General features: G+C 74.1%; 108 protein-coding genes and 1 riboswitch (2 of these 109 cut by a window edge). Of the genes, 81 read left to right on the forward strand and 27 right to left on the reverse strand.

What is annotated here, in order from left to right:
* Both OKX07_RS09730 and OKX07_RS09735 read left to right on the forward strand, forming a co-directional pair.
* Positions 1-723: the 3' portion of a DUF4118 domain-containing protein gene (locus OKX07_RS09730; RefSeq protein WP_265631700.1), read on the forward strand. 429 nt of this gene lie to the left of the window's left edge; 723 of the gene's 1,152 nt are visible here — the last part of the coding sequence; its start codon lies beyond the left edge, outside the window; it ends in the stop codon at positions 721-723.
* A complete protein-coding gene (locus OKX07_RS09735; RefSeq protein ID WP_265631701.1) occupies positions 720-1,394 on the forward strand; it encodes a response regulator in 675 nt (224 codons plus the stop codon). The genes OKX07_RS09730 and OKX07_RS09735 overlap by 4 nt, the downstream gene beginning before the upstream one ends.
* Before the next feature lie 18 nt (positions 1,395-1,412).
* On the opposite strand, the gene OKX07_RS09740 is transcribed toward OKX07_RS09735, so the two are convergent.
* From OKX07_RS09740 to OKX07_RS09750, 3 genes are all read right to left on the reverse strand, one after another.
* On the reverse strand, positions 1,413-3,062 hold the full coding sequence (locus tag OKX07_RS09740; protein WP_265631702.1) for an ABC transporter permease: 1,650 nt from the start codon (positions 3,060-3,062) through the stop codon (positions 1,413-1,415).
* Positions 3,059-3,985, reverse strand: coding sequence for an ABC transporter ATP-binding protein (locus OKX07_RS09745; RefSeq protein ID WP_265631703.1), 927 nt, complete (start codon positions 3,983-3,985; stop codon positions 3,059-3,061). The genes OKX07_RS09740 and OKX07_RS09745 overlap by 4 nt, the downstream gene beginning before the upstream one ends.
* A 76-nt stretch (positions 3,986-4,061) precedes the next feature.
* Positions 4,062-4,736 (reverse strand): TetR/AcrR family transcriptional regulator, encoded by a 675-nt coding sequence (locus tag OKX07_RS09750; protein ID WP_265631704.1) that lies wholly within the window; start codon positions 4,734-4,736, stop codon positions 4,062-4,064.
* A 123-nt stretch (positions 4,737-4,859) separates the two neighbouring features.
* Here OKX07_RS09750 and aspS point away from each other — a divergent pair, with 123 nt between their 5' ends.
* On the forward strand, positions 4,860-6,647 hold the full coding sequence (aspS, locus tag OKX07_RS09755; protein WP_265631705.1) for an aspartate--tRNA ligase: 1,788 nt from the start codon (positions 4,860-4,862) through the stop codon (positions 6,645-6,647).
* Entirely contained in the window at positions 6,644-7,411 is a 768-nt protein-coding gene (locus OKX07_RS09760; protein WP_265631706.1) for a GNAT family N-acetyltransferase, read from the forward strand. Before aspS ends, OKX07_RS09760 begins: the two co-directional genes overlap by 4 nt.
* Here the strand turns inward: OKX07_RS09760 and OKX07_RS09765 are convergent.
* Entirely contained in the window at positions 7,408-7,875 is a 468-nt protein-coding gene (locus OKX07_RS09765; RefSeq protein ID WP_265631707.1) for a DUF2809 domain-containing protein, read from the reverse strand. The two genes, OKX07_RS09760 and OKX07_RS09765, sit on opposite strands and share 4 nt — an antisense overlap.
* Positions 7,876-7,906: 31 nt before the next feature.
* A complete protein-coding gene (locus OKX07_RS09770; RefSeq protein WP_265631708.1) occupies positions 7,907-10,138 on the reverse strand; it encodes an MMPL family transporter in 2,232 nt (743 codons plus the stop codon).
* Between the two features lie 108 nt (positions 10,139-10,246).
* On the opposite strand from OKX07_RS09770, the gene OKX07_RS09775 reads away from it, so the two are divergent.
* The 28 genes from OKX07_RS09775 (at position 10,247) to nusB (ending at position 39,945) form a co-directional block, all read left to right on the forward strand.
* Complete coding sequence (locus OKX07_RS09775) at positions 10,247-11,659, forward strand: replication-associated recombination protein A (RefSeq protein WP_265631709.1); 1,413 nt, start codon at positions 10,247-10,249, stop codon at positions 11,657-11,659.
* 248 nt (positions 11,660-11,907) lie between these two features.
* Complete coding sequence (gene rpsD / locus OKX07_RS09780; RefSeq protein ID WP_265631710.1) at positions 11,908-12,534, forward strand: 30S ribosomal protein S4; 627 nt, start codon at positions 11,908-11,910, stop codon at positions 12,532-12,534.
* A 159-nt stretch (positions 12,535-12,693) separates the two neighbouring features.
* Complete coding sequence (locus tag OKX07_RS09785) at positions 12,694-13,056, forward strand: DUF948 domain-containing protein (protein WP_265631882.1); 363 nt, start codon at positions 12,694-12,696, stop codon at positions 13,054-13,056.
* Positions 13,056-13,439 carry a hypothetical protein gene (locus OKX07_RS09790; RefSeq protein ID WP_265631711.1) on the forward strand — a complete coding sequence of 128 codons (384 nt, stop codon included), beginning with the start codon at positions 13,056-13,058 and terminating at the stop codon, positions 13,437-13,439. The genes OKX07_RS09785 and OKX07_RS09790 overlap by 1 nt, the downstream gene beginning before the upstream one ends.
* Positions 13,440-13,524: 85 nt before the next feature.
* Positions 13,525-16,218 carry an alanine--tRNA ligase gene (gene alaS, locus OKX07_RS09795; RefSeq protein WP_265631712.1) on the forward strand — a complete coding sequence of 898 codons (2,694 nt, stop codon included), beginning with the start codon at positions 13,525-13,527 and terminating at the stop codon, positions 16,216-16,218.
* A complete protein-coding gene (gene ruvX / locus OKX07_RS09800; RefSeq protein ID WP_416220857.1) occupies positions 16,211-16,795 on the forward strand; it encodes a Holliday junction resolvase RuvX in 585 nt (194 codons plus the stop codon). The genes alaS and ruvX overlap by 8 nt, the downstream gene beginning before the upstream one ends.
* A 7-nt stretch (positions 16,796-16,802) precedes the next feature.
* On the forward strand, positions 16,803-18,014 hold the full coding sequence (gene mltG, locus OKX07_RS09805) for an endolytic transglycosylase MltG (protein WP_265631713.1): 1,212 nt from the start codon (positions 16,803-16,805) through the stop codon (positions 18,012-18,014).
* Positions 18,011-18,856 carry a shikimate dehydrogenase gene (locus OKX07_RS09810; protein ID WP_265631714.1) on the forward strand — a complete coding sequence of 282 codons (846 nt, stop codon included), beginning with the start codon at positions 18,011-18,013 and terminating at the stop codon, positions 18,854-18,856. Before mltG ends, OKX07_RS09810 begins: the two co-directional genes overlap by 4 nt.
* Positions 18,857-18,987: 131 nt before the next feature.
* The gene (locus OKX07_RS09815; protein WP_265631715.1) at positions 18,988-20,658 is read left to right on the forward strand and encodes a GspE/PulE family protein; all 1,671 of its coding nucleotides are present in this window, start codon (positions 18,988-18,990) and stop codon (positions 20,656-20,658) included.
* Between the two features lie 478 nt (positions 20,659-21,136).
* A complete protein-coding gene (locus OKX07_RS09820) occupies positions 21,137-22,252 on the forward strand; it encodes a type IV pilus twitching motility protein PilT (RefSeq protein WP_416220872.1) in 1,116 nt (371 codons plus the stop codon).
* Positions 22,252-23,478 carry a type II secretion system F family protein gene (locus OKX07_RS09825; RefSeq protein ID WP_265631716.1) on the forward strand — a complete coding sequence of 409 codons (1,227 nt, stop codon included), beginning with the start codon at positions 22,252-22,254 and terminating at the stop codon, positions 23,476-23,478. Before OKX07_RS09820 ends, OKX07_RS09825 begins: the two co-directional genes overlap by 1 nt.
* A 149-nt stretch (positions 23,479-23,627) precedes the next feature.
* Positions 23,628-24,026 carry a prepilin-type N-terminal cleavage/methylation domain-containing protein gene (locus OKX07_RS09830; protein ID WP_265631717.1) on the forward strand — a complete coding sequence of 133 codons (399 nt, stop codon included), beginning with the start codon at positions 23,628-23,630 and terminating at the stop codon, positions 24,024-24,026.
* Positions 24,027-24,173: 147 nt separating this feature from the next.
* Complete coding sequence (locus OKX07_RS09835) at positions 24,174-25,547, forward strand: prepilin-type N-terminal cleavage/methylation domain-containing protein (RefSeq protein ID WP_265631718.1); 1,374 nt, start codon at positions 24,174-24,176, stop codon at positions 25,545-25,547.
* On the forward strand, positions 25,544-26,236 hold the full coding sequence (locus OKX07_RS09840; RefSeq protein ID WP_265631719.1) for a PulJ/GspJ family protein: 693 nt from the start codon (positions 25,544-25,546) through the stop codon (positions 26,234-26,236). Before OKX07_RS09835 ends, OKX07_RS09840 begins: the two co-directional genes overlap by 4 nt.
* Positions 26,236-28,095: a hypothetical protein gene (locus OKX07_RS09845; RefSeq protein ID WP_265631720.1), complete on the forward strand. Its 1,860-nt coding sequence runs from the start codon at positions 26,236-26,238 to the stop codon at positions 28,093-28,095. The genes OKX07_RS09840 and OKX07_RS09845 overlap by 1 nt, the downstream gene beginning before the upstream one ends.
* Before the next feature lie 4 nt (positions 28,096-28,099).
* A complete protein-coding gene (locus OKX07_RS09850; protein ID WP_265631721.1) occupies positions 28,100-28,897 on the forward strand; it encodes a prepilin peptidase in 798 nt (265 codons plus the stop codon).
* Positions 28,898-29,008: 111 nt separating this feature from the next.
* Entirely contained in the window at positions 29,009-30,073 is a 1,065-nt protein-coding gene (pilM, locus tag OKX07_RS09855; protein ID WP_265631722.1) for a type IV pilus assembly protein PilM, read from the forward strand.
* Positions 30,070-30,759: a fimbrial assembly protein gene (locus tag OKX07_RS09860; RefSeq protein WP_265631723.1), complete on the forward strand. Its 690-nt coding sequence runs from the start codon at positions 30,070-30,072 to the stop codon at positions 30,757-30,759. Before pilM ends, OKX07_RS09860 begins: the two co-directional genes overlap by 4 nt.
* Before the next feature lies 1 nt (position 30,760).
* Positions 30,761-31,603: a hypothetical protein gene (locus OKX07_RS09865; RefSeq protein WP_265631724.1), complete on the forward strand. Its 843-nt coding sequence runs from the start codon at positions 30,761-30,763 to the stop codon at positions 31,601-31,603.
* A gap of 128 nt (positions 31,604-31,731) precedes the next feature.
* On the forward strand, positions 31,732-32,922 hold the full coding sequence (aroC, locus tag OKX07_RS09870) for a chorismate synthase (RefSeq protein ID WP_265631725.1): 1,191 nt from the start codon (positions 31,732-31,734) through the stop codon (positions 32,920-32,922).
* 89 nt (positions 32,923-33,011) lie between these two features.
* Positions 33,012-34,613 carry a peroxidase family protein gene (locus tag OKX07_RS09875; RefSeq protein WP_265631726.1) on the forward strand — a complete coding sequence of 534 codons (1,602 nt, stop codon included), beginning with the start codon at positions 33,012-33,014 and terminating at the stop codon, positions 34,611-34,613.
* A 9-nt stretch (positions 34,614-34,622) separates the two neighbouring features.
* A complete protein-coding gene (locus tag OKX07_RS09880) occupies positions 34,623-35,186 on the forward strand; it encodes a shikimate kinase (protein WP_265631727.1) in 564 nt (187 codons plus the stop codon).
* The gene (gene aroB, locus OKX07_RS09885) at positions 35,183-36,304 is read left to right on the forward strand and encodes a 3-dehydroquinate synthase (protein ID WP_265631728.1); all 1,122 of its coding nucleotides are present in this window, start codon (positions 35,183-35,185) and stop codon (positions 36,302-36,304) included. The genes OKX07_RS09880 and aroB overlap by 4 nt, the downstream gene beginning before the upstream one ends.
* A gap of 359 nt (positions 36,305-36,663) precedes the next feature.
* A complete protein-coding gene (locus tag OKX07_RS09890; RefSeq protein WP_265631729.1) occupies positions 36,664-37,467 on the forward strand; it encodes a DUF559 domain-containing protein in 804 nt (267 codons plus the stop codon).
* 161 nt (positions 37,468-37,628) lie between these two features.
* Positions 37,629-38,225: a hypothetical protein gene (locus tag OKX07_RS09895; RefSeq protein ID WP_265631730.1), complete on the forward strand. Its 597-nt coding sequence runs from the start codon at positions 37,629-37,631 to the stop codon at positions 38,223-38,225.
* Between the two features lie 15 nt (positions 38,226-38,240).
* A complete protein-coding gene (locus OKX07_RS09900) occupies positions 38,241-38,675 on the forward strand; it encodes a hypothetical protein (RefSeq protein WP_265631731.1) in 435 nt (144 codons plus the stop codon).
* A gap of 288 nt (positions 38,676-38,963) precedes the next feature.
* Positions 38,964-39,527: an elongation factor P gene (efp, locus tag OKX07_RS09905; RefSeq protein ID WP_265631732.1), complete on the forward strand. Its 564-nt coding sequence runs from the start codon at positions 38,964-38,966 to the stop codon at positions 39,525-39,527.
* A gap of 1 nt (position 39,528) precedes the next feature.
* Positions 39,529-39,945, forward strand: coding sequence for a transcription antitermination factor NusB (nusB, locus tag OKX07_RS09910; protein WP_265631733.1), 417 nt, complete (start codon positions 39,529-39,531; stop codon positions 39,943-39,945).
* Positions 39,946-40,001: 56 nt separating this feature from the next.
* Here nusB and OKX07_RS09915 read toward each other — a convergent pair whose 3' ends face one another.
* Positions 40,002-42,341 carry a putative bifunctional diguanylate cyclase/phosphodiesterase gene (locus OKX07_RS09915; RefSeq protein WP_265631734.1) on the reverse strand — a complete coding sequence of 780 codons (2,340 nt, stop codon included), beginning with the start codon at positions 42,339-42,341 and terminating at the stop codon, positions 40,002-40,004.
* Positions 42,342-42,544: 203 nt separating this feature from the next.
* On the opposite strand from OKX07_RS09915, the gene pyrR reads away from it, so the two are divergent.
* From pyrR to OKX07_RS10035, 24 genes are all read left to right on the forward strand, one after another.
* Positions 42,545-43,168, forward strand: coding sequence for a bifunctional pyr operon transcriptional regulator/uracil phosphoribosyltransferase PyrR (gene pyrR / locus OKX07_RS09920; RefSeq protein WP_265631735.1), 624 nt, complete (start codon positions 42,545-42,547; stop codon positions 43,166-43,168).
* Positions 43,165-44,217, forward strand: coding sequence for an aspartate carbamoyltransferase catalytic subunit (locus tag OKX07_RS09925; protein WP_265631736.1), 1,053 nt, complete (start codon positions 43,165-43,167; stop codon positions 44,215-44,217). Before pyrR ends, OKX07_RS09925 begins: the two co-directional genes overlap by 4 nt.
* Complete coding sequence (locus OKX07_RS09930) at positions 44,214-45,530, forward strand: dihydroorotase (RefSeq protein WP_265631737.1); 1,317 nt, start codon at positions 44,214-44,216, stop codon at positions 45,528-45,530. The genes OKX07_RS09925 and OKX07_RS09930 overlap by 4 nt, the downstream gene beginning before the upstream one ends.
* The gene (locus tag OKX07_RS09935; protein WP_265631738.1) at positions 45,530-46,075 is read left to right on the forward strand and encodes a hypothetical protein; all 546 of its coding nucleotides are present in this window, start codon (positions 45,530-45,532) and stop codon (positions 46,073-46,075) included. The genes OKX07_RS09930 and OKX07_RS09935 overlap by 1 nt, the downstream gene beginning before the upstream one ends.
* Positions 46,072-47,292: a glutamine-hydrolyzing carbamoyl-phosphate synthase small subunit gene (carA, locus tag OKX07_RS09940; RefSeq protein WP_265631739.1), complete on the forward strand. Its 1,221-nt coding sequence runs from the start codon at positions 46,072-46,074 to the stop codon at positions 47,290-47,292. The genes OKX07_RS09935 and carA overlap by 4 nt, the downstream gene beginning before the upstream one ends.
* On the forward strand, positions 47,292-50,630 hold the full coding sequence (gene carB, locus OKX07_RS09945; RefSeq protein WP_265631740.1) for a carbamoyl-phosphate synthase large subunit: 3,339 nt from the start codon (positions 47,292-47,294) through the stop codon (positions 50,628-50,630). The genes carA and carB overlap by 1 nt, the downstream gene beginning before the upstream one ends.
* Positions 50,627-51,487: an orotidine-5'-phosphate decarboxylase gene (gene pyrF / locus OKX07_RS09950; protein ID WP_265631741.1), complete on the forward strand. Its 861-nt coding sequence runs from the start codon at positions 50,627-50,629 to the stop codon at positions 51,485-51,487. Before carB ends, pyrF begins: the two co-directional genes overlap by 4 nt.
* A 261-nt stretch (positions 51,488-51,748) precedes the next feature.
* A complete protein-coding gene (locus OKX07_RS09955) occupies positions 51,749-52,633 on the forward strand; it encodes a hypothetical protein (protein WP_265631742.1) in 885 nt (294 codons plus the stop codon).
* Positions 52,634-52,835: 202 nt separating this feature from the next.
* Complete coding sequence (gene mihF / locus OKX07_RS09960) at positions 52,836-53,147, forward strand: integration host factor, actinobacterial type (protein ID WP_191779445.1); 312 nt, start codon at positions 52,836-52,838, stop codon at positions 53,145-53,147.
* A gap of 103 nt (positions 53,148-53,250) precedes the next feature.
* Positions 53,251-53,817 carry a guanylate kinase gene (gene gmk / locus OKX07_RS09965; RefSeq protein ID WP_265631743.1) on the forward strand — a complete coding sequence of 189 codons (567 nt, stop codon included), beginning with the start codon at positions 53,251-53,253 and terminating at the stop codon, positions 53,815-53,817.
* A gap of 157 nt (positions 53,818-53,974) precedes the next feature.
* The gene (gene rpoZ, locus OKX07_RS09970; RefSeq protein ID WP_265631744.1) at positions 53,975-54,241 is read left to right on the forward strand and encodes a DNA-directed RNA polymerase subunit omega; all 267 of its coding nucleotides are present in this window, start codon (positions 53,975-53,977) and stop codon (positions 54,239-54,241) included.
* 10 nt (positions 54,242-54,251) lie between these two features.
* The gene (gene coaBC / locus OKX07_RS09975; RefSeq protein ID WP_265631745.1) at positions 54,252-55,499 is read left to right on the forward strand and encodes a bifunctional phosphopantothenoylcysteine decarboxylase/phosphopantothenate--cysteine ligase CoaBC; all 1,248 of its coding nucleotides are present in this window, start codon (positions 54,252-54,254) and stop codon (positions 55,497-55,499) included.
* Positions 55,496-56,695 carry a methionine adenosyltransferase gene (gene metK, locus OKX07_RS09980; RefSeq protein WP_265631746.1) on the forward strand — a complete coding sequence of 400 codons (1,200 nt, stop codon included), beginning with the start codon at positions 55,496-55,498 and terminating at the stop codon, positions 56,693-56,695. Before coaBC ends, metK begins: the two co-directional genes overlap by 4 nt.
* Before the next feature lie 76 nt (positions 56,696-56,771).
* A complete protein-coding gene (locus OKX07_RS09985; RefSeq protein WP_265631747.1) occupies positions 56,772-58,943 on the forward strand; it encodes a primosomal protein N' in 2,172 nt (723 codons plus the stop codon).
* A 39-nt stretch (positions 58,944-58,982) separates the two neighbouring features.
* Positions 58,983-59,963 (forward strand): methionyl-tRNA formyltransferase, encoded by a 981-nt coding sequence (fmt, locus tag OKX07_RS09990; RefSeq protein ID WP_265631748.1) that lies wholly within the window; start codon positions 58,983-58,985, stop codon positions 59,961-59,963.
* Positions 59,960-61,495 carry an RsmB/NOP family class I SAM-dependent RNA methyltransferase gene (locus tag OKX07_RS09995; protein ID WP_265631749.1) on the forward strand — a complete coding sequence of 512 codons (1,536 nt, stop codon included), beginning with the start codon at positions 59,960-59,962 and terminating at the stop codon, positions 61,493-61,495. Before fmt ends, OKX07_RS09995 begins: the two co-directional genes overlap by 4 nt.
* Before the next feature lie 45 nt (positions 61,496-61,540).
* The gene (gene rpe, locus OKX07_RS10000; protein WP_265631750.1) at positions 61,541-62,215 is read left to right on the forward strand and encodes a ribulose-phosphate 3-epimerase; all 675 of its coding nucleotides are present in this window, start codon (positions 61,541-61,543) and stop codon (positions 62,213-62,215) included.
* A 78-nt stretch (positions 62,216-62,293) separates the two neighbouring features.
* Positions 62,294-62,425, forward strand: a riboswitch (FMN riboswitch).
* Between the two features lie 176 nt (positions 62,426-62,601).
* Complete coding sequence (gene ribD, locus OKX07_RS10005; RefSeq protein WP_265631885.1) at positions 62,602-63,660, forward strand: bifunctional diaminohydroxyphosphoribosylaminopyrimidine deaminase/5-amino-6-(5-phosphoribosylamino)uracil reductase RibD; 1,059 nt, start codon at positions 62,602-62,604, stop codon at positions 63,658-63,660.
* Positions 63,660-64,274, forward strand: a complete 615-nt coding sequence (locus OKX07_RS10010; RefSeq protein ID WP_265631751.1) for a riboflavin synthase — start codon at positions 63,660-63,662, stop codon at positions 64,272-64,274. Before ribD ends, OKX07_RS10010 begins: the two co-directional genes overlap by 1 nt.
* Complete coding sequence (gene ribB / locus OKX07_RS10015) at positions 64,271-65,641, forward strand: 3,4-dihydroxy-2-butanone-4-phosphate synthase (protein WP_265631752.1); 1,371 nt, start codon at positions 64,271-64,273, stop codon at positions 65,639-65,641. Before OKX07_RS10010 ends, ribB begins: the two co-directional genes overlap by 4 nt.
* Positions 65,638-66,111, forward strand: coding sequence for a 6,7-dimethyl-8-ribityllumazine synthase (gene ribH / locus OKX07_RS10020; protein ID WP_265631753.1), 474 nt, complete (start codon positions 65,638-65,640; stop codon positions 66,109-66,111). Before ribB ends, ribH begins: the two co-directional genes overlap by 4 nt.
* 46 nt (positions 66,112-66,157) lie before the next feature.
* A complete protein-coding gene (locus OKX07_RS10025; RefSeq protein WP_227578732.1) occupies positions 66,158-66,421 on the forward strand; it encodes a phosphoribosyl-ATP diphosphatase in 264 nt (87 codons plus the stop codon).
* A gap of 55 nt (positions 66,422-66,476) precedes the next feature.
* Entirely contained in the window at positions 66,477-67,325 is an 849-nt protein-coding gene (gene hisG, locus OKX07_RS10030) for an ATP phosphoribosyltransferase (protein WP_265631754.1), read from the forward strand.
* Between the two features lies 1 nt (position 67,326).
* Entirely contained in the window at positions 67,327-67,767 is a 441-nt protein-coding gene (locus OKX07_RS10035; protein WP_265631755.1) for a PH domain-containing protein, read from the forward strand.
* A 35-nt stretch (positions 67,768-67,802) separates the two neighbouring features.
* On the opposite strand, the gene OKX07_RS10040 is transcribed toward OKX07_RS10035, so the two are convergent.
* Positions 67,803-68,960: a DUF3866 family protein gene (locus OKX07_RS10040; RefSeq protein ID WP_265631756.1), complete on the reverse strand. Its 1,158-nt coding sequence runs from the start codon at positions 68,958-68,960 to the stop codon at positions 67,803-67,805.
* Between the two features lie 73 nt (positions 68,961-69,033).
* On the opposite strand from OKX07_RS10040, the gene OKX07_RS10045 reads away from it, so the two are divergent.
* The 9 genes from OKX07_RS10045 to lnt all read left to right on the forward strand — a co-directional run bounded on the left by OKX07_RS10045 (position 69,034) and on the right by lnt (position 80,195).
* Positions 69,034-70,083, forward strand: a complete 1,050-nt coding sequence (locus OKX07_RS10045) for a helix-turn-helix transcriptional regulator (protein WP_265631757.1) — start codon at positions 69,034-69,036, stop codon at positions 70,081-70,083.
* A complete protein-coding gene (locus OKX07_RS10050; RefSeq protein ID WP_265631758.1) occupies positions 70,076-71,062 on the forward strand; it encodes a helix-turn-helix transcriptional regulator in 987 nt (328 codons plus the stop codon). The genes OKX07_RS10045 and OKX07_RS10050 overlap by 8 nt, the downstream gene beginning before the upstream one ends.
* A gap of 1 nt (position 71,063) precedes the next feature.
* The gene (locus tag OKX07_RS10055) at positions 71,064-71,396 is read left to right on the forward strand and encodes a hypothetical protein (protein WP_265631759.1); all 333 of its coding nucleotides are present in this window, start codon (positions 71,064-71,066) and stop codon (positions 71,394-71,396) included.
* Positions 71,397-71,505: 109 nt separating this feature from the next.
* The gene (gene tatA / locus OKX07_RS10060; protein ID WP_265631760.1) at positions 71,506-71,778 is read left to right on the forward strand and encodes a twin-arginine translocase TatA/TatE family subunit; all 273 of its coding nucleotides are present in this window, start codon (positions 71,506-71,508) and stop codon (positions 71,776-71,778) included.
* Between the two features lie 46 nt (positions 71,779-71,824).
* Positions 71,825-72,643, forward strand: a complete 819-nt coding sequence (gene tatC / locus OKX07_RS10065; protein ID WP_265631886.1) for a twin-arginine translocase subunit TatC — start codon at positions 71,825-71,827, stop codon at positions 72,641-72,643.
* A 10-nt stretch (positions 72,644-72,653) separates the two neighbouring features.
* On the forward strand, positions 72,654-73,565 hold the full coding sequence (locus OKX07_RS10070) for a diacylglycerol/lipid kinase family protein (protein ID WP_265631761.1): 912 nt from the start codon (positions 72,654-72,656) through the stop codon (positions 73,563-73,565).
* A 31-nt stretch (positions 73,566-73,596) separates the two neighbouring features.
* Positions 73,597-76,485 carry a DEAD/DEAH box helicase gene (locus tag OKX07_RS10075; RefSeq protein ID WP_265631762.1) on the forward strand — a complete coding sequence of 963 codons (2,889 nt, stop codon included), beginning with the start codon at positions 73,597-73,599 and terminating at the stop codon, positions 76,483-76,485.
* Between the two features lie 84 nt (positions 76,486-76,569).
* Positions 76,570-78,195, forward strand: coding sequence for an amidohydrolase (locus OKX07_RS10080; protein WP_265631763.1), 1,626 nt, complete (start codon positions 76,570-76,572; stop codon positions 78,193-78,195).
* A 431-nt stretch (positions 78,196-78,626) separates the two neighbouring features.
* Entirely contained in the window at positions 78,627-80,195 is a 1,569-nt protein-coding gene (gene lnt / locus OKX07_RS10085) for an apolipoprotein N-acyltransferase (protein WP_265627958.1), read from the forward strand.
* Between the two features lie 137 nt (positions 80,196-80,332).
* On the opposite strand, the gene OKX07_RS10090 is transcribed toward lnt, so the two are convergent.
* Positions 80,333-80,677 (reverse strand): RNA polymerase-binding protein RbpA, encoded by a 345-nt coding sequence (locus tag OKX07_RS10090; protein WP_265627959.1) that lies wholly within the window; start codon positions 80,675-80,677, stop codon positions 80,333-80,335.
* Positions 80,678-80,963: 286 nt separating this feature from the next.
* Between OKX07_RS10090 and OKX07_RS10095 the strand changes: the two genes are divergently transcribed.
* Positions 80,964-81,911, forward strand: a complete 948-nt coding sequence (locus OKX07_RS10095; RefSeq protein ID WP_265631887.1) for an aldo/keto reductase — start codon at positions 80,964-80,966, stop codon at positions 81,909-81,911.
* 34 nt (positions 81,912-81,945) lie between these two features.
* On the opposite strand, the gene OKX07_RS10100 is transcribed toward OKX07_RS10095, so the two are convergent.
* Positions 81,946-82,398: a hypothetical protein gene (locus tag OKX07_RS10100; RefSeq protein WP_265627960.1), complete on the reverse strand. Its 453-nt coding sequence runs from the start codon at positions 82,396-82,398 to the stop codon at positions 81,946-81,948.
* 128 nt (positions 82,399-82,526) lie between these two features.
* Positions 82,527-83,069, reverse strand: a complete 543-nt coding sequence (locus OKX07_RS10105; protein WP_265627961.1) for a TetR/AcrR family transcriptional regulator — start codon at positions 83,067-83,069, stop codon at positions 82,527-82,529.
* A 94-nt stretch (positions 83,070-83,163) separates the two neighbouring features.
* Here OKX07_RS10105 and OKX07_RS10110 point away from each other — a divergent pair, with 94 nt between their 5' ends.
* Both OKX07_RS10110 and OKX07_RS10115 read left to right on the forward strand, forming a co-directional pair.
* On the forward strand, positions 83,164-83,934 hold the full coding sequence (locus tag OKX07_RS10110) for an SDR family NAD(P)-dependent oxidoreductase (RefSeq protein ID WP_265627962.1): 771 nt from the start codon (positions 83,164-83,166) through the stop codon (positions 83,932-83,934).
* 239 nt (positions 83,935-84,173) lie between these two features.
* Positions 84,174-84,785: a DUF1349 domain-containing protein gene (locus tag OKX07_RS10115; protein ID WP_265627963.1), complete on the forward strand. Its 612-nt coding sequence runs from the start codon at positions 84,174-84,176 to the stop codon at positions 84,783-84,785.
* Positions 84,786-84,793: 8 nt separating this feature from the next.
* On the opposite strand, the gene OKX07_RS10120 is transcribed toward OKX07_RS10115, so the two are convergent.
* The 3 genes from OKX07_RS10120 to OKX07_RS10130 all read right to left on the reverse strand — a co-directional run bounded on the left by OKX07_RS10120 (position 84,794) and on the right by OKX07_RS10130 (position 86,280).
* Entirely contained in the window at positions 84,794-85,321 is a 528-nt protein-coding gene (locus OKX07_RS10120; RefSeq protein ID WP_265627964.1) for a GNAT family N-acetyltransferase, read from the reverse strand.
* Between the two features lie 46 nt (positions 85,322-85,367).
* The gene (locus tag OKX07_RS10125; protein WP_265627965.1) at positions 85,368-85,562 is read right to left on the reverse strand and encodes a hypothetical protein; all 195 of its coding nucleotides are present in this window, start codon (positions 85,560-85,562) and stop codon (positions 85,368-85,370) included.
* 73 nt (positions 85,563-85,635) lie between these two features.
* Positions 85,636-86,280 carry an MBL fold metallo-hydrolase gene (locus OKX07_RS10130; RefSeq protein WP_265627966.1) on the reverse strand — a complete coding sequence of 215 codons (645 nt, stop codon included), beginning with the start codon at positions 86,278-86,280 and terminating at the stop codon, positions 85,636-85,638.
* Between the two features lie 122 nt (positions 86,281-86,402).
* Here OKX07_RS10130 and OKX07_RS10135 point away from each other — a divergent pair, with 122 nt between their 5' ends.
* A complete protein-coding gene (locus OKX07_RS10135; protein ID WP_265627967.1) occupies positions 86,403-87,167 on the forward strand; it encodes a ParA family protein in 765 nt (254 codons plus the stop codon).
* 49 nt (positions 87,168-87,216) lie between these two features.
* Here OKX07_RS10135 and OKX07_RS10140 read toward each other — a convergent pair whose 3' ends face one another.
* From OKX07_RS10140 to OKX07_RS10175, 8 genes are all read right to left on the reverse strand, one after another.
* Complete coding sequence (locus OKX07_RS10140) at positions 87,217-87,801, reverse strand: MerR family transcriptional regulator (RefSeq protein ID WP_322746769.1); 585 nt, start codon at positions 87,799-87,801, stop codon at positions 87,217-87,219.
* A gap of 156 nt (positions 87,802-87,957) precedes the next feature.
* On the reverse strand, positions 87,958-88,464 hold the full coding sequence (locus OKX07_RS10145) for a bifunctional nuclease family protein (protein ID WP_265631889.1): 507 nt from the start codon (positions 88,462-88,464) through the stop codon (positions 87,958-87,960).
* A gap of 97 nt (positions 88,465-88,561) precedes the next feature.
* Positions 88,562-89,224: a MerR family transcriptional regulator gene (locus OKX07_RS10150; protein ID WP_416220873.1), complete on the reverse strand. Its 663-nt coding sequence runs from the start codon at positions 89,222-89,224 to the stop codon at positions 88,562-88,564.
* A gap of 94 nt (positions 89,225-89,318) precedes the next feature.
* Positions 89,319-89,789, reverse strand: a complete 471-nt coding sequence (locus OKX07_RS10155; protein WP_265627968.1) for an FHA domain-containing protein — start codon at positions 89,787-89,789, stop codon at positions 89,319-89,321.
* Between the two features lie 146 nt (positions 89,790-89,935).
* A complete protein-coding gene (locus OKX07_RS10160; RefSeq protein WP_265627969.1) occupies positions 89,936-91,063 on the reverse strand; it encodes a DUF881 domain-containing protein in 1,128 nt (375 codons plus the stop codon).
* The gene (locus tag OKX07_RS10165) at positions 91,060-91,392 is read right to left on the reverse strand and encodes a small basic family protein (protein ID WP_265627970.1); all 333 of its coding nucleotides are present in this window, start codon (positions 91,390-91,392) and stop codon (positions 91,060-91,062) included. The genes OKX07_RS10160 and OKX07_RS10165 overlap by 4 nt, the downstream gene beginning before the upstream one ends.
* Positions 91,389-92,378, reverse strand: coding sequence for a DUF881 domain-containing protein (locus tag OKX07_RS10170; protein WP_265627971.1), 990 nt, complete (start codon positions 92,376-92,378; stop codon positions 91,389-91,391). The genes OKX07_RS10165 and OKX07_RS10170 overlap by 4 nt, the downstream gene beginning before the upstream one ends.
* Positions 92,375-92,929 carry a CDP-alcohol phosphatidyltransferase family protein gene (locus OKX07_RS10175; protein ID WP_265631891.1) on the reverse strand — a complete coding sequence of 185 codons (555 nt, stop codon included), beginning with the start codon at positions 92,927-92,929 and terminating at the stop codon, positions 92,375-92,377. The genes OKX07_RS10170 and OKX07_RS10175 overlap by 4 nt, the downstream gene beginning before the upstream one ends.
* Before the next feature lie 187 nt (positions 92,930-93,116).
* Between OKX07_RS10175 and OKX07_RS10180 the strand changes: the two genes are divergently transcribed.
* The gene (locus OKX07_RS10180; RefSeq protein ID WP_265627972.1) at positions 93,117-93,524 is read left to right on the forward strand and encodes a CoA-binding protein; all 408 of its coding nucleotides are present in this window, start codon (positions 93,117-93,119) and stop codon (positions 93,522-93,524) included.
* Between the two features lie 262 nt (positions 93,525-93,786).
* Positions 93,787-95,568, forward strand: a complete 1,782-nt coding sequence (locus tag OKX07_RS10185; RefSeq protein ID WP_265627973.1) for a DEAD/DEAH box helicase — start codon at positions 93,787-93,789, stop codon at positions 95,566-95,568.
* Between the two features lie 99 nt (positions 95,569-95,667).
* Here the strand turns inward: OKX07_RS10185 and OKX07_RS10190 are convergent, their stop codons facing one another.
* Positions 95,668-98,334, reverse strand: coding sequence for a substrate-binding domain-containing protein (locus tag OKX07_RS10190; RefSeq protein ID WP_265627974.1), 2,667 nt, complete (start codon positions 98,332-98,334; stop codon positions 95,668-95,670).
* Positions 98,335-98,409: 75 nt separating this feature from the next.
* Between OKX07_RS10190 and OKX07_RS10195 the strand changes: the two genes are divergently transcribed.
* The 3 genes from OKX07_RS10195 (at position 98,410) to OKX07_RS10205 (ending at position 103,662) form a co-directional block, all read left to right on the forward strand.
* Positions 98,410-99,504, forward strand: coding sequence for a LacI family DNA-binding transcriptional regulator (locus tag OKX07_RS10195; protein ID WP_265627975.1), 1,095 nt, complete (start codon positions 98,410-98,412; stop codon positions 99,502-99,504).
* A gap of 282 nt (positions 99,505-99,786) precedes the next feature.
* Entirely contained in the window at positions 99,787-101,730 is a 1,944-nt protein-coding gene (locus OKX07_RS10200) for a glycoside hydrolase family 6 protein (protein ID WP_416220776.1), read from the forward strand.
* Positions 101,731-101,856: 126 nt separating this feature from the next.
* On the forward strand, positions 101,857-103,662 hold the full coding sequence (locus OKX07_RS10205) for a cellulase family glycosylhydrolase (RefSeq protein ID WP_265627977.1): 1,806 nt from the start codon (positions 101,857-101,859) through the stop codon (positions 103,660-103,662).
* Between the two features lie 59 nt (positions 103,663-103,721).
* Here OKX07_RS10205 and OKX07_RS10210 read toward each other — a convergent pair whose 3' ends face one another.
* Complete coding sequence (locus OKX07_RS10210; RefSeq protein ID WP_416220777.1) at positions 103,722-104,837, reverse strand: threonine aldolase family protein; 1,116 nt, start codon at positions 104,835-104,837, stop codon at positions 103,722-103,724.
* Positions 104,838-104,874: 37 nt separating this feature from the next.
* Here OKX07_RS10210 and OKX07_RS10215 point away from each other — a divergent pair, with 37 nt between their 5' ends.
* Complete coding sequence (locus OKX07_RS10215; protein ID WP_265627979.1) at positions 104,875-105,408, forward strand: DUF6328 family protein; 534 nt, start codon at positions 104,875-104,877, stop codon at positions 105,406-105,408.
* Between the two features lie 67 nt (positions 105,409-105,475).
* Here OKX07_RS10215 and OKX07_RS10220 read toward each other — a convergent pair whose 3' ends face one another.
* The 3 genes from OKX07_RS10220 to OKX07_RS10230 form a co-directional block, all read right to left on the reverse strand.
* On the reverse strand, positions 105,476-105,757 hold the full coding sequence (locus OKX07_RS10220; protein WP_265627980.1) for an HU family DNA-binding protein: 282 nt from the start codon (positions 105,755-105,757) through the stop codon (positions 105,476-105,478).
* A 139-nt stretch (positions 105,758-105,896) separates the two neighbouring features.
* Positions 105,897-106,934 (reverse strand): PHP domain-containing protein, encoded by a 1,038-nt coding sequence (locus OKX07_RS10225; RefSeq protein WP_265627981.1) that lies wholly within the window; start codon positions 106,932-106,934, stop codon positions 105,897-105,899.
* Entirely contained in the window at positions 106,931-107,935 is a 1,005-nt protein-coding gene (locus OKX07_RS10230; RefSeq protein ID WP_265627982.1) for a Ku protein, read from the reverse strand. Before OKX07_RS10230 ends, OKX07_RS10225 begins: the two co-directional genes overlap by 4 nt.
* 92 nt (positions 107,936-108,027) lie before the next feature.
* Here OKX07_RS10230 and ligD (OKX07_RS10235) point away from each other — a divergent pair, with 92 nt between their 5' ends.
* From ligD (OKX07_RS10235) to OKX07_RS10250, 4 genes are all read left to right on the forward strand, one after another.
* On the forward strand, positions 108,028-108,954 hold the full coding sequence (ligD, locus tag OKX07_RS10235; RefSeq protein WP_322746848.1) for a non-homologous end-joining DNA ligase: 927 nt from the start codon (positions 108,028-108,030) through the stop codon (positions 108,952-108,954).
* Between the two features lie 22 nt (positions 108,955-108,976).
* On the forward strand, positions 108,977-109,867 hold the full coding sequence (ligD, locus tag OKX07_RS10240; protein ID WP_265627984.1) for a non-homologous end-joining DNA ligase: 891 nt from the start codon (positions 108,977-108,979) through the stop codon (positions 109,865-109,867).
* Positions 109,868-109,979: 112 nt separating this feature from the next.
* Positions 109,980-110,552: a Dps family protein gene (locus OKX07_RS10245; RefSeq protein ID WP_265627985.1), complete on the forward strand. Its 573-nt coding sequence runs from the start codon at positions 109,980-109,982 to the stop codon at positions 110,550-110,552.
* The gene (locus OKX07_RS10250) at positions 110,549-111,748 is read left to right on the forward strand and encodes an App1 family protein (RefSeq protein ID WP_265627986.1); all 1,200 of its coding nucleotides are present in this window, start codon (positions 110,549-110,551) and stop codon (positions 111,746-111,748) included. The genes OKX07_RS10245 and OKX07_RS10250 overlap by 4 nt, the downstream gene beginning before the upstream one ends.
* 36 nt (positions 111,749-111,784) lie before the next feature.
* Here OKX07_RS10250 and OKX07_RS10255 read toward each other — a convergent pair whose 3' ends face one another.
* A complete protein-coding gene (locus tag OKX07_RS10255; protein WP_265627987.1) occupies positions 111,785-111,997 on the reverse strand; it encodes a hypothetical protein in 213 nt (70 codons plus the stop codon).
* Positions 111,998-112,292: 295 nt separating this feature from the next.
* Here OKX07_RS10255 and OKX07_RS10260 point away from each other — a divergent pair, with 295 nt between their 5' ends.
* Positions 112,293-115,169 (forward strand): cellulose binding domain-containing protein, encoded by a 2,877-nt coding sequence (locus OKX07_RS10260; RefSeq protein ID WP_265627988.1) that lies wholly within the window; start codon positions 112,293-112,295, stop codon positions 115,167-115,169.
* 113 nt (positions 115,170-115,282) lie between these two features.
* On the forward strand, positions 115,283-115,343 hold the beginning of the coding sequence (mqo, locus tag OKX07_RS10265; RefSeq protein WP_265627989.1) for a malate dehydrogenase (quinone). 1,475 nt of this gene lie beyond the right edge of the window; only the first 61 of its 1,536 coding nucleotides appear in the window; the start codon lies at positions 115,283-115,285; its stop codon lies beyond the right edge, outside the window.

A 115,343-nucleotide genomic window follows, 5' to 3' on the forward strand; every position in this document is an offset into this window, starting at 1 on the left:
GAGCTCGCCGCGGCGGACCGGGTGCGGGCGGCGCTCCTCGCATCGGTCGGGCACGACCTGCGCACGCCCCTGGCCAGCACGAAGGCGGCGGTGAGCAGCCTGCGGCAGCCCGGCGTGCAGTGGCCCGACGACGCCCGTGCCCGGCTCCTGGAGACCATCGAGGACTCGACCGACCGCCTGACGCGGCTCGTCGCGAACCTGCTGGACATGACGCGCCTGCGGTCGGACGCCGTGACGGTGCGGACGACCGCGGTCGCGCTCGACGAGGTCGTCTCGCGCGCCGTCCTGCACGAGCACCTCGCGCACGTCGACGTCGTCGTCGCGGACGACCTGCCGCTGGTGGTGGTGGACCCGGGCCTCCTCGAGCGCGTCCTGGAGAACCTGGTCGAGAACGCCGTCCGCTTCAGCCCTCCCGGCGTCCGCGTCGAGCTGCGCGCCGACGTCCGCGACGCCGGCGCAGCCGAGGGTGCAGCGCCCGGGGGAGCGCCACCGAGCGTCGAGCTCGCGGTCGTCGACCACGGCCCCGGGATCCCGCCCGAGCGCTGGGAGCAGGTCTTCACCCCCTTCCAGCGGCTCGACGACCGCGACGCCGGCTCCCACGTCGGTCTCGGCCTGGCGATCGCGCAGGGGCTGAGCGAGGCGATGGCGGTCCGGCTGAGCCCGTCCACGACACCGGGAGGCGGCCTGACGATGACGCTGCGCCTCCCCACGGCCGCACCGTGACGCGCCTGCTGCTGGTCGAGGACGACGCGGCGCTCGTCGGCATCCTCGAGCTCACGCTCCCGGCCCACGGCTTCGAGGTGCACGCGACTGGCCTCGGCGGCCACGCGCTGCACGTCGCGCGGACGTTCCAGCCCGACGTGGCCGTCGTCGACCTGGGCCTGCCCGACGTCGACGGGCTCGAGGTCGTCCGCGCCCTGCGCGCCCTGTCGGACATCCCCGTCCTGGTGCTGTCCGCCCGCGACACCCAGCACGACAAGGTCGGTGCCCTGGACGTCGGCGCCGACGACTACGTGACCAAGCCGTTCGGCATGGACGAGCTCCTCGCGCGCCTGCGCGCCGCGCTGCGCCGGGTGGCCCCCGGCGACCGGGCGATCGTGTTCCGCACCGACCACCTCACGATCGACCGGGCGGCCCGCCGTGTCGAGCGCGACGGTGCACGCGTGCACCTCACGCCGACGGAGTGGGGCGTCCTGGAGGTCCTCATGCGCCACGGCGGACGCGTGGTGGCCCGGCACGACCTGCTCCGGGAGGTGTGGGGTCCCCAGTACGTGGACGAGGCCGCCTACCTGCGGGTGTACGTCGCCCAGCTGCGTCGCAAGCTCGAGGAACGTCCCGCCACCCCGCGGCACCTGCTCACGGAGCCAGGGGTCGGCTACCGGTTCGAGCCGTGAGCACGCCGTGCGTCGGCCTCACGCCGCCAGGTCCCGGCGACGCAGCGCGACGGCACCCGCCGCGACCAGTGCGGCCGCCACGAGCGTCAGCAGCGCCAGGGGAGCGACGGTGACCGGCTCGGCAGGCGCCAGGGGGACCAGCGAGAACGGCGCCGCGTCCAGCACCGCGGGCGGCAGGTCGAGCAGCGGCCCGTAGATCCCGACGACGATCGAGGCCACCAGCAGCACCCAGAGCCACCACGTGCCGGCGCGCAGCCCGTGCGCCAGCGCGGCCAGCCCGACGAAGCACAGCACGACCGGCAGGTAGGTCAGCGCGGCCAGGGTGAACTCGCCGACGAGGTCCCCGTCGCCGACCGCGCTCGCGGCCCCGGCCCCGAGCGCCAGGCCGGACACCAGCAGCAGGGTGGCCGAGCCCAGCAGCGTCACCCGGAGCGACGCGCCCAGCCATGCCGCGCGGCTGACCGCCGCGGCCAGGACCACGCCCGTGCGGCCCTCGTCCTCCTCGCGGTTGAGGTGGTTCACCGCGACGACCCCGTACACCGCCACGGCCATGGCGAAGAACGCGAGGAAGGCGGCCAGGGTCGAGCGCAGCACGTCGCCCCCGTCCGTGCCGCCGAAGACCTGGGCGAGCTCGGGCTGGGCCTCGAACCCGTCCACGACCCCCTGCGCCATCGACCCGGTCAGTCCGGCGAACACGGCCAGCCCCACGGCCCACCACACGATGGTCGCGCCCTCGGTGCGCAGCAGCAGGCCCGTGGGGTGCAGCAGCCCGCGACGTGCGGTCGCGCGACCCCGTCGGGCCGGGAGGAGGGCGGCGCCGACGTCGCGACGACCCACGAGGGTGAACGCCACCGCGACGAGCGCCACGGCCACGACGACGCCGAGCAGCAGCGGCCACCAGCGCAGATCGACGAACGCGCGGGTCTGCTGCGCCCAGCCGACGGGCGATGCCCAGGACAGGGCGCTGCCACCCGGCCCCGCGGCGTCGCCGACGCCGCGCAGCACGTAGGCCAGACCCAGCAGCCCGCCCGCCATGCCCGACGCGGTGCGCGCGTGCGCCCCGAGCTGGGCCGTGACCGCGGCGACGGAGCCGAACACGAGACCGACCACGGCGGCGCCCGCGGCGACCGCCAGGGAGTCGAGCGGCGCGAGGTCGTTCGCGACCAGGGCGGCGAGCAGGACGGCGGCGACCGCCAGGTTCGCGATCACGAGCAGGCCCAGGGCCGCGGCGAGCGGTGCGTCGCGCCCGACGGCGCCGGCGCGCACGAGGTCGGAGCGGCCGGTCTCCTCGTCCGCTCGGGTGTGGCGCACGACCAGCAGGAGCGACATCAGCGCGACCGCCACGGCGATCATCCCGAGCAGCTCGTTGGCGATCATGACGCCGAGCGTGTAGTCGTCCAGGCCGTAGCCCGGACCCGTCATGAAGGCGCCCGAGGGCTCGCGCATGATCGCGGCGCGCGTCTCCAGCGCGGCGGCGTCCGGGTAGGCCGCGGGGATCGCCGCGGCCATGTAGCCGACGAGCGCGGCGACGCTTCCTGCCCATACCGCGATGCGGACGCGGTCGCGACGCAGCCCGAACCGCAGCAGGCGGCCCGTGCCGGTGAACGTCGAGCCGCCGGCCGGGCCCCTGCGGGGCGTGGTGGTGCGCGTGGGTGTGAGCGTGGTCATCGTGCACCGCCCGTCGTGCCGGTCGCGCCGGCTCCCGTCGTGGCGCCGTCGTAGTGGTGGATGAACAGCTCCTCGAGCGTCGGGGGGGTGACCGCGAGGTCTCTGATGCCGGCGGCGGCCAGCACGCCCATGACGCGGGACAGGGCGGTGTCGTCGACCGTGAACGTCAGGGTCCCGGAGTCCGCGACGACGTCGTGCACGCCGTCGATGCGGCCGACGGGGTCCGGGTCCTGGGTCGTGGTGACGCGGACCGTGCTGCGCGTCAGGTGGCGCATCTCGGCGAGCGTGCCGCTCTGGACCGTACGGCCGGCGCGGATGATCGTGACCCGGTCGCACAGCTTCTCGACCTCGGCGAGGATGTGGCTCGAGAGCAGCACCGTGGTGCCGCGGGCGGTCGCCTCGGTGACGCACTCCTGGAAGGTGCGCTCCATGAGCGGGTCCAGGCCGGACGTCGGCTCGTCCAGCACGAGCAGCTCGGCGTCGCCGGCGAGGGCCGCGACGAGCGCGACCTTCTGGCGGTTGCCCTTGGAGTAGGTCCGGGTCCGGCGGGTCGGGTCGAGGTCGAACCGCTCGAGCAGCTCGGCCCGTCGGCCCGGGTCGGGCCGCCCGCGCAGGTGGGTGAGCAGGTCGATGACCTCCCCGCCCGTCAGCTGCGGCCACAGGCTGACGTCGCCCGGGACGTAGGCCAGACGTCGGTGCAGGGTGACCGCGTCGGCCCACGGGTCGGCGCCGAAGAGCCGGACGGTGCCGGCGTCCGCGCGCAGCAGGCCGAGCAGGACCCGGATGGTCGTGGACTTGCCGGAGCCGTTCGGCCCGAGGAACCCGTGGACCTCGCCGGCCGCGACCGTGAGGTCGAGCTCGTCGAGGGCGCGGACGGTGCCGAAGGACTTGGTCAGAGCCTGCACGTCGATGACTGAGGACATGGTTCTTCGCTCTCTCTTGCTCATTCGTGGAAGGCGGCCGGAACGGGTCGTCGGCGAGGCGTCGCGCCTCGCCGGATCAGGCGCTGCGTGCAGCGTCGGGCCCGCTCGGCGGATCGCTCACGTAGAGCAGGTACGCGTCGAGCATCGTGTTGTCCGTCATCAGGCCGTGCGTGAAGAGCTCGACGGCCGGCAGCATCATCCGGTCCCGGTAGCCGTGCAGCAGGCCGACCAGGTCGGTGGGGTCGGTCGGGGCGTTCAGGGTCAGGTCGAGCAGCAGCGCGCCCAGGCCCTGCACCGTGAGGTACCGGGCGCGTGCCTGCTCGTCGCGGCTCGGCCGGATCGTGCCGGCCGCGACACCGTGCGCCAGGTAGACCTCGGCGTCCGCGACGAACTGGTCGACGAAGTGCCGGGCGAGGTCGCCGCCCGCCTGCAGGCTGCGCAGGGCGTACCCGACGACGGACGCGTGCTCGTCCATCGAGGCCAGCTGCAGGAGCAGGTCCGGCGCGCTCGTGGAGGCGAGCGCGCGCTCTTTCGCGTCGCGGACGGTCGCCAGCACGTGGGCGTCGCACGCTGCCCGCAGCCCGTCCTTGGATCCGAAGTGGTGCAGGATCAGCGCCGCGCTGACGCCCGCGTCCTCGGCGACGACGCGCAGGCCCACCCCGAAGCCGTCGCGGGCGTAGCGCGCGACGGCGGCGTCGCGGATCCGCGCACGTGCGGTGAGGTCCTCGACGGCGGAGCGTCCTGAACGCATGTTCCGTATGCTAAACGAGCGTTCAGGCCCAGGGCAAGGGTATGAGCCGGACCCGGCAGGCCCACGCCTCTATGATCGTCGCGGCGCCCGACCGGGCGCAGACCCCGACCTGAAGGACCTTCCGTGCTGCGCACCCACACCGCCGGCTCGCTGCGGGCCGAGCACATCGGCACCACCGTCACCCTCACGGGCTGGGTGGACCGGCGTCGCGATCACGGCGGGGTCGCGTTCGTCGACCTGCGGGACGCCTCGGGCATCGCCCAGGTCGTCGTCCGCGACGAGAGCGTGGCGCACGGGCTGCGCGCCGAGTACGTGCTGCAGGTCACCGGTGAGGTCGGGCGGCGCCCCGCGGGCAACGAGAACCCGAACCTCGTGACCGGTGAGGTCGAGGTCGTCGCGCACGAGGTCGTCGTCCTCAACGAGTCCGCACCGCTGCCCTTCCAGGTCTCGGCGTCCGTCGACGAGCAGCCCGGTGAGGAGGCCCGCCTGCGCTACCGCTACCTCGACCTGCGCCGGCCGGCGCCGTCCCACGCGCTGCGCCTGCGCGCCCAGGTCAACCGCGCCGCCCGCCGGGTGCTCGACGAGCGCGGCTTCGTCGAGGTCGAGACGCCCACCCTGACGCGCTCGACGCCCGAGGGTGCCCGCGACTTCGTCGTGCCCGCGCGCCTGGCCCCGGGCTCCTGGTACGCCCTGCCGCAGTCCCCGCAGCTCTTCAAGCAGCTGCTCATGGTCGGCGGCCTGGAGCGGTACTACCAGATCGCCCGCTGCTACCGCGACGAGGACTTCCGCGCCGACCGCCAGCCGGAGTTCACGCAGCTCGACGTCGAAGCCAGCTTCGTCGACCAGGACGACGTCATCGAGCTCGCCGAGGCGGTGCTCACGTCCCTGTGGGAGCTCATCGGGGAGACCGTCCCGACGCCGATCCCGCGCATGACGTACGCCGACGCGATGCGCCGGTACGGCACCGACAAGCCGGACCTGCGGTTCGGCCTGGAGCTGAGCGACCTCACCGCGTACTTCGCCGACACCCCGTTCCGCGTGTTCCAGGCGCCGCACGTGGGCGCCGTCGTGCAGCCCGGTGGGGCGAGCACGCCCCGGCGCGGCTTCGACGCGTGGCAGGACTGGGCCAAGCAGCGCGGCGCCAAGGGTCTGGCCTACGTGACGATCGGCGAGGACGGCGAGCTCGGCGGTCCCGTCGCCAAGAACCTCACCGACACCGAGCGTGCGGGGCTCGCGGCCGCCGTGGGAGCCGAGCCGGGAGACGCGGTGTTCTTCGCGGCCGGCAAGCAGACCGAGGCGCGCGCGCTCCTGGGTGCGGCGCGCCTGGAGATCGGCCGCCGCGGCGGCCTGATCGACGAGGCCGCGTGGTCGTTCCTGTGGGTCGTCGACGCCCCGCTGTTCAAGCCCACCGGCGAGGACGACGACGTCGCGGTCGGCGGCGGCGCGTGGACCGCCGTGCACCACGCCTTCACCTCGCCGACCCCGGAGTGGATCGACCGCTTCGAGGAGGCACCGGGCGAGGCGCTGGCCTACGCGTACGACATCGTCTGCAACGGCAACGAGATCGGCGGCGGGTCGATCCGTATCCACCGCCGCGACGTGCAGCAGCGCGTCTTCGAGGTCATGGGGATCGGTGCGGCCGAGGCGCAGGAGAAGTTCGGGTTCCTGCTCGACGCCTTCGCGTTCGGCGCCCCGCCGCACGGCGGCATCGCGTTCGGCTGGGACCGCATCGTGACCCTGCTGACCCGGTCCGACTCGATCCGCGAGGTCATCGCGTTCCCCAAGTCCGGCGGCGGCTACGACCCGCTGACCGGTGCGCCCGCCCCGATCTCGCCCGAGCAGCGCCGCGAGACCGGCGTCGACGCCAGGGCCAAGGCCGACGCCACCGCGAAGGCCGCCGCGCAGGCGTGAGCGAGGAGCTCCTCGCCCGGCTGCCGGCCGCGCTGCGGACCCGGCGCGACGTCCTCGACTGCCGGGACCGGTGGGCCGGCGCCCGGGTGCTCGCGGCGACCACCGCCGCGGTCGTGCTCGTCGGGGACCGGCCCGCCGGACCCGAGGCGTGGGCGATCGGCGACGAGCACGACCTCGCGCGGCTCGTCGCCGACGCCCTGACCGGGTACGGGCCGGGACTGCGCTGGGCGACCGTGCCGCGGGCCGTGACCGTGCCGGACGACGCGCTCGCCGCGGCCGGCCTCGTGCCGGCGACCCGCTGGGACCGGCTCTCGAGCGACGTCCCCCCCGCGCGACAGCCGGGGGAGGAGGTCGTCGTCGGGCTCGACGCCCTGGGGGACCGGGCCGCGATCGACGTGTGCCTCGACGTCGCCAACCCGACCACGCACGCCCGCCCGGGCGCGCCCGACGACGCCGCCTGGTGGGGGGTCCGCGACGCCGCCGACCACCTGCTCGGCGTCATCGGGGTCGCGATGCGTCCCGGGACGCACGCACCCGTGATGCACCTGCACGGGCTCGGGGTCGTCCCCGCCGCCCGGGGCCGGGGGCTCGGCGCGGCGCTCGCCGCGACCGCGACCCGCCGGGCGCTCGCCGACGGAGCCCCCTGGGTGTCCCTCGGCATGTACGCGGACAACGTGCCCGCGCGCCGGGTCTACTCCGCGCTGGGATTCCGCGTCGACGTCGAGAACGCCGGTTACGGCCCTCCGGGAGCGACCCGCCCCTAGGCCGATGGGTGGGTGCGGTCCCGCCCGCCCGCGAGCACCCGCGCGAGCGGGCGTCGCCCCTGGCGGGTCCGGCGACGCAGGACGTCGACGGTCGCGACGACGAGCACGCCCGCGGCGTAGGCGAGCAGGTCCCACGCGACGAACGTCGAGCCCAGCACGTACGCGGCCGGGGGCCACGCCGCGACGGCCGCGGCCGGGACCGGGGTGAGCTGCGCGAGCTCCACGGCGACGCACACGGCGAGAGCCGACGCGGCAGCCGTCGCCGCGCGGGCGCAAGGGGCGACGAGGAGTGCGAGCAGGTGCACGAGAGCGGCGTACAGCGCACCGCCGGCGAGGTCGGCGGCGATGTCGTCCCCCTGCGACACCGCGAGCCCGGTGACGAGCACGGCAAGCGCGGCGACCGCGAGCGGCGTCCGTCGGCGCGCCGGGCGGGGCGCGCCGGAACGTGCGGGGGACGACGTCACGTGCGGACCGTACCCGTACCCGGCGCGTGCGTCAGTGGAGGATCGCGAACCGCTCGTACACCCGTCGCAGCGGCCGCGGGGCCCACCAGTTGGCACGGTCGAGGATCGTCATGGTCGCGGGTACCAGGAGCAGCCGCACGACCGTCGCGTCGATGAACACCGCGAACGCGAGCGCGAAGCCGACCTGCTTGATGACGACGAGGTCACCGGCGACGAAGCCCGCGAACACCACGACGATGATCGCCGCGGCCGACGTGATGATCCGGCCGGAGCGCTGCAGCCCCAGCCGCACGGCCCGGTCGGTCGCCATCCCCTCGTCGTGCAGCTCCTTCACGCGCGCCAGCAGGAAGACCTCGTAGTCCATCGCCAGCCCGAACGCGAACGCCGCGACGAGCGCCAGCACGTACGTCTCGATGCCGCCGGTCGACGTGAAGCCCAGCAGACCCTCGAGGTTCCCGTCCTGGAACACCCACACGAGCACCCCGAGAGACGCCAGGATCGAGAGCACGTTCGTCAGCAGCGCCTTGACCGGGATCACGACGGAGCCCGTCATGAGGAACAGCAGCAGCAGCGTGGCCGCCCCCACGATCCCCAGGGCGAGGCCGGCGCGGTCCACCAATGCCTGCGTGAAGTCGATCTGCGACGCCGCCTGACCCACGACCCACCGTTCGAACGGGGCGTCCAGGGAGCGGATCTCGCGCACCACGTCGGCGGCGACCGGGCCCCCGGGGTCCGTGGTGTCGGGCCGGACGCCGATGACGACGTGCGCGCCCAGCGCGGCGGGCGGGTCCACGGACTCGACTCCCGGCAGGTCCTCGACCTCGGCGGCCCACGCCGTCGCGTCCGCGAGCGACGTCGCGGCGACGACCGTGACCGCGGGCGACGCCGCCGCGGGGTAGTTCTCCTCGAGGTCCGACACGTACTCGCGCTGGGTCGTGCCCTGCGGCAGGAGCTCGAGGCCGCTGATCCGCAGCTCCATGCGCAGCAGCGGCAGGGCCAGCAGGGTCAGGAGCGCGACGCAGCCGAGCATCACCCACCACGGGTGGCGCTGCACGCGCCCGGCCAGAGCCGAGAACGCGCCCTCCTCGACCTGGACGTCCGACGCGCGTCGCAGCACCGGGACGCGCGTCAGCAGGCCCGGGCGGACCAGGCGGCGCCCGACCATCGTCAGGAGCGCGGGGACGAGCGTGATCGCGGTGGCCGCGGCGACCAGCACGACCGCGACGCCGCCGGCACCGATCGCTCGCAGGATGTCGGGGCGGAACACGAGCAGACCGGCGATCGACACCGCCACCGTCACCGCGGAGAACACCACGGTGCGGCCCGCGGTGGCCATCGTGCGCTCGACGGCCGCCACGACCGGGCCGTCGCCGCGGCGCCGTCGGCTGCCCGCACCGCCGTCGGCGTCGACGAGCCGGTGCAGCTCCTCGCGGAACCGCGAGACGATCAGCAGGCCGTAGTCGATCGACAGACCGAGGCCCAGCACCGTGACCACGTTGACCACCGACGCGTCGACGTCCATCACGTACGTGAGCGCGAGCAGGGCCCCCAGGCCCCCGGCGATCGAGGCGAGCGCCCCGGCCATCGGCATCGCGGCGGCGAGGAAGCCCCCGAAGACGACGATCATGATGAGCAGCGCGATCGGCAGCGCGACGATCTCGCCCGTGCGCAGGTCCTCCTCGACCTGCTCGGTGATCTCGTCCACGATCAGGTGCTCCGCGCCGACGACCCCGCGCACGTCGGGTGCGATCGGGCGCAGGTCGTCGGGGACCGCGCGCAACCGCTGCTCGACGTCGTCGAGCGCCCGCGCCTGCTCGTCGGCCAGGAGGTCCGGCTCGAGCTCGACCACGACGAGGAAGCCCTCCCCGTCCTGCGCGGTCAGCGGCGCCGCCGCCGGGTTCGTCACGCCCCCCGGCAGCTGCAGGGGATCGATGACCGACAGGACACCGGCGACGGCCGCGAGGTCGTCCCGCGCCGGTGCGAGGGCCTCGGCGAGCTCGGGATCGGTGGGGTCGAGGCCCGACAGCACGAGGTTGACCCCGGGCCCGGTGGTCCGCTCGTCGGCGAGGATCTGCTGGCCGCGGGTCGACTCGGCGCCCGGGACGCCCGGCGACCCGGTCGCCACCCGGTCGAACAGGTTCTCCCCGTGCAGGCCCTGGACCGCCGTGGCGTAGCCGACGACCGTGAGCACCAGCCAGACGACGACCGTCAGGCGCGGGTGGTGGGCGACGGTGCGACCCAGGCGTGCGAACACGCGGGTCATGCTCGCAGGTCGTCGGGTGGTCGCGCATGTCACGGCACCCGGCGGCGCGGTCGCGCACCACCGTGACCGGTGGTCGGCGCGTCACCGGCGGTGCGTAGGCTCGCGGTCATGGACCTGTTCGACGCGGTCTCCTCCACCGCGCAAGGGCTGCCCGCCCCCCGCGCGGGGGCACCGCTCGCGGTACGCATGCGCCCGAGCACCCTCACCGAGGTCGCCGGGCAGGCGCACCTGCTGGTGCCCGGCTCCCCGCTGCGTCGCCTCGTCGAGCCCGCCGACGAGGCCACGCGCCGCGCCGCGCCGACCTCCGTGATCCTGTGGGGCCCGCCCGGCACGGGCAAGACCACGCTCGCCTACCTCGTCGCCGCCACCTCCGGACGCCGGTTCGTCGAGCTCTCGGCCGTCACGGCCGGTGTCAAGGACGTCCGCGCGGTCGTCGAGGACGCCCGCCGACGCCTCGCCGCCGACGGCTCCGAGACCGTGCTGTTCATCGACGAGGTGCACCGCTTCACCAAGGCCCAGCAGGACGCGCTCCTGCCGAGCGTCGAGAACCGCTGGGTCACGCTGGTGGCCGCCACCACCGAGAACCCGTCGTTCTCCGTCAACTCCCCGCTGCTGTCCCGCTCGCTCCTGCTCACCCTGCAGCCGCTGACGACCGACGACGTGCGCACCGTCGTGCAGCGCGCCGCGGCCGACGAGCGCGGCCTGGCCGGCTCCGTCGTCCTCGACGACGACGCGCTGGACCACCTGCTGCGGCTGGCCGGCGGCGACGCGCGCAAGGCGCTGACGATCCTCGAGGCCGCCGCCGGCGCCGCGCTCGGCGACCACGACGGCACCGCGCCGACCGCGCCCGGGACGCCCGTCACCGTGGGGCTCGCGACCGTCGAGCGCGCCGTCGACGTCGCCGCCGTGCGCTACGACCGCGACGGGGACCAGCACTACGACGTCGTCAGCGCCTTCATCAAGTCGATGCGCGGCTCGGACGTCGACGCGTCCCTGCACTACCTCGCCCGCATGGTCGCCGCGGGGGAGGACCCCCGCTTCATCGCCCGACGCATCGTCATCGCCGCCGCAGAGGACGTCGGCATGGCGGACCCGAGCGCGCTGCAGACCGCCGTCGCCGCCGCGCAGGCCGTCGCGCTCATCGGGATGCCCGAGGCGCGGATCATCCTGGCCGAGGCCGTCGTCCACCTGGCGACCGCACCCAAGTCCAACGCCGCCTACGTGGCGATCGACCGGGCGCTGGCGGACGTGCGCGCGGGCCGGCTGGGCACCGTGCCGCCGCACCTGCGCGACGCGCACTACGCCGGGGCGCAGGGTCTGGGTCACGGTGCGGGCTACCGCTACGCGCACGACGCGCCGCATGCGGTGGCGGCGCAGCAGTACCTTCCCGACGAGCTGGCCGGGTCCCGCTACTACGAGCCGTCGGACCGCGGGTTCGAGCGGTCGGTGGCCGAGCGGCTCACGAGGATCCGCTCGATCCTCGACCCCGTACCGCCGGCGGCACCCGGCGACGCGGGCTGACCTCGGCATCAGGTAGTATCGACCGGTCGTCCGCCGTGCGCGGACGGCCGTGCTCGACCGTGATCCGCACCTGGATCCGCGTCGGTACGTGCAAGCAGCACCTGGGGCCCTAGCCCGTGGCACCGACCGTCCCCGGACGGTCAGGGCGCCGCACCGTGGTCGGCCCCACGCCCGCCGGAACCCTTTCCGTCCGGACCTCGTCCGGAGCGCGGGTGTGCTCGTCCTTCGACACGACAGGAAGTACCTCTGTGAGCAGTGTGACCCGCTCGCGTCGCCAGGTCCGCCTGAGCCGCGCGCTCGGCCTGGCCCTGACGCCCAAGGCCGTCAAGCACTTCGAGAAGCGCCCCTACCCGCCCGGCGAGCACGGCCGTGCCCGTCGTCGCACCGAGTCGGACTACGCGGTCCGGCTGCGCGAGAAGCAGCGGCTGCGTGCGCAGTACGCGCTGCGCGAGAAGCAGCTCGCCCGTGCGTACGAGAGCGCCCGCAAGGCCCCGGGCCTGACCGGTGAGGCCCTGGTCGAGGACCTCGAGACCCGCCTGGACGCCCTGGTCCTGCGCTCGGGCTTCGCGCGCACGATCCTGCAGGCGCGCCAGACGGTCACGCACCGTCACGTGCTCGTCGACGGCAAGATCGTCGACCGCCCGTCCTTCCGCGTGAAGGAGGGCCAGACGCTCCAGATCAAGCCGAAGTCGCAGGCCACCGTGCCGTTCCAGGTCGCCGCCGCCGGCGCGCACCGCGACGTGCTGCCGAACCTGCCGGGCTACCTCGAGGTCCAGCTCGAGAAGCTCAGCGCCACGCTCGTGCGTCGCCCCAAGCGCGCCGAGGTCCCCGTGACGTGCGAGGTCCAGCTGGTCGTCGAGTACTACGCCCGCTGACCTACGCCCGACGAACGCCCCGCCGCGCACCTGGTGCCGGCGGGGCGTTCGTGCGTCCCGGCGCGCGTGGCGATGCGCGCGAGGAGCGCTGTGGTGCGCGGGTAGGGTGACGACGTCCGACCACGGACGAGGGAACAGCGCAGGAGGAGGACGGGCATGGTGTCGATCGGTGACGTCGCGGGACTCATCGCCGCGGTCGCGTTCGTGGCCCTCGTCGGGTTCCTCGCGCGGCCGCTGCTGCGGCTCGCGGACGTGCTCGACGAGACGCGCGCCTCCGTCAAGGAGCTGACGGACCACGCGCTGCCCGTGCTGGACGAGACGGCGCGCGTCGTCGCGTCGTCGGCGTCCCAGATGGACAAGGTCGACACCGTGACGACCTCCGCCGCGCAGATCGGCGAGAACGTCTCGGCGCTGACCTCGCTGGTCACCGCGACCGTCGGCGCCCCGCTGCTCAAGGTCGCCGCGTTCTCGTACGGCGTGCGTCGTGCCCTCGCGGGGCTGCGTGCGGGCGGTCAGCGGTGATGAGGCAGCTGTTCTGGGTCGGCGTGGGCGTCGCGCTCACGGTCGTCGTCGTGCGGCAGGGACGGCGCGTCGTCGCGCAGTACGTGCCCGCGGGTTCCGGTGACGCGGTCGAGGGCGCCGTCCGGCTGGGCCGGGCGCTGCGGGACGCGCGCGCGGACTTCCGCACCGGCGTCGCCGAGCGCGAGGCCGAGCTGCTGGAGGCCCTCGTCGGCGACGTCGACGTCGACGCCCTGCGCGCGGCCGCCCCCCGGCACCGCGCCGAGCTGCGCGAGGCCTTCGGGCGGTCCGGGCGCGACGACCTCGCCCGGGACCTGTCGGCCCGGGGCTGGGCCGACGCCCCCACGACGGACCCCGACGACGACGCGCAGGCACCGTTCTTCTGAGCGGCCCCGCACCACCCGGGCCGCGCCCGGCCCACCCCGAACCTTCCGCCGCCCCGTGCGGCGGACCGCACCTGACGAGGACGACATGCGCACCGCCGAGATCCGCCAGCGCTGGCTCGACTACTTCGCGAGCAAGGACCACGCCATCGTGCCGTCCGTGCCGCTCATCTCCCCGGACCCGTCGATCCTGTTCACGATCGCCGGCATGGTGCCGTTCATCCCGTACATCCTCGGCACGCAGGAGGCCCCCTGGCCCCGCGTCGCCAACGCGCAGAAGTGCATCCGCACCAACGACATCGAGAACGTCGGCCGCACGACGCGGCACGGCACGTTCTTCCAGATGCTCGGCAACTTCTCGTTCGGCGACTACTTCAAGCAGGGCGCCATCGAGCTGGCGTGGGGCTTCCTGACGGGGTCGCAGGCCGACGGGTGCCTCGGGCTCGACGGCGACCGGTTCTGGGTGACGATCTGGAACGAGGACACCGAGGCGTCCGACGCGCTCATCCGCGTCGGCGTCGACCCGCGGCACATCGTGCGGCTCACGCGCGAGGAGAACTTCTGGGACACCGGCCAGCCCGGACCGGCCGGCCCGTGCGCGGAGTGGCACTACGACCGCGGACCGGAGTTCGGTCCCGAGGCCGAGGGTGGCACGGTCGACCCCGGAGGCGACCGGTACCTCGAGATCTGGAACCTCGTGTTCGACCAGTTCGTGCGCGGCGAGGGTCGCGGCAAGGACTACCCGCTGCTCGGGGAGCTCGACCGCAAGGCGATCGACACGGGCGCCGGCCTCGAGCGCATCGCCTACCTGCTGCAGGGCAAGAACAACCTGTACGAGACGGACGAGGTCTTCCCGGTCATCGAGCGGGCGGCCGAGCTCACGGGTCGCCGCTACGGCGCCGGCGGCGAGGACGACGTGCGGCTGCGCATCGTGGGCGACCACGTGCGTTCGGCGCTCATGCTCATCGGCGACGGTGTCACCCCGTCCAACGAGGGGCGCGGTTACGTGCTGCGGCGGATCGTGCGTCGCAGCGTCCGCTCGATGCGCCTGCTCGGTGTGCCGGGGGCCTCGCTGCCCGAGCTGCTGCCCATCAGCCGGGACCTCATGGCGGTGTCGTACCCCGAGGTCGCGCGCGACTTCGACCGCATCGCGCAGGTCGCGTACGGCGAGGAGGAGACGTTCCTGCGGACCCTGACGGCCGGCACGACGATCTTCGAGGGTGCGGTCACCCAGGCCAAGGCCGGTGCGGGGGGCGACGGCGCGGCGCTGACCGGCGCGCAGGCGTTCGCGCTGCACGACACCTACGGCTTCCCGATCGACCTCACGCTCGAGATGGCGGCCGAGCACGGCGTCAGCGTCGACGAGCAGGCCTTCCGCACCCTCATGCAGGCGCAGCGGGAGCGTGCGCGCGCCGATGCGCTGGCCAAGAAGACCGGCCACGCCGACACGAGCGCCTACCGGCAGCTCCAGCAGTCGCTGGCCGGCGAGCACGGCTCCGGTGTGACCTTCGTCGGGTACACCGACACGACCGCCCACGCCCGGGTGGTCGGCCTGCTCGTCGACGGCGTGCCCGCCCCGGCGGCGACCGCCCCGGCGGACGTGCAGGTCGTGCTGGACGTCACGCCGTTCTACGCGGAGGCGGGCGGTCAGCTCGCCGACACCGGGACGATCAGCCTCGAGAACGGCGGCATCGTCGAGGTCGACGACGTGCAGGCGCCGGTCAAGGGACTGTCGGTGCACCACGGCCGGCTCGTCGACGGCACGCTCACGCTCGGCGACGCGGGGACCGCGGCGATCGACACCACGCGCCGGCGCGCGATCGCGCGCGCCCACACCGCGACGCACATGGTCCACCAGTCGCTGCGCGAGGAGCTGGGGGACGGCGCGACGCAGGCAGGGTCGGAGAACGCGCCGAGCCGGCTGCGGTTCGACTTCCGCTCCGGTGCGGCCGTGCCCGCCTCCTCGCTCTCGCAGATCGAGGGTCGCGTCAACGAGCGGCTGCAGGACGACCTGGAGGTCACCGAGCGCACGATGGCGATCGACGAGGCGCGCGCCCTGGGCGCGATGGCGCTGTTCGGCGAGAAGTACGGCAACCAGGTGCGCGTGGTGTCGATCGGCGGCGACTGGTCGCGCGAGCTGTGCGCGGGGACGCATGTGCGCCGCTCCGGCGAGCTGGGCCTGGTCACGTTGCTGGGGGAGTCGTCCATCGGCTCCGGCGTGCGGCGCGTCGACGCGCTCGTCGGCGACGCGGCGTACGGCTACCAGGCCAAGGAGCGCGCGCTGGTCAGCCAGCTCTCCGGCCTGCTCGGCGCGCGGCCCGACGAGCTCGGCGACCGTGTCTCGTCGCTGCTGACCCGGTTGCGCGACTCGGAGAAGGAGCTGGCGTCGGTGCGGCAGGCCCAGGTGCTGGCGGCCGCGGGGCCGCTCGCGGCGGGCGCGCAGCAGGTCGGGTCGGCGCGCGTCGTCGCGCACGACGCCGGTGAGGTGTCCGCCGCGGACGACCTGCGGACGCTCGCGCTGGACGTCCGGGGCCGCCTCGGCGAGTCCACGCCCGTCGTGGTCGCCGTGGGCGGTGTCGCGAAGGGACGTCCCGTGGTCGTCGTGGCGACGAACGCCGCCGCCCGCGACGCCGGGCACCGCGCGGGTGCGCTCGTGCGCACGGCGTCGGGTGTGCTCGGCGGCGGCGGGGGCGGCAAGGACGACGTGGCGCAGGGCGGTGGCACCGACGTCGGTCGGCTCGCCGAGGCGCTCGGCGGCGTCGTCACGGCGGTCCGTGGCTGACGGGGCGCCCCGTGCGCGCCGGGGTGCCGACGTCGACGCCCTGACCCGCGCGACGCGGCTGGGGGTCGACGTCGGCACGGTCCGCGTCGGCCTCGCGGCGAGCGACCCGGACGGCGTCCTCGCGACCCCGGTGCGGACGCTCGCCCGGGCGTCGGGCAAGCCGTCCTCGACGGCGTCGGACGTCGCGGCGATCGCGGACGAGGCGCGCGAACGACGTGCGGATGTCGTGTACGTCGGGCTCCCGCGGCATCTGTCAGGGGCCGAGGGGTCGTCGGCGGGGGTCGCGCGCGCGTACGCTGTCGCACTGGCGCACGCGGTCGGGCCTCTCCAGGTCCGGCTCGTCGATGAGCGGATGAGCACGGTGACCGCACATCACGCGCTCCAGGCGGCCGGCCGATCCGGACGCCGCCACCGGCAGGTCGTCGATCAGGCGGCCGCGGTGGTGATCCTGCAGCACGCGCTGGACGTGGAGAGGTCCACGGGGCGTCGCCCCGGGGAACGGGTCGAGGTGGACCCGGACCGCTCCGCACCGGCGCAACGGGGGGTTGCGGACGACGGCACGAGGACGGTGGAGTGACGCGCAGGTGAGCAACCAGACGGAGTGGTGGGCCCCGGTGAAGCCGGACGAGAGCGTGACCGAGCTGTTCGGCGGTGACCGCGTCGCGACGACGCCCGGGGCCCCGGAGCCGCGCAAGCGGTCCCGGTCCTCGGGACGCAAGCGCGAGGAGCGCATGCGCAAGCAGCGGCGGCGGCGCTCGGTCGCCGTGCTGATCGTCGCGCTCGTCCTCGTCGCCGGTGCCGGCTACGTCGTGGTCTCCCTGATGGGCGGCACGTTGTTCGGTGGCGCGAGCCAGGCACGCGAGGTCACCGACTACCCCGGCCCGGGCCGTCCCGGTGCACCGACCGTCACGATCAGCACCGGGGACTCCGGGGCCGCGATGGGCACCACGCTGCGCGACGCCGGCATCGTGGCGTCCGTGAGCGCGTTCAGCGAGGCGTTCGACGCCAATCCCGACGCGGCACTGATCCAGCCCGGCACCTACCAGCTGCTGCTGGAGATGAAGGCCGAGGACGCCGTGCGGGCGCTGCTCGACCCCGGCAGCCGCGTGTCGATGAAGGTGACGATCCCTGAGGGCTTCACGGCCGAGCAGATCTACAACCGGATCAACGAGGTGACGCTCATCAGCGTCGACGAGATCCGGGCCGCGGCCGCCGACCCCGCCGCGATCGGCCTGCCGGCGGAGGCGAACGGGAACCCCGAGGGGTGGCTGTTCCCCACCACGTACCAGATCGAGCCGAACACCGCGCCCGCGGCGATCCTCGGGCAGATGATCGCGCAGACCGTGGACATGCTCACGGCGAAGGCCGTCCCGCAGGACCAGTGGCAGGAGGTGCTCACCAAGGCGTCCCTGGTCGAGCGGGAGGCGAAGGCCGACGGCGACCGCCCGATGATGGCGCGGGCCATCCAGAACCGGCTCGACCGCGGCATGACGCTCGACATCGACGCGTCGGTCGCCTACGGCCTGGGGATCCCGGGGACCCAGCTGACGCGTGAGCACACGCAGGACCCGTCGAACCCGTACAACGGCTACAAGAACCTCGGCCTGCCCCCCTCGCCGATCGCGTCGCCCGGCCAGACCTCGATCGACGCGGTGCTCAGCCCCGCCGACGGTCCCTGGGTCTTCTGGGTCGCGATCAACCTCGACACGGGGGAGACGCGGTTCGCGGAGAAGTACGACGAGCACCAGGAGAACGTCGCACTGCTGCGGCAGTGGCAGGAGGAGAACTCCGGGTGACCTCCCGTCGCGCGGCCGTCCTCGGCCACCCCGTGGCGCACTCGCTCTCCCCGGTGCTGCACCGCGCCGCGTACCAGGCGCTCGGCCTCGACGCGTGGCGGTACGACGCCCTCGACGTGACCGAGGAGCAGCTGGCGGGGTTCCTCCGGGGGCTCGACCGGTCGTGGGCGGGCCTGAGCCTGACGATGCCGCTGAAGCAGACCGTCATCCCATTGCTCGACCACGTCGAGCCCCTGGCGCAGGTCGTCGGTGCGGTCAACACGGTCCTGGTGCAGGGTGCGGGCGCTGGGCGGATGCTCACGGGTGCCAACACCGACGTGCACGGCCTGGTCGCCGCACTCGGCGAGGCCGGCGTCACCGGGGGACTGCGGTCCGCCGCCGTCGTCGGGGCCGGGGCGACGGCTGCCTCCACGCTCGCCGCCCTCGCGCAGCTCGGCTGCCCGACGCCGCGGGTGTACCTGCGGTCGCAGGCACGTGCCGGTGGCCTCCTGCGTGCCGCGCACCGCATGGGCGTCGAGCCGCGGCTGTGCCGCCTCGAGGACGCGTCGGCGGAGGTCGGGCGCGCCGACGTCGTCGTCAGCACGCTGCCCGCGCACGCGGCCGACCCGCTCGCGGCGGCGCTGCCCGCGGGTGTCGACGGCGTCCTGCTCGACGTCAGCTACGACCCGCGCCCCACGGCGCTGTCGGCGGCGTGGCAGGCCCGCGGCGGCCGCGTCGTGGGCGGGGAGCGGATGCTGCTGCACCAGGCGGTCGAGCAGGTGCGCCTCATGACGGGCCGCACCGCTCCGCTCGCCGCGATGGACGCGGCGCTCGACGGGGTGCTCGCGCCGGTCACCCGCTGACCCGGCGCACGAGCCGGCCGGTGCGGCCGGCACATCCGTGCGGTGTGCTGTGACGGTGCGCTTCAGAGTCCCGGGACGTCTGCCGATGCCATCGAGGGGTCGAGCACGGCCCCGGTGACGAGGAGGCGCGCGTGAAGCAGCTCGGGGAGATCCTGCTGACCGAGGGTCTGGTGACGGAAGGGCAGCTGCTCGCGGCGATCGACGAGCAGACGTCGATGGGGACGTCCCTGGGACGCACGCTCGTCGAGCTGGGGATCCTCACGGAGGCGCAGCTGGTACGCGCGCTGGCCGCGCAGGTCGGCATGGAGTTCGTCGACCTGGACGAGTACGCCGTCGACCGCAAGGCCGTGGCGCTGGTGCCGGAGAGCGTCTGCCGGCGTCATGCCGTGCTGCCCGTGGCGTTGCGCGCCGGCTCGCTCGTGCTGGCGACCGCCGACCCCGGCAACATCGTGGCGGTGGACGACGTGCGTTCGTTGTCCGGCATGCACGTGATCCCGGTCGTCGCGACGTACGACAACGTGCTGCGCGCCATCGACCGGTTCTGCCGGGCGGACGGCGAGATGGAGAACCTCTCCTCGGCATTCGTCGACGACAACCCCGACGAGACGGACCTCAGCCGCATCGGTGACGTCGTCGACGACGACGCGCCGATCGTGCGGTACGTGAACCTGCTGGTGACGCAGGCGATCACCGACCGCGCGTCCGACATCCACATCGAGCCCGCCGAGCACGACCTGCGGGTGCGGTACCGCATCGACGGCGTGCTGCACGAGACGCAGCGGTCGCCCAAGAGCATCATCAACGGCGTCATCAGCCGCGTGAAGATCATGAGCGACATCGACATCGCCGAGAAGCGCAAGCCGCAGGACGGCCGCATGTCGGTCACCCACAACGGACGCAAGATCGACCTGCGCGTGGCGACGCTGCCGACGGTGTGGGGCGAGAAGATCGTCATGCGTATCCTCGACAACTCGACCGCGAGCCTGGATCTGCGTGACCTGTCGTTCCTCGACCACAACTACCAGACGTACCGCGAGTCGTACACCAAGCCCTACGGGATGATCCTCGTCACCGGGCCGACCGGGTCGGGCAAGTCGACGACGCTGTACGCGACGCTCAACGCGGTGTCGAAGCCCGAGATCAACGTCATCACCGTCGAGGACCCCGTCGAGTACCGGTTGGCGGGCATCAACCAGGTCCAGGTCAACCCGAAGGCCGGCCTGACGTTCGCCGCCGCGCTGCGCTCGATCCTCCGGTCGGACCCCGACGTGGTGCTCCTCGGTGAGATCCGTGACCACGAGACCGCGCAGATCGCGATCGAGGCGTCGCTCACCGGGCACCTCGTGCTGTCGACCCTGCACACCAACGACGCGCCGTCCGCGGTGACCCGCCTGACGGAGATGGGCATCGAGCCGTTCCTCGTGGGGTCGGCCCTGGACTGCGTCGTGGCGCAGCGGTTGGCGCGCCGGCTGTGCCCGAAGTGCAAGGAGGCCTACGAGCCGTCGCCGGTCGAGCTGGAGGCGGCGCAGTTCCCGTGGGTGCCCGGCGAGCCGGTGCCGCAGCTCTTCCGCCCCGCCGGCTGCGTCTCGTGCTCCCGGACCGGCTACAAGGGGCGCCTCGCGCTGCACGAGGTCATGCGCGTGACGGAGGACATCGAGCGGCACGCCGTCGCGCACTCCTCGTCGGCGGACATCGGTGCGACGGCCGTCAAGCAGGGGATGCGCCGCCTGCGCGAGGACGGCTGGTACAAGGTCGCCGACGGGCAGACGTCGATCGAGGAGATCCTGCGGGTCGTGGCCTGACGGTCCGCTCGCGTGGCGCCGGGGGGCTCAAGTCCCGCCCCGCCGGGGCCGATGGTGTAGGCGGACCCGCATCGCGTGCGGGTCCCCGTGCGTGGACCCGTTGGAGGCAGACGACGTGAGTGAGACCTACAGGGCACCGTCCGGGGAGCCCACGCGGCCGCTGCCCCCGTACCGGCCGGCGGGGCCGCAGGCTGCGCCCACCGCGGCGTTCGGGGGAGGGTCCTACCAGCCGGTGCCGTCGCAGAGCCAGGGGCCGCCGGCTGCGGCCCCCGGTCACGGATTTCCGGCAGGACCGCCGGTGCACCATCCCGCACCGGTCGCACCGCAGATCCCGCAGCCCGCGGGTCCACCGGCTGCGGGGCCCCTCCCGGGCGGGGCCGCACCGCAGCGACCGGTGGGACCCAGCGCACCGGTCCGCACGGGTGCCTCCTCGGGCCGGGAGGACGGCGACGTCGCGATCGACGAGGTGCTGCGCGAGATGCACCGGCTCGGCGCGTCCGACGTGCACTTCACGACGGGGTCGCCGCCGATGGTCCGGATCTCGGGTGCCCTGCGCCCGCTGGACCAGTTCGGCGTCCTGACCCCCGACCCGTTGCGGCGCAGCCTCTACTCGTTCCTCACGCAGAAGCAGCGGGAGAAGTACGAGGCGAACCTCGAGCTCGACATCTCCTACGCCGTGCGTGGGCTGGCGCGGTTCCGCGTCAACCTGTACCAGCAGCGGGAGTCCATCGGCGCCGCGTTCCGTGTGATCCCCTACGAGATCAAGCCGCTCGAGGACCTCGGGGTGCCCACGTCGGTCGGGTCCTTCGCGGGCCTCCCGCGCGGGCTGGTCCTGGTCACGGGGCCCACGGGCTCCGGCAAGTCCACGACCCTCGCCTCGATCATCGACCTCGCCAACCGCACGCGCGAGGACCACATCATGACGGTCGAGGACCCCATCGAGTTCCTCCACCGTCACAAGAAGTGCCTGGTCAACCAGCGCGAGGTCGGTGCGGACACGCACTCGTTCACCAACGCGCTCAAGCACGTGCTGCGCCAGGACCCCGACATCATCCTGGTCGGCGAGATGCGTGACCTCGAGACCATCTCGGTGGCGCTCACCGCCGCCGAGACGGGTCACCTCGTGTTCGCGACCCTGCACACGCAGGACGCCTCCCAGACGATCGACCGGATCATCGACGTCTTCCCGTCGGGTCAGCAGGCGCAGATCCGGACGCAGCTCGCCAGCGCCATCCAGGGCGTCGTCTGCCAGACGCTGTGCAAGAAGGCGACCGGGGTGGGCCGCGTGGTCGCGACCGAGGTGATGCTCGCCACGCCTGCCATCCGCAACCTCGTCCGCGAGGGCAAGACGCACCAGATCTACTCGGCCATGCAGGCCGGCGCCGACAACGGCATGCACACGATGGACCAGAACCTGGCCGAGCTGGTCAAGCGCGGCAAGATCACGTACGAGGTCGGCCTGGACAAGGCGCACCACATCGAGGACTTCAACAAGCTCGTGGGGCGCACGTCGCGCGTGCGCCAGGGCGCGTCCTCGACGCAGAGCTTCGGCGGGACGACCGCCCCCGGCATCTCCAGCCTCGGAGGTTACTGATGGCCGTCATGCGCACGTACGAGTACGAGCTGTCGGACCGCACCGGCAAGGTCGTCAAGGGTCGGATCGACGCGCAGAACGAGGACGCGGTCGCCAACCGCCTGCGCCAGATGGGCATGGCACCGATCGCGATCCACGAGATCTCCACGTCGGGCCTGAGCACCGAGATCAAGATCCCCGGCTTCGGCGACCGTGTGAAGCTCAAGGACCTCGCGATCATGGCGCGCCAGCTCGCGACGATGATCAGCGCCGGGCTGTCCCTGCTGCGGGCGCTCACGATCCTCTCGGAGCAGACCGAGAACAAGACGCTCGGCAAGGCGCTGATGACGGTGCGCAGCGACGTCGAGACGGGTGGTGCGCTCTCCGAGTCGATGTCGAAGCACAAGGAGATCTTCCCGCCGCTGATGATCAACATGATCCGCGCGGGTGAGGTCGGCGGGTTCCTCGAGGACGCACTGATCTCGATCGCGGCGAACTACGAGTCCGAGGTCAAGCTCCGCGCGCAGATCAAGTCCGCCATGACGTACCCCGTCATGGTGTTCGCGATGGCGATCCTCGCGGTCGTCGGCATGCTGCTGTTCATCGTGCCGATCTTCGACAAGATGTTCACGGACCTCGGCGGTGCGCTGCCGGCGCCGACGCAGTTCCTCGTCTTCCTCTCGGGCATCATGAAGTGGGCCGCGCCGCTGCTGGCCGTGATCGTCGTGGTGTTCTCGATCTGGTGGCGCAAGCACAAGGACGACGACGCGATCCGTTCCCGCGTGCAGCCGTTGACGATGAAGGTCCCGATCTTCGGCATGCTGTTCAAGAAGGTCGCCATCGCGCGCTTCACGCGCAACTTCGGCACGATGCTCGGTGCCGGCGTCCCGATCCTGCAGGCCCTCGACATCGTCGGTGAGACGAGCGGGAGCTACGTCATCGAGGTGGCGGTCAAGGACATCCAGAACGGCGTCCGCCAGGGTCAGCCGCTGTCGTTGCCCCTCGCCCGGCACTCCGTCTTCCCCCCCATGGTGGTGCAGATGATCTCCACGGGTGAGGACGCGGGCTCGCTCGAGCAGATGCTGCAGAAGATCGCCGTCTTCTACGACGAGGACGTCGCCGCGACCACGGACCAGCTCACGAGCCTCATCGAGCCGCTCATGATCGCCATCCTCGGCGTCATCATCGGCGGCATGATCGTCGCCCTCTACATGCCCATCTTCAGCATCTTCGAGCTGGTCCAGTGACGTGCACCCGGACGGCCGCGGCCGTCCGGGTGAACTCCGGTCGGCCCCTCAAGGTGCCCCCCTCCGGGACCGATGTCCAGGTTGCACCACCGAACCGCCGGGTCGTTCCACCCGGCAATGGACACCGAAACCGAAAGCAGGGACCAGCAATGATCGCTCGCGTCCGCACCGCCGTCCAGAAGCGCGCCGAGGGTGAGAAGGGCTTCACGCTCATCGAGCTCCTCGTCGTCATCATCATCATCGGCATCCTCGCCGCGATCGCCATCCCGGCGTTCCTCAACCAGCGCCAGAACGGCTGGGAGGCGCAGGTCCAGTCCGACCTGAAGAACGCCGCGATCGCCGCCGAGTCGTACGCCGTGGGCAACAACGGCTCGTACGCGAGCCTCACCGAGGCCCTCCTCACCACGAACGGCTTCCGGTCGACGGCTGACGTGACGGTCACGGTCGGCACCCCCACGGCGGACGCTTACACGCTGACGGGCAGGCACGCCCGCCTCGGTACGGCCACCTGGACGTACAGCAGCGCGACCGGCGTCATCACCCCGTGATCCTCGGGTAGGTCCGCACCAGGGGTGTGGGGCGCTGCACACGCGGCGCCCCACACCCCTGAGGCACACCCGGCTGGCGACAGCAGGCCACCGCACCACAGGCACCACCCCGCAGCAGCCCACGACACGACCTCCCGGAGGCCCGCAGTGCGCACCTGGTGGCACCGCCTGCACCGCGTCACCCGAGACGAGCGCGGGCTCAGCCTGGTCGAGGTCCTCGTCGCGATGCTCATCTTCGCCATGGTCAGCGCGGGGCTCGCGTACTCGATGATCGGGACGCTCAACCTCACGCGGGAGGCCCGCGTGCGGGTCGTCGCGGCGAACCTCGCAGCCGAGGAGATCGACCTCGCGCGCGACACGGCCGACCTGTTCGCCCTGCTCGACGAGACCCGCTCGGTCACCCTGAACGGTGACGTCTTCCGCGTGCAGCGCAGCACGCAGTGGGTGTCGGACCCGGCCGCCGACTTCTCGTGCGGCTCCGGCGGCGGGACGCTGCGGTACAAGCGCGTCAACGTCACGGTGACGTGGGGCGGCATGCGCGCGAGCGCCCTGCCCGTGCGCAGCGACACGGTCCTCAACCCGGACGACCACATCAACGACCCGACCAAGGGCACCATCCTCGTCTCCGTCCTGCGCGCCGACGGCACGGGGAACCAGAACGTCACGATCACGGCGTCACCGACGACGGGGTCGGTCATCAACTCCACGGACGCCCAGGGGTGCACGTACGTCCTGCGTGTCCCGCCCGGCACGTACGACATCCGGGCGCAGCGCACGGGTCACGTGAGCGACGCCCAGGTGGTGGCGCCCATGCAGACCGTGTCGGTCACGCCCGGCACCACGGCCTCGGTCGGCTTCCAGCTGGACCAGGCGGCGACGTTCAACGCGACGCTCGCCCCGGGCGCGCCGGTGGGCACGAAGGTCCCGACGGGGACTCCCGTGCCGGTCTCCGTCGTCAGCACGTACGGGATCGCGACGCCCGCGTCCGTCGGCGGTGGCGGCACCCTGGCGCCCCGCTACTCGCTGCATCCCTTCACCTCCGGGTACCAGCCGTTCGCCGGCTCGTGCCTCTCCTCCGACCCGCGCGCCTGGCCCGAGGTCGTCGAGGCCGGCACCACGTTCCGGGCGGACCTCCCCGAGCCGGTCGCGGCGGCACCCGGTGGCACGGTGACGATGCCGGTGGCGATGGGGCTCGTCCAGATCACCGGCGGTGGCTCGGGCACGTACCTGAGGGCGGAGTCGATGTCGCCCGCGACGACGGAACCCCCGACCCCGGGCTGTGTGTCCATCGTCTCGTACACGTACGGCAACGTCGTGCCTGCGGCAGCCGCGACTGTCGTCATCGCCCTGCCCTACGGGACCTGGCGCCTGCTGCAGGGCAACAGCACATCCCAGACCAACGTGGTGAGCGGCACCCGCATCACCCCGCTGCTGCTGCCGGCGCCCAGCGTGCCCCAGCGCATCACCACGACGGCTGCCGGCGTCATCACGGTCGACCCGCGCATGGCGGTGACACCGTGACCGGCCTGCGGCGCCGCCTCCTGGTCTCCGCGCGGGGCGACCGCGGTCTGACGCTCCCCGAGCTGCTCGTGACGATGTTCCTGCTGTCGATGATCACCGTGCTCATGGTCGGCACGATCTCCGGCTTCTCGCGCGCGTTCACGCGCGACCGCGCGGCGAGCGACTCGACCATGGTGGCGGCCACGGCGATGAAGGAGGTCACGCGCGTCGTCCGCTCGGGCACCGAGCTGCGGCTGACCGGAGGTGGTTCGTCCAACGCCCCCGTGTTCATCGACGCCCAGGCCAACACCCTGACGATGTACGCGTACGTCGACACGTCCGCCGCGGCCCCCCGCCCCATCAAGGTGCGCTTCGCGATCGACGCCCAGCGGCGCCTCATCGAGACGCGGTGGCCCGTGACGAACACGGTCTCACCGTGGACGTTCGCGGCCATGAGCAGCCCGTCCTCGACGCGGCCGGTCGCACGGTTCATCCCGACGACCGCGCCGGCCCTGTTCGAGTACCTCAACGAGGCGGGCAACCCCCTGGTGCTGGGCGCGGCCGGGCTCACGAGCGCACAGATCAAGGACGTCGCGGCCGTGCGGATCACGGTCACCGTGCAGGGGGACATGACCGGACGGGCCGACGCGGTCACCGTCCAGAACGCCGTCGGCATTCCCAACCTCGGCATCTCCAGAGTGAGGCCCTGATGCACATCCTCCGTCTCGTCCGCTCCCGCATCGACGACCGTGAGCGCGGTGTGGCCATGGTCATGGTCATCGGCATGACGATCCTGCTGAGCGGGCTCGTCGTCGCCGGCGTCGCCTACGCGACCGGCGCGGCGCGGTCGGCGCAGACCGACCAGGACTGGAGCTCGTCCCTCGCGGCCGCCTACGCCGGTGTCGAGGAGTACGAGAGCCGGCTCGCCAACGACCTGGGGTACTTCGCCTACGGCAACCCGGCCGCGCCGTTCAGCGCGTCCAGTGCCGGGCGTCTCACGCTGCCGACAGGGCTGGGTGCCAACCCGGCGTTCGGGCTCGGTCCCACCGGCACGTGGGCTTTCGTCGCGGGCAGCGGGAACACCGCGGAGTTCCGGTACGAGGTCGACAACTCGACGTTCTACGCCGACGGGACCCTGCGCCTGCGCTCGACCGGCCGTGCCGGCGGTGAGACCCGCACGATCGTCGCGGACATCAAGCAGAAGGGGTTCATCGACTTCCTGTACTTCACCGACTACGAGGTGACGGACCCGCAGGCGATCAACCCGGCGAGCACCGACAACTGCGCGATCCGCTACTACGACGCGGCGAGCCGCTCGCACTGCAACTCGATCTTCTTCGGTGGTGCGGACGAGATCAACGGTCCGCTGCACTCGAACGACGCGATCCAGACCAACGGGCCCGCGAGTTTCCTGGGCAAGGTGACGACCGGGTACGACGCCCCGTCGGGCGCCAACTACGTCCGCACCGGCGGGACGGCCCCGTCGTTCTACCTGGCGGGCGACCCGCAGACCGTGGCGACGATCGGCATGCCGGCGACGAACTCGCAGATCAAGAAGGAGACGCGGTCCGACCTGGCCGAGGTCCCGGTGACCGGGTGCCTGTACACCGGCCCGACCAAGATCACGTTCCACGACAACGGCGAGATGACCGTGATCTCCCCGTGGACGCTGCGGACGAACACCACCGGGGCCTCCGACACGGGCGGGTCGTCGCCCACGAAGTGCGGCGTGCCCGGCAGCTCGGGTCTCGCGGCGCGGACCGGGTCGGCCTTCGTCGGGCAGCGCTTCGCCATCCCGCAGAACCTCGTGGTCTACGTCCAGAACGTGCCGAACGTGGCGGGCAACATCAACCGGACCGTCGGCTCGACGACGCCGCACGGATCTGTGACGTGCCCGACCAACGGCAACGTGATCGGCTACCCGCTGGCCGGCGAGTCGGTGCCGTTCTCCACGGCGTACGGGTGCCGCAACGGCGACGTCTTCGTGCAGGGCACCCTCCGGGGCAAGATGACCATCGCCTCGGAGAACTACATCTACGTCACGGGCGACATCCGCTACCGCGACCCTGCCGAGGACATGCTCGGCCTCGTCGGGAACAACGCGGTGTGGGTCTACAACCCCATGCGGCCCGCGGACACGCAGACGAATCGGACGACCTCCCAGAAGAACACGCTCGAGACCGCCGGGTACGTGTGCACCATGACGAGCGGTGGCTGGGACCCGCGTTACACCTGCCGCCTCGGCGCGGAGATGACGGCCGGGGGCGACCGCCGCATCGACGCGGCGATGCTGTCGGTCGCGCACACGTTCATGGTGCAGAACTACAACAAGGGCAGCGCCCGCGGCACGCTCACCGTCAACGGCGCCATCGGCCAGAAGTACCGCGGCCCCGTCGGCACGGGCTCCGGTGCGACGATGAGCACGGGCTACGGCAAGGACTACAACTACGACGAGCGCTTCCGGTACACGGCCCCGCCCAAGTTCCTCTCGCCTGTGACGACCACCTATGGTGTCAGCGTGTGGATCGAGGTGGAGCCGGCGTTCCGGCCCGACGGCAGCGTGAGCTGATCGTGTGACGTCGGTGCTCCTGGTCCTGGCGGGCCTGCTCGGGGCCGCGATCGGGTCGTTCCTCAACGTCGTCGTCTGGCGCGTGCCCCGCGGTGAGTCGGTCGTCAGCCCGCCCAGCGCGTGCCCGCGCTGCGGGCACGGCATCCGGCCCCGGGACAACGTCCCCGTGCTCGGGTGGCTGCTGCTGCGCGGGCGGTGTCGCGACTGCGGCGAGCCGATCGCCGCGCGGTACCCGCTCGTCGAGGCCGGGACGGGCGTCGCGTTCGTCGCCGCGACGGCCTGGTTGCTCACGCGCGACGACGGTCTGTGGCTCCTGCCGGCGGTCTGGTACCTCGTCGCGATCGGCATCGCGCTCGCGCTGATCGACATCGACACCCACCGGCTCCCCGACGCCCTCGTCCTCCCGTCGTACGTCGTGGCTCTCGTGCTGCTAGCCGTCGCCTCCGCAGGCACGGGCCAGTGGGACGCGCTGCTGCGCGCCCTGATCGGCGGCGCCGCGCTCTGGGTCTTCTACTTCGTGCTCGTGCTCGCCTACCCCAAGGGCATGGGCTTCGGCGACGTGAAGCTCGCGGGGGTCCTGGGGATGTACCTCGGATGGGTCGGGTGGGGCGCCCTCGTGGTGGGCGCCTTCGCGGCGTTCCTGTGCGGTGGCGTGTACGCGCTCGGGCTGCTGGTGCTGCGGCGGGCGGACCGCAAGTCGGGAGTGCCGTTCGGCCCGTGGATGCTGCTCGGGTGCGTCATCGGGCTCACCGCGGGGGAAGCCGTCTGGGACGCCTACCTCGGCATCGCCCTCGGCGCCTGAGGCTCCCGCGTTCGAGCCCCACCTGCAGAAGCAGCATCCCCCGGCCGCTCAAGGCGTGCGGTGTGCGGGCCGATACAGCAGTGGTTGCTGCGACGCTCGAAGGGACCCCCCGTGGGCAAGACACGTGTGATCGGCCTGGACATCGGGACCACCCATGTCCGGGCCGCGGAGCTGGAGTTCGGCAGTGGTGGCCCGTCCGCCACGGCCCGCCCGCGACTCCTGAAGCTGGGCGTCGCACCACTGCCACCCGGTGCGGTGCGCGAGGGCGAGGTGGTGGAGCGCCAGACCGTCGGCAGCGTCATCAAGCGGCTGTGGGCGGAGCAGAAGTTCAGCCACAAGAACGTCGTCCTGGGCATCGGCAACCAGCGTGTCGTGGTCCGTGACCTCGACCTGCCGGCCATGCCGATGGCGCAGGTGCGCTCGTCGCTGCCGTTCCAGGTCGCCGACCTCATCCCGGTCGCCGTGGACGACGCGATCCTCGACTACCTGCCCGTGGGCTCGCGCCAGGGCGACGGCGGCGAGGTCATGCAGGGTCTGCTCGTCGCGGCCACCAAGGACACCGTGACGGCCAACACGGCGGCCGTCGAGATCGCCGGGCTCCGGCCGGTCGTCGTCGACCTCAGCGCGTTCGCCCTGTCGCGTGCCATCGCGCGTGGCGAGGCGCTCGACCACACGATCGCGGTCGTCGACGTCGGCGCGCGCGTGACGACGGTCGCGGTGGTGGCGCGGGGCATGCCCCGCATGGTGCGCATGCTGCCCTCGGGTGGCCAGGACGTCACCGAGGCGGTCGCGGCCGCACTGCAGGTGCCGCTCGACCAGGCCGAGATGGCCAAGCGTGCCATCGGCGTCGGCCACGCGGTCGCGCCCGAGCAGGAGCGTGCCGCCGAGCAGATCGTCACCGTCGTCTCGGCCCTGATCGAGGCGGTCCGCAACACGATGGTCTACTACGTGAGCAGCCACCCCGGCGCCGGCGTCGAGCACATCATGCTCACCGGCGGTGCGTCGCACCTGCCCGGGCTGGGGCAGTACCTGTCGACGGCGACCCGACTGCCCGTCAGCGGGGGCCAGCCGCTCGACAACGTCGACGTCGACCGCGGCGTCACCTACGCGCGACTCTCCGAGGAGCAGCACACCATGGCCATCGCGCTCGGCCTGGCGATGGGATCCGTCGCATGAGCACCGTCCTGAGCCGCCCCCTCGCCGCGAAGAAGTCGCGCGCGACCGGGTTCCCGTCCGTACCCCAGGTCAACCTGCTGCCGCCTGAGTACGGGGCGCGGCAGGCCCTGTCGCAGATGAAACGACGCCTGCTGTTCGTGCTGGTCGTCGTGCTCGCCGCCGCCGTCGTCGCCTACGGGGTCGCCCTGACGTCGCTGACCAGCGCGCGCGGGGACCAGGCACGCGCCGAGGGCGAGACGACCCGCCTGCTGCAGGCCCAGCAGCAGTACGCCGAGGTGCCGCAGGTGCTCGGCCAGCTGACCCGCGCCCAGGACGCCCAGGCGCTCGGCATGTCGACCGAGATCCTCTGGGCGCCGTACCTGCGCGCGATCGGTGCGGTGATGCCCGAGGGCGTGCTGCTCTCGCAGTTCGCGATGACCGGGGCGACTCCGATGCTGGCGCCCGCGCCGCCGTCGAACGTCCTGCAGGAGCCGACCGTCGCCGGCGTGGCCTTCGAGGCGATCTCCGACGAGCTCGTCGACACCGCGGCCTGGGTCGACGCGCTCAACGCCATGCCCGGCTTCCACGGCGCCCTGGTGAGCAGCGCGTCGGCCGACGAGTACAACGACCAGCCCGTCTACCGGTACACGAGCACGGTGCGGGTCACCGAGGCCGCGTACGCCGACCGCTTCGCCGAGGGGGAGTGACGTGAACACGAAGTCATCGGTCTGGGTCGGCGGCACCGTCGTCGTCTCCGTCCTGATCCTCGCTCTGGCGTGGTTCGTCGCGATCTCGCCGACCGTCGCGTCGGCGTCGTCCGCGCGCGCGGACACCGAGGCGGCCGAGATGCGTAACGTGGAGCTGCAGGTCCAGCTCTCGGAGCTCGAGGCGCAGTTCGCGAACCTCGACGCCTCCAAGGCGGAGCTCGCGGCGCTGCAGAAGCAGATCCCGTCCGATGCACAGGTCGCCGAGTACGTCAGGACGATGCAGGCGCACGCGGAGGCGTCCGGGGTGACGATCGTCGAGATGGACATCGCCGAGCCCGAGTCGGTCGCACCGGCGGACGTCCCGGTCACGGCACCGACGACCGAGGAGCCGGCAGCCGAGGGCGAGGCCGCGGCCGAGGGTGACGCCGCAGCCGAGGGCACCGAGGGTGAGGCGCTGCCTGACGGCAGCGCACCCGCCGAGCCCGAGATCACCGGGCCCGTCCCCGTCGAGGGCTTCGCCGGGTTCCAGATCCAGGTCACGGTGGTCGGTACGCCGGCGAACGGCATCGCCTTCCTCGAGAAGATGCAGACGGTCGGCGACCGGCTGTTCCTCGCCACCGAGTACGACGCGAAGGGCCTGGCGGCCGAGGCGGCGAAGGGCATGCGCCCCGAGACGCAGGAGGGCGACATGGAGCTCAAGCTCACCGGGTACGTGTGGGTCCTCCCGGTGCTCGACAGCGGAACCACGGCACCGACCGAGCCCGAGGACGAGGGCCCGCTCGCGCCACTGCCCGGGTCGGCGGACCCGCGCCTGGGCGCCGAGGGCAACGGCACCGTCGGCTGAGCCGATCGGACTCACGGCGCGGCTCGCACGACGACGATCGTGCGGGCCGCGCCTGCGTGCGGACGCGGCACCGCTCACGCGGACGGCAGGTGCGCCGGCAGTCCGTGCTCGCGTGAAAGGATCGGCGCATGCTGCGTTGGTTGACCTCCGGTGAGTCCCACGGCCCCGCTCTCGTCGGCATCCTCGACGGGCTGCCCGCCGGGGTGCAGGTGCAGACGTCCGACGTGCAGGCCGCGCTCGCGCGCCGCCGCCTCGGGTACGGGCGTGGCGCGCGCATGAAGTTCGAGCAGGACGAGGTGCGCCTGCTCGCCGGTGTGCGGCACGGCCTGACGCAGGGTGGGCCGATCGCGGTCGAGGTGGGCAACACCGAGTGGCCCAAGTGGGTCGAGGTGATGTCGGCCGACCCCGTGACGGACCCCGCGGTCCTGTCCCGCGCGCGCAACGCGCCCCTGACGCGCCCGCGCCCCGGCCACGCCGACCTCGTCGGGATGCGCAAGTACGGCTTCGACGACGCGCGCCCCGTGCTGGAGCGGGCGTCCGCCCGCGAGACGGCCACGCGGGTCGCGCTGGGCACGATCGCCGCCGCGTTCCTCGAGCAGGTCGCCGGTGTGCGGCTCGTGTCGCACGTCGTCGCGATCGGCCCCGTCGCGGTCCCCGACGACGCACCGACGCCGACGCCCGACGACGTCGCCGCGCTCGACGCCGACCCGGTGCGCTGCTTCGACCCGGCGACGAGCGCGGCGATGGTCGCCGAGATCGACCAGTGCCACAAGGACGGGGACACCCTCGGCGGCGTCGTCGAGGTCCTGGTGCACGGGCTGCCGTCGGGGATCGGGACGTACGTGCAGGCCGACGGGCGGCTCGACGCGCGCCTCGCTGCGGCGCTCATGGGCATCCAGGCGATCAAGGGCGTCGAGGTCGGCGACGGCTTCCGCACCGCCGCACGGCGCGGCTCGCTGGCCCACGACGAGATGGAGCGCGACGCGTCGGGGCGGATAGTGCGCCGCACCAACCGCGCCGGCGGCATCGAGGGTGGCATGTCCAACGGCGAGGTCGTGCGCGTGCGCGCCGCGATGAAGCCGATCTCGACCGTGCCGCGGGCGCTGGACACCGTCGACACGGCCACGGGGGAGCCCACCAAGGCGCAGCACCAGCGCTCGGACGTGTGCGCGGTGCCGCCCGCAGCGGTCGTCGCCGAGGCGATGGTCGCGCTCGTCGTCGCGCAGACGCTGCTGGAGAAGTCCGGCGGCGACAGCGTCGCGGAGGTCCGGCGCAACCTCGAGGCGTATCTCGCGGCAGTCCCCGACCTCCTGGGCTGACGTCCGTTCCGGACGTATCTGCCCCGGTATCCGTGCGCTCCTGACGGGTGAGCCGCTGCGCCTGCAGCGACCGGCTCGAGGGGGAGATCATGACCACCACCGCACCGGACCGGACCGATCACCACCAGGACCACCACGCCCCGCGCACCGCCGAGCAGCTCACCGCGACCGGCAGCACCGCGCACGGCCTGGGGTACGGCCGACGCCCTGCGCGCGGCCACGGCCACGAGGCGCGCGGCCTGCAGTACCTGCCGCTGTCGGCGCTGCACGAGGGGCGCTTCGGCCGGCTCTTCCGGCTGCCGCCCTACACGCCGTCCGACGACGAGATCCAGCGCGTCGCGGGTCTCATGACGGAGGGCGACCGCGGCGGCGACCGCACGCTCGACAACCCGGGCATCCCGGCGGGGTACACCTACCTGGGGCAGTTCATCGACCACGACCTCACGTTCGACCCGGTCTCGAGCCTCGATCGGACCAACGACCCCGACGCCCTGACGAGCTTCCGCAGCCCGCGCTTCGACCTCGACTGCCTCTACGGCCGCGGCCCGGCGGACGACCCGTTCCTGTACGACCAGGACAGCGAGCGGGGCGACGCCGCCAAGATGCTCATCGGGACCAACGGCCTGGACGACGACCTGCCGCGCAACAGCCAGGGTGTCGCGCTGCTGGGGGACCCGCGCAACGACGAGAACACGTTCGTCGGTCAGCTGCAGCTGACCATGCTGAAGTTCCACAACGCCGTCACCGACCGGGTGCTGGCGGACCCGCACCTGGCGCGCGGCAGCGAGACCCCGTTCGAGACCACCCAGCGGCTCGTGCGGTGGCACTACCAGTGGGTCGTCGTGCACGACTACCTGCGTCGCACGATCGGCGAGGCGGCCCTCGGTCGGCTGCTCGACGAGTCGACAGGTCGCCCCGTGGTGCACCTCACGCACTTCGACTGGCACACGGCGCCGTACATCCCGGTGGAGTTCTCCGTCGCGGCCTACCGGTTCGGCCACTCGCAGGTGCGGGGCCGGTACCGCCTCAACACGGTCGTGGGTGCGCCGGACCCCGCCGACCCGCAGTCGCGCGGCGGCCTGGCGACCTTCCGGTCCGGGTCGGTGAAGGACGAGCCGCTCACGCACTTCGGGGGGTTCCGGCCGCTGCCGCGGTTCTGGACGGTGGAGTGGGCGCGCTTCTTCGAGGTCGACGGTGCCGGGGCCGACGAGCGGCAGCACACCCGCAGGATCGACACCCGGCTGGCGAACCCGCTCGCCGCGCTGCCCCGCGAGATCGGCGGGGACATGCCCTCGCTGACCGCCCGCAACCTCATCCGGGGTGCGCGGCTCCTGCTGCCCTCCGGGCAGGCCGTGGCGGCCCGCATGGGCCTGCGCCGGCTCACCGAGGACCAGATCGGGCTCGACGGCAGCCCCGCCCCGCTGTGGTTCTACGTGCTGCGCGAGGCCGAGGTGCAGGCCGACGGTCTGCACCTGGGCGAGGTGGGCGGCACGATCGTCGGCGAGGTGTTCCTCGGGCTGTTGCAGGCGGACCCGTCGTCGTACCTGCGCAACGAGCCGACGTGGCGCCCCTTCCTGGGCGACGGCGACGACTTCACGATGGGAGACCTGCTGCGCGTCGCGGGCCACGGGCTCGGGTCCACGCCCGCCCGGCCCGTGGACGGGAACGGGGTGGCGCCGACCCGCGGCTAGGCTTCGTCCGTGCCCAGTGCAACCCCCACGTCCGGTCCCCGCCTCGTGCTGGTCGGCCCACCGGGGGCAGGCAAGTCCACCGTGGCCGCCGCCCTCGCCCAGCGCTGGCAGCTCGAGGTGCGCGACACCGACGCGGACGTCGAGGCCACCGCCGGCAAGTCCGTGTCCGACGTCTTCGTGGAGGACGGCGAGCCGCGCTTCCGCGACCTGGAGCGCGCGGCCGTCGCCACCGCGCTGGTCGAGCACGACGGCGTCCTCGCGCTCGGCGGCGGGGCCGTCCTGCACGACGACACCCGCGCCGCGCTGCGCACCTACCAGCGCGGCGGGGGTGTCGTCGCCTTCCTCGACGTGAGCCTCGCGCACGCCGCCCCGCGTGTCGGGCTGAACCAGGCGCGCCCGCTGCTCGTCGGCAACCCCCGCGCGCAGTGGCAGGCGCTCATGGACGCCCGGCGTCCCGTGTACGAGGAGGTCGCGGACGTGCGCGTGTCGACGGACGGGCTGCGCCCGGTCGAGGTCGCCGAGGCCATCGAGGTCGCCCTCGCCGCCCTGCGCGTCGGGGAGCCCCGCGCATGAGCGACGCGTCCGTCGTCACGGTCACGGGGGAGCGGCCCTACGACGTCGTCATCGGCCGCCACCTGCTGGGTCGGTTGCCCGAGCTCGTGGGCAGCGACGCCCGGCGCGTCCTGGTGGTGCACCCTGCCGCGCTCGCGACGTCCGCGGAGACGGTCCGTGAGGACCTCGTCGCCGCCGGCTACGCGGTCTACCTCGCGCAGGTCCCCGACGCCGAGGAGCAGAAGACCGCGCAGGTCGCCGCCTTCTGCTGGGGCGTGCTCGGCCAGGCCGACTTCACGCGCACCGACGTCGTCGTCGGGCTCGGCGGGGGGGCGACGACGGACCTCGCGGGCTTCGTCGCGGCGACGTGGCTGCGCGGCGTGCGCGTCGTGCAGGTGCCGACGACCGTGCTCGCGATGGTCGACGCGGCCGTCGGCGGCAAGACGGGCATCAACACCGCCGAGGGCAAGAACCTCGTCGGGGCGTTCCACACGCCCGCGGGCGTGCTGTGCGACCTCGCCGCGCTGGAGTCGATGGCACCCCACGACTTCGTCGCCGGGCTCGCGGAGATCGTCAAGTGCGGGTTCATCGACGACCCGCGGATCCTCGAGCTCGTGGAGGAGAACACGGAGCTCCTGCGTGACCCCGTCGCGGCGTCGTCGTCGTCCGTGCTGCTCGAGCTCGTCGAGCGGGCCGTGCGCACCAAGGCGCGGGTCGTGGGGGAGGACCTGCGCGAGGCGGGGCTGCGCGAGATCCTCAACTACGGCCACACCTTCGGGCACGCCGTCGAGCACGTCGAGCGGTACCGCTGGCGCCACGGCGCGGCCGTGTCCGTCGGCATGGTGTTCGTCGCCGAGCTCGCGCGGCTCGCGGGCCGGCTCGACGACGACGTCGTCGCGCGCCACCGCAGCGTCCTGACGTCGCTGGGCCTCCCCGTCGGCTACCGCTCCGACCGCTGGGACCAGCTGCTCACCGCGATGCGGCGCGACAAGAAGACCCGCGGCGACCTGCTGCGGTTCGTCGTCCTGGACGGCCTGGCCCGCCCGTCCCGCCTCGAGGGCCCGGACCCGGCCCTCCTGGCAGCGGCCTACGCGGAGATCGCCACGACCCCGGACCCCACCACCCACATCCTCCTCTGACCACCCCGGGCCCACGCCGGGCCCCAGCCTCCGGGATCCCTCGGTCTCGCGAGACCGAGCCCGCCGGGCCTTCCACGCCGGGATCCCTCGGTCTCGCGAGACCGAGCCCGCCGGGCCTGGTACTCCGGGAAGTCGCGGTGTCGAGGTGGTGTCGGTCGGCGGTGAGCCGCCCACAGGGCTGCGCCGTCCTCAGCGCGTCCACAGATCGGAGGCGAGCCGGACTGCCGTGCGTGGTGGGCGTGCAGGGTCGGGTCATGCCCCGCCTCGTCGACCGCACCTGGGTCCCGCAGTCCGCCGGACCGCGGCGTGGTGTCTTCACTCGTGACGACGCCCTCGCTGAAGGGCTGACCGACGACCAGGTGCTCCATCGACTCTCGTCCGGTGCCTGGCGACGAGTCTGCGGCGCCGGCATCGTCCTCGCCGCGACGCCGCCCGATCCGTGGTGCGACGCCCACGCCGCGGTCCTCACCTGGCCCGACGCGACCGTCGCACTGACGAGCGCGGCGCTCCTCCACGGGCTGCCGGTGCCGGAGGACGGACGCGTGCGTGTCGTCGTCCCCAGCCCGCGGGCACGACGCGGCCGCCTGATCCCGCACGAGCGCGTCCTGGAACCCGGTGATCTCGCCATGCTCGACGGCGTGAACCTCACGAGTCGCGAACGGACGATCGTCGACTGCCTCGGGTTGCTCTCTCGCGACCATGCGAGCCGGTTGCTCGCCTGGGTCGGGACCCGTGGGCTCCTGGACGCCGACGACCTCGAACGATGGGTGCTGGCCCACCCCGGACGTCGCGGCAACGTCCAACGATCCTGGTGCGCAGACCGGTTGCGGCGCGGGGCACTGAGCGAGGCTGAAGAGCGGCTGCACGACCTGCTGCACGGCGCGGGCGTCACCGGGTGGGTGGCGAACGCGTCCCTCCTCCACCCTCTGGGCGTCCCCGCGGTAGTCGACGTCTGGTTCGAGGACGTCCGGCTGGTCGTGGAGATCGACGGCCGCGTGGCGCACGGTGCGGACAGGTTCCAGGACGACCGCACGCGCCAGAACCTCCTCGTCGGCGCGGGGTGCACGGTGCTGCGCTACACGTGGGCCGACGTGACAGGGCGCCCCGTCCACGTGCTCGCGCAGATCCTCACCACCCGGCAGCGACTGCGCGCGGCAGCGTGAGACCGAGATTCCCCGCACTCGCGTGCCCGGATCCCTCGGTCTCGTGAGACCGAGGTCTGCGGTAGGTGAGTGCCCGGATCCCTCGGTCTCGCGGCGCGTTGTTCAAGGTGGTACAAGTGCAGGGGGTTGTGGAGGCCGGTACAAGGTGAGAGGGTTGTTGAGTGATCGTGCTGACCATCGACCAGCGGGGGAGTCGTCGCGGGACCGACCGTGTCCCCGAGCTGCTCGCCGCGCTCGCGGACGTGCCGACCGTGCGGGGCTTCGAGCGCACCGTGGGGGACGAGGTCCAGGGTGTGCTCGACGACGCGGACCTCGCCGTCGACACCGCCCTGCGGGTGCTGCGCGACGGCGGCTGGAGCGTGGGGATCGGGACGGGGCCCGTCGACGAGCCGCTGCCGGCGTCGCCCCGCGAGGGGTCCGGCGCCGCGTTCGTGCTCGCGCGCGAGGCGGTCGAGGCCGCCAAGAGCCGCCAGCGGCCCGTGCCGGTCGCCGTCCGCGGCACCGACCCGCAGGCGGCGGCCGACGCGGACGCCGTGCTCGTGCTGCTGGGTGCCCTGGCGGCACGCCGGACCGACGCTGGGTGGGACGCCGTCGACGCGCTCCTGGGGGCCGACCCGGGTACCAGGCAGGACGCTGTGGCGCACGCGCTCGGCGTCTCGCAGCAGGCGGTCAGCCAGCGGCTGCGCACCGCGCTGTGGGCCGAGGAGGTCGCCGCGCGACCCGCTGCGGCGCGCCTGTTGACGCGCGCGGGCCACTGACGACAGGGTCGGCGCGTGGAACCCGCCCTCGTGGCCGGCCTCTGGGCCGGCACCCTGCTCCTCTCGTCCGTCGGCGGCTGGCTCGTCACGCGCCTGGTCCTGCGGCTCGCCTCGCGCTCCCACGACGCCGGCAAGCCCCGTCCCCGCGCCCACCACGGCCCCGTCCTGCTGGAGCCGCTGCGCGTCAGCGACGGCCCCGACGGTGAGGGCGCGCAGATCGTGCTGCGCGGTGGGACGTGGATCGGGGTGCTCGAGCGGCTCGCCGTGACGGGCAGCCTGCTCGCCGGTGTCCCCGAGGCTGTGGCGGTCGTGGTCGCCGTCAAGGGCCTGGGACGCTACCCCGAGCTGCGCGAGAACCCGGGAGCCTCCGAGCGCTTCGTCATCGGGACCCTGGCGTCGCTGCTGTGGTCGGCCGTCTGCGGGCTCGTCGCGCTGCGCCTGCTGCTCTGAGCACGGCCGAGTACCGCTGAGCGCCGCTGACCACCGCCGAGCGCGTCAGAGAGCGGCCCCGCAGCCCGGCGCCGTGCGGGCGGACGCGAGGCGGGCGCTAGGATGGTCGACGGCCTGCGGCCGGTCCGGTGCACCTGGTGCGCGGGGACGGGCGGCAGCGGGAGCCGGCAGCGGCGCGTCCCTCCGGGTGCGCGCGCGGCGGCTCCGTGTACGGCGGTCGCCCTGCGGGTGGCTGCGCACCGGACGCGTCGCACGGCGCGCACCACCACCGACCGGGAGATCCACGCTGTGGCGACCACCAACGACCTGAAGAACGGCATCGTGCTGCGCATCGACGGCCAGCTCTGGACCGTCGTGGAGTTCCAGCACGTCAAGCCCGGCAAGGGCGGCGCGTTCGTCCGCACCAAGCTCAAGAACGTGCTGTCGGGCAAGGTCGTGGACCGCACGTTCAACGCGGGCATCAAGGTCGAGACGGCCAGCGTCGACAAGCGCGACATGCAGTACCTGTACAAGGACGGCGACGACTACGTGTTCATGGACACGGACACGTACGACCAGATCAACGTCCCGGCCGCGACGGTCGGCGACGTCGCCAACTTCCTGCTCGAGTCGCAGACCGCGCTCGTCGCGACCAACGAGGGCTCCCCGCTGTACGTGGAGCTGCCGCCGTCCGTCGTGCTCGAGGTGACGTACACCGAGCCGGGCCTGCAGGGCGACCGCTCGTCGGCCGGGACGAAGCCCGCGACGCTCGAGACGGGCTACGAGATCCAGGTGCCCCTGTTCCTCGAGGCGAACACCAAGGTCAAGGTCGACACGCGTGACGGGTCGTACCTCGGCCGCGTGAACGACTGACGTGGCAGCCCGGACCAAGGCGCGCAAGCGCGCGCTCGACGTGCTGTTCGAGGCCGAGCAGCGCGGCCTGGACGTCGCCGAGCTCCTCGCGCGCCGCGTCGTGGAGCCGGGCACCGAGGCGTCGCTGCCGCAGTACTCGGTGGACCTCGTCGAGGGCGTGCTGGCGAAGGCCGAGCGCATCGACGAGCTGCTAGCGACGCACGCCCACGGCTGGACGGTCGCGCGCATGCCCGCGGTCGACCGCGCGCTGCTGCGCATCGGGACGTGGGAGATCCTCTGGAACGACGACGTCCCGGACGCGGTCGCCATCGACGAGGCGGTGTCCCTGGCCCGCGAGCTCTCGACCGACGAGTCGCCGGCGTTCGTCAACGGCCTGCTGGGACGCATCGTCGTCCTCAAGCCGACGCTGCTGGCCTGAGCCGACCGGGGTCGCCCGCGGCGGCCCGACGACGACGCGGTCCGACGCCCGAGTGCCTACAGGTGCTCGGGCGTCGACTCGTCCAGGGCCCCCTGGACCACCCGCAGCGGGCGCGGGACGATCCGCGCCCGCCGCTGGGGGAGTCGCGTCTCGACCCGCCGCAGCTCGCCGCTCGCCTGCGCGAACGCGGAGGTCGCGCGTGGCTGCGGTCGGGCCCCGCGGACCGGCAGGCCGGGCGCAGGGCGTCCGACGAAGTTGCCCTGGGCCTGCTGCACCCCCAGCTCGACGAGCACCTGCAGGTCGCCTGCCGACTCGACGCCCTCGGCGACGACGTCCAGGCCGTGGTGCTCGGCCAGCGCGACGATCGCCCGGATGGGGCCGGCGCCGCGCGGCGAGCGGACCTCCCGCACGAACGAGCGGTCGATCTTGAGGATGTCCACGGGGAGCCGAGCGAGGCGCGCGAGCGAGCTGAAGCCCGTCCCGAAGTCGTCGAGCGCGATCCGCGCCCCGCGGGCCCGCAGCTCGGAGAGCACCGGCACCGCCGCCGCGGTGCGCAGCATCGTGGTCTCGGTGATCTCGATCGTCAGGTGCTCCCACGGGCCGCCGGACCACGCCGCGTCGATCCGCTCGAGCACGTCCTGCTCGTGCAGCTCGCGCGCCGAGAGGTTCACCGCGACCGGCATATGGTGCCGGTCGAGCGCGCGCCGCGCCTGGCGGATCATCGAGCGCCCGATCGGGACGATGAGCCCGGTCTGCTCGGCGAGGGCCAGCCAGTGCTCCGGCAGGACGTAGCTGTCGCCCTCGTGCCAGCGCGCGAGGGCCTCGAGCCCGACGACCTCGAGGGTGCGCGCGTCGACGATCGGCTGGAAGTACGCGGTGATGCGGTCCTCCTCGACGGCACGCTCGAGTGCGGCGCGCATGCGGCGCGTGTCCTCCGCCCGCGCCCGCAGCGCCGGGTCGAACACGCGGTGGCCGGACGCCGTGCGCTTGGCCTCGAGCATCGCCGCGTCCGCGTGCCGCAGCAGCGTGTCCGGGTCCACGACGTCCGTCGGGTTCCAGGTCGCGACGCCGCATGTCAGGCGCGGACCGGCGACGGTCCCGACCCGGGCTCCGAAGCCGCTGCGGACGCGTCGCGCGAGGTCCGACAGCTCGTCGTCCGCGGGCGCGCGCGAGACGATCACGGCGAACTCGTCGCCGGCGAGGCGCGCGACGTACGTGTCGTCGTCGACCCAGGTGCGCAGGTAGTCCGCCGTGCGGCGCAGCAGGTCGTCGCCGGCGGCGTGGCCCTCGCGGTCGTTGACGTCCTTGAACCCGTCGATGTCGCAGTAGACGACGGAGACGCGCGTGCGCTCGACGGATGCGCGCTCGAGCACCTCGAAGAGGTGCGTGTCGACGGCGCGGCGGTTGGGCAGCCCCGTGAGCGTGTCGGTGACGGCGGCGCGCGAGAGCCGGTCGGTGAGCGTGTACCGCTCGGCGGCCGTCGAGACGACGAGGCCGAGGTCGATGAGGAACGTGCGCTCGTGCGGCGCGAGCTGGTCCGGGTCGTCGGGGAACAGGTCGGCGACGTAGCGGTCACGCTGCAGGGGGCGCAGCGAACCCTCGATGGTCGGGTCGCCGAGGACCTCGCGGGCGGCGTCGCGCGCCTGGACGAGCAGTGCGTCCGCGTCGCGGTGGAACCACGCGTTGTTGGTGACGGACGACAGGGCGTCGCGCATGAGCTCACGGCGGCGCGCGGTCAGCTGGGCGCGGCGCAGCCGCACCGACGCGAGCGACTCCAGCCCGACCGCCAGCGGCAGCGGCCACAGGCTGGCGAGCAGGGCGCCCAGGGGCTGTCCGGTGAGCAGGATCCCGGCGGTCAGCGTGCCGAGCGAGACGGAGCCGGCGGCGACGAGCAGCCCGCCGAGCAGCGTCAGCCGCACCGCGCCCAGGGCCACCACCACGTACCCGACGGTGATGCTCAGCACGACGAACAGCAGCGCGACGGCCACGGGCCGGCCCGTGGGCAGCCCGGGCGCGTCGACCGGCCCGAACGTGAGGAACCACAGCACGGTGCGCAGCAGCAGGACGCCCGCCGCGGCCGTGACCCACGGGCGCAGGGGAGGTCCGCTGCCACCGAACGCCCGGGTCGCGGGCAGGCACAGCAGGGCGACGACACCGACGAGCTGCCCGTGCAGGAACGACAGCGCCTCGCGCAGGTCCGGTGCGGTGACGAGGCCGTGCAGGCCGGCGACCAGCACGAGGACGGCCATGGCGACGGACAGCGCCAGCGCCCACGTCGACCCGTCGGAGCGCACGGCACCGCGCCACCAGACCCACTGCAGTACGCAGAAGCCACCGACCAGTCCGGCAGCCAGGAACTGCAGGACGGTGGTCCACAGGGGGACGTCACCGAGCATGTGGGTGTCATCGGCGCACGGGGGACCCGGCATGAACGGCAACCGGGTGACGGGTCACCCGCGCGGGTGCACGGCCCCGGCGGCGGTCGCGTGCCGCGCGTCACGCCGTGCCGGGCGCCGGTCGGGCACCCGCGACGGTAGGGTGGTGCGTCGAGCAACCTCCCTTTAAGCCCGTCCTGTGAGGCGGGGAAGGAGACGCACGCATGAGCACTGGCACGCCCACGTCCGGCCCGGGGCAGCACGCCCCCGCCGCACCGCCCCCGTCGGATCCGACGAGCCGGGCGAGCGGCACCACCGTCCTCGGCGCCGAGGACATCGGCCGGGCGCTGACCCGCATCGCCCACGAGGTGGTGGAGCGCAACAAGGGTGTCGGCGACGTCGTCCTGCTGGGCATCCCCACGCGCGGTCTGCCGCTGGCCCACCGCCTCGCGCAGCGGCTCGCCCAGGTCGAGCAGGTGCCGGCGGACGGTCTCGTCGGCAGCCTCGACGTGACGATGCACCGCGACGACCTCGCCCACCAGCCGACGCGCACGATCGGCGAGACGTACGTGCCGGGCGGCGGCGTCGACGGCAAGGTCGTCGTCCTCGTCGACGACGTGCTGTTCTCCGGCCGGACGATCCGCGCGGCGCTCGACGCGATCAGCGACCTGGGCCGACCCCGCGCGGTGCAGCTCGCGGTGCTGGTGGACCGCGGCCACCGCGAGCTCCCCATCCGCGCCGACTACGTCGGCAAGAACCTGCCCACCGCGACCGCCGAGCGGGTCCGCGTGCTGCTCGCGGAGACCGACGGCGAAGACCGCGTGGTCATCGAGGGGGTTGCACGATGAAGCACCTGCTGTCCGCCGCCGACCTGTCCCTCGACGAGGCCGTCCTGGTGCTCGACACGGCCGCGCAGATGGCCGCCACGCAGGCGCGCGAGATCAAGAAGCTGCCCACGCTGCGCGGCCGCACGGTGGTCAACCTGTTCTTCGAGGACTCCACGCGCACCCGCATCTCGTTCGAGACGGCCGCCAAGCGGCTGTCGGCCGACGTCATCAACTTCTCCGCCAAGGGGTCGAGCGTCTCCAAGGGCGAGTCGCTCAAGGACACGGCGCTGACCCTGCAGGCCATGGGTGCGGACGCCGTCGTCATCCGCCACCAGGCCTCGGGAGCGCCGCTCACGCTCGCGCGCTCGGGGTGGACGGACGGCGCGGTGGTCAACGCGGGCGACGGGATGCACCAGCACCCCACGCAGGCGCTGCTCGACGCGTACACGCTGCGTCGGCACCTCGTCGGCGACGGCGGCCGTGCGGATGCGACGGGCCGTGACCTCGCGGGCGTGCACGTCGCGATCGTCGGTGACGTGCTCCACAGCCGGGTCGCCCGGTCGAACGTGCAGCTGCTGCGGACGCTCGGCGCGCGCGTCACGCTCGTCGCACCGCCGACGCTGGTCCCGGTCGGCGTCCACGCGTGGCCCGCGGAGGTGTCGTACGACCTCGACGAGGTGCTGGCCACGGGGCCTGACGCCGTCATGATGCTGCGGGTCCAGCGCGAACGGATGTCGAGCAGCGGCGGCGGGTTCTTCCCCAGCCCGCCGGAGTACACGCGCGGCTACGGCCTCGACGCCCGCCGCCTGGCGGTGCTGCCCGACCACGCGGTGGTGCTGCACCCCGGGCCGATGAACCGCGGCCTGGAGATCTCGGCCGACGCGGCGGACTCGCCGCGCGCCGTGATCGTCGAGCAGGTCGCCAACGGCGTCGCCGTCCGCATGGCGGTGCTGTACCTGCTGCTCGCGGGCGGCGAGCAGGGACGTGCGCGCGACGACGCGACGGCACGCGCCGGCGGCGGGCAGGAGCGCACGGTCGTGCGCACGGACGAGACGAGGGTGCACGCGTGACGACATATCTGCTGACCGGGGCCCGGCCGCTGGGCGGGGACCCGACCGACGTGCTCGTGGCCGACGGGGTCGTCGCGGCGCTCGGCGCCGACGCCCGGGGTGACGGCCGCAGCGCCGACGCCCAGGTGGTCGAGGCCGACGGCCTGGTCCTGCTGCCGGGCCTGGTGGACCTGCACACGCACCTGCGCGAGCCGGGGCGCGAGGACGCCGAGACGGTCGCGTCCGGGACCCGCGCCGCGGCGCTGGGCGGCTTCACCGCGGTGCACGCGATGGCCAACACGACGCCGACGCAGGACACGGCCGGCGTCGTCGAGCAGGTCTGGCGCCTGGGCCGCGACGCCGGCTGGTGCGACGTGCACCCCGTGGGCGCGGTCACGGTCGGCCTGGCCGGTGAGCAGCTCGCCGAGCTGACGGCGATGGCGCGGTCCGCGGCGGCCGTGCGGGTGTTCTCCGACGACGGGAAGTGCGTGCACGACCCCGTCGTCATGCGGCGCGCGCTCGAGTACGTGAAGGCGTTCGACGGGGTGGTCGCGCAGCACGCGCAGGAGCCGCGCCTCACCGAGGGCGCGCAGATGCACGAGGGCGTCGTCTCGGCCGAGCTCGGCCTGACGGGGTGGCCCGCGGTCGCCGAGGAGGCGATCGTCGCGCGGGACGTGCTGCTCGCCGAGCACGTCGGGTCGCGTCTGCACGTGCTCCACCTGTCGACCGCGGGCTCGGTCGAGATCGTCCGCTGGGCCAAGGCGCGCGGCATCGACGTCACGGCCGAGGTGACGCCCCACCACCTGGTCCTCACCGACGAGCTCGTGCGCGGGTACGACCCGCGCTACAAGGTGAACCCGCCGCTGCGGACCGCCGCCGACGTCGAGGCCGTCCGGGCGGGCCTGGCCGACGGCACGATCGACACGGTGGGCACCGACCACGCGCCGCACCCGCGCGAGGACAAGGACTGCGAGTGGGCCGCCGCTGCGTTCGGCATGACGGGGCTCGAGACGGCGCTGTCGGTCGTGCAGGCCGTCATGGTCGACACGGGCCGGTTCACGTGGGCCGACGTCGCGCGCGTCATGTCGACCGCACCGGCACGCATCGGCCGCCTGCCGGGGCAGGGGCGTCCGATCGCCGTCGGCGAACCCGCGAACCTCACCCTCGTCGACCCGGCCGCGCGCCGCGTGGTGGTCCCCGAGCAGCAGGCCACCGCCAGCGTCAACTCGCCGTTCGCGGGCCAGGAGCTCCCGGGTCGGGTGGTCGCGACGTTCCTGCGCGGCCGCGCCACGGTGCTCGACGGCGTGCTGACCGGCCAGGGGGTGCGCGTCTGATGCCCGTCTGGCTCTCCGTCACGCTGCTGGTCGTGCTCGCGCTGCTGGGGCTGTGGGGCATGCGCCGTGGCTGGCGGGCGCGCGCCCGCCGCTCCGCCGCCCTCGTCCCGACCCTCCCGGACGTCCCGGACGTGCCGGGCGACGGCCGGACCGAGCCCGTCGAGGCGGTCTACGTGTCGTCGACGCGCGCGGGGGACTGGCTGGACCGCGTCGTGGCCCACGACCTGGGAGTCCGCAGCGCCGCCCGCGTGCGCGTCCACGCCGGCGGCATCCACGTCGCGCGCACCGGTGCCCGCGACGTGTGGGTACCGGCCGCCGCGCTGACCGCGGTGGGCACGTCGAGCGGTCAGGCCGGCAAGTTCGTCGGCCGCGACGAGCTCGTCGTCCTCACGTGGCTGCCCGACCCCGCCGGATCCCCCCTCGACACCGCGCTGCTGGTGCGTCACGACGACGAGCGGGCCGCGCTCCTCGCCGCCGCGCGCACCCTGGCCGCGCCCACCGACACCGACACGGCGCCGTCCGCGGCGCAGGAGGAGCAGGCATGAGCGACGCGATCCTCGTCCTCGAGGACGGCCGCACGTTCACCGGACGGTCCTACGGGGCCACCGGGCGGACGGTCGGCGAGATCGTCTTCAACACCGGCATGACGGGCTACCAGGAGACCCTGACCGACCCGTCCTACCACCGGCAGATCGTCGTGATGACGGCACCGCACATCGGCAACACGGGGGTCAACGACGAGGACGACGAGTCCCGTCGCATCTGGGTCGCCGGGTTCGTCGTGCGCGACCCCGCCCGCCTCCCCTCGAGCTGGCGTTCGCGCCGGTCGCTCGACGACGAGCTGGCCGCCCAGGGGATCGTCGGGATCAGCGACATCGACACCCGCGCGCTGACGCGGCACCTGCGCGAGCGGGGCGTCATGCGCGCCGGCGTCTTCTCGGGCGACGAGCTGGAGCGTCCCGACGGTGGTCGGCGTCCCCTCGACGACCTGGTCGACGAGGTGCTGGCGGCACCGCCGATGGTGGGCGCGGACCTCGCCGGCGAGGTGAGCGTCGACGAGGCGCACGTCGTCGCGGCGCTGGGCCCCGACGGCACGCCGCTGGACGCGCCGCTGCTGCGCGTGGCCGCGGTCGACCTCGGCATCAAGTCGATGACCCCGCAGCGCATGGCCGAGCGGGGCATCGAGGTGCACGTGCTGCCCGCACGGTCCACGATCGCGGACGTGCTCGCCGTGCAGCCCGACGGCGTGTTCTTCTCCAACGGGCCCGGCGACCCGTCGGCCGCGCGGCACGAGATCGACGTGCTGCGCGGGGTCCTCGACCGCCGCATCCCGTTCTTCGGCATCTGCTACGGCAACCAGCTGTTCGGCCGCGCGCTCGGGTTCGGGACGTACAAGCTGCGCTACGGGCACCGCGGCGTGAACCAGCCGGTCATGGACCGTGCCACCGGCAAGGTGGAGATCACGGCGCACAACCACGGGTTCGCGGTGGACGCGCCCCTCGACGCCGACACCGTCGCCCCGTTCGACGGCGGCCGGTACGGGCGCGTGCGCGTCTCGCACGTCGACCTCAACGACGACGTCGTCGAGGGCCTCGAGGCGCTCGACCTGCCCGCCTTCTCCGTGCAGTACCACCCGGAGGCAGCGGCCGGCCCGCACGACGCCGCCTACCTGTTCGACCGCTTCTGTGACCTGATGACCACGCACCGCGACGGCGCCGGCTCGACGCCGGACGCCGCCACCACCCAGAAGGGCGCCGCCTGATGCCTCGTCGCGACGACCTGAGGTCCGTCCTCGTCATCGGGTCCGGCCCGATCGTCATCGGGCAGGCCTGCGAGTTCGACTACTCCGGCACGCAGGCGTGCCGCGTGCTCAAGGCCGAGGGCCTGCGCGTGATCCTCGTGAACTCCAACCCGGCCACGATCATGACGGACCCCGAGTTCGCCGACGCGACGTACGTCGAGCCGATCACGACCGAGGTCCTCACGTCGATCATCGCCAAGGAGCGCCCGGACGCGATCCTGCCGACCCTCGGTGGCCAGACCGCCCTGAACGCGGCGATCGCGCTCGACGAGGCCGGCGTGCTGGAGAAGTACGACGTCGAGCTCATCGGCGCCAACATCGCCTCGATCCAGAAGGGCGAGGACCGCGAGCAGTTCAAGCAGGTCGTCGAGGTCTGCGGTGCCGAGAGCGCGCGGTCGGTGATCGTGCACACGATCGACGACGCCCTCGCCGCGGTCGACGTGCTCGGGTACCCGATGGTCGTGCGGCCGTCGTTCACCATGGGTGGCCTCGGCTCGGGCATCGCGTACGACGAGCAGGACCTGCGCCGGATCGTCGGGCAGGGCCTGCACTACTCGCCGACCACCGAGGTGCTCCTGGAGGAGTCGATCCTCGGCTGGAAGGAGTACGAGCTCGAGCTCATGCGCGACCACCACGACAACGTCGTGGTCGTCTGCTCGATCGAGAACGTCGACCCCGTCGGCGTGCACACGGGGGACTCCGTGACGGTCGCGCCCGCGCTGACGCTGACGGACCGCGAGTACCAGCGGATGCGCGACATCGGTATCGCGGTGATCCGTGAGGTCGGCGTCGACACCGGCGGCTGCAACATCCAGTTCGCGGTGCACCCCGACACTGGCCGCATCATCGTCATCGAGATGAACCCGCGCGTGTCGCGGTCGTCCGCGCTCGCGTCGAAGGCGACGGGCTTCCCGATCGCCAAGATCGCCGCGAAGCTCGCGATCGGCTACACGCTCGACGAGATCCCGAACGACATCACGGGCTCCACGCCTGCGTCCTTCGAGCCGACGCTCGACTACGTCGTCGTGAAGGTCCCGCGGTTCGCGTTCGAGAAGTTCCCCGCGGCGGACGACACCCTGACGACGACCATGAAGTCGGTCGGCGAGGCCATGGCGATGGGGCGCAACTTCACCGAGGCGCTCGGCAAGGCCATGCGGTCGATCGACAAGAAGGGCTCGTCGTTCCACTGGGACGGGGGGCCGGCGGACGGCGACGCGCTGGACGCCCTCGTCGCGACGATCTCGCGTCCCACCGAGCACCGGCTCGTCGACGTGCAGCAGGTGCTGCGCGCGGGCGTCTCCGTCGACGACGTGTACGCGCGGACGGGCATCGACCCGTGGTTCCTCGACCAGGTGCTGCTGATCAACGAGGTCGCGCAGGCGACGGCCGACGCGCCCGCGCTCACCCGCGAGGTGCTGGCGCACGCCAAGCGCCACGGCCTGTCGGACACCCAGATCGCGTCGCTGCGGCAGACGAGCGAGGACGCCGTGCGCCGCACGCGCTGGGCCCTGGGGGTCCGGCCCGTGTACAAGACGGTCGACACCTGCGCGGCCGAGTTCGAGGCGCGCACGCCCTACCACTACTCCTCGTACGACGAGGAGAACGAGGTGGCACCGCGTGAGCGTCCCGCGATCCTCATCCTGGGATCCGGTCCCAACCGCATCGGCCAGGGCATCGAGTTCGACTACTCGTGCGTGCACGCCGCGCTCGCCCTCAAGGGCGAGTACGAGACCGTCATGGTCAACTGCAACCCCGAGACGGTGTCGACGGACTACGACACGTCGGACCGCCTGTACTTCGAGCCGCTGACGTTCGAGGACGTGCTCGAGGTCTACGAGGCCGAGCTCGCGGCTGGCCCGGTGGCGGGCCTGATCGTGACGCTCGGTGGGCAGACGCCCCTGTCCCTCGCGCAGCGGCTGTCCGACGCCGGCCTGCCGATCCTGGGCACGTCGCCCGAGGCGATCGACGCGGCCGAGGACCGCGGGGAGTTCGGTGCGGTGCTCGCCGCCGCGGGTCTCCCCGCCCCGGCGTTCGGCACCGCGACGACCCTGGAGGGTGCGCGCGAGACGGCCCGCGGGATCGGGTTCCCGGTCCTCGTGCGGCCGTCGTACGTGCTCGGCGGGCGCGGCATGGAGATCGTGTACGACGAGGTGCAGCTCACCGAGTACGTCGAGCGCGCGCTGGAGGAGCAGCGGGGAGGGCACCGTGCGGGCAGCCTGCCGCCCCTGCTGATCGACCGGTTCCTCGACGACGCGATCGAGATCGACGTCGACGCGCTGTACGACGGCACCGAGCTGTACCTCGGCGGCGTCATGGAGCACATCGAGGAGGCCGGCGTGCACTCGGGCGACTCGGCCTGCGTGCTCCCGCCGGTGACCCTGTCGGTGGCCGAGATCGCGCGGATCCGGGACTCGACGGAGGCGATCGCGCGCGGCGTCGGCGTGGTCGGCCTGCTCAACATCCAGTTCGCGCTCGTCTCCGACGTGCTCTACGTCCTCGAGGCGAACCCCCGCGCGTCGCGCACGGCACCGTTCGTCTCGAAGGCGACAGGGGTGTCGCTCGCGAAGGCGGCCGCTCACGTCATGACGGGGCGCTCGATCGCGCAGCTGCGCGACGAGGGTGTCCTGCCGCAGACCGACGCGAGCCTCGTCGACCTCGACGCACCCATCGCCGTCAAGGAGGCCGTGCTGCCGTTCAAGCGGTTCCGCACCGCCGACGGCACGGTCGTCGACACGGTCCTCGGCCCCGAGATGCGTTCGACGGGCGAGGTCATGGGGTTCGACGTCGACTTCCCGACGGCGTTCGCGAAGGCCCAGGAGGCGGCCTTCGGGGGTCTGCCGACGACCGGGCGCGTCTTCATCTCGGTGGCGGACCGCGACAAGCGGTCGATCGTCTTCCCGGTGAAGCGCCTCGTCGAGCTGGGGTTCGAGATCCTCGCGACGGAGGGCACGTCCGCCGTGCTGCGACGCAGCGGGATCGTGTCGCGGGTCGTCCGCAAGCACTCCGCGGGCCGCGGGCCGCACGACGAGCCGACGATCGTCGACCTCATCACCGCGGGCGAGATCGACATGGTCGTCAACACGCCGTCCGGCCAGGGTGCGCGGGCCGACGGCTACGAGATCCGCGCCGCGACGACCGCGGCCGACAAGGCCATCGTCACGACCGTGCAGCAGCTCGGTGCGGCCGTGCAGGCGATCGAGGCGCGCCAGGCGGGCCCGTTCACCGTGACGAGCCTGCAGGAGCACGACGCGGCCGCTGCGGTCCGGCGGGCGAACAGGGCGGCCGAGGTCGGCGCGTGACGGACGGGGGAGCGGTGCGGCCGTTCGGCGCGCGACTGGCCGAGGCGATGGACGCGCACGGTCCGCTGTGCGTCGGCATCGACCCGCACGCGGCGCTGCTGGCCGACTGGGGCCTGACCGACGACGCGGCGGGGGTCCGGGAGTTCGCCCTGCGGGTCATGGAGGCGGTCGGCGGCCGGGTGGCGGCGGTGAAGCCGCAGGCGGCCTTCTTCGAGCGCCACGGCGCGGCCGGTGTCGCCGTCCTCGAGGAGGTCGTGGCGGCAGGGCGGGCGAGCGGGACGCTCGTCGTCGTGGACGCCAAGCGGGGGGACATCGGGTCGACGATGGCGGCGTACGCGGACACGTTCCTGCGCGACGGGTCCCCGCTCGCGGGCGACGCGCTGACGGTCTCGCCGTACCTCGGCTTCGGGTCGCTCGACCCGGCCGTCGAGCTCGCGCTCGCCACGGGTCGCGGGCTCTTCGTGCTGTGCCTGACCTCCAACCCGGAGGGGTCCGAGGTGCAGCACGCGCGCACCCCGGACGGCGTGACGGTCGCCGCGGCCGTGGCGGCGCGGGCAGCCGCGCTCAACGCCGACGTCGACCCGATGGGGTCGGTGGGTCTGGTGGTGGGGGCGACGGTGGGTGACGCCGCCCAGGACGCGGGCGTGGACCTGGCCGGCGTCAACGGGCCGCTGCTCGCGCCGGGCGTGGGCGCGCAGGGCGCCGGCCCGCGCGAGCTGGCGCACGTGTTCGGTGCGGCCCGTCGCCAGGTGCTCGCGTCGTCGAGCAGGGGAGTGCTGCGGGCGGGGCCGGACGTGGGGGCCCTGCGCGCGGCCGCGGCTCGGGCGGCGTCGGAGGCGGCCGCGGCGCTGGGCTGACGCGCTCACGGGGGCGGGGCCAGGCAGGCTGCCCGCGGCAGCCGGACGACGCGGGCGTCCGGCCCCGTGGCCGACCGAGGCGACGGAGCCGGGTGGTGCTCGATCCCGTTCTAGGTGCGGACAATAACGGAACCTAGCGCTGCTGAACCAGCACGGTCACCTCTTCCAGGTCGCCTCACGGCGACCGCCTCGACCACACACCTCTTCCGGGCTCGCTGCCGGGGACGCACCGATGTCCCCGGCGATGGCTAGGGTGCAGCCGTGCCGAGGGACGTGACCGTGGGGGAGGCCGTGCACCGCTACCTGGGCCTGCTCGGGGACCGGGACCCGACGACGTCGCGCGTGTACCGGTGGGCGTTGACCCGGCTCGCGGACGAGCGGGGGGAGGACGGCCTCGGCGAGGTCCTCGGCGGTCCGGGGGTCGCGCTGTGGCTGACGTCGCCCACCGCTGCGGGGAAGGACCCGTCGGCGGCGACCGTGCGGCAGCGCGCCACCGCCGTCCGGGGGCTGGTCCGGCATGCGCTCGAGGCCCGGCTGCTCGACGCCCCGACGGCGGACGCGGCGCTCGCGGTCCTGCACCGGCCGGCGACGCCCGCCGTGCTGCGCGACACGGCGCCGGCGCGTCTCCTGCTGGTGCGGGCGGCCGGGCGCCGCCCGCACGGCGTCTCCTGGCACGTCTGGGTCCGCTTCCGCGCCCACGTCCTGACGCTCGCCGAGACCGGCTCACCCGAGCGCGACCTGGCCCGGGTCCGGGTCGCCGACCTCGCGACGGACCGCACGGCGGTGCTGCTCGGCGGGGCGAGGCACCCGCTGACCGGGCCGACCCGGCGTGCGCTGCTCACCTGGCTGGACGTGCGGGAGGAGCTCGTGGCGACGCTGCAGGGCAGCGAACCGCCGCAACTGTGGGTGCGGGCTCACCCGTCGGTGCACCCGCGCACGGGGGCCGTCGCCGCGGTCGGCATGCCGATCACGTCCCGCGGGCTGCGCAAGGCGTTCCAGGACGTGGTCACCGCGCTGGTCGACGGGGACCCGCGCCTCGCGACGTGCACCGTCGCGCACGTCCGCGCCCTCGCGCCCGTGCCGCGCGCTGCCGACCTCGACGTTACCCTTCCGGGTGCCGAACCCGCCCCGGGGAGCGACTCGTGACCCCGCCGCCGGGCTCTCGACGAGGGTTCGTCGAGCCGTCGATGCACGCGTCGACGCAGGTCGCGGCGCAACACGCCAGGCTCCCGCGTTGCCGAGCGGCAGGTCCGTCGCTAGTTTCGTCTCAGGTCCCGCGCATTCGGTGACCAGATCTCCGGCCCAGTGGTGACCAGATCTCCGGCCCAGTGACGAGAAGGTGAAGCGCGTGGCTCTTCCTCCGCTGACTCCCGAACAACGAGCCGCCGCGCTCGAGAAGGCTGCCGCGGCGCGGCAGGCCCGTGCCGAGGTGAAGAACCGCCTCAAGTACTCGCAGGGTTCCCTGTCCGAGGTGATCGAGCAGGGGCAGCGGGACGAGACGATCGGCAAGCTCAAGGTCGCCGCCCTGCTGGAGTCCCTTCCCGGTGTGGGGAAGGTCAAGGCCCGCGCGATCATGTCCGAGATCGGCATCTCGGAGACACGACGGGTGCGCGGCCTCGGCCCGCACCAGGTCAAGGCGCTGGTCGACCGGTTCGGCTGAGCGTCCGGCAGTCGGCGCCCCGCCCGGTCCCGGGCGGGGCGCCGCCGCACGTCCGGGGTCTCCCGGGCGTCCTCTCGACTTCCTCTGGAGACGTGCACCTCCCATGACGACGCAGCCGGCACGACTGACCGTGCTCGCCGGGCCCACCGCGGTCGGCAAGGGGACGGTCTCGGCCGACATCCGCGCCCGCTACCCGCAGGTCTGGCTCTCCGTCTCGATGACGACGCGGGACCCGCGGCCCGGAGAGGTCGACGGGCTGCACTACCACTTCGTGTCGGCCGAGCGCTTCGAGGAGATGGCGGCGAACGGCGAGCTGCTGGAGTGGGCGGTCGTCCACGGTCGCAACCGCTACGGCACCCCCCGCGCGCCGGTGGCGGAGCGGCTCGCGGCCGGGGAGCCGGCACTGCTCGAGATCGACCTGCAGGGTGCACGCCAGGTGCGTGCCACGATGCCCGACGCACGGTTCGTGTTCCTCGCGCCGCCCTCCTGGGACGAGCTGGTCCGGCGCCTGGTCGGACGCGGCACCGAGGGCGAGGAGGAGCGCGAGCGCAGGCTCGCGTCGGCCCGCGTGGAGCTCGCCGCGGAACCCGAGTTCGACCACGTCGTCGTCAACGACGACGTGCACCGCGCGACGGACGAGATCGTGCGTCTCATGGGGCTGCCCGCCTGACGCACCGACCCGCCGCACGCGAGCGGGTACGATGGGGGCGACTGCGCCGCGCGACGTCCTGGTGAGACAGCTGGTCGAGACCAGCTTGACGAGACCAGGGCACGTGCCGCGGCGCCTCTCAGCCCGCACCGCCATCCCCTCAGGACGGGAGTCCTCCGTGTCCGGAACCGTAGCCGCCCCCACGGGCATCACCGACCCGCCGATCGACCGCCTCCTCGAGCGCGCCGACTCGAAGTACGCACTCGTGCTCTTCTCCGCCAAGCGCGCGCGGCAGATCAACGCCTACTACGCCCAGCTCAACGAGGGCCTCCTGGAGTACGTCGGCCCGCTCGTCGAGACGCGCCCGCAGGAGAAGCCGCTCTCGATCGCGATGCGCGAGATCGACGCCGGCCTGCTGACGTCGGAGCCGGTCGAGGGCGACTGACCCTCCCGCCATGCGCATCGTCCTCGGCGTCGCGGGCGGCATCGCCGCCTACAAGGCCGTGCTGCTGCTGCGGCTCCTGCGCGAGCAGGGCCACAGCGTGCGTGTGGTCCCCACGCGCGCGTCCCTCGAGTTCGTGGGGCGCGCGACGTGGGAGGCCCTGTCGGGGCAGCCGGTGACGACGGACGTCTTCGAGGACGTCGACCAGGTGGCGCACGTCGCGGTGGGCAAGACCGCCGACCTCGTCGTGGTCGCGCCGGCCACGGCTGACCTGCTCGCCCGCGCGGCGACCGGCCGCGCGGACGACCTGCTCACCGCGTCGCTGCTCGTCGCCCGGTGCCCCGTGCTGCTGGCCCCCGCGATGCACACCGAGATGTGGGAGCACCCCGCGACTTCTGCCAACGTCGCGACCTTGCGCGGCCGTGGCGTGCACGTGCTGCCGCCGGCCGTGGGCCGCCTGACCGGCACCGACTCCGGCGCGGGCCGGCTGCCCGAGCCCGAGGTGATCGCCGCCGCGGCGCTGGCCCTCGTCCACCCCCGCGGCACCGACCTCGCCGCGCGGCGGGTGGTCGTGTCCGCCGGCGGCACCCGCGAGCCGCTCGACCCCGTGCGGTTCCTCGGCAACCGGTCGTCCGGTCGCCAGGGTGTCGCGCTGGCGCGCACCGCGGCCGACCGAGGGGCCCACGTCACGCTCGTCGCCGCGAACGTCGGCAGCGACGTCCTGGCGGGCGTTGGACCCGGGGTCAGCGTCGTCCCGGTCGAGACGGGGGAGGAGCTGCGGCACGCGGTCCGTGCCGCCGCGGCCGACGCGGACGTCGTCGTGATGGCCGCCGCGGTGGCGGACTACCGCCCGGCGGACGTCGCCGACGCCAAGCTCAAGAAGTCCGGCACCGCACCCGTCATCACCCTGGTCGAGACGACCGACGTGCTGCGCGAGCTCGTCACCGACCCACCGCGCCCGGGGCAGGTGGTCGTCGGGTTCGCGGCCGAGACCGGCGACGCGGACGGCTCCGTGCTGGACCACGCGCGGGCCAAGGCCCGCCGCAAGGGCGCCGACCTGCTCGTCGTCAACCCGGTCGGGGACGGCCGGGGCTTCGGCACCACGACCAACGAGGTGACGGTGCTGGACGCGGGGGGCGACGTGGTCGCGACCGCGGCGGGCACCAAGCACGAGGTCGCGCACGCGGTCTGGGACGCCGTCGTCCCCTTGGTGGACATCCGACCGGCGACGCCCGGTGACGCGGCTACGCTGCGCGCATGACCTCGACGCCTCTCCGCCTGTTCACCTCGGAGTCCGTGACGGAGGGTCACCCCGACAAGATCTGCGACCAGATCTCCGACGCGATCCTCGACGCGATCCTCGAGCAGGACCCGACGGCCCGGGTCGCGGTGGAGACGATGGTCACGACCGGCCTCGTGCACGTCGCCGGTGAGGTCACGACGACCGCGTACGTCGAGATCCCGCAGCTCGTCCGTGAGGTGGTCCGCGGGATCGGCTACACCTCCTCCCACATCGGGTTCGACGGCGACTCCTGCGGGGTCTCGGTGTCGATCGGCGCGCAGTCTCCCGACATCGCCGCCGGCGTCGACAAGTCCCTGGAGGTCCGCAAGGACGACGGCGACCTCGACCCCCTGGACCTGCAGGGCGCAGGCGACCAGGGCCTGATGTTCGGGTACGCGAGCGACGAGACCCCGACGCTGATGCCGCTGCCCATCTGGCTCGCGCACCGGCTCTCGGAGCGGCTCGCCCAGGTCCGCAAGGACGGCTCCCTCGCGGGGCTGCGCCCGGACGGCAAGACGCAGGTGACGGTCGGCTACGACGGCGACCGCCCCGTCTCGCTCGACACCGTGGTGATCTCCACCCAGCACGAGCCCGACCTGCAGGCGGAGCACCTCGCCGCCCGGGTCGCCGAGCTCGTCGTGGCCCCGGTCCTCGCGGACGTCGGCATCGACACCTCCGGCCACCGTCTGCTCGTGAACCCCACCGGGCAGTTCGTCATCGGCGGCCCCCAGGGCGACGCCGGCCTGACCGGGCGCAAGATCATCGTCGACACCTACGGCGGCATGGCCCGTCACGGCGGCGGCGCGTTCTCCGGCAAGGACCCGTCCAAGGTCGACCGCTCGGCTGCGTACGCGATGCGCTGGGTCGCCAAGAACGTCGTGGCCGCCGGCCTGGCGCGCCGCTGCGAGGTGCAGGTCGCGTACGCGATCGGCAAGGCGCACCCGGTCGGTCTGTACGTCGAGACGTTCGGCACCGGCACGGTCGCGGACGACCGCCTGACGGCCGCGATCCGTGAGGTGTTCGACCTGCGCCCCGCGGCACTCGTCCGCGATCTCGACCTGCTGCGGCCGATCTACGCCCGGACCGCGGCGTACGGGCACTTCGGTCGCGAGCTGCCCGAGTTCACGTGGGAGCGCACGGACCGCACGGCCGACCTGCTGTCGGCCGTCGGCTGACCCTGCCGCCCGCCCGGCGGCTGGCCGCCGCACGGCGTGCCGACCTGCCCGCGGGACGTCGGCGTGCCGTGGTGGGATGGGCCCCGTGACCGGCGACCTCCTCCCCGAGCAGCCTGCGCTGGCGGGGCTCGAGGCGCCGACGCCACGTCGGCGGCGTGTCGCGGCACCGCCCGGACCTGCGGCGCACCTGCCGGTCGCGCGGGTGTGCGTCGACCTGGCGCCCCACCACCTCGACCGGCCGTTCGAGTACGTCGTCCCCGAGACGCTCGACGTCGCGGCGCAGCCCGGGGTCCGCGTCAAGGTGCGGTTCGCGGGTCAGGACGTCGACGGCTGGCTCCTCGAGCGCGTCGAGCACGCCGAGCACGACGGCCGGCTCCTGCCCCTGCGCCGAGTCGTGTCCGACGAGCCCGTCGTGGGCCCCCAGGTCGCGCGTCTGGCCCGTGCCGTCGCCGACCGCTGGGCGGGCACCCTGGCCGACGTGCTCCGGCTGGCGGTCCCGCCGCGGCACGCGCGCGTCGAGGCCGAGCCCGGCCGCCAGGCCGGCGACGCGCCCGGCGGTGAGGCCGGTGGTGAGGCCGACGACGCGGCGGTACCGCCGGCGCCGCCCGTCGCGCCTGCACTGCGTGCAGCGCCCGTCGCGCCCGGTACGCCCGCCTGGGACGCGTACCGGGGCGGCCCGGCGTTCCTGCGTCACGTGCTGTCCGGCGGCGCACCGCGGGCCGTGTGGACGGCGCTGCCGGGCACGGGGGACCAGCGCTGGGCGGCGGCCGTCGCCCAGGCCGTGGCGACGTGCGTGCTGGGCGGGCGGGGCGCGCTCGTCGTCGTCCCGGACGGCCGGGACGTCGACCGCGTGTGCGCGGCGCTGCACGAGATCGGTCTCGGTGACGTGGCGGACGGCGGGCCGGTGGCGCGGCTGGTCGCCGACGACGGCCCGGCCGCCCGCTACCGGGCGTTCCTCGCAGCCCTGCGGGGGAGTGCCCGCGTCGTCGTGGGCACGCGGGCGTCCGCGTTCGCGCCGGTCACGGACCTGGGCCTGGCCGTGTGCTGGGACGACGGCGACCTGCAGCACGCCGAGCCGCGGGCGCCGTACCCGCACGTGCGCGAGGTGCTCGCACTGCGCTCGGAGCTCGAGGGCGCCGCGCTGCTCGTCGGGGGGCACGCCCGCACCGTGGAGGCGCAGCACCTGGTCGCGACCGGGTGGGCGCGCGAGGTCACGGCGGACCGTGCCGGCGTGCGGGCACGGACGGCGCGGGTGCGAGCCCTGACGAGCGTCGAGCTGGCGCGCGAGGGTCCGGCCGCCGCGGCGCGGCTGCCCGGCCCCGCGTGGCGTGCGATGCGCGACGCGCTGGGCGCGGGCCCGGTGCTCGTCCAGGTGCCGCGCGCGGGGTACGTCCCGGTCGTCGCGTGCGGCCGCTGCCGCACCCCCGCGCGCTGCGGCACGTGCCACGGCCCCCTGGGCCTCACCCACGGCGACGGCCCGCCGTCGTGCGGCTGGTGCGCCCGCCTCGCCACGGGCTGGCGGTGCGCCGAGTGCGGCACCGCCGCGCTGCGGTCCGTGCGGGTCGGCTCCGAGCGCACGGCCGAGGAGCTGGGTCGCGCGTTCCCGGGCGTCACCGTGCGGGTGTCGGGTGCACGTGCGGCGGGTGGCGTGCTCGCCGAGGTCCCGGACCGGCCGGCGCTCGTCGTGGCGACGCCCGGCGCGGAGCCGCACGCGCCGACGGGGTACGCCGCCGCCGTGCTGCTCGACGCGGCGGTGGCCAGCGCGGGCGAGCGGCTCGGTGCCGAGGTCGACGCGCTGCGGCGCTGGCTCGCGGCCGCCGCGCTCGTGCGTCCCGCCGACCAGGGGGGACAGGTGCTGCTCGTCGGTGACGGCGGCCCGCGCCCCACGCAGGCCCTGGTCCGGTGGGACCCGGCGGGACTGGCCGAGCGGGAGCTCGACGAGCGCGCCGAGCTGCGGCTCCCGCCGGCGGTGCGCGTCGCGGCGCTGACCGGGACGCGCGACGCGGTCGCGGCGGTCGTGTCCCGGGTCGCCGTGCCCGTGCTCGAGGTCCTCGGGCCGGTCCCGCAGCCCGTCACCGACGAGCGGCAGGGCGGCGCCCTCGAACCGGAGGTCCGCACCCTGCTGCGGGTCCCGCCGACCGACGGTGCGGGTCTGGCACGCGCGGTCGCGGCCTCGGTCGCGATCCGCAGCGCGCGACGCGAGGGCGGCACCGTGCGCGTCCAGGTCGACCCCGTCGACCTGCTGTGACGCACGGGACGCACCGGTCCGCGACCTAGGATCGGACCCATGCGTCTGCTCTTCGCGGGGAGTCCCGCGGCCGCCGTCCCCTCCCTCGAGGCCCTCCTGGGGTCCCGCCACGAGGTGGTGGCCGTGCTCACCCGACCGGACGCGCGCGTCGGGCGCGGACGCACCCTGCAGCCGTCGGCGGTGGCGGCCGTCGCGCACGAGCACGGGCTGCCGGTGCTGGCACCGCCCTCGCTGCGCACCCCGCAGGCCGCCGCGCAGATCGCCGAGCTCGGGGTCGACGCCGCACCCGTCGTCGCGTACGGCGTGCTGGTCCCCGCCGGCCTGCTGGACGTCCCGGTCCACGGGTGGGTCAACCTGCACTTCTCGCTGCTGCCGGCGTGGCGCGGCGCCGCACCCGTTCAGCACGCGGTGATGGCGGGCGACGAGGTCACCGGCGCGTCGACGTTCCGCCTCGAGGAGGGCCTCGACACCGGACCGGTGTACGGCACGCTCACCGAGACCATCCGCCCGACCGACACGTCCGGGGACCTGCTGGGCCGGCTGTCCGTCGCGGGCGCCCAGCTGCTGGTGCAGACGCTCGACGCCCTCGAGGACGGTGCGCTCGACCCCGTCGCCCAGCCGGGCGACGGCGTGAGCCTCGCCCCCAAGCTGACCCCCGAGGACGCCCGCGTGCGCTGGACGCACCCGTCCTCCGCGGTCGACCGCCGCATCCGCGGCTGCACGCCCGCACCCGGCGCGTGGACGACCCTGCCGGACGGGCAGCGGCTGGGGCTGGGGCCCGTCCGGCCGGTGCCGGACGTCACCGACCTGCGCCCGGGCGAGGTCCGGGCGGACAAGCGCGACGTGCTCGTCGGCACCGCCGCCGGTGCGGTGCGCCTCGGCGACGTCACCGCCCCGGGCAAGCGGCCGATGGCGGCCGCGGACTGGGCGCGGGGCGCGCGCCTCGCACCGGGCACCACGCTCGGAGCGAGCGCCGCCGAAGCCGGCGTCGCGGCGGCCGCGACGGCGGACCACCGATGAGCCCCGACGAGCGGCGCGGCCGCGACGACCGGTCCCCGGACGCGCGCCGCGACGCACGCGGCCGGCAGCGCGGCGAGGCCCGGGTCGAGGGCCGCGCGTCCCGCACGACCGCCGCACCGGCGCAGCGGGCGCGGCAGGGCGACGCCGCGCGCGGGGCCGCGTACGACACGCTGCGCGCCGTCGCGTCGTCCGACGCCTACGCCAACCTCGTGCTGCCGCCGCTGCTGCGCGAGCGCCGGATCGTCGGGCGCGACGCCGGGTTCGCCACCGAGCTCGCGTACGGGACGCTGCGGCTGCGCGGCCGGTACGACGCCGTCCTGACGCAGGCGTCGTCGCGGCCCCTGGCCCAGGTCGACCCGCCCGTGCTCGACGTGCTGCGCCTCGGCGCGCACCAGCTGCTCGGCATGCGGGTCGCACCGCACGCGGCCGTCTCCGAGACCGTGGGGCTCGCCCGCGAGCGCGTGGGGGCCGGTGCGGCGCAGTTCGTCAACGCGGTGCTGCGGCGGGTCTCGGAGCACCCGCTGGGCGTGTGGTTGGCGCGGGTGGGGGACGCGGCCGACCCGCTGGGAGAGGACCCGGTGGCCCGGCTGGCGGCGGTCGAGAGCCACCCGGCGTGGGTGGTGCGTGCGTTGCGGGAGTCGCTGGTCGGGGCGGGGCGGTCCGCGGACGAGCTGGGCGAGCTGCTGGCGGCGGACAACGCGCCCCCGCGGGTGACGCTGGTGGCGCGACCGGGGCTGGTGACGCCGGCCGAGCTGGCGGAGCAGGCGGACGCGGCGCCGGCGGGTCTTGCCGAGACGGCGCTGGTGCTGGCCGGGGGCGACCCGGGTGCGCTGCCGGCGGTGCGGGACGGTCTGGCGGGGGTGCAGGACGAGGGGTCGCAGGTGGTGACGCTCGCGTTCGCGGCCGCGCCGGTGGAGGGGTCGGACGTGCGGTGGCTCGACCTGTGCGCCGGCCCGGGCGGCAAGGCGGTGCTGCTGGCGGCGCTGGCTGCGCAGCGGGGTGCCCGGCTGGTGGCGAACGAGCTGCAGCCGCACCGGACGCGGCTGGTCGAGCAGGCGTTGCGGGCGGTGCCCGCGGACGCCGTGGAGGACGTGCGCACGGGCGACGGGCGCACGCTGGGCGCCCAGGAGCCGGCGTCGTACGACCGGGTGCTGCTGGACGCGCCGTGCACGGGGCTGGGTGCGTTGCGGCGGCGCCCGGAGTCTCGGTGGCGTCGCACCCCGGCGGACCTGGCGACGTTGAGCGCGCTGCAGCGCGAGCTGCTGGCCTCCGCGGTGGCGGCGGTACGTCCCGGCGGGGTGGTGGGGTACGTGACGTGCTCGCCGCACCTGGCGGAGACCCAGCTCGTCGTGCTCGACGCGGTGCGGGCGGCCGCGCGCGCTGGGACGCCTGTCGAGGTCGTGGACGCGGTGCCCGTGATGGCGCAGGTGGCGCCCGCCTGGGAGCCCGTGGCGGGCCGGACGGACGTGCAGCTGTGGCCGCACGTGCACGGTACGGACGCGATGCACCTGACGTTGCTGCGCCGGCTCTGACGGCGGGCGCGCGCCCGGGGCCGCACGCTGGGTAGCGTGGGGTGCGTGGCCCCTCCCGTGCTGATCAACCCGAGCATCCTGTCCGCCGACTTCGCGAACCTCGAGCGGGACCTGCGGGCCATCGCGTCGGCGGACTACGCGCACGTGGACGTGATGGACCACCACTTCGTGCCGAACCTGACCCTCGGTCTGCCGGTGGTGCGTCGGCTGGCCGAGGTGAGCCCGGTGCCGCTGGACGTGCACCTGATGATCGAGGACGCGGACCGGTGGGCCCCGCAGTACGCGGAGGCGGGGGCCGCGTCGGTGACGTTCCACGCGGAGGCGACGCAGGCACCGGTGCGCCTCGCGCGGGAGCTGCGGGCGGGCGGGGTGCGTGCGGCGGTGGCGCTGCGGCCCGCGACGCCCGTGGAGCCGTTCCTCGACCTGCTGGCCGAGGTCGACATGGTCCTCGTCATGACGGTCGAGCCGGGCTTCGGTGGGCAGGCGATCATCGAGGGGACCTTGGCGAAGGTGCGGCGGACCCGTGCGGCGATCGACGCGGCCGGGGTGGACACGTGGGTCCAGGTGGACGGCGGGGTCTCACGGGACACGATCGGACGGATCGCGCGGGCGGGGGCGAACGTGTTCGTCGCCGGGTCGGCGGTGTACGGGGCGGACGACGTCGCGGGGGAGATCGCGGCGCTGCGGTCGGCGGCGCAGCACCCGACGATCGAGGCCTGACGCGCCACGGGACCCGTCGCAGGACGGACACCTGACGGGACGGAATGCCCTGTGTGGCATCATCGTTGACCAACACACACACGTGCTCCGGGGTCGGTGAAAGTCCGAGCCGGCGGTGACAGTCCGCGACCCGTGACCCCGCGAGGGGGAGCGGTTGACCTGGTGGAACTCCAGGACCGACGGTGAAAGTCCGGATGGGAGGAGACGCGTGCGCGGTGCGCCCCTGCGCGTGCCGTGACGTCTCGGCATGCCGCCCGAGCGACCCCGGAGCCCTGCGAGGCGACGGAGGTGCACGGATGAGCGCGACGACGGGTGCGACGACGTCCCCACCGTCGGCAGCCGCGACCGCCCCCTCCGACGACGCCCGCCCGCACGAGGTCGCGGCGATGCGGCGCGCGCTGGAGCTCGCCGCCCGCGGCCCGCTGGGCCCGAACCCGCGCGTCGGCTGCGTGCTGCTGGCCCCCGACGGCGACCTGCCGGGTGGGGGCGCCGTGCTGGGCGAGGGGTGGCACCGCGGCGCGGGCACGCCGCACGCCGAGGTCGCGGCCCTGGCCGACGCCCGCGAGCGCGGTGCGGACGTGCGGGGGGCGACGGCGGTCGTCACGCTCGAGCCGTGCGACCACACGGGTCGCACGGGCCCGTGCTCGGCGGCGCTGATCGAGGCGGGCGTGGCGCGCGTGGTCGTGGGCGTGCAGGACCCGAACCCGGTCGCGGCCGGGGGAGCGGGTCGGTTGCGTGCGGCCGGTGTGGACGTCGTGACCGGTGTGCTGCCGGCGGAGGGCGTGGCGGCCCTGGGGGCGTGGCTCCCGGCGGTGCACCGCGGGCGGCCGTTCGTGACGTTGAAGATCGCCTCGACGCTCGACGGGCGGGTCGCGGCGGCGGACGGCACGAGCCGCTGGATCACGTCGGACGTGGCGCGTCGTCATGCGCACGGGCTGCGGGCGCAGGTCGGGGCGATCGTCGTGGGGACGGGGACGGCCCTGGTCGACGACCCGTCGTTGACGGCGCGGACGGGGGACGGCTCGCTGGTCGAGCAGCAGCCGTTGCGGGTCGTGGTCGGTCACCGTGCCGTCCCGCAGGGGGCGCGGCTGCGGGGGCCGGGCGGCGAGCTGCTCGAGCTGCGCACGCACGACCCCGCGCACGTCCTGGAGGTGCTGCACGCGCGGGAGGTGCGGCACGTGCTGGTCGAGGGCGGCCCGACGCTCGCCGCCGCCTTCCTGGCCGCGGGCCTCGTCGACGAGGTCCACGCGTACGTCGCGCCGGTCCTGCTGGGGGCGGGGGCCGCCGCCGTCGGCGACCTGGGCGTCACGACGCTCGCACAGGCCGTGCGCCTGGTGACGAGCGACGTGGTCCCGCTGGGTCCCGACGTGCTCGTCGTCGGGGTACCGGCGCCACCGGGCGACGCGCCCACGACCGTCCGCACGTCCACCGAGGAGGAGCACTGATGTTCACCGGCATCGTCGAGGAGATGGGGACGGTCGTCGCGCTCGTGCGGGGCGACGGGGAGGGGGCGGACGCGCGCCTGCGGGTCCGTGGCCCGCTCGTCACCTCGGACGCGCACCTGGGCGACTCGATCGCCGTGAGCGGGGTGTGCCTGACGGTGGCGGAGCTGCCGGGCGACGGGACGTTCGTCGCCGACGTCATGCCGGAGACCCTGCGGGCGTCGGCGCTGGGCGACCTGGCCCCGGGGGGTGCGGTGAACCTGGAGCGGGCCCTGGCGGTCGGCGGCCGGTACGGGGGGCACGTGGTGCAGGGGCACGTCGACGGTGTCGGGGTGGTGCGCTCGCGCCGTCCGGGACCGCGGTGGGACGACGTCGAGGTCGGGCTCGACCCGTCGCTCGCGCGGTACGTCGCGCAGAAGGGGTCGATCACGGTGTCCGGGGTGTCGCTGACGGTGACGCACGTCGGCGACGACGTGTTCGGTGTCTCCCTGATCCCCACGACGTTGCAGGTCACGACGCTGGGTTCGCTCGCACCGGGCGCGCGCGTCAACCTCGAGGTCGACGTCCTGGCGAAGTACACCGAACGCCTGCTGGCGACGTCAGGAGTGACGCGATGAGCGAGGACATCCGGCTCGGCACCGTCGAGGAGGCGCTCGACGCGCTGCGCGCGGGGCGTCCCGTGCTCGTCGCGGACTCCCAGGACCGGGAGAACGAGGCCGACGTGGTCCTCGCGGCGCAGTCCGCGACTCCCGAGTGGGTCGCGTGGACGATCCGGCACTCGTCGGGGTACCTGTGCGCCCCGATGCCGGCCGCGCGCGCCGACGCCCTCGACCTGCCGCTGATGGTCCCGCACAGCCAGGACCCGCGGCGCACGGCGTACACGGTGACGGTGGACGCCGCGACGGGTGTCTCGACGGGCATCTCCGCTGCCGACCGCGCCCGCACGCTGCGCGTTCTGGCGGACCCGGCCGCGGGCCGCGGAGACCTCATCCGCCCGGGGCACGTCCTGCCGCTGCGCGCCGTCCCGGGTGGGGTGCTGCACCGGGCGGGGCACACCGAGGCCGCCGTCGACCTGTGCCGCCTGGCCGGGCTCGAGCCCGTCGGTGCGATCGCGGAGCTCGTGCAGGACGACGGCCAGATGGTCCGGCTCCCGGAGGCGTCGCGCATCGCCGCCGAGGCGGGCCTCGTGCTGCTGACGATCGCCGACCTGCGGGCGTGGCGCCTCGCCCACGGAGACCTCGGGCCGGCCGAGCAGGTCGACGCCGAGGCGGCGCCGCGGGTCCACGCGACGCACACGGCGTACCTGCCGACCCGGCACGGCGACTTCCGCATCCACGGGTTCCGTGACCTGCGCACGGGCGACGAGCACGTCGCGCTCGTGTCGACCGCGGGTCTGGCCGACGAGCCGACCGTCCGCGTGCACTCGGAGTGCCTGACGGGCGACGCGTTCGGCTCGGCCCGCTGCGACTGCGGCCCGCAGCTCGACGCCGCACTCGCGATCGCCGCGGCCGAGGGCGGCGCCGTGGTGTACCTGCGCGGCCACGAGGGCCGGGGGATCGGGCTGCTCGCGAAGGTCGCGGCCTACGCCCTGCAGGACGGCGGTCGCGACACCGTCGAGGCGAACGTCGACCTCGGCTGGCCCGCCGACCGCCGCGAGTACGGCGCGGCCGCAGCGATCCTGGCCGACCTGGGGGTGCGCCGGGTGCGCCTCCTGACGAACAACCCCGCGAAGGTCGCCGGCCTGCGCGCGCACGGCATCGACGTCACCCAGGTGCGGGGGCTCGAGGTCGGCCGCACCCCGCACAACGAGGCGTACCTGCGCACCAAGGCCACGAGCATGGGCCACGCCCTGCACCTCGGCACCACCGACGGCGCGCCCGACCTGGCACCGCCGGTGCACGTCGCGCCCGTCCTCGCCGGCCCCGCACCTGCGGGCGTCGACACCACCGACCACACGTTCGACCCCCTGGAGGAGCTGGCATGAGCGGCGCAGGCGCACCCACCCTCGACCTGGACGGCAGCGGCCTGAAGGTCGTCGTCGTCGCGGCGAGCTGGCACACGACCGTCATGGACGGGCTCGTCGCCGGTGCTCAGCGCGCGCTGGCGGCCGCCGGCGTCACCGACGTCACGACCGTCCGCGTGCCCGGGACGTTCGAGCTGCCCGTCGCCGCGCAGCGCGCCGCCGGGACCGCGGACGCGGTCGTCGCGCTCGGCGTCGTCATCCGCGGCGGCACCCCGCACTTCGAGTACGTGTGCCAGGCCGCGACCTGGGGCCTGACCGAGGTCGGTCTGCGCACCGGCGTCCCCGTCGGTTTCGGGGTGCTGACGTGCGACGACGAGCAGCAGGCCCTCGACCGCGCCGGGCTGCCCGACTCGCACGAGGACAAGGGCGCCGAGGCGGCGCAGGCCGCGGTCGCGACGGCGCTGGTGCTGCGCACCCTGGGCGCCGCCTGACGGACGCGTGGACGCCGGCGGCCGAGCAGCCGTCTAGGCTCGGCGCGTGAAGTCGTTCGAGGAGCTGTTCGCCGAGCTGTCCCACAAGGCCGCCACCCGCCCCGCGGGCTCGGGCACGGTCGCCGAGCTGGACGCCGGCGTCCACGCCATCGGCAAGAAGGTCGTCGAGGAGGCCGCCGAGGTCTGGATGGCGGCCGAGCACGAGACCGACGAGCGCGCCGCCGAGGAGATCTCCCAGCTGCTGTACCACCTGCAGGTGCTGATGCTCGCCAAGGGCCTGACGCTGCAGGACGTGTACACGCACCTGTGACCCCCCGCACCGCCCCCCGACACACCCACCGCACCGCCGAACCACCGAGGACACCGTGCTGAGGATCGCCGTCCCCAACAAGGGCTCCCTGTCGGAGCCCGCCGTCGAGATGCTCCGCGAGGCCGGGTACCGCCAGCGGCGCGACTCCCGCGAGCTCGTGCTGCCCGACCCGGACAACGACGTGGAGTTCTTCTTCCTGCGCCCGCGCGACGTCGCCGTGTACGTCGGCGCGGGCACGGTCGACGTCGGCGTCACCGGCCGGGACCTGCTCATCGACTCCGCGTCGTCCGCCGTCGAGCACCTGCCGCTCGGGTTCGCCCGCTCGACGTTCCGGTTCGCCGGGGCCGCGGGCACCCTCACCGACGCCCGCCAGATCGCCGGGCTGCGCGTCGCGACGTCGTACTCCGAGCTCGTCGGCTCCTACCTGCGCGAGCGTGGCGTCGAGCCCGCCGCCGTGGTGCGGCTCGACGGCGCGGTCGAGTCCGCGGTCCGCCTCGGCGTCGCCGACGTCATCGCCGACGTCGTCGAGACGGGCTCCACCCTGCGCGCCGCCGGCCTCGAGGTCTTCGGCGAGCCGATCCTGCGGTCCGAGGCCGTCCTGGTGCGCCGCGCCGACGTCGACCAGCCCGTGGGCCTGGACGTCCTCACCCGGCGCCTGCAGGGCGTCCTGACCGCCCGCGAGTACGTCCTGATGGACTACGACGTCCCGCTCGAGCTCGTCGACGCGGCCGTGGCCATCACCCCCGGCCTGGAGTCCCCGACGGTGTCACCCCTGCACAACGGGCAGTGGGCGGCCGTGCGCGCCATGGTGCCGCGCAGCCAGACCAACCGCGTCATGGACGCCCTGTACGACGTGGGGGCCCGCGCCATCCTCGTCACCTCGATCCTGGCCTGCCGGATCTGACGTGACCGACGACGCCCTCGCCGCACCGTTCCGACCGCGCCTCGCGCGCCTCGTGACGCTCGTCGTCGGCGTCGCCGTGCTCGCCCTGACCGCCCTGCTCGTCGTCACGATGCCCGGGCTGGCGGCGCTCGACCAGGTCGGCTTCGCGCTGTTCGGACTCGCGATCGCCTGGTTCTGCTGGCGGCAGGCGTCCGTCAGCGCCGTACCCGACGCGACGGGCCTGCGGGTGCGCAACCTGCTGATCACGACGCACGTCACGTGGGCGCAGATCGTCTCGGTGCGCTTCGGTCAGGGGCGCCCGTGGGTGCAGCTCGACCTCGCCGACGGCGACACCCTGGCCGTCATGGGCGTGCAGCGCGCCGACGGCGCGCACGCGGAGAGCGAGGCGCGCCGCCTCGCCACGCTGGTCGCACGCCGCAGCGCGACCGGCGCCGACGACTGAACCGGCCCACCCCGGCACCGCCCGCGAGCGCCGCCTCAGCCGGCCGTGACCGCGTGCACCCCGGCGACCGCGGCGGCGAGGAACGCGGCCGGGTCGGCGTCCAGGCCGCGCCCCATGGTCGACAGCCGCACGGGTGAGCTGCGCAGCGCGTCGAGCAGGTCGACCCCCGCGGGCACCCGCACCGCGGTGTGCCGCCCCTGCGGCGCGACCAGGTCGGCCGCCTGAGCCGTCACCCGGGCCGCGAGCGCCTCCCAGGTCTTGGCGTCCGGGTCGGCCGTGAGGTCCTGCGGCGTCCCGGGCAGGTCGGGGTCGAAGACCGGCACGACGACGTCCGCGGGGGACAGGGCGACGCGCCCGTACGCGGTCAGCGAGTGGTGCGACACCCCGAGGTGCCGGTCACGGGCGTCGGCGCCCGAGACCCGCAGCGACGCCACGGGACGCCCACGAAGGATGCCCGCGGCGTTGAGGGCCTCGCCCGCGGCAACCCCCGAGAAGCCCCAGCGGGTGCCCGTGCCGAGGTTGCCGGGACCCTGCGCGACGACGACGAGGTCCGCCTCGACGACGTGCCGCGCGGCCAGCAGCCCGGTGTGGACGGTGACGGCCTCGAGGTCGCCCCCGAACGCCTGGCCCGTCGTCACGCACGCGGTGAGCCACCCCGCCGAGCGCAGCCCGTCGACCGCACGGGAGAACCACGCCGGCAGGGCACCCCCGTCGGTCATGACGTAGGCGACACGCGGCGCGGGCCTGCCCAGGCGTGCGGCGGCGGCGCGCGCACCCGCGATCACCGCGGGCAGCGCCGAGTGCAGGTCCGCGACGACCACGGGCAGGCCCGCGAGGTCGTCGGCGTCGCGCAGCACCTCGTGGTGCGGCGACTCCTGGTCGTCGACCCCCAGCACCATGGCCTGCAGGGGGGTGTACCGCGCCTTGACCAGGTGCCCCGGACCGGGCAGCGGGTCCGGGACCAGCACGTCCGTGCGGGCCACGACCAGCGCGTACCCGCCGGTGCCCAGGCCGCGCAGCAGCGCGGTCGCGTTGAGCAGGACGTGCGCACCGGGCACGACCTCACCGACCAGGTGCGGGTACGACAGCGCGCGGACCGTGCGGTCCTCGCCGTCGAGGGCCACCGTCGACTCGCACGCACCGTCCCACCGGGCCCGGCACTCCGTCACCACACCCGCACGCCACGCGATCACGCGCCCACGCTACCGGCGTGCCGTGCGCCGTCCGCGCCGCCGAGCGCGCCACCGACGGCTACCGTGTAGCCCGATGCCCGCCGCGATCCCCCCCGCCGAGCGCCTGCTCAACCTCGTCATCGCCCTGGTGAACACGCCCGGCCGGATGACGAAGGAGCAGGTGCGCTCGTCCGTCGCCGGGTACGGCGACGCGCGCTCGGACGACGCCTTCGAGCGGATGTTCGAGCGCGACAAGGACACGCTGCGCGAGCTGGGCGTCCCGGTCCTGACCGTCACCCACGCAGGCCACGGCGACGACATCGGGTACCGCATCGACACCGCCCACTGGTCGCTGCCACCGATCGAGCTGACCGCCGCCGAGCTCGGTGTGCTCGCGCTGGCCGCACAGGTGTGGCAGGACCAGTCGTTGCGCGCCGACTCGACGCGTGCGCTGACCAAGCTGCGCGCCGTCGGTGCGGCACCCGAGGCGCACGACCTCGTCGCGGGGCTCGCGCCGCGCGTGCGCGCCGGCGGCGACGCGTTCGCGCCGCTGGTCGACGCCGTGCAGAACCGGCAGGCGGTGCGGTTCACCTACCACGCCGCGACGACGGGCGAGGTGCGCGAGCGGCACGTCGAGCCGTGGAAGCTGCTCGCCCGGCGCGGCGGCTGGGTGCTGCTGGCGCGCGACCGGGACCGTGACGCGAGCCGCTCGTTCCGGCTGCGGCGCATCCGCGGTGCGGTGCGCCCCCTGGGCGAGCCGGGCGGGTTCGCGGCACCCACCGCCGAGGAGCTCACCGAGGCCTCGCGCGCCTGGGTGGGCACCGGCCCGGAGCGGATCGCGCTGCTGGCCGTCACCCCGGGCCGCGCGGGGGCCCTGCGCGCCCGCGCGACAGCGACCCCCCCGGACGTGCCGCTGCCGGCCGGGTCGGACCGGGTGCTCGCCGGCCGCGACGCCCTGGCCGTGCCCTTCCGGATCGACTGGGAGCTCGCCGAGGAGGTCGTGGGGTACGGGGACGCCGTCGTCGTGCTGGACCCGCCGCAGGTGCGCCAGGCCGTCGTCGGGATGCTGCGCGTCGCGTCGCGGCTGGACCAGCCGCGCACCGACCAGCGGCGCGGCAGGATCGGGGAGGCGCGGGGTGCCTGAGCGCGCGAGCGACCGCCTGGTCCGGATGCTGGGGATGATCGCCTACCTCGAACGCCACGAGGACGTCCCCGTCGAGCAGGTGGCGGCGCAGTTCGGCGTCACGCCGGAGCAGGTCATGGCGGACATCGACACCCTGTGGGTCACCGGCACGCCCGGGTACCTCCCGGACGACCTCATCGACTTCGACGCGTCGTCGTACGAGCAGGGCGTCGTGCGGCTCACCGAGGGCCGCGGCATGACACGGCCCCTGCGCCTGGGCCCGCGCGAGGGCGTCGCGCTGCTCGCGGCCCTGCGCTCGCTCGCCGCGCTGCGCCCCGCCCTCGACGCCGAGCGCGCCGCGGTCCTGGACTCGGTCCTCACCAAGGTGCAGGGCGCCACGGGGGACGCCGCGGCGGGCGTCCCGCTGGACGTCGAGCTGCAGGTCGGCGCCGTCCCGGCGGTCGCCGCGGCGATCGGGTCGGCCCTCGCCGGCCGCCGTCGGCTGCGCCTGCGGTACGTCGACGCGTCCGACGTCGCCACCGAGCGCGACGTCGACCCGGTGCGGCTGGTCAGCCAGGACGAACGCTCCTACCTCCTCGCGTGGTCGCTCGCGGCCGACGCCGACCGGATGTTCCGCGTCGACCGCATCGTCGACGCGACCGTCCTGCCCGACGCCGCCGGCGAGCACCGCCTCGCCGCGGACGCCGACGTGTTCCAGCCCGACGCGTCGGGCGAGCTCGTGACGGTCCGCCTCGCGGGACGCGCCCGGTGGGTGGCCGAGACGGTCCCCGTCGAGCGGACGCGCGAGCTCCCCGACGGTGTCTTCGAGGTCGACCTGCGCGTCGTCCAGCCGGCGTGGCTGCAGCACCTGCTGCTGCAGGTCGCCGACGACGTCCTCGACGTGCGCCCGCCGCACGTCGCGCACGACACGGCCGCGGCCGCGCGCGCCGCGCTCGAGGCGTACGGGCCGCTGCTCGACGCGACGACGGGGGAGGGCTGACGTGCTCTGGTTCATCATCTGGACGGTCCTGGTGCTCGGCACGCTCGCCGGCGCGTACGTCGTGGGGCGACGGCTGTGGCGCTCGGCCGTCGCACTGGGCCACGAGCTGGGGCGCGCGTCCGACGTGGCCGCTCAGCTCACGGCGAGGGCAGCCGAGCTCGAGGAGCAGGCGCGCACGGCCCGGCAGGACGAGCCGCCGGCGCTCGGCCGCGACCCGCAGGAGCTGCGCGACCGCGTCGAGCAGCTGCGCGGGGTGCGGCGCGAGCAGCGCGCGCGACGTCGCGCCGGGCACCGGACGACGGTGGCCGACGCCACGTCGCGTTGGTTCGGATGACCCCCGGAGTTCCCCTTCTAATCTGGGGCGAAGCGCTTCGACAGGACATACCCACCACGTACACTCGAGACCCCATCACCCGCCGCCGACCGAGGGAACGGACGCCGTCATGAGGCCCACCGCGACACATGTCGTCATCCTGATCATCGTCGTGCTGCTGCTCTTCGGCGCGAACCGTCTACCTGGGCTGGCCCGGAGCGTCGGTCAGTCGTTGAAGATCTTCAAGAAAGAGGTCTCCGACCTGACGGGCGACGACGCCAGGAACGCGGAGACCACGGGCACGGGCACGCCCGCGCCGGACCCCGTCACGGGCGCCGCACCGGTCACGCGGACGGACGTGCCGCCGCCACCGGTGAGCCCGCCCGCCCCGCCGCGCGCCTGAGCCGCCGGTGAACGACGCCCCGCGCGACGGCGAGGCTGCCGGACGCATGCCGCTGCGCGAGCACCTGCGCGAGCTGCGCCGCAGGGTCGTGCTCATCGCGCTCGGCCTGGTCGTCGGCGCGGTGGCCGGCTGGCTCTTCTACGAGCCCGTCTTCCAGCTGCTGCAGCAACCCGTCCTCGACGTCGCCGAGGCCCGCGACGAGGGCGTCTCGCTGAACTTCCAGGGGATCGCCACCGCGTTCGACATGCAGGTCAAGGTCTCGCTGTTCCTCGGCGTGCTGGTCACCGCACCCTGGTGGATGTACCAGCTCTGGGCGTTCATCACGCCGGGCCTGACGTCCAAGGAGCGGCGCTACGCCGTCGGCTTCCTCGCCGTCGGCGTCCCCCTGTTCTTCGCCGGTGCCGCCCTGGCCTGGTGGGCGCTGCCCAACGCCGTGCGCCTGCTCACCGACTTCGCCCCCAGCGGGACGACCAACTGGGTCGACGCCCAGCTCTACCTCGGCTTCGTCATGCGCGTCGTCCTCGCGTTCGGCATCGGGTTCCTGCTGCCCGTCGTGATGGTCGCCCTCAACCTGACCGGTCTCGTGCGCGCCCGCACCTGGCTGGCCGGCTGGCGCTGGTCCGTGCTCGTCGCGTTCACGTTCGCCGCCATCGCCACGCCCACCCCCGACGCGGTGACGATGCTCGCCGTGGCGATCCCCATCTGCCTGCTGTTCTTCGCCGCGCTCGGCATCTGCGTGCTGCACGACCGCCGTCTCGACCGGCGGCTCGTCGCGCAGGGGCTGCCCCGCCTCGACGGCACGTACCCCGGCGAGGACGACGACGAAAGCACCGCCCGCGGGCGGGACACCGCCGGCACGGCATGAGCACCACCGCATGAGCACCGTCGGGCTCGTCGTCAACCCCTCGGCGGGCGACGGGCGCAGCGGCGCCGTCGGCCGGCGGGCCCACCGCCTCCTGGAGCGCGCCGGGCACGTCGTGCAGGACGTGTCCGCGCCCACCCCCGCCCAGGCGATCGCGCGCGCCCGCGCGGCCGCCCCCGGCCTGGACGCCCTGGTCGTCGTCGGCGGTGACGGCATGGTGCACCTGGGCGTCGGGATCGTCGCCGGCACCGACCTGCCCCTGGGCGTGGTGGCGGTCGGCACGGGCAACGACGTCGCCCGTGCGCTCGGGCTGCCGCGCGGCGACGTCGACGCGGCCGTCCGCGTCCTCGACCGCGGTCTGCGCACCGGCGCACGCCGCATCGACGCCCTGCGGGTCGGGCCGCCCGACGGCAGCGCACCGAGCTGGTGCGCCGGCGTCCTGTCGTGCGGCCTCGACGCCGCGGTCAACGCCCGCGCGAACACCCTGACCTGGCCCCACGGTCACCTGCGGTACCTGCGCGCCCTCGTGCCCGAGCTCCTGGCGTTCCGCCCCTACGGGTACCGCGTGCAGGTCGACGACACCGTCTGGGAGTCGGCCGGCACCCTCGTCACGGTGGCGAACACCCCGTGGTTCGGCGGCGGCCTGCCGATCGCCCCGGACGCCGTGCCCGACGACGGCCTGCTCGACGTCGTCGTCGCCGGGCCCTTCACGCGCCGCGGCGCCCTCGGGATCTTCCCGCGCATCTACCGCGGCCGGCACGTCGACGACCCGCGGGTCCGCGTCCTGCGAGGGCGCACGGTGCTCATCACACCCGCCCCCGACCTCGGGCCGCCCCCGCCGCAGGCCTTCGGGGACGGTGAACGGGTCGGCCCCCTGCCGCTGCTCGTGGAGGTCGTGCCCGGCGCCCTCGGCGTGCTCGGGTAGCGCACGGCCGCGGCGTGCCTAGGGTGGGCCCGTGCCACCGCGTCGCCGCACCTCCCGCACCCCGTCCGGCCCCACCGGCGCGTCCGACCCCGCACGCACGACGCCCGCCCGCCCTGAACCGGCAGAGCCGTCACCCGCCGAGCGCTACGCTGCCGCACGCCGCCGCGCCGCCGCCGACAAGGGCGAGCTCGCGACGTTCCGCGCCCGCCTGGACTTCCCCCTCGACGACTTCCAGGTCGAGTCGTGCGCCGCGCTCGAGCGCGGCAGCGGCGTCCTCGTCGCCGCGCCCACGGGGGCCGGCAAGACGGTCGTCGGCGAGTTCGCCGTGCACCTCGCGCTCGCCGCCGGACGCAAGGCGTTCTACACCACGCCCATCAAGGCGCTGTCGAACCAGAAGTACGCCGACCTGGCGCGCGTGCACGGCGCCGACCGCGTCGGCCTGCTCACCGGTGACACCACCGTCAACGGGGACGCCGACGTCGTCGTCATGACGACCGAGGTGCTGCGCAACATGCTCTACGCGGACTCGCCCGCGCTGGTGGGGCTCGGGTACGTCGTCATGGACGAGGTGCACTACCTGGCCGACCGGTTCCGCGGACCCGTCTGGGAGGAGGTGATCATCCACCTGCCCGGCGACGTGCAGCTGGTGTCGCTGTCCGCCACGGTGTCCAACGCCGAGGAGTTCGGCGACTGGCTCGCCACCGTGCGGGGCGACACGACGGTCGTGGTCAGCGAGCACCGACCCGTGCCGCTGGGTCAGCACGTCCTCGTCGGGGACCAGCTCCTCGACCTGTACGCGGGGCACGTCGACCCCACCGCCCCCGGGGTGGACCCACCCATCAACCCCGACCTCACGCAGCTGCTGCGCCGCCAGCCGCCCGGCGAGCGCGACCGACGCGGCCCGCGCGACCGGGGGGACCGGGGACGCGGAGGCCACCGACCGGGCGGTGGGGTGCGTCCCGTCCCGCGGTTCGTCGTCGTCGACGAGCTCGCCGGGGCCGGGCTGCTGCCGGCGATCGTGTTCATCTTCTCGCGCGTCGGCTGCGAGGCCGCCGTCCAGCAGTGCCTGTCCGCGGGGGTGCGGCTGACGACTCCCACCGAGCAGGCCGACATCCGCCGCGTCGCCGAGGAGCGCTGCGCGGCGATCCCCCCGGAGGACCTCGGGGTCCTGGGGTACGACGCGTTCGTCGAGGCGCTCGTGCGGGGCGTCGCCGCGCACCACGCGGGCATGCTGCCGCTGTTCAAGGAGACAGTCGAGGACCTGTTCTCGCGCGGCTGGGTCAAGGTCGTGTTCGCCACCGAGACCCTCGCGCTGGGCATCAACATGCCCGCGCGGTCGGTCGTGCTCGAGAAGCTCGTCAAGTGGGACGGCAGCGCGCACGTCGACGTGACCCCGGGGGAGTACACCCAGCTCACGGGCCGAGCCGGGCGGCGCGGCATCGACACCGAGGGGCACGCCGTCGTCGTCGCGCACGGCGCCCTGGACCCCGTGCAGCTCGCCGGCCTGGCGTCACGGCGGCTGTACCCGCTGCGCTCGTCGTTCCGCCCGACGTACAACATGGCCGTCAACCTCGTCGCCCAGGTCGGCCGCGAGCGCGCCCGGGACGTCCTGGAGACGTCCTTCGCGCAGTTCCAGGCCGACCGCGGCGTCGTCGGGCTCGCGCGGCAGGCGCAGACGCACGCCGAGGCGCTCGAGGGCTACGCCGAGGCCATGTCCTGCCACCTGGGGGACTTCGCGCAGTACATGGCGGTGCGGCGCGCGATCACCGACCGCGAGCGCGGCATGGCCAAGGCCGAGTCGGCGTCGCGTCGCGCGGACGTGGCACGCACGCTCGAGGGCCTGAAGATCGGTGACGTCGTCGAGATCCCCGTGGGTCGGCGCGCGGAGCACGCGGTGGTCGTCGACCCCGGCGGCGGGGGCGGGTTCGACGGCCCACGGCCGACGGTCCTGACCACGGACCGGCAGGTCCGGCGGCTGACCGTGGCGGACGTCGGGACGGGGCTGCGCACCGTGGGGCGGCTGAAGGTGCCGGGCCGGTTCGAGGTGCGGGTGCCGGCGGCGCGACGGGACCTGGCCGCGCGGCTGCGCGCGCGCCTCGACGAGCTGGACGTCGTCCCCGCGCCCGCGCGTGCCGGGGGGCGGCGTGCCGAGCGCGGGTCCGCCGCAGCCGACGACGCCGCGCTGGAGGCCCTGCGTCGCGACCTGCGCGCCCACCCGTGCCACCGGTGCCCCGACCGGGAGGACCACGCACGCTGGGCGGAGCGGTGGGAGCGCCTGCGCGACGAGCACGCCGCGCTGGTGCGTCGCATCTCAGGACGCACGGGCTCGATCGCGGCCGTCTTCGACCGGATCTGCGACGTGCTCGGCACCCTCGGGTACCTCACGACCGACGGTGACGGTGCGCTGCGGGTGACCGACGACGGGCGCTGGCTGCGTCGGATCTACGCCGAGAACGACCTGGTGCTCGCCGAGTGCCTGCGGCGGGGCGTGTGGGACGAGCTCGACGCGCCCGGCCTCGCGGCTGCGGTGTCGACGATCGTGTACCGCTCGCGGCGCGACGACGACGCCGAGGCGCGGGTCCCCGGCGGACCGGACGGTCGGCTGGGCCGGGCGCTCGACGGTGCGGTGCGGGCCTGGTCCGAGCTCGAGGACCTCGAGCACGGTGCCCGCCTCGACACCATCCAGCCGCTCGACCTGGGCCTCGTCGAGGCGATCCACCGGTGGGCCGCGGGCCGCAGCCTGGACGCGGTGCTGCGGGGCTCGGACCTCGCGGCCGGTGACTTCGTGCGGTGGTGCAAGCAGGTCATCGACGTCCTCGACCAGATCTCCGGTGCCGCGCCGACGGCCCGGTTGCGGACCACCGCCGACCGCGCGGTGACGGCGTTGCGGCGCGGTGTGGTCGCGTACTCGGCGGTGTGAGGCCGCACCCGCGGCGCTCCGGACCCGGACGGGCGTCCGACCCCGGGCCGCGCGGCCGGCCGGGTGGCCCTATCGTGTGCTGGTGTGAGCTCCACCCTCTACCGGCACGGCGTCGTGCACTCGTCCGCCGACCCGTTCGCCGAGGCGCTGCTGGTCCAGGACGGCGTCGTGGCCTGGATGGGCTCCGACGACACCGCGGACGGTCTGGTGGCGGGCGTCGACGAGGTCGTCGAGCTGGACGGGGCGCTGGTGGCGCCGGGTTTCGTCGACGCGCACGTGCACCTGCTGGAGACGGCGCTGGCGGGCGAGGGCCTGGACCTGACGGCCGGCGGGGGAGTGCGCGACCTGCCCGACGTGCTCGACGCGGTCGCACGCGTCGCCGCCGCGCGCGCCGCGGGCGACCGGAGCGTCGTGCACGGCACGGGCTGGGACGAGGGCGCCTGGCCCACCCGGCGCCCACCGACGCGGGCGGAGCTCGACGTCGTGGGCCAGGGGCTGCCCGTGTACCTGGCGCGCGTCGACGTGCACTCCGCGGTCGTCTCGAGCGCCCTGGCCGACGTCGCCGGCCTGCGCGACCTGCCGGGCTGGTCCGACGACGGCCGCGTCGAGGGCGCCGCCCACCACGCGGCGCGCGCGGTCGCCCGCGCGGTCGACCCGCAGCGGCGCACGGCGCTGTACCGCGGGGTCCTCGCGCAGGCGGCGGCGGCCGGCATCGTCGCCGTGCACGAGCAGTCCGCGCCGCACGTCGACACGCGCGACGGGCTGCGTGAGCTGCTCTCCGCGACGGCGGACGCCGCGTCGGGCGTACCCCTCGTCGTGGGCTACCGGGGTGAGCCGTGCGTGACCGTCGACGACGCCCGCGCACTGCTGGCCGACCTGCCCGGGCTGACCGGCATCGGGGGTGACCTCAACGTCGACGGCTCGCTGGGGTCGCGCACCGCTGCGCTGCGCCAGCCGTACTCCGACGCACCCGGGTCGACCGGCACGCTGCACCTGTCGGCCGAGCAGATCGCCAACCACGTGACCGCGGTGACCCGCGCCGGCTCCCACGCGGCGTTCCACGTCATCGGCGACCGCGCCCTCGACGAGCTGCTGCTGGGGCTGCGGGCCGCCGCGGACGTCGAGGGCACCGCGGCCATCGCGGCGGCGGGCCACCGCATCGAGCACGCCGAGATGGTCGACGCCCACTCCCTGGCGCAGATCGTGCTGCTCGGCCTGCGGCTGTCCGTGCAGCCGGCGTTCGACGCCGCGTGGGGCGGCCCGGACGGCATGTACGCGGCGCGCCTGGGTCGGGGTCGCGCAGCGGCGCTGAACCCGTTCGCCGATCTCGCCGCGGCGGGCGTGCCGATGGCCCTCGGCTCCGACTCGCCCGTCACCCCGTTCGACCCGTGGGGCGGGGTGCGCGCCGCGTCCACGCACCGCGAGCCCGACCAGCGCATCTCGGTGCGCGCGGCGTTCCGGGCGGCGACGCGCGGAGGGTGGCGCCTGGCCGGCCTCGACCACGCCGGCGAGCTGCGCGTCGGGTCCCCGGCGCACCTGGCGGTCTGGCGCGCCGAGCACCTCGTCGTGCAGGCGTCACGCACGTCGTCGTGGAGCGCGGACGCCCGCGCGGGCAGCCCGCTGCTGCCGGACCTGGGCCCCGACGAGCCCGCACCGCAGTGCCTGCGGACCGTGCGCGACGGGGTCGTCGTGCACGACACGCTCGCCTGAGGAGCCGATGTCGGTGGGTGCGGGTGAAAAAACCGGCCCTGCCGAGGGTGCGGCGAATCGTCCTGGACGTGGTGAATCGCGACACGCGGGCGACACGCCGGGTGAAGCGTTTGGACATCCGACGAACCGGGCACCCTGGCCTGGGCCGATCCTCCTGACCAGGCCGGACGTCCGCTTGACAGGGGGAGTGAGGCGGGTAGTTTCGCAGTGGCCCGTCGTTGCGGGCACCGGAGGGGGACCCACGTACCACTGACCGGTGTCGCACGGTCTGAGCTCCGACCGGGCCCGCGCGCTCAACAGAAAACGGCAGGACTCGTCCTCGCCGGTACGAAGGGCGCGCGGGCCGGTTGGTCGGAGCAGGACCGTGCGGTCCCCGGTCGGCTCCGGGCGTCGGACGTGGAACGCCCAGCCCGCTGACGTACCCTGCTGCGGTGCCCGTCCCGCCGTCCGCCCGCTGGCTGACGCTCGTCCTGGCCGCGTCCGGCGGGTGGATCACGCGACTCGCGTTCCCGGATCCCGGCATCTCCCTGCTCGCCCCGCTCGGCATGGCCCTGCTCTACCTGGCCCTGCGGCGGGACTCCGCACGCTGGAACGCGCTGGTCGGCCTCGTCTGGGGCCTGGCGTGCATCGGCCCGATGATCACGTGGGCGGACGACGCCGTCGGCCCCGTGCCGTGGCTCGCGCTCACCGTGCTCGAGGCGTCGTACGTCGCGCTGTTCGGTGCGGCCTGGGCGTGGGCGCGACGCGGGCACGCCGTGTGGCGCAGCGGGGCGTGGCAGCTGCTCGCGTTCGTGCTGCTGTGGGTCGCGGCCGAGGAGCTGCGCTCCGCGTGGCCGTTCGGGGGGTTCCCGTGGGGGCGGCTGGCGTTCTCGCAGGCCGACTCACCGCTCGCGTCCTACATGTGGCTCGGCGGCACGCCGCTGCTCAGCGCTGTCGTCGCCGCCCTCGGGGTGCTGCTGGCGCGGGCCGCGCTCGCCGCGAGCCAGGTCGTCCTCGGACGCACGCTGGGCGCTCTCGGCGCGGCCTGCGGGCTCGTCCTGGCCTCCCTGCTCGTCCCGCTCGACACGGTCGCGCAGAACGGCACCCTGCGGGTCGGTGCGGTGCAGGGCAACGTCCCCGAGCCGGGGCAGCTCGACGCGTTCGGCGAACGTCGCCAGGTCCTGGACAACCACGTCGCGGGGACCCGGGCCCTCCTCGACCAGGTCGATCCCGGAGAGCTCGACGTCGTCCTGTGGCCCGAGAACGGCACGGACATCGACCCGCAGGTCGACGAGGAGGCCGCGGGCCTCATCGACGGCGTCGCGCAGGAGGTGGCCGCGCCGATGCTCGTCGGCACCGTGCAGTACCCGGAGTCCGGCGGGCGCTACAACACCGCCGTGCTGTGGGTGCCGGGGGAGGGGCCGGTGGCCACCTACTCCAAGCAACGTCCCGCGCCGTTCGCCGAGTACATCCCGATGCGCTCGCTCGTGCGGCACTTCTCCGACGCCGTGGACCTGGTGACCCGCGACATGCTGCCCGGCACGGAGCCCGGGGTGATCCCGCTGGACTCACCGCGCCTGGGCCGGACCGTCGTGCTGGGGGACGTCATCTGCTTCGAGGTCGCGTACGACGCGATCGTGCGCGAGGCGGTCACGGCGGGGGGTGAGGTGCTTGTCGTGCAGACCAACAACGCGTCCTTCGGGTGGTCGGACGAGTCGACGCAGCAGCTCGCCATGTCGCGGCTGCGGGCCATCGAGCACGGCCGCGCGACCGTGCAGATCTCGACCGTCGGCGTCAGTGCGGTCATCGAGCCCAACGGCGTCGTCGTGGAGCGCACCGGGCTGTTCACGGCCGACCAGATGGTCGCGACGCTGCCGCTGCGCGACACGCTGACCCCCGCGACGCGCGCGGGGGACCGGCCGGCGCAGGTCGCGAACGTGCTGGCCGTGTGGGCCGTGCTCGCGGGCATGGTGGGGGCGGCCCGCCTGCGGCGCGACGAGCGGCCCGAGGGGCCGGCATGACCGGTCCGCGGACCGGGACCGCCGGCTCTGCCCGACGCGCCGGCTCTGCCCGCCCCGCGCGACAGGACCCGGGCAGCACGACGCCCCGGTGACCTCACCGGGGCGTCGGGGTCGTGCGTGAGGCGTCTGCGCCCGGTTCAGGCGCTGCGGCGCAGCTTGCCGGCGCGCAGCAGGCCGAGCCGCTCGTCGAGCAGCTCCTGCAGCTCGTTCACCGTGCGACGCTCGAGGAGCATGTCCCAGTGGGTGCGCGGCGGCTTGCCGGCCTTCGCCTCGGGGCGAGACGCGTCCCGCAGCAGCGCCTCGGTGCCGCAGCGGCACTCCCACACCACCGGCACGTCGGCCTCGACCGAGAACGGCAGGATGATGGTGTGACCGTTGGGGCAGTCGTAGTGAGCCTGGAGCCGCGGGGCGAAGTCGACGCCCTCCTCGGTCTCCATGCTGTGGGACCCGATGCGCATGCCGCGCAGGGACCTGTTGGCCATGGTGGACCTCCGTGCCGTGTCGTTCCGGCCGCCGGGGTGGTGCTGGGGGGCCTGCCGGATCGCGAATCGAATCGATCTGCTACCTGACCTTCAACGTGGCCGGGGACCTCGATGTTCCGGCCCGCCGTGAAGGTCTGGTGAACACCCACTGTGGCAGGAACACGACGTCGTCGCGCGCCGTACCGGGGGAGCGGACGATGTCGACGCAGATTTCGTCCGCCTCGTTGGTCCGGTCGGGTGAGCGCGACGACCACAGGGACCTCGTGCCTAGGCTGAGCGCATGACCATGACGTTCCGCCGGCTCGGCGACAGCGGCCTGACCGTCTCGGCGGCCGGCCTGGGGTGCAACACCTTCGGCGCGACCCTCCCGCCCGACGGGGTGGCCGAGGTCGTGACCGCCGCGCTCGACGCCGGCGTCACGTTCTTCGACACCGCCGACGTGTACGGGGGAGTGCCCGGCCAGAGCGAGGAGCTGCTCGGGGCGGCCCTGCGCGGTCGCCGCGACGACGTCGTCGTGGCCACCAAGTTCGGTCTCGACGTCGGCGGGCTCAACGGCGCCGACTGGGGCGCACGCGGGTCGCGTCGGTACGTCCGGCGGGCGATCGAGAGCTCGCTGCGGCGCCTGGGCACCGACCACGTCGACCTGTACCAGCTGCACGCCCCCGACCCGGCGACCCCGGTCGAGGAGACGCTGGCGGCGCTGCACGAGCTCGTCGTGGAGGGCAAGGTCCGCTACCTCGGCTCGTCGAACCTCGCGGCGTGGCAGGTCGTCGACGCGGACTGGGTCGCGCGCAGCGCGGGGACCTCGCCGTTCGTGTCCGCGCAGAACCGGTACAACCTGCTGGACCGCGGCGCGGAGGCGGACCTGGTGCCGGCGGCGGAGCACGTCGGCGTCGGCATCCTGCCGTACGTGCCCCTCGCGTCCGGTCTGCTCACGGGCAAGTACCGCCGTGGCGCCGACGCCCCCGAGGGCAGCAGGCTCGCGCGCATGCCGCACCGGCTCGCCGCCGCGGACTTCGACCGCATCGAGGCGCTGGCCTCGCTCGCCGCCTCCTGGGGTGTCGACCTGCCGACCGTCGCGCTCGGTGGCCTGGCCGCGCAGCCCGCCGTCGCGTCCGTCATCTCCGGCGCCCGGACGCCCGAGCAGGTGCGCGCGAACGTCACGGCGGCGCTGTGGGAGCCGACGCTCGAGCAGCTCGCCGCGATCGACGACGCGTCGCCCGGGCCCGTCTGACGCGCACGGCGCGGGGGACGGGTCGCCGTCCACGTCACGATCCGAGGACGCGTGCGCGGTGCTCGCCGACCGCCACGACCGCGCTGACACGCACGCCGCGGTCGTCGGCCGCCGTGCGCAGAGCGTGCTCCCAGACGCGTTCGAACGAGCCCCGGTCACCGCCGGCGGCGCGCACGATGCCCGCGGCCAGCGACCCGCCCGGCGCGTCGTGCCGCAGGATGTCGGCCATCGCCACCATGACCTGGCGCACCTGCGCCGGTTCCGGCTGCAGCGGGATGCCGCTCAGCGGCAGCACGACGGGCAGCATCATGCCGTCGGCGTCCAGCAGCACGAGCCACAGCGCCGGCGGCCCGGCGCGCTCGGGGCCCACGAGCGACAGCATCACCTCGAGGATGTCCTCGTCGTCGCGCAACGGGTGGGTCGGGATGACGGGCAGGTCGTCGTCAGGGCCGGGGGCGGCCCAGCCGGGGGAGTCGTACGTGTCCATGACGCGAGCCTGCAGGCGGAGGCGCGGCCCGCGGGGCGCAGGTCGCAGATCTGTGGATCACCCGCGCAGAGCGGGCGACTGTGGTCGGCTCGCGGCCCGACGTCACGCACCTGCGCCCGTCGCGGTGCTCAGGGCGCGCGCAGGCCGTCGAGCACGACCCGCAGCAACGCCCGGGCCGGGACGCTGTCGGCCGCGACCTCGGCGCTGCGGACCGCGTGCGCGAGCCCGCACATCAGGAGCAGCACACCTGCCGCGTCGACGTCGGCGCGCACCGCGCCCTGCGTCCGGGCGCGTTCGAGCAGGTTCGCCAGCCGGCCGACGAGTGCTGTGCGCGTCGTCGCCGTCCGATCCAGCACCGGACGCGCGCGGGCCGTCACCCTCTCGAAGACGGCGTCCTCGACGAGCAGGGTGAAGTGCGCCGTCAGGACGTGCTCGAGCTGCGCGGGTTCCGCGTGACGCAGGATCTCGGCGAGCGCGTCGAGCTGCTCCCAGACCAGCGTCTCCTCCAGCTCGTCCGCCGTCGCGAAGTGCCGGTAGACCGTCCCGACGCCCACGTCGGCAGCGCGGGCGACCGCGTTGAGCGCGAGGGGCACGTCCTGCGCGGCGAGGTCGCGGGCAGCGTCGAGGATCCGGGCACGGTTGCGCGCCGCGTCCCGGCGAAGACCGTCCATCTGCACACCCTATCCGGACCTCCGATCCAATCGGATGCATGTTCCGCTCGGATACTTGATCCGCTTATGCTGGGGGATCCCCGAGAGGAGCACCATGACCACCCCTTCCCGTCCGCTCGCCGTCGTCACCGGAGCCAGCTCAGGCATCGGTGAGCAGTTCGCCCGCCGCTACGCCCGCGAGGGATACGACCTCGTCCTGGTCGCGCGCTCCGGCGCCGCCCTGGAGGTCCTGGCCGACGAGCTGCGCGCCCAGCACCCGATCGCCGTCGAGGTCCACGTCGCGGACCTCGCCAGGCCGGCCGAGGTCGCGGCCCTCGCCGACAGGCTCACGAGCGGCCTCCGTCGCCTGGACCACCTCGTCAACTGCGCCGGCGTGGCACTCGAGGGTGATCTCGCGCGCGCCGACGAGGCAGCGCTGCGCGCCATGGTGGACCTCAACGTCACCGCACTGACCCTGCTGACGCGTGCAGCGATCATCCGGATGCGCGCAGCAGGCACCGGGACGATCATCAACGTCGCGAGCGCGGCTGCCTACCAGCCGATGCCGCACCTCGCGGCGTACGCGGCGTCGAAGTCCTACGTCCTGATGCTCACCGAGGCGATGGCCGAGGAGAACCGCGGTCACGGGGTCCGGGTCCTCGCGGTCTCGCCGGGAGACACCGAGACGCCGATGAACCCGGGCGCGGCGAAGAACAAGCGCACGCCGGACCAGGTCGTCGACACGGCGTGGAAGGCCCTCCGGAGGTCGTCGCCATCGGTCGTCGACGGTCGCGCCAACAGCGCCCTGGCCGTGCTGGCGTCGCGCGTCCTGCCGCGGCGCGTCTCGCTCCGGACCGCCGAGCAGATGATGCGCGACAGGGCATGAGCCAGGCGCCGGTCGGGGCGGCGCGAGTGCGGGACGGCCCCGTCCCGCTGCACGGCTGCTACGCCGATAATGTACATTATGACATTACGGCTCCAGAAGAGGCGTCCGACCCCCTCCTCGCACCCACGACGCCGGCAGCCTCGTTCTGGGAGGCTGGCACGGCTCGACGTCGTCGTCGAGCCGGTGAGAAGCCGCGCGGACCGTCGGGCGTGCGGCGCCACGACCTCCAGGGAGTCGTCATGACGGATCCGCAGCACGTTCCGGGTGTCCCGTTCCCGCTGACGGCGTCACCAGGACCCACCTGGGACGTCGACCCCGGTTCCGGTGCGGTCCGGGTCACCTCCGCGCCGCGCACCGACATCTTCGTCGATCCTGGCAGCGCGGTGCCGACGCTGGACGCCGCCACCCTGCTGGGCACGCCGCCGACCGGCGACTTCCAGCTCAGCGCCCGCGTGACCGTCGAGTTCGCCGCGACCTTCGACGCCGGGGTGCTCCTGCTGTGGGTCGACGACCGCCACTGGGGGAAGCTCTGCTTCGAGTACTCCCCCGACGGTGAACCCACGATCGTCTCGGTCGTCAACCGCGGCATCTCGGACGACGCGAACGCCTTCGTCGTCGACGGCCCGTCGGTGTGGCTGCGGATCTCGCGGATCGACCACACGTACGCGTACCACGCGTCCGTCGACGGGACCGTGTGGCGGATGATCCGGTTCTTCGCCCTGGACGACCCGTCCTCCTCCGCGAGCGTCGGGCTCGAGGCCCAGTCCCCCACCGGTGACGGCTGCGCCGTCGCGTTCGACCAGGTCCGGTTCACCAGCGCCCGGCTGGTCGACGTCCGCGACGGCTCCTGAGCCGCGACTCAGCCCGCCGCCGGCCCCGCGGGGCGACCCGTCAGACCGCCGGTGTCGGTGTGACGCACGTAGCGCTCCTCGGTCCGGTCCGGGTCGCGCGGCAGCACCTGACGCTCGCCTGTACGGGTGAATCCTGCCCGTACGTACAGGTCGACCGCGGACGCGTTGTCGTCGACGACCCACAGCGACACCGTCGCGGCACCGTCCGCCGCGCTGCTGCGCACGACGGCATCCAGCAGCGCCCACCCGATCCCCTGGCGTCGCACCTCGGGCGCCACCCACAGCGAGACGACGTGCCGGTCGTCCTCGGCCGAGCCGGGCTCCTGCACGACCGACACCAGACCACGCGACTCCCCCGCGTCGTCCACCGCCACCCAGGTGGCGCTGGTGCGCACGCGCATGCGCCAGTGGGACTCCGCGAAGCTCTCCTCACGGGTGAGCGACGACCCGAACGCGTCCGGGGACTCACGCAGGGCGCGCAGCCGCACCTCTTTGACGATCGGCCAGTCGTCCTCGTCGACGCGTCGGATCAGCACCGGCTCAGCATGCCCCATCGACACGGACGTTCGTCCGGAACACGCCTCAATCGACCCGTCGGGCCGGCGATGCGTCGTCCGCGGTCAGGTGGGCGTCCACCGGCGCCACCGCTTCCCCGCCGTGGCCGGCGCGGTCCGGCGTGGCGCGCGCGACATCGGCGACCTCCTCCTCGGGTCGCGGGGGGATCGTCTCGTCGTACTCGAGCTCGGGCACCTGCGTGTCGTCGAACGACTGGGTCATGTCGGTCTCCTTTCGCCGCGGACCACGCTAGCGGCCGGGCACGCCGACGGCGAGGCGGCACGCACCATCTCCCTCACCCGACGGTGAGGGTCTCCCCCGTCGTCAGCGTGACGACCTGCGCCGACGTGAGCATGCCCAGCAGCCGCACGGCGCTCGCCCGCCCCGGGTCGCTGAGCAGGACGTCGTGGATCGGTACCACGAGGCGCGGGGCGACGGCGCGGACGTGGTCGACGACGTCGCCGAGGCGCAGCCAGGGCGCACCGATCGGCTCCAGCAGCACGTCGACCTCGGTGCCCGCCGGCGGCAGCGTGTACGAGTCCCCGGGGTGCAGGACGACGCCGTCGAGCAGGTACGCGACGTTCGCGGGCCGCGGCGCGTCGGCGTGGATGAGCTCGTGCAGCTCCCCGAGCACCTGCACGGCCACGCCCTCGACGTCGAGCCGGTCCCCCGCGGCGACCGCGTGCAGGCGGTCGCGCCGGGCGCCTGCCTCGCTGAGCGCGTCGAGGACCTCGGTCGGAGCATGGACCTCGACGTCGTCCGCCGCCGCCAGCGCCGCGACGTCGACGTGGTCGGGGTGGACGTGGGTGATCAGGACGACGCTCACGCCGTCGAGGGCCGCAGGCACGTCGCTGAACGTCCCGGGATCGATGCTGAACGAGCCGTGGGCGGTGCCGACGCGGACGCACGCGTGGCCGAGGCGGGTCAGGGTGAGTGCCATGCACCCATCCTGGCGCAGACCAGGACGCATCCGCCCGGCACCGCATCACGCGGGTGGGTGGACGGTGCGGCGTGTCGCCCCGAGGTTTCGTGAGACTCGCCTCACCCGGCTACGGTTGCGCCGTGCTGGTCCTCGGTGTGTGCAGCCTCAAGGGTGGCGTGGGCAAGACCTCGGTGACGCTCGGGCTGGCCTCGGCCGCACTGGAGCGCGGTCTGCGCACGCTCGTCGTCGATCTCGACCCGCAGGGCGACTCCACGATGGCGCTCGGCACGGCTCCCGGGCTCGGTGACGTCGCGTCGGTCCTCGACGCCCCGTCCGCGCAGTCCGTGGCCGCAGCGACCGTGCCCTCGACCTGGGCGGACGACGGGCTCGACGTCCTCACCGGCTCCGAGCGCTCCGTGCTGCACGACCGCGTCGACGACTCCGACGCCGAGCGGCTGCGTTACGCGCTGTCCTGGGTGCAGGGCTACGACCTGGTCCTCGTGGACTGCCCGCCGTCGCTCGGCGGACTGACCCGCACCGGTCTGACCGCCTGCGACCGCGCGGTCGTCGTGACCGAGCCCGGTCTGTTCGCCGTCATGGCCGTGGGGCGCGCGATGCGCACGATCGACGAGCTGCGTCGCGGACCCGCGCCGGCGCTGCAGCCGCTGGGCATCGTCGTCAACCGGGTGCGCGCGCGTTCGGTCGAGCAGGCCTACCGCCTGCAGGAGCTGCAGACGCTCTACGGCCCGCTCGTCCTGAGCCCGAACGTCCCCGAGCGGGCGGCGCTGCAGCAGGCGCAGGGCGCCGCGCAGCCCGTGCACGTGTGGCCCGGTGCCGCAGCGGCCGAGCTCGCGGACGTGTTCGACCAGCTGCTGGAGCGGGCGCTGCGCGCCCCGCGCCGCTGACCCCTCGCGGGGTCGTGGTGCGCACGTCGGCAGACCGACCTGCGGCAGGTCAGCCGGCGGTGCGTGCCTGCCGACGCAGCGCGAGCTCGTCGTGGGCAGCCGGCACCACGGGCGCGTCGTCGTCAGCGCGCTCGGTCGGCAGGGCGGCGAGCGTGCCCTCGACCTCTCGCCAGACACGGCCGACGGCGATGCCGAAGACGCCCTGACCGCCCTGGACCAGGTCGATGACCTCGTCCGCCGAGGTGCACTCGTAGACGCTGGCGCCGTCGGACATCAGGGTGATCTGGGCGAGGTCGTCGACCCCGCGCTCCCGCAGGTGGCTGACGGCGGAGCGGATCTGCTGCAGCGAGACCCCCGTGTCGAGCAGCCGCTTGACCACCTTGAGCACGAGGATGTCGCGGAACGAGTAGAGCCGCTGGGTACCGGAACCGGTCGCGGGACGGACGGACGGCTCGACGAGCCCGGTGCGTGCCCAGTAGTCCAGCTGGCGGTACGTGATGCCCGCCGCGCGGCACGCCGTGGGCCCCCGGTACCCCGTGGTCACGTCCAGGTCGGGCAGGTCGTCGTCGAACAGCAGGCCCTGCGCGTGCTGCGGGATCGTGCCGGAGCTGTCGGCACTCTCGTTGCGGATCACGGGGCCCTCCCTCGGCGGCGCCGCGAGGCGCCGCGCTGTGCTGGTTCTTCGGTCACGCTAGGCCTGCATGGTCGAGGGTGCAACGAACCGCCCTCGGCGTGTCGGGAGCAGTGGTCTCACCTTCAGGTGGACATCGAGGGTTTTCACCCGATCGGATCAGCTCGCACGTGGTCCGCCCTCCGCGCTCGGGTCCTGACCGGTCTCGAAGTCCTCGGCCGACACGTGGTCGAGGAACTCGCGGAACTGCGCCAGGTCGTCCTCGCTCGCCGCCGGCCGCACCTCGACGCCGGCCAGCGCGACGACCTCCGCCGAGCACAGCACCTGGCAGCCGAACCGCAGGGCCACCGCGATCGCGTCCGAGGCGCGCGCATCGACGTGCCGGCCCGAGGCCAGCACGAGCGCGGCGTGGAACACGCCGTCCTCGAGCCGGTTGATCTCCACGTGGTCCACGGGTGCGCCGGCCGCCACGAGCGCGTTGCGCAGCAGGTCGTGCGTCATCGGGCGGGGCGGCACGATCCCGGCCTGCGCGGAGGCGATCGCCGAGGCCTCCGCAGGCCCGATCAGGATGGGCACGAGGAGCGCTGCGTCCGCGTCGAGCAGCAGCACGACGATCTCGTCGTCGGCCAGGTGCGTGCGCACACCGACGACCTCGACCGGGACCATCTCGGGTTCGATACCGCCCACGGACCCCACGCTACGTCGCGCAGCGCGCGGCGTCTGCCCGTGGCCGTTCCGGTGCGCCGCACGGGGCGGCACCGGTTCAGGGTGCGAGGTCGTGGACCGAGGACCGCACCAACGCGGCGTGCATCCGCGCGCACAGCTCACCGACCTCCGCGGCCAGCGTGCCCGCGCGTGCCCGGGCGGACACGCTGCGCTGACCCCGCCACGGCGCGACGACCTGGTCGACCAGGTCGGTCTGGCGGTCCGCCGCGGCGCGGAACGCGCGCAGGTGACGTGCGTCGATGCCGTGATCGGCGAGGGCGGCCGCGACCGTGACCACCTCGCGCGCCCACGGGTCGAACACGCCACGCGGTCCGGGGCGCAGCACGCCCTGGCGCACGAGCTCGGTGACGAGCTCGAGCTCGACACCCGCCTCCTGCGCGAGACGCTCGGCCGTGAGCCGGTCCGGGGACGGGGCGACACCGTCACGCGTCGCGAGACGGGCCCGCGTCGGCACCTCCTCGTCCTGCCCGGCGTCGAGTGCCGCAAGACGTTCGCCGATGACCTTCAGCGGCATGTACCGGTCGCGCTGCTGGCGCAGCACGAACCGCAGCCGCTCGACGTCCGCCGGCGAGTACTGGCGGTACCCCGCCTGCGTCCGCACCGGCGAGACCAGCCCCTGCTCCTCGAGGAACCGCAGCTTGGAGGTCGTCACCGCGGGGAACTCGATCCGCAGCGCCGCCAGGACGTCGGAGATCCGCATCGACGCACGGCGGGAGATGCCCCGCGGCCACGGCTCGACCGCGTCGGGCGCGTCCGACGAGTCGGTCTGCTCGACGGCCGCCGTCACCGCGCGGTCAGGACGCGTCACGGTGGGGGCTGGGGTGGAACGTCATCCGGTACTTGCCGATCTGCACCTCGTCCCCAGGACGCAGCGGTGCCGCGTCGATGCGCGCGCGGTTGACGTACGTGCCGTTCAACGAGCCGATGTCCCGCACGACGAACTGCCGCCCGTCCCGGACGAACTCCGCGTGCTTGCGCGAGACGGTGACGTCGTCGAGGAAGATGTCGGCCTTCGTGCTGCGGCCGGCGGTCGTGCTCTCCGCGTCGAGCAGGAAGCGCGCACCCGCGCTCGGCCCGCGCTGCATCAGCAGCAGCGCTGACGTCGGAGGCAGCGCGTGGACCGCCGCGGCCTCGTCCCCCGTGAGCCCGACCGGTGCAATGTCCAGCTCGGTGGGGTCCAGCGAGCCGAAGCTGACGGTCGTGTCCGGACCGTCGGCCCGGTAGGCGGGGAGCCCGCCGTCCGGCGCCCGTCGATCGTCGCTCATGCGCACCTCCCGTGTGGTCGCGGGCACCTGTGCGAGCGTGCTCGCCGTCGACCCAGCCTTGCGGGACTCACCCTATGCGGTGTCGGCGCGCACGCGCAGCACCGCAGCACCGCCGGCCGGGTGACGCAGCACGCACGCCGCGGGTCTCAGCCCTCGTCGTCGACGGGCGTCGCGTGGACCGGCGCGGGCAGGTCCCGGACCGCTGTCACGTCGACCCGGTCGGACTTCTCGACGGTGCCGCGCCCGCGGTCTGCCCGCACGCGCGCCAGCGCTCCGCCCGGGATCTCCAACGCCGGCGCGATGGTGTCCGGGTCCCCGATGACGGTCCACCGGAACGGTGAGACCAGGCTCGTCCCGTCGAGCACGATCGCACCACGCGTCCCGGTGAACGCGCTGCTCGCCGTGATGCGCAGGCCGTTGAGCTCCATCGCCTCGGCGCCCGCGTTCCGCAGCTCCTCGAGCACGTGCAGCATCGTGGCGGGACGGATCTCGCCGTCCAGCTCGGTGAGCGTGATGCGCACGCCGGGCCCGGTGGCCGGCAGCCGGCCCGTGAGGATCCCCTGCATCTCCGCGGTCCGACGCGCGGCGTCGAGCGCGGCCTGCTGCCGGTCGGAGCCCGAGAGCAGCTCGTCGCGCTCGCGCTGGAGGTCCAGCGACTCCTGCTCGAGCTCGTCCGTGCGGGTCGTGGTCTCGTCCAGCAGGCGCACCAGGTCGTTCTGCCGGAGCGCACCGAGCTGCGTGTCGGTGGTCTGACGCACCTGGGCGACCAGGGCGAAGCCCAGCAGCGCGCACAGCCCGGCCGCGATGAGCTGCCCCTGCGTCGTGCGCGGGCGCATGGCGTGCCCGAAGCGCGCCCACCCCGAGCGCTCGGGCCGCACGGCTGCCGACGGCGCCACGCGGCGCACGGCTGCGGTCGGCGCCGAGACCGCCGGCGGTTCGGCGTCGGGCTCCGAGGCATGGGTGCCGGCTGCGGCGGGAGCCGGCACGAGGTCCGGTGCCCCGGCTCCCCCGGGGGCGAGGGACGCCGCGTCGTCGTCCACGTCGTCCACGTCGTCCACGTCGTCCACGTCGTCCACGTCGTCCACGTCGTCCACGTCGTCGAGCGTGTCGGCGTCGACGACGGGGACGTCCTGGTCGTCGAGACCGTCGTCGAGCAACGGCAGGTCCCCGAGGCCCAGCGGGTCCCGCGGGTCGATCACCGGTCCGTCGTCCGGCAGGTCACCCGCACCCGAGGGACCGTACGGCGACGGGCTCGGGCCGTCCTCGCGGGTCATGCCTTGAACAGGTGCCGGCGGATCGACGCCGCGTTGGAGAAGATCCGGATGCCGAGCACGACGATCACGGCCGTCGTCATCTGGGAGCCGACGCCCAGCTGGTCGCCGAGGAACACGATCAGCGCCGCGACGACCACGTTCGACAGGAACGACGTCAGGAACACCCGCTCGTCGAAGATGCCGTCCAGGTACGCGCGCAGTCCACCGAACAGCGCGTCCAGCGCCGCGACCACGGCGATGGGCAGGTAGGGCTGCAGGTTCGCGGGGACCGTCGGCTCGATGACCAGCCCGGCGAGCACTCCCAGCACGAGCCCGATCACGGCGATCACCGGGACTCCTCTCCATCGCGACGCCCTGACCCTGCCACATCGGATGACCCCGTCCCAAGGTTCACCGGGTCCCACGCCGCTGCCGCGTCGGCACCCGTCGCCGTCTCGGACGTGCCGTCCGCGGGCGGCACGTCCGGGGTGGGACCGAGGACCTGTGCCGAGCGCAGCGTGAGCTGACCGCGCCCCGGCAGCTCCAGGGAGCGCTGCGCGGTCATCCGGACCTCGATGCCGTACTGGGCCAACGACGCCAGCTGCTGACCGGCCGACAGGCGCGCGAGCCGCGTCTGCATCGTCGCGGAGTCGCCGATCGCGTCGACCGTGTAGGGGCTGCTCAGGGCGGTGCTGTCGACCAGGACCGCGGCGCCCGCGCTGCGGATCGCGGTCGTCGACAGGACTCGCTCGCCGTTGACGGCGACCGCCTCCGCCCCCGCGGCCCACAGCCCGTTGACCAGGGTCTGCAGGTCGTGGTCGAGGACCAGGGCGCTGTCGTCGTCGTCCGCCCCGCCCTCTGCGGGGACACCGTCCGTGAGCACCACGCGCAGCCCCGGCCCCGTGACGGCCACGACGCCCGCAGGCACGGCGTCACGCTGCAGCTGCGCGAACAGCTCCGGGTCGTCGGTCGAGGCGGCCCGGCCCTGGAGCTGAGCGATCTGGGCCGACAGCGCGGCGTTGGCCTCCCGCAGCTCGTCCGCGTGCGCCGTGCGCTCACGGATCTCCGTCTCGAGCAGCGCGCGGGCCTCGAGGACCGCGGGTGCGGGCCGACGCAGCGCGACGGCCGACGTCGTCGCGAACGCCCCGAGCAGGACCGCCAGGACCAGCAGCGCGGCACCCCCCTGCACGGTGCGCGCGGGCGCGGTGCCGGCGGACCGCCGGGCGGCGGCCTCCGCGTACCCGGGGTCGAGGGGGCGGCGGTACACCTCGTTGATGAGCGTCATCGACTCGTCGGCGGCCCGCGCGGGTCCGGGCTCCGCGTGGCGGCGGCTCATGTCGCCCTCGCCGCGCGGGGCGCGCGGGCGTCGCGGCGCAGCACGGAGGTCGCCTGGGCCAGGTACAGCGCACCGGCGAACCAGTAGAGGGCGAGCCCCCACAGCGCGCACGCCCAGCCCAGCACCCCGGCGACGACACCGACGGGCGCGGGCCACTCCGAGAGCAGGAGCAGCGGGAACGCGTACATGATCGCGAACGTCCCGGCCTTGCCGGCCAGGTGCACCCGCAGCGGCGGGTACCCGGACCGCGCGAGCGCGAAGAGCATCACCGCCAGCACGACGTCCCGGGCGACGAGGACGACCAGGAGCCAGACGGGGACGACGTCACGCCACGCCAGCCCGATCAGGGTGACGAGGATGAACAGGCGGTCCGCGGCAGGGTCGAGCATCTGGCCCAGGCGGGTGACCTGGTGCATGCGTCGGGCCAGGACGCCGTCGAGCCAGTCGCTCGCACCCGAGACCAGCAGGACGGTGAGGGCCCAGGCGTCGTGCCCCTGGAAGACGAGCCACGCGAACACCGGGACCAGGAGCAGCCGCGCGAGGCTGATCATGTTCGGCACGGTGAGCACGCGCGCGCTCGCCGGTGCTTCGTCCGTCACGCCCTCCCCCGTCGTCGTCCTTCTCGCGATCCTATGTCGCAGGCCCCGTGACACCGCGCCGCGACGCCGCATGCACGTCCGCGCATCACCCGGACGTGCGTCCCGCCCGCCGCGGCGGGGGTCTGGCAGGCTCGGTGCCATGGACGACGCGCGCGTGATCGACGCCCTGCTGCGCACCCCGGGCACGTGGGCGGTAGTCGGCCTGTCCGGCAACCGGGCGCGCGCCGCCCACGGAGTGGCGGCGTACCTGCAGCGGATCGGGCACACGATCGTGCCCGTCCACCCGCGGGCCGAGGCGGTGCACGGGGCCCCGGGGTACGCCCGGCTGGCGGACCTGCCCGCAGCGCCCGACGTCGTCGACGTGTTCGTCAACAGCGCGCTCGCGGGCGCCGTGGTGGAAGAGGCGGTGGCGGTCGGGGCGCGCGCCGTGTGGCTGCAGCTCGGCGTGCACGCCGACGACGCCGTGGCGCGCGCGCGGGCGGCCGGGCTGGTCGTGGTCCAGGACACCTGCCCCGCGATCGAAGGACGGGCCCGCGACCTGGGATGACGCCCCTCCGGCCGCGGCGTGTGCCAGGTCACCCCGGAGCACTCCCCCGCGGAGCGACGATGGCAGGTAGGCTGTCCGGGACATCTGGAGTCGTGTCGCATCCCCCTCTCGTCGGGCGGGTCAGCCGGGTCAACCGGCCAGCACCCCCCTGTGTGCACATGCGTGCGCCGCAGTCAGCGGCGCGTGGTCTGGTTCGGGGTGAGCGGCGTCGGTGCGTCTGATGACGCCCCGGGTCTCCCCCACTGCCACCGAACGGTCACCCATGAGCACCTCGCTGCCCTCTGCCCTGCCCACGACACCCGACGTCCACGTCGACAGCTTCGACGACCTCGGTCTGACCCCCGAGCTCCTCCAGGCCGTCCACCGCCTCGGGTTCACCGCCCCCACCGCCGTGCAGACGGCCACGATCCCCGCTCTGCTCGCCGGCCGGGACGTCGTCGGCGTCGCCCAGACCGGCACCGGCAAGACCGCGGCCTTCGGCCTGCCCCTGCTGCAGCTGATCGACCCCGACATCGCCCAGGTCCAGGTCATCGTCCTGACGCCGACCCGCGAGCTCGCGATGCAGGTCGCCGACGCGATCCAGTCGTTCGCGGTCGACATGCCGGGCCTGCAGGTCGTCCCGGTGTACGGCGGGTCGCCGTACCTGCCGCAGCAGCGCGCCCTCGCACGCGGCGCGCAGGTGGTCGTGGGGACGCCCGGCCGCGTCATCGACCACATCGAGCGCCGCACGCTGCGCCTGGCGGACGTCCGCTTCCTCGTCCTGGACGAGGCCGACGAGATGCTGCGGATGGGCTTCGCCGAGGACGTCGACAAGGTCCTGTCGGGCACGCCCGCCGGCCGCCAGGTCGCCCTGTTCTCCGCGACCATGCCGACGCAGATCCGGCGCGTTGCCGACCAGCACCTCGTCAACCCCGTCTCGGTCGCCGTCACCCGGCAGTCGTCGACGGTCGACTCCGTGCGCCAGACGTTCGCCGTCGTGCCCTACCGGCACAAGACGGGTGCGCTCGCGCGCGTGCTCGCGGTCAGCGACGCAGACGCCGCCATCGTGTTCGTGCGGACGCGCGAGGCCGCGGAGGAGGTCGGCAACGCACTCGTGCAGCGCGGCATCTCCGCCACGCACATCTCCGGGGACGTGGCGCAGTCCGACCGCGAGCGGATCGTCGAGCGGCTGCGCTCGGGCGCGCTCGACGTGCTCGTCGCGACCGACGTGGCCGCACGCGGCCTCGACGTCGAGCGCATCGGCCTCGTCGTGAACCTCGACCTGCCGCGCGAGCCCGAGGCCTACGTGCACCGCATCGGCCGCACCGGCCGCGCCGGACGCACCGGTGAGGCGCTGACGTTCGTCACGCCCAGCGAGCGTCCCCGGCTCCGCCAGATCGAGCGCACCACTCGCTCGCCGCTCGTCGAGGTCACCATCCCCACGCCGGCCCAGGTCAGCGCGCACAAGGCGACCGCACTGCTGGCCCGCACCGGCGAGCGGATGACGGCCGGCCGGCTCGACGTCGTCCGCGAGGCCGTCCGCGAGCACCTGGACGCCAACCCGGGGATCGACCTCGTCGACCTGCTCACCGCCGTCGCGGCGCTCGCGGTCGGCGACATCGGCCCGCTGGCCGAGGCCGAGGTCGAGGACCTCGACGACGCCGTGCGCCGGGCACGCGAGACGCGCTCGGAGGAGGTCCGCGGCGGGCAGGTGGCGGGCAACCGTCGCCGCCCCATCACCTCGGGCCCCAGCGGACGGCCGCGCTACCGCGTCGCCGTCGGCCACCGTGACGGTCTGCAGCCGGGCGCGCTCGTCGGCGCGCTGACGGGCGAGGGCGGCCTGACCGGCAAGGACGTCGGCAAGATCGACATCTTCGGCAGCTTCGCGCTCGTCGACATCCCCGACGGCCTGACGGCCGAGGTCGTCGACAAGCTGGGTCGGACGCGGGTCGCCGGTCGCCCCTTGCGTATCCGGCTCGACACCGGGCCGCAGGCCACGCACCCGCCGCACAGCCCGTCGCACGGCGCCTCGCGCGGCGAGCGCGTGCACCGCACGCACGCCTGACGACACCCGCACGACGACGGGGCGCCACCTCACGGTGGCGCCCCGTCGTCGTTGCTGCTGCGGGGTGCGGCAGGTGGCCGGGTGCGGAGGGGGTGCGCGTCAGCGCACGGGTGCGTTCCGCGGGTCGATGCGGGTCTGGCCGCGCAGCAGCACGATGTCCGCCTCCCGCAGCACCTCGTTGACGTCGCGCATGCCGCGCACGGACTGCAGCACGCCGATCGCGACCCGCGGCCCGATCTCGCGGCGCAGCCGTTCGAGCAGCTCGGTGAGCCGGTCCGGCATACCCCCGGCGCCGACGTCGTCGACGAGGATCGCGAAGTCGTCCTCGCTCGTGCGCGCGGTGGTGTCGCCCTCCCGCAGCGGACGACGGAGCTGGCGCACGACCTCCCGGTGCACGTCCGGGGCGTGGTCGGCGTCGTCGCGCATCATCGCGCCGGGGTCGACGACCCGGACCAGCGCCACCGCGCAGTCGTACGACGACGAGCGACGGCAGCGCAGCAGCGCGGCGCCGAGGCGGTCAAGGAACAGCAGCCGGTTGACCAGGCCCGTCTCGGGGTCGTGCAGCGCGTCGCGCTGCAGCGCGATCTCCGCCTCCTTGCGCTCGGTGACGTCCACGAGCGTGCCGACGAGCCGCGCGGGGCAGCCCGCGTCGTCCAGGACGGTCACCGCCCGGCACATCATCCAGCGGTAGTCGCCCGAATGCGTGCGCACCCGGTGCTCGAGCTCCAGGGGCGTGCCGCACCCGGCGAGCTGGGCCGCGATCGCGGCCGACAGCTCGTCGCGGTCGGCGGGGTGGACGCGCTCGAGCCACTCCGACGGCTGGTCGCCGATGACGTCCTCGGCGTAGCCGAGCGTCTGCTTCCACCGCGGCGAGTAGTACACCGCACCCGCGGACACGTCCCAGTCCCACGTGCCGTCGTGCGCGGCCATCGAGGCCAGCGCGTACCGCTCCTCGCTCTCGCGCACGGTGTCGGCCAGGGCGCGCTCGCGCGCGGCGGCCTGCTCGAGGGCCTTGCGCTGCTCGCGCAGCGACCCCAGCAGCCGCTCCTGGTCGAGTGCGACGGCCAGCAGCGCGGCCCAGTGGTTGAAGCGGTCGCGCGGCTGCGTCGCGCGCGTCTCGACGGTCCCGTCGATGGCGAGCAGCCCCCAGTCGCTGCCGCCGAACGTCACCGGGACGACGAACGTCAGCTCGTTCGACCCGACGGTCCCGGCGCGCGTGAGGGCGGCGGGCGGGAACTGGCTGGCGGTGGTGCGTACGCCCACGAGCCGCGACAGCGTCCCGCTCGTGTCGTGGACGCCGACGATCTCCATCTCGCGGTCCCCGGGCCCGCGGTCGGTGCCGACCCACAGCCCCAGGCACGCGTGGCCGCGCACGCCGCGCGGCAGCCAGCCGAGCGCCCGCGGGCTCGCACCGTCTCCCCGCAGCAGGTCCATGTCGACCTCGTACTGGTCGACGATCGTGCGCTCGAGCTGGCCGCTGCGCGCGAGCATCGCGCGCGTGCAGCCCTTCGTCACCGCGAGCAGCACGTCGGTGACGGCCCGGCGGACCGCGGTCGCGTGGGCGGCGCGGCTCTCGTCGAGAGAGGCGACGCGACGGCACTCGACGGATCGCAGCACCGCGACCATCTGCTCGAGCGCCTCGGGATGCGGCTGCAGGGCCGCGGTCAGGTCGGACAACCGGCCGAGGGCCGCCGGTGCGGGCGAGATGCCGCGCTCCGCGGCGACGTCCACCGGCTCCTCGACGGCACGCCACCACGCCTCGCGTGCGTCGGGCCCGGCCCGTCGTGACACCGTCGAGCCCGCGGGGCCCGCGAACGCCGCCTCCGCGAGGCGGCGAAGCAGCTCCGAACCGCTCAGGTCCTCGTCGACGCCACCCGGCGACGTGATCTCGGTGCACCCGCAGGACTCGCGGACGACGAGCGAGGACGGGACCCGGTGCTCACCAGGTGAGACGTCGTCGCCGCGCATCCGGGCGAGAAGAAGACCCACGGCGTGCTCCCCGACGCGGCCGAAGTGCGCGTCGACCGTCGACAGCCGGGGGCTGACACGCGCCCCGGAGTCGGCGTGGTCGAACGCGACGACCGCCTGGTCACGCGGCAGCACGAGCCCGTGCGAACGCAGGGCGCGCTGGAAGCCGACGGCGTTGCGGTCGGTCGCGGCGATGACGGCGGTGGTGGGGGTGCCGGCCTGCAGCATGCGCGCCGCGGCGTCGGCGCCACCCTGCTCCTGGTTGTCCGAGGCCTCGTACCACCAGGAGTCGTCCGAGTCGATGCCGTGCTCGGCGAGGGTCGTGCGGTACGCCGCGAAGCGCTCGCGCATGTCGCGCTGCCCGAGGTTGCCGAGGAAGCCGATGGCGCTGTGACCATGCCAGATGAGGTGTTCCACGGCCGCGCGCACGCCGCCGACGTTGTCCGGGACGACGACCGGGTCGTCCGGGTGGGCCGGGTCCTCGCTGATCAGCACCACCGGGACGCCCCACTCCCGGACGGCCGCCAGACGCTCGGGACTCAGGGCCTTGCCGATGACCACGAGGCCGTCGACGGCACCCAGGGCGACGGGCGTGTCGAGGACCGACTCCTCCGGGTAGCGCTCACGGTCGAGGCCCGCCGGGTAGGTCTGGACGGCCACCACACGGTGCCCCACGCCGCGGGCCGCGCGGGCCACACCGGCGATGACCGCACCGAAGTAGAAGCCTCCGACGACCGGGGACAGGACGCCGATCGTCCGACGCACCGTGGCGGGAACTCCGCGTCGGACCGTCACCATCTTTCACACCTCGCCCACGCCGTCGGAGTCGAGCTGATCGCTTTTCACCCACATCGGGCGCAACACTAGGTGATCGTGGTCACTCCTGCACATGACACAGGCAAAGAAGCTGTCTCTCCGACGACCGGAGCCCAGCCCGTCCTCGGCGGCCCTGGCGCCCGCCGACCGACGATCACCGACGTCGCCAAGGCCGCGGGGGTGTCCATCGCCGTCGTGTCGTACGCGCTCAACGGACGTCCCGGCGTGTCGGCCGCGACGCGAGAACGGGTGCTGCGGGTCGCCGACGAGTTCGGGTGGCGACCGAGCGCAGCGGCGCGCTCGATGCGCAGCGGCCCCCGTGCCGTCGGGCTCGTCGTCGACCGTGGACTGACCGGGGCCGTCGGCTACGGCGCGCACGTCCTGGAGTTCGTCGTCGCGCTGCAGGACGTCCTGGCGACCCGCCGCCTCGCCCTGGTGCTGCAGGTCGTCGACGACCTGGCCGCCGCCGTGACGCTCTACGGCGAGTGGTGGGCCGAGCGACGCTTCGACGTGATGGTCGTCACGGACGTCCGCACCGAGGACCCGCGGCTCGACGCGCTGCGCCGGCTGCGGATCCCTGCGGTGGTGGTCGGGGCGGGCGAGGTGCCCGGCGAGGTCGCGAACGTCAAGGTCGACGACGAGGGCGCGGCGGAGCGGGTGGGGCGCTACCTGATGGAGCTGGGGCACCGGCACGTCGGCTCGGTGACGGGTCCGGCGTCCCTGCACCGCACCCGCACGCGGGTCGCGGGCCTCGAGCGGGCACTCGACGCGGGGGGCGCGACGCTCGCGCACGAGCCCACCGGCGGGTCGCCGGAGGAGGCCGCGGCGGCGTGCCGACGCCTGCTGACTGGCGACCGGCCACCGACGGCCGTGGTGTTCGACACCGACCACATGGCGGTGGCGGCGCTCGACGTGGCGCGTCGCACCGGGCTGGCGGTGCCGTGGGACGTGTCGATCGTGGCGCTGTCGGACTCGCCGCTGTGCCGGCTCGCGACGCCGTCGATCACGTCGCTGCCCTCGGTGCAGCTCGAGCTCGGCACGGCGGTCGGCGAGGCCGTGCTGTCCGTGCTGGACTCCCAGCCGACACCCCTGCGCCACATCGAGGTGGGCGGTCTGGCGGTGCGAGGAAGCACCGGGCCGCGTTCGCGCTGACGGACGGGGCAAGCGCTTCGGTTCCTGCGGCAGGCCTGGCTGTCCGCAGGGCCGCGGCGCGCCCTCGCAGAGCCCTGACCAGCACAGACACGGGCGTGGGTGGCCTGAACGTCAGGTAACGATTTGGTAACGCGAGGACGCCTAAACGATTCGCGATCGTCCGCTGGGCCCGGCCGCGTGATGGATTCCGCAGCAGTCGCCGAGGACTCCGTCCACGGCGACTCGTATCCGTCGCCGCCGAGGGCCGGGTACGAACCCCGACCGACCCCCCGGAGGACACCCGTGTCCCTACACGGCAATCGAACGGCCGGACGGCGCTGGCGCGCCGTCGCGACCGCCGCGACGGCAACGGCGCTCGTCGCAGTGCCGCTGACGCTCTCGAGCACGGCCGCGACCGCGGCCGAGGCTCACGTCGGCAACCCCTACGCAGGCGCCAAGCAGTACGTGAACCCCACGTGGGCAGCGACTGTTGAGAGCGCTGCCACACGTGCCGGCAACGCGACGCTGGCAGCCCAGATGCGCACGGTGGCGAAGCAGCCGACCGCGGTGTGGATGGACCGCATCAGCGCGATCGCGGGCAACGCCGACGGCAACGGCCTGAAGTTCCACCTCGACGAGGCGCTCAAGCAGAAGACCGGCAGCACGCCGCTCGTCTTCAACCTCGTCATCTACAACCTGCCCGGCCGCGACTGCTTCGCGCTCGCGTCGAACGGTGAGCTCCCTGCCACCGCCGCCGGCCTGACGCGGTACAAGACCGAGTACATCGACCCCATCGTCGACCTGCTCTCGGACCCCAAGTACGGGGACATCCGGATCGCGGCGACGATCGAGCCCGACTCGCTGCCGAACCTCATCACCAACATCTCCGAGGCGACCTGCCAGGCGTCGGCGCCGTACTACCGCGAGGGCGTCAAGTACGCGCTCGACGAGCTCAAGACGATGTCGAACGTCTACACGTACATCGACGCGGCCCACTCCGGCTGGCTCGGCTGGGACACCAACGCGGCCCCGGCCGCAGCGCTCTTCGCCGAGGTCGCCGAGAGCACGCGGCTCGGCTACGCGTCCGTCGACGGGTTCGTGACCAACACCGCGAACTCGACGCCGCTCGCCGAGCCGTTCCTGCCCAACCCCGACCTGCAGGTCGGCGGTGCGCCGGTCCGTTCGTCGTCGTACTACGAGTGGAACCCCGACTTCGGTGAGCTCGCGTGGACGGCGCACCTGCACCGTCTCCTCGTCGCCGAGGGCTTCCCGTCCAGCACGGGCATGCTCATCGACACGTCCCGCAACGGCTGGGGCGGCCCCAACCGTCCGACCGCGGCCTCGACGAGCACGACGCTCAACACCTACGTCGACCAGTCCCGCATCGACAAGCGCACCCACCGCGGCGCCTGGTGCAACCCGCTCGGCGCCGGCATCGGTGAGCTGCCGAAGGCCACTCCCGCGGCGGCCTCCTACCTCGACGCGTACGTCTGGATCAAGCCCCCGGGCGAGTCCGACGGTGCGTCGAAGGAGATCCCGAACGACCAGGGCAAGAGCTTCGACCGCATGTGCGACCCGACCTTCGTGTCGCCCAAGCTCGCCAACACGCTGACCGGCGCCACGCCGGACGCGCCGCTGGCCGGCCAGTGGTTCGAGGCCCAGTTCCGGACGCTCGTCGCCAACGCGTACCCGGTGATCGTGGCCGACAACGGCCCGACCCCGACCCCCACGCCGACGCCGACGGTCACCCCGACGCCGACGCCGACCCCCACCCCGACGCCGACGGTCACGCCGACCCCGACGCCGACCCCGACGCCGACGGTCACCCCCACCCCGACCCCGACGCCGACCCCGACGGTCACGCCGACGCCCACGCCGACGCCCACCCCGACCGTCACGCCCACCCCGACGCCCACGTCGAACCCCGGCGCCACCTGCTCCGTGCGCTACTCGGCGAGCAGCTGGAACACCGGCTTCACCGCGTCGGTGCGGGTCACCAACACCGGTTCGTCCTCCCTGAACGGCTGGACGCTGGGCTTCTCGTTCGCGAACGGCCAGCGGGTCACGCAGGGCTGGAGCGCCAACTGGACGCAGTCCGGCACCGCGGTGACGGCAGCGAACGCGGCCTGGAACGGGTCGCTGTCCGCCGGTGGTTCGGTGGACATCGGCTTCAACGGCTCGCACAGCGGCACCAACACCGCGCCGAGCTCCTTCACCCTGAACGGCGCCACCTGCACGGTGGGCTGATCACCCCGGGCGTCTGAACGCCTGACATGACGAAGGGCCCTCCCGGACCAGTCCGGGAGGGCCCTTCGCAGCGGGTGGCACCGACGTCCGACCCCCCTCTCGACCTTCCCTGACCTCAGGAGAACCGTGTCCAGCTCCCGTGTGCGTCGCCTGCGCACCGCGCTCGGCGGCGCCCTCGCCGCCGGCGTCATCGCCGTCCCCCTCGCGCTGTCCGCCGTCCCGGCGCACGCCGCACCGACCCCCGACTGGCTGCACGTCGAGGGCAACACGATCGTCGACTCCGCCGGCAAGGAGGTGTGGCTCACCGGCGTCAACTGGTTCGGCTTCAACGCCGACGAGCGCATCTTCCACGGCCTGTGGTCGGCCGACATGCGCACCCTGACCAAGGGCATCGCGGACCGCGGCATGAACGTGGTGCGCGTGCCGATCTCGACCGAGCTGCTGCTGGAGTGGAAGGCCGGCACGTTCACCAAGCCCAACGTCAACGAGTTCGCCAACCCCGAGCTCGCCGGGCTGAACAGCCTCCAGGTCTTCGAGAAGTGGCTCGAGATGTGCGAGGAGTACGGGCTGAAGGTCTTCCTCGACGTGCACAGCGCCGAGGCGGACAACTCCGGCCACGTGCACCCCGTCTGGTGGAAGGGCTCGATCACCACCGAGGACGTGTACGAGGGCTGGGAGTGGGCCGCGGCCCGCTGGAAGACCAACGACACGATGATCGGCGCGGACATCAAGAACGAGCCGCACGGGACGCAGGGCTCCACCGAGCGCGCCAAGTGGGACGGCTCGACGGACAAGGACAACTTCAAGCACTTCGCCGAGACGGCGTCGCGCAAGATCCTGGCGATCAACCCGAACTGGCTGGTCTTCGTCGAGGGCATCGAGATCTACCCGAAGCCGGGGGTCTCGTGGACGTCGACGGGCCTGACCGACTACCACCCCATGTGGTGGGGCGGCAACCTGCGCGGGGTGCGCGACTTCCCGATCGACCTCGGCGCGAACCAGGACCAGCTCGTGTACTCCCCGCACGACTACGGACCGCTCGTCCACCTGCAGCCCTGGTTCGAGGGCGACTTCTCCCGTGCGAGCCTCGAGCGTGACGTGTGGGACCCGAACTGGCTGTACCTGCACAAGGAGAACACCGCACCGCTGCTCATCGGCGAGTGGGGCGGCTTCATGGACGGGGGCAAGAACGAGAAGTGGATGGTCGCGCTGCGTGACCTCATCGCCGACCGGCGCCTCAGCCACACCTTCTGGGTCCTGAACCCGAACTCCGGTGACACCGGCGGCCTGCTCGGCTACGACTGGGCCACCTGGGACGAGGAGAAGTACGCGCTGCTGAAGCCGGCGCTGTGGCAGGACGGCGGCAAGTTCGTCAGCCTCGACCACGACGTGCCGCTGGGTGGTGTCGGGAGCGCGACGGGCAAGTCCCTGTCACAGGTCAACGGGACGGGACCCACGACGAGCCCCACGCCGACGCCCACCCCCACGCCGACTCCCACCCCGACGGTCTCGCCGACCCCGACGGTGTCCCCGACGCCGACGGTGTCCCCCACCCCGACGGTGTCCCCCACGCCGACGGCCTCCCCGACACCCTCGGTGAGCCCGACGTCCCCCGCCGGCGCGTGCACGGTCACCGCCAGCACCAGCTCGTGGAGCTCGGGCCTGACGGGGTCGGTGCGACTGACGAACACCGGCAGCGCGCTTTCCGGCTGGACGCTGACGTTCACGCTGCCTGCGGGCGTGTCACTCACGCAGGGCTGGGGCGGCACGTGGACGCAGTCCGGGTCGACGGTCTCCGTGACGAACGCGCCGTGGAACGGCGCGCTCGCGACGGGCGGCACGGCCGAGATCGGCTTCAACGCGTCCCACGGCGGCACCGCTGGCACGCTCACGGGCTTCGCCCTCGGCGGCGCTTCCTGCACGACGCGCTGAGCGGACCCGGCGTCAGGACCGGCCGCCGCACCCTCACCGGGTGCGGCGGCCGGCCGCGCTCAGGCGACCGCGTCGCGCAGCGCGGCGAGCAGGTCGTCGACGTCCTGCTCGGTGGTGTCGAACGCGCACATCAGCCGCACGGTGCCGTCGGCGACGTCCCAGTCGTAGAACCGCCACCGCCGTCGCAGGTCGGCTGCGACGTGCGCGGGCAGCCGCACGAACACCCCGTTCGCCTCCGTCGGCTGCGTGACCTCGAGCGACCCGACCGCGTCGATCCCGGCGCGCAGCCGCGCCGCCATGGCGTTCGCGTGCTGGGCGGAGCGCTGCCACAGGTCGCCCTCGTACAGCGCGACCAGCTGCGCCGAGACGAACCGCATCTTCGACGCGAGCTGCATGCTCGCCTTGCGCAGGTACTCCACGCCGTCGACCGCCGCGGGGTCCAGCACGACGATCGCCTCGGCCAGCAGCAGCCCGTTCTTCGTGCCGCCGAGCGACAGCACGTCCACGCCGCAGTCCGTCGTCAGCGCACGCAGCGGCACGCCCAGGTGCGCGGCGGCGTTGGCGAGCCGCGACCCGTCCATGTGCACCCGCATGCCCAGGGCGTGCGCCTGGTCGCAGAGCTCGCGGACCGCGGCAGGCGTGTAGACCGTCCCGAGCTCGGTGGCCTGCGTCAGGGACACGACCCCCGGCTGCGCCCGGTGGACGTCGCCGAACCCCCACGCCTGCCGGGCCACCCGCTCGGGCGTCAGGCGCCCGTCGGGTGCCGGCACGGTCAGCAGCTTCAGCCCGCCGACCCGCTCGGGGGCGCCGTTCTCGTCGGTGTGGACGTGCGCGACGTCCGTGCAGATGACCGCGCCCCAGCGCGGCAGCATCGCCTGCAGCGCGACGACGTTGGCGCCGGTGCCGTTGACGACCGGGTACGCGATCGCCTGGTCACCGAGCCGGGCGCGCACGACCTCCTGCAGGCGGGCGGTCCACGGGTCGTCGCCGTACGCGGCGACGTGACCCACGTTCGCGGCGGCCACGGCGGCGAGCACCTCGGGGTGCACGCCGGCGTAGTTGTCCGACGCGAAGTGGCGGGTGGGGGGCAGGTGCGGGTCGCTCACGGCACCAGTCTCGCCGACGGCGTGCACCACCTGGGCGTTCGTGGTGCAGCGTGGACGTCGAACCGGCATGATCCCTGCAGCCCGACGACCAGGAGGAAACCGACAGATGGCCCGCACCGACGACAAGGTCACCCCCGAGCAGCACGAGCAGCCGGCGGACGACCGCGACGAGACGTACACCGAGCGGATGGACCGCAACTGGGCGGAGCTGCTGCAGGAGCTGCGCGTGACGCAGACGGGCGCGCAGATCCTCACGGGCTTCCTGCTCACCCTGCCGTTCCAGTCGCGGTTCACCGAGCTGGACGACTACCAGCGGACCGTCTACCTCGTCCTGGTCCTGGTGGCCGCGCTCGCGACCGTGCTCATCATCGCGCCCGTGAGCCTGCACCGGATGCTGTTCCGGCTGCGCCTCAAGCCGCAGCTCGTCGACGCGGGCCACGCGCTGGCCCGCGCGGGGCTCGCGGCACTCGCGCTGGCGCTCACCGGATCGACGCTGCTGCTGTTCGACGTGGTGCTGTCACGCACTGCCGGGCTGGTGGCGGGCGCGGCGCTGCTGCTCGTCATCGTCCTGGCCTGGATCGTGCTCCCCCGGGCCATCGCCCGCCGCGCGGACGCGGAGGACGCCGCCTCGCGCACCTGAGCGCACCGGGCACGACGACGGCCCCCGGTCGCACCCTTCAGGGGTGCGGCCGGGGGCCGTCGGTCGGTCAGCCCTGGACGGCGCGCTTGAGCGCGCTGCCGGCCGTGATCTTCACGCGGTGGCCCGCCGGGATCTCCAGCTTCTCACCCGTCTGCGGGTTCACGCCGGTCCGGGCGGCACGGTCGGCACGGGCCACCGCGAGGAAGCCGGGGATCGACACGCTGCCGCCGGCGGCGAGCTGCTCGACCACGACCTCCTGCAAGGCCTTGAGGGCCTTGTCGGTGTCGGTGTTGGTCAGCCCGGCCTTCGCGGCGACGGCCTGGACGAGCTCGGTGCGGTTGACACTCACGTCGGGTGCTCCTCGGTACTCGGTTCGCAGCCCCGGCCGGGAGGCGGACGGGGCGGTGCAGCACGACTCGCGTGCGCACGGCCACCGACACTAACCGTGCCTGCCCGGCGCAGCGCGTCGGGCGGCACCGTGTCGTCGGTCACCGTCGTCCGCGCTCGCGGACCTGCGCCGCGGTCCGCGTGGTGACGACCCGGTCCGCGCCGATGCCGTGGACGACCGCGCGCTCGCAGCCGACGCGCAGCCAGTCGAGCTGCCCGGGGGCGTGCGCGTCGGAGTCGATGCTGAACTCGCACCCGGCGTCGACCGCGACCTGCAGCAGCTCGTGCGGGGGGTCGAGGCGGTCGGGCCGGCAGTTGATCTCGACGGCCACCCCGTGCTGTGCGCACGCGTCGAACACGACGCGCGCGTCGAAGTCGCTCGGGGGGCGGTGCTTGCCGGCGACCTGCCGACCCGTGCAGTGCCCCAGCACGTCGGTGCGGGGGTCACGGACGGCGGCCACCATGCGGCGCGTCATCACGGCGCCGTCCATCCGCAGCTTGGAGTGCACCGACGCGACGACGACGTCGAGCTCGTCGAGCAGGTCGGGGTCCTGGTCGAGCGTGCCGTCGTCGAGGATGTCGACCTCGATCCCGCTCAGGACGTCGAACGGTGCGACCGCCGGCCGCAGCGCGTCGAGCTGCGCGAGCTGGGCGCGCAGGCGCGCGGCCGAGAGCCCGTTCGCCACGGTCAGGCGCGGCGAGTGGTCGGTGACCGCGAGGTAGTCGCGGCCCAGGCCGAGCGCCGCCAGGACCATCTCCTGCACCGAGGTCGCCCCGTCGCTGGCCTCGGTGTGGCTGTGCAGGTCCCCGCGCAGCGCGGCGTACAGGTCCGCGGCGGCGGGGGTGAGCGTGGCGTCCTGCGCGGCGGACCGCTCCTCGAGCTCGTCGAGCACCGGGACGGGCCGCCCCGCCATCGCCCGGGACACGACCTCCGCGGTGCTGGAGCCGACCGCCGGGAGGTCGTGCAGCGCGCCCGCGGCGGCCAGGGTCGCCAGCCGCCGCGGCTCCTGCCGCTCGACCGTGCGCGCCGCAGCGCGGTACGCCTCACAGCGGTAGCGACTCGCCTGGGCGCGTTCGAGGAGGAAGGCGATGCGCCGCAGGGTCGCGACGGCACGCTCCTGCTCGTCCGACGCGCTCACGACGCCTTGGTCCGGGCGCGCCGGCGCGGGGTCGTGGACTCGTCGTCGTCGGCATCGGTGGACTTCGTCGCGCTCTTGGTGCTCTTGGTGCTCTTCGTGCTCGTGGTGCTCTTCGCGCTCGTGGCCGTCGTCGCGCGCGCCGAGGCGCGCTTCTTGGCGCCGCCGGACGCGGCCGCGTCCCCGGCGGGCGTCTCGTCGGCGTCCTCGCCGCGCGCCGCGCGCGCCTTGTCGACCGACCGCTGCAGGGCTGCGAGCAGGTCGACGACCTCGCCGCCGCCCTCGGACTCCTCGGCCTCCGGCGGTGCGGGCGGCGCCTGGGTGTCACCCGAGGACACCTTCGCCTCGATGAGCTGCTCGAGCGCCGCGACGTACGCGTCCTCGTACTGCGAGGGATCGAAGTCCCCCGCCAGGGACTCCACCAGCGACGACGCCATCGTCAGCTCCTGCGGACGCACGGTCACGTCGTCGTCCAGCACCGGGAAGTCCGCCTCGCGCACCTCGTCGGGCCACAGCAGGGTCTGCAGCACGATGACCTTGTCCCGGACGCGCAGCACCGCCATCGACTCGCGCTGGCGGATCGCGACCTTCACGACCGCGACCCGGTCCGTCTCCTCGAGCGCGCCGCGCAGCAGCGCGTACGGCTTGGCCGCGGACTTGTCCGGCTCCAGGAAGTACGTCTTCTGCAGCAGGATCGGGTCGACCTGCTCGGCCGGCACGAACTCCAGGACCTCGATCTCCCGCTCGGTGGCCAGCGGCAGCTGCTGGAAGTCCTCGTCGGTGAGGACGACCAGCTCGCCGTCCTGCGTCTCGTAGCCCTTGGCGATGTCCGACCACTCGACGGCCTCGCCGTCGAGGCTGCACACCTTGCGGTAGCGGATCCTGCCGCCGTCCTCGCGGTGCACCTGGTGCAGCCGCACCTCGTGCTCCCCCGTGGCCGCGTACAACCGCACCGGCACGTTCACCAGGCCGAAGGCCACAGCGCCCTTCCAGATCGCCCGCACGGCTCGTCCTCTCGTCGTGGCGCGCCGCACCCCGCTGGGCCGCCCCACGCGGCCCGCTGCACGCTCCACGGCAGGATGGACCCGTGGAGCCCATGCTCGCCACCCCTGCGCCCGCACCCGCGGCGCTGCCGCACGGCCACGAGTGGGTCTTCGAGGTCAAGTGGGACGGCGTGCGGGTGCTCGCCGACGTGCACGCGGGGGGCGTCCGGCTGAGCAGCCGCAACGAGCGCGACGTCACCGCCGCGTACCCCGAGCTCGCCGGCCTGGCGGGTCTCGGCGACGTCGTCCTCGACGGCGAGGTCGTGCTGCTCGACGCCGGGCGGCCCTCGTTCGCGGCGCTCGCCGAGCGCATGCACGTGCGTGACGCCCGCCGCGCGGGCGCGCTCGCGGCGGCGCGGCCGGTCACCTACCTCGTGTTCGACGTGCTGCGGCACGACGGCCACGACCTGACGTCGCTGCCGTTCACGGCACGCCGTGCCGTCCTCGACTCGCTCGTGCTGCCGGACCACGTGCAGGCGTCGCCCCTGTACGACGACGGCGACGACCTGTGGCGCGTGACCGCCGCGCACGGCCTCGAGGGCGTCGTCGCCAAGCGGCGCGACGCCCCGTACCGACCGGGACGGCGGTCACCTGACTGGGTGAAGGCCGCCCACCGCCGCACCCGCACCGCCGTCGTCGGCGCATGGCGACCCGAGTCGACGGGCACGGGACGCCTCGGGGCCGTCCTGCTGGGCGCTCCCGACGCCGCCGGGGAGCTGCGCTACCTCGGCCGTGCGGGCTCCGGCCTCGGGGGTTCCGCCGCCCGGACGATGCACGACCTGGTCGACCCGCACCGCAGGGCGACCAGCCCGTTCGTCGACGAGGTCCCCGCCGTGGACGCGCGCGGCGCGACCTGGGTGCAGCCCCTGGTCGTCGTCGACGTCCTGTACCTGGCGCGGACACCGAGCGGCCGGCTGCGCCACCCGGTCGTGCGGGGCGTCCGCACCGACACCGCCGCCGACCCGTGGGAGCAGCCGTGACGCAGGAGCAGGTGAGGACCCGATGAACCCCGGCAGCCCCGACCGCCAGACCGTCGACGTCGGCGGTCGTCCCGTCCGGCTGACCCACCTCGACAAGGTCGTGTACCCGCAGACCGGCACCACCAAGGCCGAGGTCATGGACTACCTCGTGCGGGTCGAGCCCGCGATCCTGCGGCAGCTGCGCGACCGCCCCGTCACGCGCATCCGGTGGCCGGACGGCGTCGGCGGGGGCAAGTTCTTCGAGAAGAACACCCCGCGCGGTGCCCCGTCGTGGCTGCGCCACCACCGGCTGCCTGCGTCCCCCGGCACCGACGACGAGGGCACGATCCTCGACCTGCCGTTCCTCGACGACCTCGCCGGCCTCATGTGGGCGGCGAACTCCGGCGCTCTCGAGCTGCACACCCCGCAGTGGACGGTCGGACCGCGCGGCGGCGTCCGCGACGCGGACCGCCTGGTCGTCGACCTCGACCCCGGCCCCGGCGCGGGCCTCGACGAGTGCGCCCGCGTCGCCCACCTCGTCGCCGAGCGGCTGCGGGACGACGGCCTCACGCACACCGTGCCCGTCACGTCCGGCTCGAAGGGCCTGCAGCTGTACGCCCCGCTCCCCCGACCCCGCCCCGCGACGGCCGTCCGCGAGGCAGCGCACGCGCTCGCGGTGGCGCTGGCCACCGAGCACCCCGCGCTCGTCGTCGCCCTGCAGCGCAAGGACCTGCGCGGCGGCAAGGTGCTGCTCGACTGGTCGCAGAACCACCCCGCCAAGACGACGATCACGCCGTGGTCGCTGCGGGGCCGCGACCGCCCGACCGTCGCAGCCCCGCGCCACTGGGACGAGATCGGACCGGGCCTGCAGCAGCTGACCGCCGACGAGGCCGCGACGCGCCTCGCGCGCGACGGCGACCCGTTCGAGGACTGACGTCCGGGGAGCGGGACTGCCCGCTCCCTCCGATGGCGTCGGCGTCCCGGGGCTGGCAGCGTGGTCGCCACCCGGGCCGGACGAGCCCGGGCACGTACGCGAAGGAGTGGACATGGCCCGCGATCTGCCCAAGTACACCGTCCCGTCGCTCACGCCCGAGGACGGCGCCACGGTGGCCGCGATCCTGCAGGGGCGTCTCGACGCGCTGAACGACCTGGCACTGACCCTCAAGCACATCCACTGGAACGTGGTCGGCCCGCACTTCATCGCGGTGCACGAGATGCTCGACCCCCAGGTCGACGCCGTCCGCCTCATGGTCGACGCGACCGCCGAGCGCATCGCCACCCTCGGTGCCGCGCCCGTCGGCACGCCCGGTGCCCTCGTCAAGGCCCGCACGTGGGACGACTACTCGATCGGCCGCGCGAGCACCGCCGAGCACCTCGGGGCCCTCGACGAGGTGTACGTCGGCGTCATCACCGACCACCGCAAGGCCGCCGCCGACACCGACGAGCTCGACACCGTGACCAACGACCTCCTGGTCGGGCACCTGCGCGAGCTCGAGCTCTTCCACTGGTTCGTCCGGGCGCACCTCGAGTCGTCCGGTGGCGCGCTGTCGACGGCCGGCGCCAGCACCGAGAAGGACGCCGCCCAGGCCGCCGAGACCGCCGCTCGTCAGGCGTCGTGACCGCCCAGCAGCGCCCGGCGTCGCCCGCCGCACCGACCGTCCCCCCCGGCGCTCGCGCGTCGGACGGGGACGGTCTGCGTACGGGACGCGTCGAGCCGCGCCTCGAGAACCCCGACGGCTCCCCCGTCCAGCGGCTCCACGTCGCCGCGCGGCTCGAGGACCGCTACGACGCCGCGCTCGCGCGGCTGCTGCGCCGCCGCGGCTGGACCGTGCGCGTCATCGGGTACGCCGGGTACGGGTCGGGCGGACGCGTCCGCGTCATGGCGCGCACGCTCCTCGCGTCGCCCAGCGTGCGGCAGCGCGACCTGCCCGACGCGGGCGCGGGGGCGCAGACCGGCGAGGAGCTCGCGCCCTCCGTCCGCGGCTGGCGCTCGTTCTTCACGGCGGGCGTCGCCGGCGCACCGGTCGAGGTGGAGATCGCCGGGACGACGCACCGGCTGACCGCCGACCGCGGAGGCTACGTCGACGCGGTCGTCGAGGCCGACCTGCCCCCCGGGTGGCACGACGTCGAGCTGCGCTCCCTGGACGACGCGCGGACGACCGCGCGCATCGTCGTGGTCGGACCCGAGCCGGCCATCGGCGTGGTCAGCGACATCGACGACACGGTCATGGTCACGCGCCTGCCGCGACCCTTCGTCGCGGCCTGGAACGTCTTCTTCCGGCACGAGAACGCCCGTGAGGCGGTGCCGGGCATGGCCAAGCTCTACCGCGAGATCCTGCAGGAGCACCCCGAGGCGCCCGTCCTCTACCTCTCGACGGGGGCGTGGAACGCCGCACCGGCGATCGGGCGCTTCCTGCGTCGGCACGACTACCCGGCGGGGCCGCTCCTGCTCACGGACTGGGGCCCCACCAACACGGGCCTGTTCCGCAGCGGGCCACGGCACAAGGTGTCCCAGCTGCGCCGGCTGTTCGCCGAGATGCCGCAGGTGCGCTGGATCCTGGTCGGCGACGACGGGCAGCACGACCCGCAGATCTACGCCGGTGCGGTCGAGCACCACCCCGAGCGGGTCGCCGCCGTGCTGATCCGCCAGCTCACGGCCGGCGAGCACGTCCTGTCGCACGGGTTGCCGGCTCCGACGATCCAGCAGGAGGAGTCCCAGGACAGCGTCGACGACGCACCGGGCATCGACGTGCTGCTCGGGGCCGACGGCGAGGCGCTGCTCGAGCGCGCACGGGACGCGGGGCTCACGGGCTGAGCCCCGCGTCGAGGCGAGGGACGGCCCCGCGACCCGTCACAGGCGCGCGGGGTCGTCCCAGTCGTCACTCGAGGCGATGGCCTCGTCGTCAGGCTCGAGCTCGGCCGCCCGCAGCGACCGCGGCGCCCTCGCGGCGTCCCCGCCCGCGCGGGCGTCGGCCGCGTCCAGGTCCGCCTCCGCCAGCGGCTGGTCGGCGAGTCGGTGGGCTGCGGGGTCGGAGGTGAGGTCACGCGCACGCTTCGGGCTCATGCTCCGGTTGTACCGCGGGCGGGGGTGGTCGCGCACGCGCTCGCGGTGCGACGACCGCGTGTCGTGACGGCCACCGCGGTGTGTCGTCGCGACACGCGGCCCACGGAACGACGCCGGGTGGCCGCGGCACCGGGTGAATCGTTTTGTCGCCTACGGCCAATCGAAGCGCATCGATACGGTGACGCGCGAGCCAGGCCCCGGAGCCCGGCCCACCGCCCCCGGGGACGTCCCGGCAGGCGACCGACGCGGCACCGGCCACCACGCGCCGGCACCGCGCCACGCGAAGGAGCAGCGGATGCGCGTCCCCCCCTTGATCGCCCCCCTCGCCGCGGCCGGTGCCGTCGCGGCGCTCGTCGCCGGGGCGCTCACCAGCAGCGTCGTGGCCGCCGCCCCCGCAGCCGCCGCGACCGGGTACACCTGGGGCAACGTCGAGATCGGCGGCGGCGGGTTCGTCCCCGGGATCATCTACAACCAGGGCGAGAAGGACCTCGTCTACGCCCGCACCGACATCGGCGGCGCATACCGCCTCGACCCCGCGACCCGCCGCTGGATCCCCCTGCTCGACCACATCGGGTGGGACGAGTGGAGCCACACCGGCGTGCTCTCCCTCGCCACCGATGCCGTCGACCCCGACCGCGTGTACGTCGCCGTCGGCACCTACACCAACGACTGGGACCCGCAGAACGGCGCGATCCTGCGGTCGTCCGACCGCGGCGAGACCTGGCAGAAGACCACGCTGCCGTTCAAGGTCGGCGGCAACATGCCCGGCCGCGGCATGGGCGAACGCCTGCAGATCGACCCCAACGACAACCGGGTCCTCTACTACGGCGCCGAGAACGGCAACGGCCTGTGGCGCTCCACCGACAGCGGAGTCACCTGGGGCAAGGTCACCGCCTTCCCCAACCCCGGCACCTACGCCCAGGACCCCACCTCCGACAACTCCTACCTCACGCAGAACCAGGGCGTGGTCTGGGTGACGTTCGACCCGTCCTCCGGGACGACCGGCACGCGCTCGCGGACGATCTACGTGGGCGTCGCCGACAAGGAGAACAACGTCTACCGCTCGACGGACGCGGGGGCCACGTGGCAGCGCGTCCCCGGCCAGCCGACCGGGTACCTCCCGCACAAGGGCGTGTACGACGCGCAGGGCGGTCAGCTGTACGTCGCGACGTCCGACACCGGCGGCCCGTACGACGGGGCCAAGGGCCAGGTGTCCCGCCTCGACGCCGCAACGGGCACGTGGACGGACGTCTCGCCGCTCCCGCTGGCGTCGGCCGACCTCACCTACGGGTTCTCCGGCCTGACCATCGACCGCCAGGACCCGGACACGATCATGGTGACCTCGCAGGTCTCGTGGTGGCCGGACATCGTCGTCTACCGGTCCACCGACCGCGGTGCGACGTGGTCACGCATCTGGGACTGGGCGAGCTACCCGGAGCGCACCCTGCGCTACGCCATGGACTACTCCGCGACGCCCTGGGTGACGATGGGCGCGACGTCGGCGGTCGCCCCCGAGCCACTGGTCAAGCTCGGCTGGATGACCGAGTCCCTCGAGATCGACCCCTTCGACTCCGACCGCATGATGTACGGCACGGGCGCGACGGTCTGGGGCACCGACAACCTCACCGACTGGGACACCGGCGGCACGATCGACCTGACGATCCGCGCGCGTGGCATCGAGGAGACGGCCGTGCTCGACCTGGCCGCTCCCCCGGGCGCCGTCGAGCTGTACTCCGGGCTCGGTGACCTCGGCGGGTTCGTCCACACCGACGTGACGAAGGTGCCGGCGAGCATCTACACCCAGCCGGTCCACGGCTCCGTCTCGAGCCTGGACTTCGCGCAGGCCAAGCCCGCCACGGTGGTGCGTGTCGGCTACGGCGTCGGCGGTGACGTGGAGTCGCACGTCGCCGTGAGCACATCCTCCGGGTCGTCGTGGTGGGCCGGTCAGGAGCCGGCCGGGGTCACCAGCTCCGGCACGGTCGCGATGTCGTCCGACGGCGGCACGATCGTGTGGAGCCCCGTCGGGACCGGCGTGCACGTCTCGACGACGCTCGGGTCCTCGTGGACCGCGTCCACGGGGGTGCCCGCGCAGGCGCAGGTCGAGTCCGACCGCGTGGACCCGCGCACGTTCTACGCGTACGCCGCGGGCAGGTTCTACGTCTCGACCGACGCGGGCGTGACGTTCACGCAGTCGCCGGCGACCGGCTTCCCCACCGAGGGCAACGTGCGCTTCGGCGCGGTCCCGGGCCACCAGGGGCACGTCTGGCTGGCGGCGGAGAACGGGCTGTACCGCTCGACGGACGCCGGCACGACGTTCACCCCCGTCGCCGGCTTCGAGGACGGCGGTGCCGTCGGCTTCGGCAAGGCGGCACCGGGCGCGTCGTACCCCGCGATCTACACCACGTCGCTGTACCAGGGCGTGCGCGGCTTCTTCCGGTCCGTCGACGGTGGCGCCTCGTGGGTCCGGATCAACGACGACGAGCACCGGTACGCGTGGACGGGCGCCGCCATCACCGGCGACCCGGACGTGTTCGGACGCGTCTACATCGGGACCAACGGGCGCGGCATCGTCCTGGGGACGTCGGACGGCACGGTCCCCACACCGAGCCCCACCCCGACCGCCTCGCCGACGCCGACGCCGACCGTGACGCCGACGCCGACCGTGACGCCGACGCCGACCGTGACGCCGACGCCGACCGTGACGCCGACGCCTACCGTGACGCCGACGCCTACCGTGACACCGACACCCACGGTGACGCCCACGCCGACGCCCACGGTGACGCCGACACCGACCGCCTCGCCGACGCCCACCGCCTCGCCGACGCCGACGGCCACGCCCACGACGACGCCCGGCGGGGCCTGTGCGGTGGCGTACACCGCGAACAGCTGGAACTCCGGGTTCACGGCGGGGATCCGCATCACCCACACCGGCACGACTGCCCTGAGCGGCTGGACGCTGCGCCTGACGTACGCGGACGGTCAGCAGGTCCAGCAGGGCTGGAGCGCGACCTGGTCGCAGTCCGGTGCGGTCGTGACGGCGACCAACGCCGCGTGGAACGGGAACCTGGCGGCGGGCGCGACCGTGGACGTCGGGTTCAACGGCTCGCACACGGGCACGAACGGCCGACCCGTGTCGGCCACGCTGAACGGGGCCACCTGCACGCTCTCCTGACGCGCGAGGTCCCCTGACGACGACGCCCCGGCGGCCCACCGCCGGGGCGTCGTCGTGCGTCGTGCCTGGTCAGAGCGCTGCGTGTGACGAAGGTCCCAGGAGACAAACATCACATGACTTCCCCTGGGACGACCCCGCGACGTCGACCTAGCATCCGGGACGTGGCACCTGGCA

The organism is Cellulomonas sp. S1-8 (assembly GCF_026184235.1).
In the GTDB taxonomy this organism is placed as follows: Bacteria; Actinomycetota; Actinomycetes; order Actinomycetales; family Cellulomonadaceae; genus Cellulomonas.

What these genes read in the sequence shown, in the direction of transcription:
- OKX07_RS10160 (WP_265627969.1), bottom strand. Translation starts at nt 91,063, where the DNA reads ATGACCCGCGAGGACGGCCCGAGCCCGTCGCCGTACGGTCCCTCGGGT.
- OKX07_RS10210 (WP_416220777.1), bottom strand. Translation starts at nt 104,837, where the DNA reads ATGCCGGTTCGACGTCCACGCTGCACCACGAACGCCCAGGTGGTGCAC.
- OKX07_RS10110 (WP_265627962.1), top strand. Translation starts at nt 83,164, where the DNA reads ATGACCACCCCTTCCCGTCCGCTCGCCGTCGTCACCGGAGCCAGCTCA.
- OKX07_RS09995 (WP_265631749.1), top strand. Translation starts at nt 59,960, where the DNA reads ATGAGCCCCGACGAGCGGCGCGGCCGCGACGACCGGTCCCCGGACGCG.
- OKX07_RS10095 (WP_265631887.1), top strand. Translation starts at nt 80,964, where the DNA reads ATGACGTTCCGCCGGCTCGGCGACAGCGGCCTGACCGTCTCGGCGGCC.
- coaBC (WP_265631745.1), top strand. Translation starts at nt 54,252, where the DNA reads ATGCGCATCGTCCTCGGCGTCGCGGGCGGCATCGCCGCCTACAAGGCC.
- metK (WP_265631746.1), top strand. Translation starts at nt 55,496, where the DNA reads ATGACCTCGACGCCTCTCCGCCTGTTCACCTCGGAGTCCGTGACGGAG.
- OKX07_RS09915 (WP_265631734.1), bottom strand. Translation starts at nt 42,341, where the DNA reads ATGCTCGGTGACGTCCCCCTGTGGACCACCGTCCTGCAGTTCCTGGCT.
- ligD (WP_265627984.1), top strand. Translation starts at nt 108,977, where the DNA reads ATGAACCCCGGCAGCCCCGACCGCCAGACCGTCGACGTCGGCGGTCGT.
- OKX07_RS09790 (WP_265631711.1), top strand. Translation starts at nt 13,056, where the DNA reads ATGAGGCAGCTGTTCTGGGTCGGCGTGGGCGTCGCGCTCACGGTCGTC.
- OKX07_RS09875 (WP_265631726.1), top strand. Translation starts at nt 33,012, where the DNA reads ATGACCACCACCGCACCGGACCGGACCGATCACCACCAGGACCACCAC.
- OKX07_RS09740 (WP_265631702.1), bottom strand. Translation starts at nt 3,062, where the DNA reads ATGACCACGCTCACACCCACGCGCACCACCACGCCCCGCAGGGGCCCG.
- OKX07_RS10175 (WP_265631891.1), bottom strand. Translation starts at nt 92,929, where the DNA reads ATGATCAGCCTCGCGCGGCTGCTCCTGGTCCCGGTGTTCGCGTGGCTC.
- OKX07_RS10260 (WP_265627988.1), top strand. Translation starts at nt 112,293, where the DNA reads ATGCGCGTCCCCCCCTTGATCGCCCCCCTCGCCGCGGCCGGTGCCGTC.
- gmk (WP_265631743.1), top strand. Translation starts at nt 53,251, where the DNA reads ATGACGACGCAGCCGGCACGACTGACCGTGCTCGCCGGGCCCACCGCG.
- OKX07_RS10255 (WP_265627987.1), bottom strand. Translation starts at nt 111,997, where the DNA reads ATGAGCCCGAAGCGTGCGCGTGACCTCACCTCCGACCCCGCAGCCCAC.
- OKX07_RS09825 (WP_265631716.1), top strand. Translation starts at nt 22,252, where the DNA reads ATGGCCGTCATGCGCACGTACGAGTACGAGCTGTCGGACCGCACCGGC.
- OKX07_RS10115 (WP_265627963.1), top strand. Translation starts at nt 84,174, where the DNA reads ATGACGGATCCGCAGCACGTTCCGGGTGTCCCGTTCCCGCTGACGGCG.
- alaS (WP_265631712.1), top strand. Translation starts at nt 13,525, where the DNA reads ATGCGCACCGCCGAGATCCGCCAGCGCTGGCTCGACTACTTCGCGAGC.
- OKX07_RS10105 (WP_265627961.1), bottom strand. Translation starts at nt 83,069, where the DNA reads ATGGACGGTCTTCGCCGGGACGCGGCGCGCAACCGTGCCCGGATCCTC.
- OKX07_RS09845 (WP_265631720.1), top strand. Translation starts at nt 26,236, where the DNA reads ATGCACATCCTCCGTCTCGTCCGCTCCCGCATCGACGACCGTGAGCGC.
- OKX07_RS10010 (WP_265631751.1), top strand. Translation starts at nt 63,660, where the DNA reads ATGTTCACCGGCATCGTCGAGGAGATGGGGACGGTCGTCGCGCTCGTG.
- OKX07_RS09745 (WP_265631703.1), bottom strand. Translation starts at nt 3,985, where the DNA reads ATGTCCTCAGTCATCGACGTGCAGGCTCTGACCAAGTCCTTCGGCACC.
- carA (WP_265631739.1), top strand. Translation starts at nt 46,072, where the DNA reads ATGAGCGACGCGATCCTCGTCCTCGAGGACGGCCGCACGTTCACCGGA.
- ribB (WP_265631752.1), top strand. Translation starts at nt 64,271, where the DNA reads ATGAGCGAGGACATCCGGCTCGGCACCGTCGAGGAGGCGCTCGACGCG.
- carB (WP_265631740.1), top strand. Translation starts at nt 47,292, where the DNA reads ATGCCTCGTCGCGACGACCTGAGGTCCGTCCTCGTCATCGGGTCCGGC.
- OKX07_RS10145 (WP_265631889.1), bottom strand. Translation starts at nt 88,464, where the DNA reads ATGGTCCCGGTCGAGGTCGTCGGTGTGCGCACGCACCTGGCCGACGAC.
- OKX07_RS09935 (WP_265631738.1), top strand. Translation starts at nt 45,530, where the DNA reads ATGCCCGTCTGGCTCTCCGTCACGCTGCTGGTCGTGCTCGCGCTGCTG.
- OKX07_RS10245 (WP_265627985.1), top strand. Translation starts at nt 109,980, where the DNA reads ATGGCCCGCGATCTGCCCAAGTACACCGTCCCGTCGCTCACGCCCGAG.
- OKX07_RS10155 (WP_265627968.1), bottom strand. Translation starts at nt 89,789, where the DNA reads ATGAGCGACGATCGACGGGCGCCGGACGGCGGGCTCCCCGCCTACCGG.
- tatA (WP_265631760.1), top strand. Translation starts at nt 71,506, where the DNA reads ATGAGGCCCACCGCGACACATGTCGTCATCCTGATCATCGTCGTGCTG.
- tatC (WP_265631886.1), top strand. Translation starts at nt 71,825, where the DNA reads ATGCCGCTGCGCGAGCACCTGCGCGAGCTGCGCCGCAGGGTCGTGCTC.
- OKX07_RS10125 (WP_265627965.1), bottom strand. Translation starts at nt 85,562, where the DNA reads ATGACCCAGTCGTTCGACGACACGCAGGTGCCCGAGCTCGAGTACGAC.
- OKX07_RS10100 (WP_265627960.1), bottom strand. Translation starts at nt 82,398, where the DNA reads ATGGACACGTACGACTCCCCCGGCTGGGCCGCCCCCGGCCCTGACGAC.
- OKX07_RS10190 (WP_265627974.1), bottom strand. Translation starts at nt 98,334, where the DNA reads ATGGTGACGGTCCGACGCGGAGTTCCCGCCACGGTGCGTCGGACGATC.
- OKX07_RS09985 (WP_265631747.1), top strand. Translation starts at nt 56,772, where the DNA reads ATGGGCCCCGTGACCGGCGACCTCCTCCCCGAGCAGCCTGCGCTGGCG.
- OKX07_RS10090 (WP_265627959.1), bottom strand. Translation starts at nt 80,677, where the DNA reads ATGGCCAACAGGTCCCTGCGCGGCATGCGCATCGGGTCCCACAGCATG.
- OKX07_RS09860 (WP_265631723.1), top strand. Translation starts at nt 30,070, where the DNA reads ATGAGCACCGTCCTGAGCCGCCCCCTCGCCGCGAAGAAGTCGCGCGCG.
- pyrR (WP_265631735.1), top strand. Translation starts at nt 42,545, where the DNA reads ATGAGCACTGGCACGCCCACGTCCGGCCCGGGGCAGCACGCCCCCGCC.
- OKX07_RS09830 (WP_265631717.1), top strand. Translation starts at nt 23,628, where the DNA reads ATGATCGCTCGCGTCCGCACCGCCGTCCAGAAGCGCGCCGAGGGTGAG.
- ligD (WP_322746848.1), top strand. Translation starts at nt 108,028, where the DNA reads ATGCTCGCCACCCCTGCGCCCGCACCCGCGGCGCTGCCGCACGGCCAC.
- aroC (WP_265631725.1), top strand. Translation starts at nt 31,732, where the DNA reads ATGCTGCGTTGGTTGACCTCCGGTGAGTCCCACGGCCCCGCTCTCGTC.
- ribD (WP_265631885.1), top strand. Translation starts at nt 62,602, where the DNA reads ATGCGGCGCGCGCTGGAGCTCGCCGCCCGCGGCCCGCTGGGCCCGAAC.
- fmt (WP_265631748.1), top strand. Translation starts at nt 58,983, where the DNA reads ATGCGTCTGCTCTTCGCGGGGAGTCCCGCGGCCGCCGTCCCCTCCCTC.
- OKX07_RS10180 (WP_265627972.1), top strand. Translation starts at nt 93,117, where the DNA reads ATGGACGACGCGCGCGTGATCGACGCCCTGCTGCGCACCCCGGGCACG.
- OKX07_RS09925 (WP_265631736.1), top strand. Translation starts at nt 43,165, where the DNA reads ATGAAGCACCTGCTGTCCGCCGCCGACCTGTCCCTCGACGAGGCCGTC.
- OKX07_RS09820 (WP_416220872.1), top strand. Translation starts at nt 21,137, where the DNA reads ATGCACCGGCTCGGCGCGTCCGACGTGCACTTCACGACGGGGTCGCCG.
- aroB (WP_265631728.1), top strand. Translation starts at nt 35,183, where the DNA reads ATGAGCGACGCGTCCGTCGTCACGGTCACGGGGGAGCGGCCCTACGAC.
- OKX07_RS10215 (WP_265627979.1), top strand. Translation starts at nt 104,875, where the DNA reads ATGGCCCGCACCGACGACAAGGTCACCCCCGAGCAGCACGAGCAGCCG.
- OKX07_RS10070 (WP_265631761.1), top strand. Translation starts at nt 72,654, where the DNA reads ATGAGCACCGTCGGGCTCGTCGTCAACCCCTCGGCGGGCGACGGGCGC.
- OKX07_RS09775 (WP_265631709.1), top strand. Translation starts at nt 10,247, where the DNA reads ATGGACCTGTTCGACGCGGTCTCCTCCACCGCGCAAGGGCTGCCCGCC.
- OKX07_RS09770 (WP_265631708.1), bottom strand. Translation starts at nt 10,138, where the DNA reads ATGACCCGCGTGTTCGCACGCCTGGGTCGCACCGTCGCCCACCACCCG.
- OKX07_RS10130 (WP_265627966.1), bottom strand. Translation starts at nt 86,280, where the DNA reads ATGGCACTCACCCTGACCCGCCTCGGCCACGCGTGCGTCCGCGTCGGC.
- OKX07_RS09750 (WP_265631704.1), bottom strand. Translation starts at nt 4,736, where the DNA reads ATGCGTTCAGGACGCTCCGCCGTCGAGGACCTCACCGCACGTGCGCGG.
- OKX07_RS10045 (WP_265631757.1), top strand. Translation starts at nt 69,034, where the DNA reads ATGCCCGCCGCGATCCCCCCCGCCGAGCGCCTGCTCAACCTCGTCATC.
- OKX07_RS10150 (WP_416220873.1), bottom strand. Translation starts at nt 89,224, where the DNA reads ATGCGGATCTCCGACGTCCTGGCGGCGCTGCGGATCGAGTTCCCCGCG.
- OKX07_RS10170 (WP_265627971.1), bottom strand. Translation starts at nt 92,378, where the DNA reads ATGAGCCGCCGCCACGCGGAGCCCGGACCCGCGCGGGCCGCCGACGAG.
- OKX07_RS10185 (WP_265627973.1), top strand. Translation starts at nt 93,787, where the DNA reads ATGAGCACCTCGCTGCCCTCTGCCCTGCCCACGACACCCGACGTCCAC.
- ribH (WP_265631753.1), top strand. Translation starts at nt 65,638, where the DNA reads ATGAGCGGCGCAGGCGCACCCACCCTCGACCTGGACGGCAGCGGCCTG.